Below are 113,504 nucleotides of genomic sequence, written 5' to 3'. Positions count from 1 at the left end.
GCATCTATCGCGGCGTGTGCGCCGAGTTCTGCGGCGCCCAGCATGCCCGCATGGCCTTCGACGTGATGGCGCTCGAACCCGCCGCGTTCGAGGCCTGGCGCAGGGCACAGGCCCAACCCGCCCGGGAGCCGGCGACCCCGTTCCTGGAGCGAGGCCGTCAGCTGTTCCGCAGCGGCGGATGCGGCTCCTGCCACGTGGTGCGGGGCACCGATGCCGACGGCCGGGTCGGTCCCGATCTCACCCATGTGGGCAGCCGGCGGACCATCGGGGCGGGCCAGTTCCCGAACAACATCGGCACGCTGGCCGGCTGGATCGCCAACGTGCAGCACATCAAGCCGGGAGCCAGGATGCCTTCCTACGGTTCGCTCACCGGCGAGGACCTGCGGGCGCTGGCCGGCTACCTGGAGAGCTTGAAATGAACGTCCCCGAGCTCCCGAAATCCTTCGAGCGCCCGGACGCGGAGTTCCCCAACCCGGTGCCTCGTCCCGAGGGCGAGCTCGAGGCGCTCAAGAGGCCATGGAAGGCGCCGCGGGGCTTGAGCTTCATCACGGCGGTGAACAACACCTATGTGGGCCTGTGGTATGTGGGCACGGCCCTCCTGTTCTTCGTCCTGGCCGGAATCCTCGCGCTGATCATGCGCGTCCAGCTCGCGTCGCCGGAAAGCGATTTCGTCAGCCACGATCTCTACAACCAGCTCTTCACCATGCACGGCACGGTGATGATGTTCCTCTTCGCCGTGCCGGCCGTGGAGGCGGCGAGCGTCTATCTGCTGCCCAACATGCAGGCGGCGCGCGACCTGCCGTTCCCGCGCCTGTCGGCCTATGCCTTCTGGGCCTACTTCGTCGGCGGCCTCGTGTTCTTCGGCACGATCTTCTTCGGGCTGGCGCCCAACGGCGGCTGGTTCATGTATCCGCCGCTCACCAGCACCAAATACTCGCCCGCCGAGAACGCCGACTGGTGGCTCCTCGGCATCGGCTTCATCGAGATCTCCGCCATCGCGGGTGCCATCGAGATCATCGTGGGCGTCATGAAGACCCGCGCGGTCGGCATGAGCCTCGACAAGCTGCCGGTCTATTCCTGGGCCATGCTGGTCTTCGCCGTCATGATCGTCATCGGCTTTCCGGCGATCATCCTGGGCACGCTGCTGCTGGAGATGGAGCGCGCCTTCGACTGGCCGTTCTTCATCGCCGAGAGGGGCGGGGACCCGCTGCTGTGGCAGCACCTGTTCTGGTTCTTCGGCCACCCGGAGGTCTACATCATCTTCCTGCCGGCCACCGGCATGGTGTCGATGATCGTGCCGACCATGGCGCAGACGCCGCTGGTGGGCTACCGCCTCGTGGTGCTCGCCCTCATCGCCACGGGCTTCCTCTCCTTCGGCCTGTGGGTGCACCACATGTTCGCCACGGGCCTGCCGAAGATGTCGCTGGGCTTCTTCTCGGCGGCCAGCACGGCCGTGGCGGTGCCGAGCGGCATCCAGGTCTTTGCCTGGATCGCCACTATCGCGTCCGGCCGCATGAAGCTCACGACGCCGTCGCTCTTCATCATCGGCTTCCTGTTCGTCTTCACCCTCGGCGGCCTGACCGGCGTGATGGTCGCCATGGCGCCGTTCGACTGGCAGGCGCATGACAGCTACTTCGTGGTCGCGCACCTGCACTACGTGCTCATCGGCGGCATGGTGTTTCCGCTTTTTGCTGCCATCTACTACTGGGTTCCGGTGGCGAGCAAGCGGGCGCTCTCGGAGCGGCTCGGGCGCTGGGTCTTCGGCCTCATGTTCCTCGGCATGAACGTGACGTTCCTGCCCATGCACATCACCGGCCTGATCGGAATGCCCCGGCGCGTCTACACCTATCCGGTCGGCATGGGATGGGACGAGCTGAACTTGGTGTCCACGATCGGGGCCTTCATGCTGGCGGCGGGCGTTGCGCTCTTCGTGTTCGACATGGCGCGCAACTTCCGTCTTGCGTCGGAGGACAATGCCGGCAACGTCTGGAACGCGGGCACGCTGGAATGGCTGCCGAACGGCAACTATGCCACCCGCAGCATTCCGGCCGTCGTGAGCCGCGAACCCCTGTGGGATCAGCCCAACCTGTCGAAGGACGTCGAGGACGGCCGCTACTACATGCCCGGAACGGTGACCGGCGGGCGCGAAGCACTGGTCACGAGCCCCTTCGACGCCCGGCCCCAGTACATCCTCCAGATCCCGGGACCGGGGTGGCAGCCTCTCCTGGCTGCCGTGTTCACGGCCGCTTTCTTTCTGCTTCTGACGGTGAAGTTCGTCTTCCCCGCGGCGATCTGCGGCGTTCTTGCCCTCGGATGCGTGATCTGGTGGCTGTGGGAAACCGATCCCGGCCCGATCCGCCCGCCTGCCGATATCGGCGGCGGCATCGTGCTTCCGGTCTACGCCACGGGTCCGATGAACCATTCCTGGTGGGCGATGATCGTCCTCATGGTGGTGATGGGCATGGTCTTCACCTGCCTGATCTTCTCCTATCTCTTCCTCTGGCTCGTGAACCCGGGCGCATGGCCGCCGCAGGGCGTTCGGATCCCGGACTGGATCTGGCCCGCTCTCTCGGCATTCCTTTACTGCGCCAGCGTGGCGCTCGTTGCCGTGGCCAGCCGCCAACTGCGCGGCGAGGATCGGCGCAAGCCGCGCTCGGTGCCGATCCTGATCGGCGTCGCGCTCCTGCTCGTGGGCGGCGCGGCGGCCGTGGATCTCTGGGCACAGTGGCAGACGGCCTTGAGCCCGTCGGCCCATGCCTACGGGGCAGCGGTCTATGCCATCATGTCCCTGCAGATCTTCCTTGTCCTGACCACGCTCGTCATGGGCCTCTACACCATCGCCCGCTGGCTCGCCGGCAAGCTCGACACGGTGCGCCGGACGACGTTCGATAACACCATGCTGTTCTGGTACTACACGGCAGGCCAGGGGCTCGTCGCCCTTCTCGTGGTCCATGGCTTCCCGCGCCTGACCGGAGGCGTCTGATGAGCGGAACTCGGACCCTTCAGGTTCTGCTGACGCTCGGCGGCATGCTGGCCTGGGCGGTGCAGTTCACGGTCGTCTATGGAGCGACATCGACCCTGTGCGCCCGCGGCTGGGCGGACGCGACGCTTTTCGGCCTCGGCGTCGTTCCCTTCACCATCCTCACGACCACCCTTGCAGCCCTGGCGGCGGCTGCCATCCTGCTGGTCGTGTGCGTTCGCGCGGAGCGGCAATCGCGGGATCGGCCGGCCTCGGCCACGGACAGATTCCTGAGCCACGCGGGCATGCTGATCAACGGTCTCTCGCTCGTGGCCATCCTCTGGAACGGCGTCCCGGCCTTCATCCTTCCGGCCTGCGCCTAGAGCATCGTGCGAAAAAAGTGGGCCCGGTTTTTCGCTAAACGATGCTCTCACTGATGGAGGAAGCATCGGATTGACCCCAAAAGTGCAAATCCACTTTTGGGTCCGATGCTTCAGGGCCAACTATTGGAAGAATTTCTTCGTTCCGGTGCTGCGCCGATCCGGGAGGCTGCTCCTTTGCGCATGGAACCCGCCCGTTGAGCGGCTCTTATATCTAGGAATTGTTCTCTAACCTTAGCCAAGGGCCCGATGTGATTGGAAATCGTAACGACGAGCGTCGGGTCGGCGCCAAAGCCCGGAACAGGCGGTTCGAGTCCCAGGTCGTGGTGGTCACGGGAGCATCGGCCGGCGTCGGCCGCGCGGTGGCCGTGGCCTTCGGGCGGGAAGGCTGGCGCGTAGCCCTGATCGCCCGCGGCCGCGAGCGGCTCGAAAGCGCCGCCCGTGAGGTGGAGGAGGCGGGCGGCACCGCCCTTGCGATTCCGGCCGACGTTGCCGATGCGGGCGCAATCGACGCCGCGGCCGCGCAGGTGGTCGCCGCCTGGGGACGCATCGACGTCTGGATCAACAACGCCATGGCGTCGGTCTTCGGGCCCGTCACGTCCTTGAGCCCCGACGAGGTGCGCCGGGTCACCGAGGTCACCTATCTCGGACAGGTCCATGGAACGCTGGCGGCCCTGCACCACATGCGCAAGCGGGACGAAGGAACCATCGTGCAGATCGGCTCGGCCCTGAGCTACCGGTCCATTCCGCTGCAATCAGCCTATTGCGCCGCGAAGTTCGCCGTGCGCGGCTTCACGGATTCGCTTCGCAGCGAGCTGCATCATGAGGGCAGCCGCATCAGGATCACGATGCTGCAGCTGCCCGCCGTCGACACTCCGCAATTCGATTGGGTGCGCAGTCATCTGCCGCAGCAATTGCAGCCGGTTCCGCCGATCCACGCGCCGGAGGCCGTGGCCGAGGCCATCGTGCAGGCCGTCCGCACGGCGCCCCGCGAAATGTGGATCGGCAGCCCCACGATCCAGGCGATCCTCGGCACCATGGTGGCTCCGGGTCTCCTCGACCGCATGATGGCGCGCCAGGCCTGGGAAGGCCAGATGACGGGAAGGCCCGCGCAGCCGCGCGACGGCAACCTCTTCGAGCCGCCGCCCGGCGACCCCGGAGCCGACGGACGGTTCGGCTCACGCGCCCGCGAGCGTGTGATGTCGGTCTCCGGCACGACGGCCCGGGGCATCCTGGCGGCCGTCGCACTCGGCTGCGTCGCCGGCGCGGTGACGGCAGCATGGCACCTGGGGGCGAAAGGCAACGAACCGGATCGCCGCCGCCTGTCGGACAGGGAACGCGCCGCCCGCATGGTCAGCTAGATTGGATCGACATGCTTGATTTGTGGTACAAGAACGCCGTCATCTACTGCACCGACGTTGAAACCTTCATGGATTCGAACGGTGACGGCGTCGGCGATTTCGGCGGGCTGACGGACCGGCTCGATCACATCGAAGCGCTCGGCGCAACCTGCATCTGGCTCCTGCCGTTCTATCCGACTCCGAACCGCGACAACGGCTATGACGTGACGGACTTCTATGCCGTCGATCCGCGTCTTGGCACCCTGGGCGACTTCGTGGCCTTCACCCGCGCCGCCCATGATCGGGGATTGCGCGTCATCGTCGATCTCGTGGCCAACCACACCTCCATCGATCATCCATGGTTCCAGGAGGCCCGGCGCGATCCGGACTCGCGCTATCGCGACTGGTATGTCTGGTCGAAGGAGAAGCCGGACAACATCCACGAAGGCGTCATCTTTCCCGGCGTGCAGGATGCGACCTGGACTTACGACGAGGTTGCGCAGGCCTGGTACATGCACCGCTTCTACAAGCACCAGGCCGATCTCAACATTGCAAACCCCCAAGTGCGGGAGGAGCTGGAAAAGATCATGGGCTTCTGGCTGCAGCTCGGGGTCTCCGGGTTCCGGCTCGATGCCGTTCCCTTCCTGATCGAGTACCGGGGCCTGCCGGAGAACGAGCGGCCCAAGGCCGATCCGCATCGCTATCTCACGGAGCTGCGCACGTTCGCCTCCTGGCGCCGGGCGGAGGCGACGCTGCTGGCGGAAGCCAATATCGCCATGGACAAGGTGGACGAATATTTCGGGGCCACGGGCGACCGGCTGCACATGATCTTCAACTTCATGCTGAACCAGCATGCGTTCCTGGCGCTGGCGCGCAACGATGCGGAGCCGATCCGGCGCATCATGGAGAAGACGCCGGCCATTCCCGACAAGTCCCAGTGGGCGAGCTTCCTGCGCAACCACGACGAGCTCGATCTCGGCCGCCTGTCGGATGAAGAGAGAAGCGAGGTCTTCGCAGCCTTCGGCCCCGAGCCCAACATGCAGCTCTATGAGCGCGGCATCCGGCGGCGCCTCGCGCCCATGCTCGACGGAGACGACCGGCGGCTTAAGCTCGCCTTCAGCCTGATGTTCGCCCTGCCGGGAACGCCGGTGCTCTGGTATGGCGACGAGATCGGCATGGGCGAGGATCTTTCCCTGCGGGAGCGCAACTCCGTGCGAACGCCCATGCAATGGGCCGACGAGCCCAATGCAGGCTTCTCGACCGCTCCCGCGGAGTGTCTCGTCCGCCCGGTCGTCGCCGAGGGTCCGTTCGATTTCCGGCGCGTGAACGTCGCGGCGCAGCGCGACCGCGACGGCTCGCTGATGAACGACCTGCAGCGGCTCATTCGCACGCGCCGGGCCTGTCCCGAGATCGGCTGGGGGGAGTGCCGGATCCTGGACACCGGCGAGACGACCGTTCTTGCGCTGCGCTACGACTGGCGCGAGGGAACGGTGCTGGCCTTCCACAACCTTGCCGATCATGCCGTGGAAGTGCAGGTGGATCTCGAAGGCATCGGGCAACTGCGCCCGCTGTTCTGCAACCGCGACGACAGGACCATGCAGGATTCATCCGCTCCGGTGCTGCTGGATCCATACGGGTTCCGCTGGTTCCGGGGCAAGGGCGAGCGCCGGTAACGGCGCGGCCTCTCGTCAATCGCGCAATGCGATGATGAGCCCCTCGTCGGGCCTGAGGCTGATTTTCGTCTCCAGCAGGTCGCCCTCGCGATCCAGGTGGGTCGACAGCAGCACCCGGCCGCTCGTGCCGTCGGGAAGCGGCAGGGAATGCGGCTGGTGCCCCAGGTTCAGCGCGACCAGAAGGCGCTCCGCTCCATGCCGCCGCTCATAGGCCAGGACGCTGCCTTCCGCGGTGAAAGGCTCGTAGGGGCCGACGCTCAGGGGCAGGTGACGCCGCCGCAGCTCGATCAGGCGCCGGTAGAGCATCAGGATGGAGTCCGGATCCTTGGACAGGCCCTCCACGTCGCGCGACCGGAACCCCGGATCGAGCGGCAGCCACGGGCTGCCGTCGGTGAAGCCCCCGTGGGCCGAGCTGTCCCATTGCATGGGAGTCCGCGCGGGGTCGCGGCCGAGGCTCAGGCCCGGCTCGTTCTTCTCCCAGGGATCCTGCACCGCCTCCGGCGGGATCTCGACCTTGCCGATCCCGAGCTCGTCGCCGTAATACATGGTCGGCGTGCCCCTGAGCGTCAGGAGCAGCATGGCGGCCACCCGGGCCTGCGCCGCGCCGACCCGCGCGCCGATCCGCGGCTGATCGTGGTTGCCGAGCACCCAGTTGGGCCATCCGCCTTCGGGAAGGGCGGACTCGTATTCCTTGATGAGGGCTGCAATCTTCTGGGCGTCCCAGGCCGTCTGAATGAGCTGGAAGTTGAAGGGCAGGTGGGCGCCGGACAAATCCTTGCCGTAATAGGTGACGAGGCGCTCCAGCGGCAGGTAGATTTCCCCGATGAGCACCCGCTCCCGGTACTCCTCCAGCACGTCGCGCATCTCGCTCACCACCTCGTGCACCTCGGGCTGGTCGGCGGAGTAGACCTGGAGGAAGCGGTTGATCTCCGGTTGGCCGGGCTGATAGGCGGGGTTGGGCGGGTTGTCGCGGAATTCCGCATCCTTGATCAGGTGCCAGATCACATCGACCCTGAAGCCGTCGACGCCGCGGTCGAGCCAGAACCGCAGGGCGTCGTACATGGCCTTGCGCACGTCCGGATTGCGCCAGTTGAGATCCGGCTGCTCCCTCAGGAAGGCGTGGTAGTAGTACTGGCCCGTGGCCTCGTCCCATTCCCAGGCCGATCCGCCGAAATTGCTGATCCAGTTGTTGGGCGGCCCGCCATTGGGACCGGGGTCGCGCCAGATGTACCAGTCGCGCTTGGAATTGGTGCGCGACGAGCGGCTTTCCTTGAACCAAGGGTGCTGGTCCGAGGTGTGGTTGGGCACGAAGTCGAGGATGAGCTTGAGGCCCTCGGCGTGCGTCTCCTCGACCAGGCGGTCGAAATCCTCCAGCGTGCCGAAGATCGGGTCGACGCCGCAGTAGTCGGCCACGTCGTAGCCGAAATCGGCCATGGGCGAGGGATAGATCGGCGAGATCCAGATCGCATCCACGCCGAGCGATGCCAGATAGTCGAGCCGCCGGCGGATGCCGTTCAGATCGCCGATGCCATCCCCGTTGCTGTCCTGGAAGGAGCGGGGATAGATCTGGTAGACGATGCCGCGTTTCCACCACGTGGTCTCAGGCATGAAGGTCGCTCCGCTGCTGAATCGCGATCACCGGAAGAGGCGTCAGTGGGCGAATTCATCGAATGGCCTTCGGTTCCAGGACGAGGCAATACCGAACGAAAGGACCTATTCCGTCTGACGGAAGCTCTTGGCGGAGGGGGTGGGATTCGAACCCACGGTGGGCTTGCACCCACGGCGGTTTTCAAGACCGCTGCCTTAAACCACTCGGCCACCCCTCCAGATCGCCCGAGGCAGGCTCGGAAGCGAGCCAATGTCTAAGGCTGCGGACCCGAGGTCGTCAACTCGAATAGCATGCTTTTTGGGGTGGCGCAGGGTTCACGCACGGGACAGGCGCCACACCCGCCTGCTTAACTGTATCGCCCGATGAGAACCCAGGGTCGCAGGGCTGGCACGGATGATCACCGGCGACCCTAAGGCCAGGTGACGCCTGAGAGCATAGGACCGACGTAAGAGATTGCGATACCAGGATTTCTCTTCAAATGAGGACGTACTTCACCTCGAAAGCCTCTCAGTCGCGCGGATGGCGAAACTCGCAATCCAGGGCCGTCGAATTCTGCAGCATGTCGAAACTGTTGCCATTAACCATCGGATTGATACTTAGTATCAGAAATGTCAGCTTTGCCATTGACAAGCGCGGCCGTTTAACCTTCCCTTAAGGGCTGAAAAAGCACTTTGGCTTAATGTCCGGGGCCGGCATGGACTGAGCCATGCTATGTGCCGACAACAGGATTAGAGAAGACATGCGTTGCAACCGCGCTGAAGGGCACACGAGGCTGAGGGGAGCGACCCTGTCCCTCAATCAACGAACTCTGCTCCGCGTTGCAGGCGTCACGGCCATCGCCCTGATGGCTGCCAACTGCTCCTCGAACGTCAGGGGCGGGATCGATCCCAAGTATGGCGTTGCTCCGAGCCCGAAGGTGGTCGCCGACGGCCAGCCTGTTCCGAAGGGCGGCGGGCGGGAGATGGTCGGCAAGCCCTACACGGTTGCCGGCCGCACCTACGTTCCCAGTGCCGCCCAGCGGCCGACCGAAGGACTGGCTTCCTGGTATGGGCCGAGCTTCCATGGGCGCATGACGGCCAATGGCGAGGTGTTCGACCGTGCCTCGATCGCAGCTGCCCATACGACGATGCCGCTGCCGAGCTATGCCCGGGTCACGAATCTCCAGAACGGCCATTCGATGATCGTTCGCGTCAACGACCGCGGGCCGTTCCATGGCAACCGGGTAATCGACGTCTCCGAGCGCGCAGCCATGGCTCTCGGCTTCAAGCAGCAGGGGACCGCCCGGGTGAGGGTGGAGTATGTGGGCCGCGCCTCCACCAACGGAAGCGACGACCGTATCCTGATGGCGAGCCTCCGGACGGACGGCCAGCCCGCCAGCCTCACCAACACGGCTCCGACCATGATTGCACAGGCCGATCCGCAGCCGAGTGCCCCGCGCCAGGCGATTGCCCTGCGCAGCTACCAGCCTGCCGGCCAGACTTATCAGGCTTCTGCGCCGGCCTCCCAGCCTGCGGCGATGCCGCGGGCCGTGGCCGACAATGTGCCGCTTCCTCCCGAGCGTCCCTTCGACCTCGGCACGATTCCCGGTGCGGCAAGCCCGGTGGCGAGAATCAGCTCGTTTGATCCGGGCAAGGCGCCGGCCTCTCGCCCGGTCGTCGCCAGCCTCTACGAGACACCTGCGAGCACGGATTCGTCCGGGTTCCAGAGGAGCGGCTCAGCCGTTGCTCCCGCGGCGCAGAGGTTCGTGCTCCGCTAAGGCGCCTTTCAAGCTGTGTGCTTCCGCGTACACTCCAGCGTGACCGAATGTTGATTTGCTGTTGACGCGCCACAGATTCGGGTCTCCTAGGGGAAGAGCCCGGAGATTGCCAGCTATGCGTCAGCGTCAAGCCGCCCGAATTCTTGCGGCCCTTGCTTTTTTGGCCAGTGCTTTATTCCTTGCGCCTGCAGGGACGCAGGAGGCGCGAGCCCAGGAGTTTCAGACTACGGCCCCCACGGCCATTCTGATGGATGCCGGCAGCCACGCGGTTCTCTTCGAGAAGAACGCGGATGAGCCAACGGCACCGGCCAGCATGGCGAAGGTCATGACGGCAGAGGTCGTCTTCAACGAGATCAAGAACGGCCGCCTGAATTTCGACAGCGAGTTCACGATCTCGGAGAACGCCTGGCGGAAGGGTGGAGGCGGCTCGGGCGGCTCTTCCATGTTCGCCAAGGTGAACACCTCCGTCCGTCTTGAGGACCTGCTGCGCGGCCTGATCGTGCAGTCGGGCAACGATGCCGCCATTGCCCTTGCGGAAGGCATTGCCGGCACCGAGGAAAACTTCGCTCGCATGATGAACGAGCGGGCCAAGCAGATCGGCCTCACCCAGTCCACCTTCGCCAATTCGACGGGCTATGGACATCCCGACCAGAAGGTGACGGTCCGTGACCTTGCCAAGCTCGCCCTGCACATGATCGAGACCTACCCGGATCTTTACAAGATTTTCGGCGAGCGCGAATTCACCTGGAACAAGATCCGCCAGCAGAACCGCAACCCACTCCTGTTCGCCGATATCGGCGCGGACGGGTTGAAGACCGGCAACATCGACGAATCCGGCTACGGGCTCATCGGCTCCGCCGTGCAGAACGACCAGCGCCTGATCGTGGTCGTGAACGGCCTGAAGACGGCCAGGGACCGGGCAAACGAGTCCAGGAAGCTCCTGGACTGGGGCTTCCGGGCTTTCGAGTCCCAGCAGCTCTTTGCAGAGGGGCAGGTCGTCGGCGAGGCCCAGGTTTTCGGTGGGAACATGCGGTCGCTGCCACTTGTGGCGAAGAAGCCTGTTCGTGTACTTGTGCCCCGTGGCGACGGTGAGCGGGTGACCGCGCGCATCGTCTATACCGGCCCTCTAAAGGCTCCCATCCAGAAGGGGGCCGAGGTGGCCCGGCTTCAGGTCAACCGGGGTGACATGCAGGCTCTCGATATCCCGCTCTACGCCAATGAGGATGTCCAGCAGGGCACGCTGAGCCAGCGGGCCTTCGACGGCCTGCTGGAGTTCAGCACCGGCTGGGTCCGCCGCGCCTTCACGAGCCTCGTCGAAAGCATTTGATGGCAGGCTGCTTCATCACCTTCGAAGGCGGGGAGGGCGCCGGCAAGTCGACCCAGATCGAGAGGCTCAAGCGGCGGCTGGAGGCATTGGACCAGCCGGTCCTCGTGACCCGGGAACCGGGCGGGTCCACTCGTGCGGAGGAGATCCGTGCGTTCATCCTGGGCGGGCACGCGAAGCATCTCGGGCCCTTTGCGGAGGCCCTTCTCTTCGCCGCTGCCCGTATCGACCATCTGGACAAGACGATCGTGCCGGCCCTCGAGCGCGGCACCCACGTTCTCTGCGACCGGTTCGCGGATTCGACCAGGGCTTACCAGGGCTCCGCCGGGAACATCGACAAGGCGCTCATCGACCAGCTCGAGCGGGTGACGCTGCGGGGTTCCAAGCCCGACCTGACCTTCATCCTCGACCTGCCGGCTGAAACCGGCCTTGCCAGAGCCCGTGAACGCCAGGCCGGCAGGGGAGAAAGTGCGGACCGGTTCGAAGGGGAGGCGGCCTCCTTCCATCACTCCCTGCGTCGGGCATTCCTCTCCATTGCCCGCGACGAGCCGAAACGGTGCGTGGTCATCAACGCCGACCAGGAGCCCGACGAGGTCGAGGCCGCGATATGGGCTTCGTTGCGCGAAAGGCTGCCCCAGCTCGCCCAGAGCCGCGCACCGGACGAAGCCTTGAGGCCGCTCGATGTCGCGTGACGCTCAGGACGTGATCGAACCGGACGGGTTCGAGGGAGCGCCTCATCCGCGGGAGCAGTTCGCTTTCTTCGGCCACCGGGAGGGCGAGGACGCCTTTCTGGAGGGGCTCCGGAGCGGCCGCCTGCATCATGCCTGGCTGATCGGCGGGGCGCAGGGCATCGGCAAGGCGACCCTGGCCTACCGGGTTGCCCGTGCCGTCCTCGATCCTCGAACAGCAGGCGACCGGTCCCTGTCCAGCCTGGACGTGCCGGAGGATTCCCAGGTCGCTCGCCAGGTCGCGGCCCTGTCCCACCCTAATCTGGCCGTGCTGAGGCGGTCCCCGCCCACGGACAAGAAGGCGGCCTCGACGACCATTCCCGTGGATGCGGTGCGCCGGGCGCTCACCATGTTCGGCTCCACGGCCGCCAATGGGGGCTACCGGGTCTGCATCGTTGACAGCGCCGAGGATCTCACCATCTCGAGCGCCAATGCCCTGCTGAAAGTGATCGAGGAGCCGCCGCCGCGCTCGCTGTTCCTCATCGTGAGCCATGCGCCCCAGCGGGTCCTCCCGACCATCCGCTCCCGGTGCCGGCGCCTGCTGCTGCGGCCTCTGGAAGACCAGGAGATCCGGGCGGCCATTGCCTCGCTCGGCTCCCCCTGGTCCGACACGCCTGGAGATGTGCTCGACCAGGCTCTCCGATACGGCGAAGGTTCGGTCCGCCGAACGCTCGAACTGCTGGATGCCGAAAAGGTCGCCTTCATCGATCAGGTCACGAAGCTGCTGAACGGCTTGCCACGGACCGACACGAAGCAGGTTCTCGCCCTGGCCGAGGCCTTGGCGCGGCGGGATGCGGACGACACATACGAACTGGCTCTCGAGACGGTGCAGCGCTGGGTTTCCGAGCGGCTTCACGAACGGGCAGGGCTCGGCGCCTCCCGCCTTGCACCTTTGGTGGAGGTGTGTGAGAAGATCGGCCGTTCGGCGCGCGAGATCGACGTGTTCAACCTCGACCGCCGGCCCTTCATCCTGACGATGTTCGACGATCTTGCCGACGCTGTTCGGCGAGCGGCCTGAAGCCTCCGCCGTCCGCAGGAGCCGAAGGGTTCTAGAAGTTCAGGATCAGGGATTCGACATGGCCGACAAGCAGAAATTCTACATCACCACGGCTATCTCGTACCCGAATGGGGCTCCCCATATCGGCCATGCCTACGAGGTTGTCGCCTCCGACGCGATTGCGCGGTTCAAGCGCATCGACGGCTATGACGTGTTCTTCATGACCGGCACGGACGAGCACGGCCTCAAGATCCAGCAGACCGCCGACAAGAGCGGCACGTCGCCCAAGGCCTTCGTCGACGACATGGCGGCCAAGTTCCAGGCCATGGCCGACCGCCTGAACTGCTCCTACGACCGGTTCATCCGCACCACCGATGCGGATCACCTGCCCTCGACCCAGGAACTCTGGCGCCGGATGCAGGAGAAGGGGGACATCTATCTCTCGAAATATTCCGGCTGGTACTCGGTTCGCGACGAGGCCTATTACGACGAGGCCGAGCTGACCAAACAGCCCGACGGAAGCTGGCGCGCGCCCACGGGTACGCCGGTCGAGTGGATCGAGGAGGAGAGCTACTTCTTCAGGCTCTCGGCCTATCAGGACCGGCTGCTCGCCCATTACAAGGATCATCCGGACTTCATCAGCCCAGAAACCCGCCGCAACGAGATCACCAGCTTCGTCCGTTCGGGCCTGCAGGATCTCTCGATCAGCCGCACCACCTTCAACTGGGGCCTGCCGGTGCCGGGCGATCCGAAGCACGTCATGTATGTGTGGATCGACGCGCTGAACAACTACGTGACGGGCTGCGGCTTCCCGAACGAGAGCGATCCGCGCTGGAACTACTGGCCGGCGGATGTGCACATCATCGGCAAGGACATCGTGCGCTTCCACACGGTCTACTGGCCTGCCTTCCTGATGTCCGCCGAGCTGCCGCTGCCCAAGCGCGTGTTCGGCCACGGCTTCCTGCTCAACAAGGGCGAGAAGATGTCGAAGTCGGTCGGCAACGTCGTCGATCCCTTCGGCCTTGCCGACACCTACGGGGTCGATCAGATCCGCTATTTCTTCATGCGCGAGGTCCCGTTCGGGCAGGACGGCAACTACTCCCACGAGGCCATCGTCAACCGCATCAACGCCGATCTCGCGAACGATCTCGGCAACCTGGCGCAGCGTTCGCTCTCCATGATCGCCAAGAACTGCGATGCCGCTGTGCCGCAGCCGGGCGCGTTCACCCAGGCCGACCAGGACATGCTCTGGCTCGCCGATGCCCTGCCGGCCAAGACACGGGCGGCCATGAAGGACTTCGCGCTCCATACCACGCTGGCCGAGATCTGGGCCGTGGTGGCCGAGGCGAACCGGTATTTCGCTTCCCAGGAGCCCTGGCTGCTGCGCAAGACGGATCCGGCGCGTATGAACACGGTGCTGTACGTGACGGCCGAGGTTCTGCGCGCAGTCGGCATCCTGGCACAGCCCTTCGTGCCCGAGGCGGCCGCGAAGCTCCTCGACCTGCTGGCGGTCGCGCCGGAGGGCAGGGGGCTTGCCGCGGTCGGGCCGGAGCATCGCCTGACGGCCGGGACGGCCCTGCCGCAACCGGCCCCGATTTTCCCGCGTTATCTCGAAGCGGAGGCGTCCTGACGCATCCGCTTGGTCGGCCCGGGAGGGCCCTCAGCGGAAGCGTTCGATGTACACAAGCTTCATGTTCGCCACCGGGATCGAGAACAGCATCCCGACGATCAACAACGGCCGCACCCGCATCGACCAGATGGAGAAGTGCGGCCATTACGAGCACTGGCGCACCGATTTCGACCTCCTCGAGGATCTCGACATCCAGGTTCTGCGCTACGGGCCGCCGCTCCACACGGCCTTTCTCGGGCCGGGCCGCTACGACTGGTCCTTCGCAGACATGACCTTCGGCGAGATCCAGCGCCGCAACCTCATCCCGATCGTGGACCTCTGCCATTTCGGCGTCCCCGACTGGATCGGGAACTTCCAGAATCCGGATTTCCCTGAACTGTTCGCGGTTTACGCCGAAAACTTCGCACGCCGCTTTCCCTGGGTTCAGCTCTACACGCCCATCAACGAGATGTTCATCTGCGCCCAGTTCTCGGCCGCCTATGGCTGGTGGAACGAGCAGTTGAGCAGCGACCGGGCCTTCGTCACGGCCCTCAAGCACATCGTGAAGGCCAATGTGCTGGCGATGGAGCGAATCCTGAAGGTCCGCCCGGATGCGCTGTTCATCCAGAGCGAGTCCTCCGAGTATTTCCATGCCGAGAACCCGGCGGCCATCAAACCGGCCGAGATCATGAATGCCCGGCGGTTCCTGTCCCTCGACCTGAACTATGGTCGGCGGGTGGACTCGGAGATGTACGAGTTTCTGATGGATAACGGGATGACCCGGGACGAATACCGCTTCTTCCTGAACCGCTCGTCCCTGCGCCACCACTGCATCATGGGGAATGACTATTACGTCACCAACGAGCACCGGGTGAGGGCGGACGGGATGACGCGAGCCGCCGGGGACGTCTTCGGCTACGACGAGATCACCCGGCAATATTACGACCGCTACAAGCTGCCGGTAATGCACACCGAGACGAACCTCATGGAGGGTCCCACAGGCCAGGAGGCCGTGGACTGGCTCTGGAAGCAATGGGCCAACGTGCTCCGGGTCCGCAACACCGGGGTGCCGATCGTCGGCTTCACCTGGTACTCGCTGACCGACCAGATGGACTGGGACGTGGCATTGCGGGAGGAGAACAACCGGGTGACGCCCGTGGGTCTCTACGACCTCGACCGCAATATCCGCCCCGTGGGCCGCTGCTACAAGCAGCTGATCCAGGACTGGTGCGATGTCCTGCCGGCCCAGAGCGTCTGCCTGACGGTCCCGGTGGTGCGGCCGCAGGAGCACGACGAGGTTGCCGTGCGCCGACACCAGGAGCGCCTGCGCACGATGCGGCGCAAGGAGTCGAAGGAGGACGACGAGCCCAAGGCGACAGCCCAGGGCGGGCATCGGTAGACGAGGGCGCCGATCCGATCTATGCAACCGTGCCGCTAGCGCATCGTGCGGAAAAGTGGATCTTACTTTTGGGCCCGATGCCGTTGCCGTCGCAGAGGAGGGCGCCTTCACCCATGTTGGTCGACAGCCATTGCCACCTGGATTTTCCGGACTTTCAGAGCCGCCTCCCCGAGGTGCTGTCTGCCGCCGCAGCGGCCGGCGTCGGCCGGATGGTGACTATCTCGACCCATGTGGCCCGCTTCGACACCTATCGTGCCCTGGCCGAGGCGCATGAGAGCATCTTCTGCACAATCGGCACTCATCCCCACAATGCCGCCGTGGAGCCGGATGTCCCGTCGGGGCGGCTCATCGAGCTGTCGCATCATCCGCGCTGCGTCGCCATTGGCGAGGCAGGCCTCGATTATCACTACGACAAGAGCCCGCGCGGCGTGCAGCAGCGGGTCTTTCGCACTCATATCGAAGCCGCTCGCGAAACCGGGCTGCCGCTGGTCATCCATGCGCGCAATGCCGACGAGGACATGATCCGGATCCTGTCCGAGGAGATGGGGCGAGGGCGCTTCGATGCGGTTCTCCACTGCTTCTCCTCCGGCGAGAAGCTCGCCCAGGTCGGCGTCGAGCTGGGGCTTTACGTCTCGTTTTCCGGGATCCTGACCTTCCGGAACTCGGAGGAGATCCGCCGGATCGCGACCGCCGTTCCCCATGACCGGCTGCTGGTCGAAACGGACGCGCCCTACCTGGCCCCCGTGCCGTATCGCGGCAAGACGAACGAGCCCGCCTTCGTGGCCCACACCGCCCATGTGCTCTCCGAGGTCATCGGCGTGACGGACGAGACGATTGCCGGGCTCACCACGGCCAATTTCTACCGACTCTTCGCCAAGGCAGCGGCTGCCGATGCCGAATACAGGCAGGCGCTCGCATCATGACGCTGCGCCTGACGATCCTGGGCTGCGGATCATCCGCCGGCGTGCCGCGCGTGGGCGTCGGCTGGGGTGCCTGCGATCCCACCAACCCGAAGAACCGGCGCCGGCGCTGCTCCGTGCTGGTGGAGCGCTTCGGCCCGGACGGAGCCGTCACGACCGTGCTGGTCGATACGGGTCCCGATGTGCGCGATCAGCTGCTCGGGGCCGATGTCCGGCGCCTGGATGCGGTTCTCTACACCCATGAGCATGCCGACCACATCCATGGGATCGACGACCTGCGCCCGCTCGCCATCGTCCAGCGCCAGCGCATCCCGGTCTATGCGGACCGGATGACGAGCGAACTGTTGATGATGCGGTTCGGCTATTGCTTCGAGACGCCGGCCGGGAGCAGCTATCCGCCCATTCTGAAGATGCATCACCTGCAGCCCGGCGTGATGACCTCCGTTCCCGGGTCGGGCGGAGCCATAGAGGCCATGCCGTTCAGGATGGTCCATGGGGATATCGACACCCTGGGGTTTCGGTTTGGGAACATTGCCTATGCTCCCGACGTGAGCGAGATGCCCGACGAGAGCCTCCGGTATCTGGAAGGCCTGGACATCCTGATCCTCGATGCCTTGCGCTACACGCCGCATCCGACCCATTTCTCCGTGTCCGAGGCCCTGGACTTCATTGCCAAGGTCAAGCCGAAGCGCGCCATCCTGACGAACCTCCACACCGATCTCGATTACGAGGCGCTGCGGAGCGAGTTGCCGCCGCATATCGAGCCGGCGTTCGACGGGATGCAGGTCGAAGCCCACTGACGGTGCGGTCAGGCAAGGTGATGGGGACCGGCCGCCCTTAGAGGGCTGGCTTGCCAGAGGAGCCAATGAGCCGCGCGCCATCAACCGATCCGTATCCGCACACCCCGGACGGCCGTTATTTCGTCGTCCGCGGTCGCTTGTGGCGCCTGAGCAACCCGGCTCTCGATCCGGTTGAGCGCGAGCGTCTCGTCAAGGAGTTGATGGCCGCCCGGCGGGCCGTTCGCAACGCCAAGGACGATCCAGAGGCTCTGAGAAAAACCCGCGCTCGGATCGATGCTGTCAAGCGAGCCCTGGGTGAACGCGGTCCAGGCTGGTGGAACGATGGCGCACCGGATTACAACCGGCGCATGGTAGGAGATACGCCATATGCCGAGTGGTACCGCTCACTCGGCTCTAAGCCATAATCCGACAGACAGCTATGAGAACCCTCTAGCACCCTGGAATTTAAGTTCCATAATATATCTTATGCGAATTAGATCTTGAGAGTTTCAGACCTCTCCCCGCTCATCCCGGCCTGTGCTCGCCGGTGTTTTCACTTAAGAGCACGTGGCGATGGCGACGGTATCGCCGCCATCTCTGAGGTTCTGTGCAGCGCAGGTTCAGGGCCGCGCCAAGACCATACAGCGTCGCTCAGGAAGCAGCCGCTGCAGGTTCCGCCGCTTCGTCCACGGACGTCCAGCTGTGGGTGATCTCGGCCACGGCGCCGAGCATGATCGAGGCCGAGCAGTACTTCTCCTTGGAGAGCTGGATCGCCCGCTCCACCTTGGCCGGCGCCAGATCCTTGCCTGCCACGCGGTACTCGAGATGGATCCTGGTGAAGACCTTGGGATCGGTCTCCGCCCGCTCGGCCGTGACATCGACCTCGCAGTCCGAGACCTGCTCGCGGCCCTTTCTGAGGATTTGCACCACGTCGAACGCCGTGCAGCCGCCCAGGCCCAGCAGCAGCATTTCCATGGGGCGAATCCCGAGATTGCGTCCGCCGTATTCAGGCGCGCCGTCCATCACGACGGCATGGCCGCTGCCGGATTCGCCCACAAACATCATGCCGTCGACCAGTTTGACCCGCGCTTTCATCGTTCTCTTCCTCAGTCGCCTCAAAAGATTCCACTCACGTCATACACCGCTACTCGGGAGAAATGGCGCAAATCCAGCTAGCCCGCGGTTTTGTCCTCAGGCTATGAGACAGTGAACGAGCGGACATTAACCATGAAGCCTTCCACCGACATCGCACGCCTCCTGGAGATCATGGCGGCCCTGCGCACGCCCGGAACCGGGTGCCCTTGGGATCTGGAGCAGGATTTCGCATCGATTACGCCGTATACGATCGAGGAGGCTTACGAGGTGGTGGACGCCATCGAGCGCGGCGATCTGGCGGATCTCCGGGACGAGCTCGGCGATCTGCTGCTTCAGGTCGTTTTCCACGCCCGAATGGCCGAGGAGCAGGGTGCCTTCGCCTTCGGGGACGTGGTCGGGGCGATCACGAAAAAGCTCATCCGGCGCCATCCGCATGTGTTCGGCAGCATCAAGGATCTCTCGCCCGAGGAGGTGAAGCGCCTCTGGGATTCGATCAAGGCCGACGAGAAGACTGAACGCAGAGCGGAGCGCGAAAGGCTGGGCCTGGCCCCGGAGGCTCACGAGGCCGGTTTCCTCGGTGGCATTCCGACGGCCCTACCCGCCTTGACCCGAGCCCAGAAGCTGACGGCCAAGGCCGCGAAGGTCGGCTTCGACTGGCCCGACGCCGCCCAGGTCATCGACAAGATTCACGAGGAGCTGGAGGAGGTTAAGGAAGCTTCCTCAACCGGTGAGCGAGATAAGATCGAAGACGAGATCGGGGATCTTCTCTTTTCCGTCACCAATCTCGCCCGGCATTTCGGAATCGATCCCGAGCAGGCGCTGCGGCGTACGAATGCCAAGTTCGAGCGCCGTTTCGGGGCCGTCGAAGGGGCGCTTGCCGCACAGGAGCGGAGCCTCGACGAAGCGTCCCTGGAAGAGATGGAGCGCCTTTGGGTTGCAGCGAAGACGGCCGAGCGCGAGCCCGGCCCGTCCTCATAGCACGCGGGCGTCGGGAAAGCGGTTCAGGAACCGGGGTTCCTTGCCGGCGACCAGGCGCACCTGAAGGATGGTATGCCCGTTGTCCTTCGACTGGCGGTCCAGGATTTCCGTGTTCTCGTGGAGCCAGGCAAGCCCCTGCCCGTCCTCGGGCGCGACATCGACCTCATAGGTCATACGCCCCAAGGCCAAATGCTGCTCGATGGTGGCGAGCAGTTCGGGAATGCCGTCTCCGGTCAGGGCGGAGATGAGGATCGGCCGCCTCTCCTCGCCGGTCCGCTGCGAGGTCGCGGCAAGCCGCTCCCGGTCTTCCGCCGAGAGCAGATCAGCCTTGTTCCAGACCTCGACGATGCGCCGCGTGTCGTCCGGATCGATCCCGAGCTCGCGCAGAACGATGGCCACGTCGCCCGCCTGAGCCTCGGTCTCGCCGTGCGAGACGTCGCGCACGTGAAGCAGCACGTCGGCCTCGACAACGTCCTCCAGGGTGGCCCGGAAGGCCGCCACCAGCATGGTCGGCAGATCCGAGATGAACCCGACGGTGTCGGACAGGATGGCTTTCTCGCCGTGAGGCAGCTCGATGGCCCGGGATGTGGGATCGAGGGTGGCGAACAGCATGTTCTCGGCCAGAACGTCGGCCTGCGTCATGCGGTTGAAGAGCGTGGACTTGCCGGCGTTGGTGTAGCCGACGAGCGCGATGATCGGATAGGGCACGCGGCGGCGGCTCGTCCGGTGCAGGGACCGGGTCTTCACGACGCCCTCAAGATCCCGCTCGATCCGGTTCATCCGCTCCTGGATCATGCGCCGGTCGGCTTCGATCTGCGTCTCGCCGGGGCCGCCGAGGAAGCCGAAGCCGCCGCGCTGACGTTCGAGGTGGGTCCAGGAACGCACCAGCCGGCCCTTCTGGTAGGACAGGTGCGCCAGCTCGACCTGGAGAGTGCCCTCCTTCGTGCGGGCGCGCCGCCCGAAGATTTCGAGGATCAGGCCCGTCCGGTCGATGACCTTGGCACCCCAGGCCTTTTCGAGATTGCGCTGCTGCACCGGGCTCAGTGCGCAGTCCATCACGACCAGCCCGATCTCCTCGGCGCGGATGAACCCGGCGAGCTCCTCGACCTTGCCGCTTCCGACGAAGGTGGCCGGTCGGGGCGAGGACAGGGGGGCGATGAGCGAGCGAACGATGGTCAGGTCGATGGCAAGGGCGAGGCCGGCGATCTCGTCGAGACGCGCCTCGGGCGGGCGAGGGTTGCTCCCCTCGCCTTCGGAGTCTGTCGAAACGCGCCGCTTGCGCGTCAGGTACGGCCCGATAACGAGCGTCCGTGTCCCTGCCGCAACCTCTTTCTCAGGTTCGGCAAGCTGTGCGAGACGTTCTTCCCCCGGAGTACGCGGTTCGGTCACCTCAGGCCTTCTCACCAGCCTCGTCGATCTGATCGAACAACTGGACGGGCTGGCCTGGCATGATGGTGGAAATAGCGTGTTTGTAAACCAGCTGGGAGTGACCATCCCTGCGCAGCAGGACGCAGAAATTGTCGAACCAGGTGACGACGCCCTGGAGCTTCACTCCGTTCACAAGAAAGATCGTCAGGGGTATTTTCTGCTTCCGGACGTAGTTGAGGAATGTGTCCTGAAGATTCTGCGCGCGATCGCCCGCCATGGAAGTTGCCTCGCCAGCCCATCGCCGCCGGTCTTGGCTATGGGGCCGCCTGGATATGGTTGTCCGCTTTCGTGCGGTCGGTGACCGGCGTTCTTATTACAGGGCGAACAGCCGCGTTCGGCAAGGGGGACGCAACGGTTCTACCTCGTCGGAGTGCATTTTCCCGTGGATTGGTAGGTTTTCGTTCCGGCTTTGCGAAGGCGCCAGGTGATTGAGGAGCATCTGCGGCGGGTGTCAGCCGCCGATGCCGAGGGATTTCAGCTTCCGGTGCAGGGCTGAACGCTCCATGCCGATGAACTCCGCCGTGCGGGAGATGTTGCCGCTGAACCGGGCGATCTGCGCCAGAAGGTATTCCCGCTCAAAGATCTCGCGGGCGTCGCGGAGCGGCAGGCTCATGAGCTTTTCGCCCCCTGCCCCGCCCGGCGTGCTCGGAACGAGCGCACCGATCTCGGAAGGCAGCATGTCGGCGGTGATCTCTGCATCGGGATCTCCCGAGACGAGGATCATCAGGCGCTCGACGTTGTTCCTCAGCTGGCGCACGTTGCCGGGCCAGTCATGCGACTGCAGCACCGCCATGGCATCCTCGGCGATCCGCCTCTTCGGCAGGCCCGTGGTCGACGAGATCTGCTCCATGAAGAACTCGATGAGTTCCGGCACATCCTCCCGACGCTCGGCCAGGGACGGCACTCGGATCGGAATGACGCCGAGGCGGTGGAACAGATCCTCGCGGAACCGGCCGGCGGCGATTTCGGCCGGCAGGTCGCGGCTCGATGACGAGACGATACGGACATCCACATGGACCCGCGTCGTTCCGCCGACGCGCTGGAAGTTCTGATCGACGAGAACGCGCAGGATGCGGTTCTGCGTCTCCCGCGGCATGTCGGCGATCTCATCGATGTAGAGGGTGCCGCCATGGGCCTCCTCGAGCGCGCCGACGCGGCGCCCCCCATCCGCCCCGCCTTCCGTGCCGAACAGCTCGGCCTCCATGGTGTCCGGCGTGATGGTGGCGGCCGAGAGGACCACGAAGGGACCGTTGGCGCGAGTGGAGAGGCTGTGCACGGTCCGGGCCGTGAGCTCCTTACCGGACCCGGGCGCGCCGGTGATGAGAATCCGGGCATTCGTCGGGCCCGCGCGCTCGACGGCCTGCCGAAGCTGGTTGATCACGATCGACTTGCCGGCAATGCGGCTGGCTTGAACCGAACGCGAGCGCAGATCGCGCACCTCGCGCTTCAATCTCGACGCCTCGAGAGCCCGCTCGGCCACGAGCACGAGCCGGTCCGCCTTGAACGGCTTTTCGATGAAGTCATAGGCGCCGGCCTTGATGGCCGAGACGGCGGTTTCGATGTTGCCGTGACCCGAGATCATCACGACTGGCAAGTCTGGATGCTGGCTCTTGATGATCTCCAGCACCTGGAGGCCGTCGAGGCGGCTTCCCTGCAGCCAAATATCGAGGAAAACCAGGTGGGGCCGCCGCGTCTCGATAGCAGCAAGGGCGTCGTCCGACGTCCCGGCGGTCCGTGTGCGGTGCCCTTCATCCTCAAGGATGCCGGCCACGAGTTCGCGAATGTCGACTTCGTCGTCGACGACGAGAATATCAGCGCTCATAGGCTTGCCCTGCGAGTGTCGTTGCGGCTGGAAGCGACCGATGTCTCCTCCGATGCCATCTGCTTCGTCTTCGGGATCCACATGCGGACCTGCCCTCCCCGTCCGGCGGGATTATCGGCCAGCTCCATGCCACCCCCATGGTCTTCCAGGATCTTCGCGACGATCGGCAACCCCAGGCCGGTTCCACCCTCGCGGGTCGTCATGTAGGGCTCCAGTAGGCGCTGCCGCCCTTCGACCGGGAAGCCCTTGCCGTTGTCGGTCACGGCCAAAATCAGATACTCCGGGTGCGTGTCGTCGAGAAGAATGGCGATCCGCCCCTGCCCTCTCTCCTCCTCCGGCACCGCCGAAATGGCTTCCGTCGCATTCTTGACGATGTTGGTCACGGCCTGAGACACGAGCCGGCGGTCGAACGGCGCCATAAGCGATCCTTGCGGCACCTGATCGACAAACTCGATCTCGGGGTGGGCGATCTTCATCATGAAAACCACCTGCCGGATCGTCTCAGCCAGATCCTCGCTGCCGATGGTCGGCTTGGGCATGCGGGCGAAGGATGCGAACTCGTCGACCATGCGCTTGATGTCGTCGACCTGCCGCACGATGGTGTCCGTGCACTGGTCGAACACCTCCCGGTCCGTGGTGATCACCTTGCCGTATTTCCGGCGGATGCGCTCGGCCGAGAGCTGGATCGGCGTCAGAGGGTTCTTGATCTCGTGCGCAATCCGTCGCGCCACGTCCGCCCAGGCGGAGGTCCGCTGCGCCAGGACGAGATCCGTGATGTCGTCGAGGGTGATCACGAGGTCCCGCTTCTCGCTGCGCGTCTGCTCGCTGGTGACCCGGACGTTGATCGTGCGCTCCTTGCCCCGGCGCGCGATATGGATCTGCTGCTGCATCAGCCGCTGGCGTCCATGGCTCATCTCTTCCACGAGCGACGTGACCTCGGGCAGGATCAAGGTGATCGGCTTGCCGAGCAACTCCTCCCGCGAGGCTCCAAGCAAGGCCTCCGTCGAAGGATTGACGATGGTGATCACCCCCCGGGCATTCACGCCGATCACCCCGGCCGAAACGCCGGCAAGCACCGCTTCGGTGAATCGACGGCGGCGATCCATCAGCTCGCTGGCCGTGGTGAGGCCGTCATGCTGGCGCCGCAGCTCGGAGGTCATCTTGTTGAAGGTCTCGCCCAGGTGGCCGAGATCCCCTTCGCCCCGCTTGACGGGAACCTGGACGTAGAAGTTGCCGGTCGCCACCTGGTCCGTCGCATGGATGAGGCGCCGGATCGGCGCCACGAGGCGGTTCGCGAAATTCAGCCCGAACCAGACTGCCGAGAGCAGAACGATCAGAGCAATGAGCGTGAACATGGACGCGAAGGCGATCTGGATGCCCGCCTTCTTCTGGTCGAGCGCTTCGTAGAAAGCCACCCCGGTCTCGGCGACCTGCGGGAACTCGATGGCGCGCGGATCCACTTCACGCGCCACATACAGCACCCTGCCGCCATGGGCGTCGAGCTTCAGGGCGGAGCGGAAGATGTTGCCGCCCGCCCGGTTGAAGAGACACAGAGCCTCCTGGGAGCTTGCCTCCTGCAGGTCTACCTCGGACGGAGGGGGAATGTTGTTGACCTTCTTCACCTCGATCCGCTCGATCACCGTCCCGTCCGGATCGACGATCATGGCCAGCGGGAAACCGAGGAACACCGCGCGGGAGTTCATGAACTCCCGGAACAGGTTGCGGTCGGCATCGAAGAGAACCTTGGCGCGGTTGAGGTCGGCTGCCATCAGCTGGGTTTCGCGCGCGAGTGTCCGGCACTGCATCTCCCGATAGGAGCGGGCAATAGACACCGTGTTGTTCATGAGGTCCTTGAGCGCGCCTGTGAACCAGGGATCCAGCCCGCGTTCCAGCGTCACCGTCGCAACGCCGGCGACGAGAATGGCCGGCAGGACCGCCACCAGGCTGAAGAGCCCGACGATTCGCACATGCAGGCCCGCGGCCGCTGCCCCTGCCCTGCGCTCCCGCACGAGCTTGCGCGTCTGCCAGGCCACGATGCCGAGGAGGACGGCGATAAGAACGCCGTTGAGCGTGAACACCCACACGACGACGTTGTGGGTCGGCAGGATGGGCGTGGCGCCGGCGAGGATCAGGAACGTGGCGAGAGCCGACGCCAGAGCCGACAGAACGGCTCCGTAGCCCAGCCAGCCGAGGCCGGTCTGGGACGGCTCGGCCGCCTGACGCTGTGCAATGGTGTCCTGGCTGTTCAAGACAGAAGCCCCGCGAGTTCGGGCGCCCTGGAAACGGCACCCTGTCGTGGGGTGATGCACCAACACAACACTGTGGTCAAATTATTACAGCTCAGCCCCGTCAGGCTCTGTTCGAGCGCACCACCATGAGGTCCAGGTCCCGCACCTTCTTGCGCAGGGTATTGCGGTTGACCCCGAGGAGTTCCGCCGCCCTGATCTGATTGCCCCGTGTCGCCGCCAAGGCGGCCCCGATCAGCGGCCCCTCGATCTCACGCAGAATCCGGTGATAGAGCCCGGGGGGCGGAAGCGAATCCCGGAACCCGGAAAAGTACTCGCTCAGGTGCCGCTCGACGGCATCGGACAAGCCTTCCGACGTCTGCAGCGCAGTCTGACCGGGCTTTCCGGCGGGCTGCGGCGGCAGGAGCGGCTGGGAATCGAGCTCCGCATCGACGATGGCGCCGGTGATGGTGTCCTGCGGGTAGAGTGCCGCGAGGCGCCGCACCAGGTTTTCCAGCTCGCGGACATTGCCCGGCCAGCGGTAGCGCTTCAGCCTGTCCATGGCCTCCACGTCAAGCTGCTTGCGGCCGAGCCCCTCCTTCTCCACCAACACGAAGAAGTGGCGGACAAGGTCCGGAATGTCCTCGACGCGTTCGCGAAGCGGAGGAAGCCGCAGCGGGACCACGTTCAGGCGGAAATACAGGTCCTCCCGGAAGAGCCCCTGCTGGATGAGGACGCGCAGGTCCTTGTTCGTGGCCGCCACGATGCGGACATTGGTCTTGATCGGCACACGCCCGCCGACGGTGGTGTATTCGCCCTGTTGGAGAACCCGCAGGAGACGGGTCTGCGCCTCCATGGGCATGTCGCCGATCTCGTCGAGGAAGAGCGTGCCCCCTTCGGCCTGCTCGAAGCGACCCGTGCTGCGGGCGGTCGCCCCGGTAAAGGCGCCCTTCTCATGGCCGAACAGTTCGGATTCGATGAGCTCCCGCGGGATCGCGGCCATGTTCACGGCCACGAACGGACCCTGCCGGCGCTTGCCGTAATCGTGGAGCGCCTTGGCGACGAGTTCCTTGCCCGTGCCGGATTCGCCCGTGATCATCACGGTAAGATCGGTGGGCATGAGGCGGGCCAGTGCGCGGTAGATTTCCTGCATCGCCTGGGAGCGTCCGACCAGCGGGATGTCCTCGTTCTCCGGCACCGCATGGGCGCCGCCGGGTGCGCTGCGCGGGCGGGAGAGCGCCCGGCCGACGACCGCCACCAGCTCTTTCAGGTCGAAGGGCTTGGGCAGGTACTCGTAGGCGCCGCGCTCCGAGGCCTTGATCGCGGTCATGAACGTGTTCTGCGCGCTCATGACGATGATCGGCAGCTCCGGTCGGATCTTCTTGATGCGCGGCAGGAGATCGAAGGCGTTCTCGTCAGGCATCATCACGTCGGTGATGACGAGATCGCCTTCCCCTTGAGATACCCAGCGCCAGAGGGTGGCTGCATTGCTCGACGAACGGACCTCGTAGCCCGCCCGCGAAAGGGCCTGGTTGAGGACGGTCCGGATGGCGGCATCGTCATCGGCGAGAAGAATCTGTCCGCTCGGCATAGGTCAGCCTTATAAATCGGCCCCGCGGCCGTCGTTGGCGCGGTGCATGGGCAGGAGAATTCGAAAGGTGGTCCGCCGGGGCGCCGGCTCGCATTCGACGATGCCGCCATGGTCGCCCACGATCTTGGCGACCAGCGCGAGCCCGAGGCCGCTGCCCTGGACCTTCGTGGTCACGAAGGGGTCGAAGAGGTCGCTCATCAGCTCGGGCGGAATGCCGGGGCCGTTATCCGTGACACTCAGCTCGATGGGTAGGCTCACCCGCTCCTGCGAGCCGGGGACCTGGAGCCTGACACCGGTGCGGAACGCCGTCGACAGAACGATTTCCCCGTCCGGCGCGTCGATGCCGACGGCCTCGGCGGCGTTCTTGACGAGGTTCAGGATGACCTGGATGAGCTGGTCCCGGCTGCCGAGCACCGGCGGGAGCGAGGGGTCGTAATTCTCGGCGAAGCGGATGTGGCGGGCGAACCCCGACTGCGCCAGGCGCTTCACATGGTCGAGCACGCCATGAATGTTGACGGGTCCCCGTTCCACGGGCCGCTCCTCGCCGAACACCTCCATGCGCTCCACGAGCTTCACGATGCGGTCGGTCTCGTCGCAGATGAGCCGCGTCAGCAACCGGTCATCCTCGTTCGCCGATTGCTCGAGCAACTGGGCGGCGCCGCGGATGCCGGAGAGCGGATTCTTGATCTCGTGCGCCAGAAGCGCCCCCAGGGCCGTGATGGACCGGGCCGCGCCGCGATGGGTGAGCTGACGGTTCATCTTGTCGGCGATCGTCCGCTCCTGGAGTATGACGATCACGTTGTCGCTGTCGTCTCCGAGGGGGCAGGCCGAGACATCCACGATGCGCTCGGCACCCAGACGCGGGCTGCCGATATCGACCCGGTGCTCGCTGACGCTGGAGCCCCTGTGGCGAACGTCCTCCACCAGCGCCATCACTGGCGAACCGAAGGGTAGCAGGTCGCTGAGCTTCTGGCGCTGCATCATGCGCAGGCTCATCTCGAAGAACGACTCGGCCGCCGCGTTGGCGTGCGCGATCCTGTGTTCCGGCCCCACCGTGAGAACCGGGATCGGCAGGGCGTTCATGATCAGGTCGTTGATGGGAAGAGCCGTCATGCCGCGTCTCGCTCCAGGCAGCTGTAAAGCGAGCGCAACAGCGCGATCACGGTTCCCGGCTCCTCAGAGGTGACGAGCCCCATGCGGACGCCCGGAGCCACCTGGAACCCGGAGGCCATCGCCACATCCGCATAGGCCGCAAGATGCTTGCGCGCGTGGCGGATGCCGGTCCTCTCACCGTAGAGAGAGAGCAGCCCCTCGTAATGCTCGACGGCGAAGGCGGTCATCTCTTCCGGTGACGGATCGGGAATCGTGCGCCCTTGCAATGCCGCGCCGATCTGGCCGACGAGCCAGGGGCGTCCCACGGCCGAGCGCCCGATCATGACAGCCGTGGCTCCGGAATCAGCGAGACAGCGCCGCGCCTCCTCCAGGGAGCCGATGTCGCCGTTGGCGATCACCGGAATGCTCACCGCCGCCGCGACGGGCGCGATGGCGCTCCAGTCGGCCTGTCCCTTGTAGAACTGCTGGCGGGTGCGGCCGTGGACCGTCACTGCCTTGACGCCCAGCGCCTCGGCCCTGCGGGCGAGATCCGGCGCATTGATGTTCTGATGGTCCCAGCCGAGCCGCATCTTCACGGTCACGGGAACGCTGGCCGCCCGCACCGTCGCCTCGATCAGGCGGGCCGCATGATCCAGATCGCGCATGAGCGCGGACCCGGCAAAGCCACCGATGACGCGCTTGGCCGGGCACCCCATGTTGATGTCGATGATGCGGGCCCCTGCCCCTTCGGCCACGCGGGCGGCTTCCGCCACCCAGCGGGGCTCGCAGCCGGCAAGCTGGACGACATGCGGCTCGATTCCCGCGCCCTCGGCCCGCAGCTGCGCCTCCTCGGACCCTTGAACCAGCTCGTCGGAAGCCACCATCTCGGAAATAACGAGGCCGGCGCCCAGGCGCTTGGCGATGCGCCGGAACGCGACATCCGTCACACCCGACAGCGGGGCGAGCACGGCATTGCACTCAACCTGCACGGGCCCGATGCTGAAGCCAGAACAGCCTATTTTTTGATCAAGTCTCATTGTGCCTATTTAATAGCCAATTCGCGTCGAGGCGCAAGCTCTCCCGGGCGGGTATTTGCCTTCCCTCCCTGTCGCGTTAAGGAGAGTGCCTGTTGCGGAGAGCCTTCCCGATATGTCAGTTGCCGCCCTCATCGTTGCCGCAGGACGTGGATCGCGAGCGGGAGAAGGGATTCCGAAGCAGTACCGCGATCTCCAGGGCCGGCCGGTCCTGGCCAGGACGCTCGCCGGCTTTCTCTCGCACCCCGGAATCGACCATGTCCTCGTGGTGACCCATCCCGATGACAGGGACCTCTATGAGGCAAGCATCGCGGCCCTTGCACCCCTCCAATCGGCACTTCTGCCATGCGTAAATGGCGGTGAGACGCGGCAGGATTCGGTGCGGAACGGCTTAGAGGCTCTGGCCGCTTCGGCGCCCGAGATCGTCCTCGTCCACGATGCGGCCCGCCCCTTCGCGAGCCCGGAGCTCATCGACAGGGCGATTGAGGCAGCGAGAGTCCGGGATGCGGCCGTTCCCGGAACCCCGGTGACCGATACCATCAAGGTGATCGGCAGCCGGTTGGAAGTTGTCTCAACGCCTGACCGGGGCAGCCTGAGGGCTGTGCAGACGCCGCAGGCCTTCCGTTTCCGCTTGCTGCTCGATGCCCACCGCAAGGCGGCAGCCGCACGACTTCATGACTTCACCGACGATGGCGCTCTTGCGGAATGGGCCGGGCTGCCGGTTCATGTGTTCGAGGGAGAGAGCGGCAACATCAAGCTCACACACCCGGCCGACTTCCTGGAGGCCGAGCGGCGATTGAGAGGTTCATCGATGGCGCATATCACCAAGCTCGGCACCGGCTTCGACGTCCATGCCTTCGGGGATGGCGACCATGTCTGGCTCGGCGGCATCAAGGTGCCCCATGACCGCGGTGTGATCGCCCACTCGGACGGCGACGTGATCCTGCACGCCCTCACCGACGCCATTCTGGGCGCCCTCGCCGACGGCGATATCGGCACGCATTTCCCGCCGAGCGATCCGCAATGGCGCGGCGCCTCTTCGGACCGGTTCCTGGCCCATGCGGTCGGCCTGGTGCGGGAGCGCGGCGGCATCGTCGACCACCTCGACGCCACGCTTCTGTGCGAGGCGCCGCGATTGGGGCCGCACCGCGAGGCGATGCGCCAGCGCATCGCCGAGATCGCCGGGCTCCGCCTCGATCAGGTCTCGCTCAAGGCGACCACTACTGAGAAGCTCGGGTTCACCGGCCGCAGCGAGGGCATCGCCGCCCAGGCGGCGGCAACCATCCGCCTGCCGGAGGCGAGCCCATGATTCCGGACCTGCGAGACCGAGCTGCCGCCCTTCTCGATGCCTATCGCGAGAAAGGGCTGAAGATCGCCACGGCCGAATCCTGCACCGGCGGCCTGGTGGCCGCTCTGCTGACCGAGATCTCCGGTTCCTCGGCCGTGGTTGAACGCGGGTTCGTCACCTATTCGAACGAGGCCAAGACGGAGCTGATCGGCGTGCCTGCCGACCTGATCGCCACCCATGGAGCGGTGAGCGAGCCGGTGGCCCGGGCCATGGCCGAGGGAGCGCTCACCCATTCGCAGGCCGATGTGGCGGTGGGGATTACCGGCGTTGCGGGGCCGACCGGAGGAACGGCCACGAAGCCCGTCGGGCTGGTCCATTTCGGCCTGGCGCGAAAAGGGGCCCCGACGATCCATCTGGAGCGCCGCTATGGCGATCTGGGGCGGGAGAGCGTGCGCCGCCGGGCGGTGGAGGATGCGCTCTCGCTTCTCGAACGGGCGATCGGCTGATCAGGCGCGGGCCCGGGAGGGCACGCCGTAGATTTCGTCCGCCCGCTCCTCGAAGGCCTCCGTGAACTTGCGGAAGGCCTTGTCGAAGACGCTGCCCATGAGGAGCCCGAGGGCGAAGCTCTTGAACTCGTAGTTGATGTAGAACTCGACATCGCAGCCGCCTGGGGTTTCGCGGAAGGTCCAGCGGTTCTCCAGATACTTGAACGGCCCGTCGACGTACTCGACGGTGATCTTCCGGCGCGGATCGTCCAGGGTCACCCGGGTGGTGAAGCTCTCCCGGATAGCCTTGTAGCCCACCGCCATGGTGGCCACGAGCATCTCGATGCCCTCCCCGCTCTGGACCCGGCGCATGACCCGCAGATCCTCGCACAGGGGCAGGAACTCCGGATAGCGCTCCACATCGGCCACGAGGGCGAACATCTGAGCGGGCGTATGCTTCACGGGCCGGGTGGTGCGGAAGGTCGGCATGGCTCAGGCGGCCTCTCTGAAGGTTGCAAGCTCGGCCTCCAGGGCCGGAATGTCGGATCGGGAACGCAGGATGTAAACGCGCTGGTCCGGACGCAGGCGCTCCAGCATGCGGGCGGTCTTCGGTCGCATCTTGTCGGGGTAGGACCAGATCCAGCGCAGGAAGGAGAGGTCGAAGCGCTCGATGCAGCCGGGCCCCAGGTCCGGCCGTGTGCGCCCATAGTTCCTGGCGACCCGCCACAGGGCACTGGCCAGGCACTGCCAGCGCGGCAGATCGAGCCAGACGATGGCTGTGGCGCGGGGCACGCGGATGTCGAAGGTGCTGGCGTAGTTCCCCTCCATGACCCAGGCCGGGCGAGCGGCGAGCGCCTTCACATGCTCGCGCCATTCGGGCTTGGTGGGCGTGGTCCAGCCGGGGCCAAAGTATTCCCGGTCGAGATGGATCAGCGGCAAACTTAGACGCTTGGCAAGGCTGCTCGCCAGGGTGCTCTTACCCGCGCCCGGAGAACCGATCACCAAGATACGTTCGCTGCTGTTCCAGCCGGTCATGCTGAAACAGCCAGAACACGTTGACGGTGGCGGTTCAGAAAGTCTGCGACCTCACGCGGGGTTCGTAGAACCACGAGTTCCTGATCACTTCGCAGACCCTTCAAGAGCCCCTCATTCTTCGGCCTGCTATGGCTGGAGAAATTCCATGTATAGCGCAGGAATTCGAGGTTCAGGCGCTCTGGACATCCCTCCGCCATGTCAGGGCGGACCCGCCCCCGGTAGGTGAGAACCCGCCTCATGATCCGTGCCATGCAGAGCCAGCGCGGCAGGTCGAGCCAAATGATGGTCGTCGCGCGGTTGAGCCGAACATCCAGCGTGTTGGCGTAATTTCCATCGATGATCCAGCTCGGACGCGCCGCCAGTTCCGCAACCCTGGCGGCCCATTGATCATTCGGCAGAGAGACCCAGCCCGCGGACCAATGCTCCCGATCCAGATGGATCAGGGGTAAGCCAAGCTGATCGCTAAGGCGGCTCGCCAAGGTGCTCTTGCCCGCGCCCGGGCTGCCGATGACCAGAATGCGCTGCATGCCTCGTCCGGTTCGTTAGCCGAGCTTCGCGAGACGGGCCGCCTTCAGCTTGGCAAAATCCTCGCCTGCATGATGCGAGGAACGCGTCAGCGGGGTCGAGGAGACGAGGAGGAAACCCTTGGCGTAGGCGGTGGTTTCATAGGCCTTGAACTCGTCCGGCGTCACGAAGCGGATCACCGGGTGGTGCTTCTTCGTGGGCTGGAGATACTGGCCGATGGTCATGAAATCCACCTCCGCCGAGCGCAGGTCGTCCATGAGCTGGAGCACTTCGTTCCGCTCCTCGCCGAGGCCCACCATGATGCCGGACTTGGTGAAGATGGTCGGGTCCATCTCCTTGACCTGCTGCAGCAGGCGGATGGAGTGGAAATAGCGGGCGCCGGGCCGGACCTTCAGGTACTTCGACGGCACCGTTTCCAGATTGTGGTTGAACACATCGGGCTTGGCCGCGACAACGATCTCCAGCGCGCCCGGTTTCCTGAGGAAGTCGGGGGTGAGGATCTCGATGGTGGTCTTCGGCGAACGGGCCCGGATGGCGTGGATCACGTCGGCGAAGTGCTGCGCGCCGCCGTCGGCCAAGTCGTCGCGATCCACCGAGGTGATGACCACGTGCTCGAGGCCGAGCTTTTCCACCGCCTTGGCCACGCTCTCGGGCTCGTTCGGGTCGAGCGCCTGCGGCAGGCCGGTCTTCACGTTGCAGAAGGCGCAGGCCCGGGTGCAGGTGTCGCCCATGATCATGAAGGTGGCGTGCTTCTTCTCCCAGCACTCGCCGATATTCGGGCAGCCGGCCTCCTCGCAGACGGTCACGAGCTTGTTCTCGCGCACGATCCGGTTCGTCTCGGCCCATTTCGGCGAGCCGGGCGCCTTCACGCGGATCCATTCGGGCTTGCGCTGCTGAACCGGCTGGTCCGGCCGATGCGCCTTTTCCGGGTGGCGAGGGCGCTGATCCTTGTTCAGAAGGTCGAGAACGACGGCCATGAAGCTAAACCTTTGGGGCGAAGGGATCTCGCCCTTGCTGACATGCGCCTGATTTAAGGCTTCCGGGGCTCAATCGCAAATGCTCAGATTGCGGGGCAGGATTTCCTTTCAGGCTTTCCGTCCGCCGCCCTGCGCTCCTTCCGGTCTGCGTGGGCTCCAGGAGAGCATCGCGACCAGCAACTTCCGAGCTTCTGCCTGAACCGAAACCCCTGATGCCCGTTACCAGCCTGTTCATGAAGTTATTGGGACCCAAGCGTATGAACCGGACGTCGAAGCGGAACGGATTCGTGGCGGTTCCGCCTGCTGAACATGTCCTGGATGCTTTGGCTGGTCCGGTGGCTGTGCTCGACCACTCCGGCACCATCATTGCCGTCAACCTGGCCTGGCGTGATTTCGGCCGGGCCAGCAGCGGCGAGGACGTTCAGCATGTGGGAACGAACTACCTCGATATCTGTGATCGCGCAGTCGGGGTCGAGGCGGCTTGCGCCAAGGCCGCGGCAACCGGCATCCGATCCGTGCTGGCGGGTCAATCAGCCTTCTCGCTCGAGTATCCCTGCCATTCCCCCACGCAGAAGCGATGGTTCCAGCTTCGTGCTTCCCGTCTCGATTATGACGCCCATACCTATGCCATCGTGGCTCACCACGACATCACCGACCGCATCCTGGTCGAGCAGGAGCGGCAAGGCCTTTTGGCAAAGGCCCATCGCTACCAGGAGCAGTTGAAGGCACTGTCGGCGGTTTCCACGAGGATCGCCGCGACGGACGCTCCCGAGGCGATCTTTCATGAGATCACGGAGCAGGCGCGCCTCATCATCGGCGCCCATTGGGCCGCGACCCACACGCTGCCCTATGCCTTGTGGCCGAGCGATCCTGTGGTGGTCTCGGTCTCGGACAAGTACCGCGGCCATCCCGCGCCCTTCCTGGCCCAGAGCGGGGCCGGCATATACTCCCATGTGGTCCAGCTCGGACGCCCGCTTCGGTTGACCGAAGCCGAACTCGGGGCCTATCCGGAGCTGCAGGATATGCACTTCGGGGATGCTGCCTCCCCGGCAATGCCGGGTGTGCTTGCCGTTCCGATCACCGGGCCGCAAGGCGGCACTCTGGGCGTGCTCATGCTGCTGGACAAGCAGAACGGTGAATTCACCGCCGACGATGAGTCCATCCTTGTCCAGCTTGCCCAGATCGTGTCGGTCTCCGTCGAAAGCGCCGTGCAGACGAGAGCTGAGCGGGAAAGCCGCGAGCGGCTCTGGGCAACCCATGAGCATGCCGGCGTCGGCATCGCCGAAACCAATGCGTCCGGTCAGTTTCTGACCGTCAACAGGGGGCTCTTGGCCATTACCGGATACTCCCGAGGCGAGCTTCTGAACCTGAGCCTCTTCGATCTGGTGCACCCCGACGATTCCGATACCGAGCGTGCGCTCTACGACCGGCAGGTCGCGGGCGAACTGAAAACCTATTCGCTGGAGAAGCGCTCGATCCGCAAGGATGGCTCGAGCGTCTGGCTGAACGTATCGTCGACAGCGGTTTTCGACGAGCAGGGCGGATTTCGATACAGCGTCCGGGTCATCCAGGATATCGACGAGAGGAAACGGTTCGAGCAGCGTCAGACATTGCTGGTTCGGGAGCTCCACCACCGGGTGCGCAACACCCTTGCGGTCGTTCAGGCTCTGGCTGGCGCGACGGCCCGCACGACAACCAGCACGCGGGAGTTCAACCGTTCCTTCTCGTCGCGGATTGCGGCCCTTGCCAAGACGCAGACCCTTCTGACGGAGGATTACTGGCAGACGGCCCCCTTAAGGGAGATGCTGCAATGCGAGCTTCAGCCCTTCTGGGGGAAGCAGCATGAGCGCTTCAGGCTGGAGGGACCCGATGTGAGTCTCTCGGCGGACTTGGCGGTCCCGCTGAGCATGGCTTTTCACGAGCTGACGGCGAACGCGGCGCAATATGGTGCCCTGTCCGTGCGCAAAGGGTGCGTCACGGTCCAATGGGAGCTTGTTGCCGCGAAGGACCAGAGGGAGCTCCATCTCACGTGGGTGGAGCAGAATGGCCCTCCCGTCGGAAAGCCGGAGCGCAGCGGCTTCGGTTCGTTCCTACTCGAGCGTATTCTGCCGGCCCAGTGTCAAGCAAGAGCCCATCTAAGCTTCGACCCGACAGGGCTTCAATGCGAGATCAACGTGCCTTTGATCTCGCACCGGCTCGTGCCCGAGTACTGAACTGAGGCCGCTAATCCTCTGCGCTTGTTCAGCCCGAAGCGCGCGCAAACTCCTCGACGAACTCGGCGTAGCGCTCCATAGGCGGGAACTTCTCGAAGCTGTGGGCCGCCGGCGTTTTGGCCCAGGGCAGCGCCTCGCTGGTGTAGGTCTCGATGAAGGGCGTGAAGCCCCTCGCATCGTCGAGCATCGTCGCTCGGACATTCACGAAGTCGTCGAGCCCCTCCGGACGTGTGAACAGCCAGCTCATGCAATGCGGGCAGAAGAAGTGCCGGGTGGCGCCGTGAAGGCCGCCGATCACGGGCTCTCCCTCCGTCACCTCGAAGTGGGAACTCGGATAGAGGGAACTCAGCGAAAAGGCGCTGGAGGTCATGCGCTGGCAGCCCGTGCAATGGCACGCCATGGTGAGAATGGGAGCGCCACGGACCTGAAACCGCACCCGTCCACACCGGCATTCGCCTTTATGTGCGTGATCCCGATCTGCCATCGCATCCTCCGCGGCTGGTTCTGCGAACGCTCCCGCAGGGCACATCCCCTGTCAAGCCGGTCTATTGCTTGACACCTCTGTCGAACGACAGGGGCCCTTCCGGCTTCCCTGACGCGGTGACGGGAACGATCAGGCCTTCGGCCGGCGCGCCCTCGCCTGCACTGTCGGGATCGATGACGATGCGCACGGCATCGTCTCCCGCCGCTTCGACGGAACGCGGGACAGGGAAGGCGTCGGCCGTGAGGATCGTATAACGCCACCAGGCACGGGGACCGAGACGGACCGTATAGACACCCGCGGTCGTCGCACCGCAGCCCTGGCGTTCGATCGACCAGACCAGATCGCGGCCGGGAATCGTCCCCTCGGCGGTCGTCTCCGATGAGCACATCGTAGCATCGAAGGCGGCCACGAGACCAAGCGGGAGGCAGAGCGCGGACAGAAGGAGGGCAAAAGAAAAGCCCAGCCGGCGAGAAGGCCGGCTGAGCCTGCGGGAGATCAGGAATACCGCAACGGCCGAAGCGAGGCAGAGAAGGAAGAGACCGCCCCACATGCTCGCCTGCTCAGGTATGGATCACCCGTCCATACGCATCCATGACGCTCTCGTGCATGGTCTCCGAGAGAGTGGGATGGGGGAACACGGCGTGGATCAGCTCCTCCTCCGTGGTCTCCAGGTTCATGGCGATCACATAGCCCTGGATCAGCTCGGTCACCTCCGCGCCGATCATATGCGCGCCCAGCAACTGGCCGGTCTTCTTGTCGAAGATCGTCTTCACGAGACCTTCGGGCTCGCCCAGCGCAATCGCCTTGCCGTTGCCGATGAAGGGAAAGCGACCGACGCGGATGTCGAAGCCCTGCTCCTTCGCCTTGGCCTCGGTGAGGCCAACCGACGCAATCTGCGGGTTGCAATAGGTGCAGCCCGGGATCTTGGCCTTGTCCATGGCATGGGTGTGCAGGCCCTTGATGGTCTCGACGCAGATCACGCCCTCGTGCTCGGCCTTGTGCGCCAGCATGGGCGGGCCGGCCACGTCGCCGATGGCATAGATGCCGGGCACGTTGGTGCGCCCCAGGCCGTCGGTCACGACGATGCCGCGCTCGATCTTCACCCCGACCTTCTCGAGGCCGAGATTCTCGATGTTGCCGACGACGCCGACCGCCGAGATCATCCGCTCCGCCGTAATCGTCTGCGTGGTCTTGCCATCGTCGATGGTGGCCGTGATGGAGTTCGCGCCCTTCTCCACCTTCGTCACCTTGGCGCCGGTGAGAATCTTCATCCCCTGCTTCTCGAAGCGCTTGCGGGCGAGACCTGCAATCTCGGCATCTTCGACGGGCAGGATCTGCGGCATCACCTCGACCACCGTCACCTCCACGCCCATGGTGCGGTAGAAGGAGGCGAACTCGATGCCGATGGCGCCCGAGCCCATGACGATCAGGGACTTCGGCATGGCGGGCGGCACCATGGCCTCGAAATAGGTCCAGATCAGCTTGCCGTCCGGCTCGATGCCGGGCAGCGCACGCGGGCGCGCGCCGGTGGCCACGATAATGTGCTTGGCGGAGTAAGTGCCGGGCTCCAGCACGCCCTTCGGCACCGGATTCTGCGGCTGCATGGCGGGCTTCTTGGGAGCCGACACCACGACCTCGCCGGGCTTGGAGATCGCGGCCTCGCCCCAGATCACGTCGACCTTGTTCTTCTTGAGCAGCATGCCGACGCCGCCGTTGAGCCGCCCCGACACGCCGCGCGAGCGCTGCACGATGGCCGCTGCATCGAAACCGATGCCTTGTGCGGAGAGGCCGTAATCCTTGGCGTGCTCCATGTAGTGATAGATCTCGGCCGAGCGCAGAAGCGCCTTGGTCGGGATGCAGCCCCAGTTGAGGCAGATGCCGCCCAGATGCTCGCGCTCCACGACCGCAGTCTTGAACCCGAGCTGCGCCGCACGGATCGCCGCCACATAGCCCCCCGGCCCGCCGCCGATGACGATGATGTCGTATTGGTTTGCCATGGTGTCAATTCCCTTGCGCGTACTGCGCGATGCCGTGACCGAAGGACCAGTTTTCCTTTTCGACTTCGATCAGGTTGATGAACACATCTTCGGGGCGTAGGCCGGGCTCGGTGCCCAATCTTTCAGTGATCCGCTGGAAGAGCGCCTTCTTTTGATCGACCGTCCGTGTGTTGCTGACGGTGATCTGAACGATGATGAGATCGTCGCTTCGCTCAATGCCGAGATAGTTCGCACCATAGAAGAAGTTATCCTCTTCATACTCGCTGATGGTGACGAAGAGATCGTCCTCTGGAACGTTGAAAGTCTCACGGAGAGCGAGATAGATCCCGTCGGCCAGCGCCTTGCGATAGGCGGATGGCTTTCCCTTTCGTAGCGAGATGCGGATGAGCGGCATGAAGCCTCCCTATCGGCCAGCAGTGAATGGCCGAGACGCGCCCGGCCCTGATGTCAACTAAACCAGCATCCCCATCGGGCTTTCGATGAGCTGCTTGAACGCCGCCAGCAGTTCCGCGCCGAGGGCGCCGTCGACCACGCGGTGGTCGCAGGAGAGCGTCACGGTCATGGCCTGCACGACGGCGGGAGCGCCGTTCTTCACAACGACCCGGCTCTCGCCGGCGCCGACCGCCAGGATCGTGCCCTGGGGCGGGTTGATCACGGCCTGGAAGTTCTTGATGCCGAACATGCCGAGATTCGACACCGCCGTGGAGCCGCCCTGGTATTCCTCAGGCTTCAGGCGACGGGTGCGGGCGCGGCCCGCCATGTCCTTCACCTCGGCCGAGATGGCGGTGAGCGTCTTCTGCTCGGCCTTGCGCACCACTGGGGTGAACAGGCCGCCTTCAATGGCCACCGCCACCCCGACATCCGAATGCTTCATCTTCAGGATGCGATCCTCGGCCCAGACCGCGTTGGCGGCGGGCACGCGCTGGAGCGCGATGGCCAGTGCCTTGATGACGAAGTCGTTCACCGAGAGCTTGTAGGCCGGCTTGCCGTCCTTGTCCTTTCCGGCTGCCGCGTTGATCTGCTCGCGCAGGGCCATGAGCGCATCGAGCTCGCAGTCGAGCGACAGGTAGAAATGCGGCACCGTCTGCTTCGATTCGACGAGGCGCTTGGCGATGGTCTTGCGCATGCCGTCGAGAGGCACTTCCTCGTAAGTGCCGGCCTCGAACATGGCCTTCACCTGATCGGCGCCCATGCTCTGGGCGAGCTGGGGAGCCGCCGGCTTCGCAGCCGGTGCGGGAGCTGCTGCAGCGGCAGGAGCCGGAGCAGGCTTCGTGCCGCCACCCTGGAGGGCTGCGCGCACATCCTTCTCGACCACACGGCCATGGGGGCCGGAGCCCTGGACCGACGCGATGTCGATTCCGGCTTCGCGGGCAATGCGCTTGGCGAGCGGCGAAGCGAACACACGGCTGCCTGACGCCTGCGGCTGCCCTGCCCCATTGGGCTTCGCGGCCGTTGCAGGACCTTCGGGAGCCTGATCGACGCGGGCATAGGACATGTGGGCGTTGGGATCGCCCTGAACGGTGTTGGCCTGAGGCTGGGGCGCGGCTGCGGGAGCCGCCGGAGCCGGAGCGGCTTCCGCCTTCGGGGCAGGCGCTGCGGCACCGCCGGATGCGGGAGCCGAAACGCTCTTCGGATCCTCGCCCTCGGCGGCGATCAGCGCGATGAGCTGGTTGACGGGAACGTCGGCGGTTCCTTCCGGCACCACGATCTTGGCGAGGATGCCTTCATCCACCGCCTCGACTTCCATGGTGGCCTTGTCGGTCTCGATCTCGGCGATCACGTCGCCGGACTTCACCGTATCGCCTTCCTTCTTCAGCCACTTGGCAAGGTTGCCCTTTTCCATCGTGGGTGACAGGGCGGGCATCAGGATATTGATGGGCATGGCGTTCTGGAATCCTGACTTGAGAGAATCTAGTTGATGGCCTGCGTCGAGCCGGGATCGCTCGGATCGTCCAGCTCGGCCTGAATGCCGGCCGCGATCTCGGCCAGAGCCTCCTCCTCGGAGAACTCCGTTTCCATGGCATAGACGCGCGCGGCGTGACGGGCGAGGTCCACCAGGAGCACGCCCCAGGTGAACGGATCGTCGAAGGCGCGGCGCAGCGCGATGCTCACCTCGCCTTCGACCACCGAAGCCCTCAGGATCTCGATGCCGCCCTTTTCGAGGACGTCAGGCGGAACGTTGAGGGCTTCGAATTTCCGTTCAGTCATGATGTCACCTGTAGCAAACGGCCTTCGCCGCCTGCACCACTTCGGCCACGGACGGGAGCGCGAGCTTCTCGAGGTTGGCAGCATACGGCATGGGTACGTCCTTGCCGGTCACGCGGGCCACGGGCGCGTCGAGGTAGTCGAATGCGTTCTCCATGATGCGCATGGCGATCTCGGCGCCGATGCCCGATTGCGGGAAGCCCTCTTCCACCGTGACGCAGCGGCCCGTCTTCATGACCGAGGCCACGATGGTATCGGTATCCATCGGGCGGATCGTGCGCAGGTCGATCACCTCGGCGTCGATCCCTTCCTTCTCCAGCTCCTGGGCGGCCTTGAGCGCATAGGTCATGCCGATGGAGAAGGACACGATGGTCACGTCCTTGCCCTCGCGATGGATGCGCGCCTTGCCGATCGGCACAGTGAAGTCGTCGAGCTTCGGCACCGGGAAGGACTGGCCGTAGAGGATCTCGTTCTCGAGGAAGACGATGGGGTTCGGATCGCGGATGGCGCTCTTGAGGAGGCCCTTCGCGTCGGACGCCGTGTAGGGCGCGATCACCTTGAGGCCCGGGACGTTGGAGTACCAGGCGGCATAGTCGTGGCTGTGCTGGGCGCCCACGCGGGCCGCCGCGCCGTTGGGACCGCGGAACACGATGGGGGCGCCGAGCTGGCCGCCCGACATGTAGAGGGTCTTGGCCGCCGAGTTGATGATCTGGTCGATCGCCTGCATGGCGAAGTTGAAGGTCATGAACTCGACGATGGGGCGCAGCCCCGTGAAGGCCGCGCCGACGCCGACGCCGGCAAAGCCGTGCTCGGTGATCGGCGTGTCGATGACGCGCTTGGCGCCGAATTCCTGCAGCAGGCCCTGCGTGACCTTGTAGGCCCCCTGATACTCGGCCACCTCTTCGCCCATGACGAAGACGCCCTCGTCCTTGCGCATTTCCTCGGCCATGGCATCGCGAAGGGCCTCGCGAACGGTCATGTTGACCAGTTCCGTGCCCTCGGGGATTTCCGCCATGGCGTTGTAGCTCGTGCGGTTCGTGATCACCGACGGAGCTGCCGGAGTCGAGAGATCCGTCTGCTGCGGACGCTCCGCCGGAGCGGGCCGGTCGGCCAATCCTTCGGCCTGCATGTCGGGCGTCGGTGCAGGTTGGGCTGCCGGCGCAGACGCAGCCGGGGCCTTCGCGGAAGAGGCTGCCGCGGATACGTCCTCGCCCTCGCCCGCGAGGATCGCGATGGGGGTGTTCACGGCCACATTGTCGGTGCCGTCGGAGACCAGGATCTTGGCCAGGACGCCCTCGTCGATCGCCTCGACCTCCATGGTCGCCTTGTCGGTCTCGATTTCGGCCAGCACGTCGCCGGGCTTGACCTGATCGCCCTCTTTTTTCAGCCACTTGGCCAGTTTGCCCTGCTCCATGGTGGGCGAGAGGGCAGGCATGAGAATATCGATCGCCATTAATAGACCTGTTTCGATTGTCGCAGCGGCGAGATGTGGGGAGAAGTGGCGCGAGCGCGCCACTTAAAGCAGAATGTCCGTGTAGAGCTCAGACGGATCGGGCTCCGGATCGTGCGTGGCGAACTCGGCCGCCTCGTTGACGATCTCGCGCACCTTGCTGTCGATGGCCTTCAGCTCGTCTTCCGACAGCTTCCAGCTCTCCAGCAGACGGCGGCGCACCTGCTCGATGGGATCGTGCTCCTCGCGCATGCGGGTCACCTCGTCCTTCGTGCGGTACTTCGCCGGGTCGGACATGGAGTGGCCGCGATAGCGGTAGGTCTGCATCTCGAGGATGTACGGCCCCTTGCCGGAGCGGGCATGCTCGATGGCGCGCTGGCCGGCGGCGTAGACCGCCCGGATGTCCATGCCGTCCACCTGCTCGCCCGGAATGCCGAAGGACACGCCCCGCTTCGAGAAGTCGGTCTGGGCCGAGGCCCGGCTCACCGACGTGCCCATGGCGTAGCGGTTGTTCTCGATCACGTAGACCACGGGCAGCTTCCAGAGCTGCGCCATGTTGAAGCTCTCGTAGACCTGGCCCTGGTTGGCGGCGCCGTCGCCGAAATAGGTCAGGCAGACATTGCCGTTCTCACGGTAATGGTTGGCGAACGCGATGCCGGTGCCGAGCGACACCTGGGCGCCGACGATGCCGTGGCCGCCATAGAAATGCTTCTCCTTGGAGAACATGTGCATGGAGCCGCCCTTGCCCTTCGACAGGCCGCCGCGGCGTCCCGTCAGTTCGGCCATGACGCCCTTCGCGTCCATGCCGCAGGCAAGCATGTGGCCATGATCCCGATAGCCGGTGATCACCTGGTCGCCCTCTTTCGTCGCCATCTGCATGCCGACGACGACGGCTTCCTGACCAATATAGAGATGGCAGAAACCGCCGATCAGGCCCATGCCGTACATCTGGCCGGACTTCTCCTCGAAGCGCCGGATCAGAAGCATCTCATTGTAGGCGGACAGGTCCTGGTTCTTGTCGAATTGTGGTGAATTGGGAGCAGCTCCGCGTGTGGAGCCTTTTGTGGAAGTGGTCTTGTTAGCCGCGCCTGAACCAGCACGGCCCGCCTTGCGGGCAGCAACAGCCATCGGGTCCTCCGAAGGGTTTCCTCGACGAAAGTTGTAGCGCAGACGGAAGGGGAAATCGAGTGGGCTAAAAGCCGTTTTGCATTGCACAATGAAACGTGCAAGTCGCTGATTACGCTATAAAATTAACAGTTAACTCGATTTCAGTTAAGCAGAACTTTTGGGCTATGCTTAATCATGGGCCCGTGATGATGACGAGATCGTTCTTATGCACACGTCCTAACATTACGCGCGCTCTTTCTTCGAGCAGATCCCGGTCGATCTGGTCGCTGCGCAGCAGGGCGATACGGCGCTCCCAGTCGGAGCGCTGAGTCTTCAAACCCGTCAGCTCGCTGGAAAGTTCAGCCACCTGGGCTTCATATTTCTGGCGAGCCTCGATGCCCCGCGCACCGCTATGGGCATGATGCACGAAGTAGCCGGCCACAGCTGCCGAAATGCTGTAGAGCACCAGCGGGATGAGGAATCGTCGTGCGCGTCTGCGGATCACCATGGCGCTGAGTCTTACGGCAACATGGTTAAGGAGGCGTTGAGGCCAAAACCTGCAACATTCTTGCCGGAACGATCCAACACACCAGTTGTTGAATCCCGCCTGCCTGGCTTGTGCTGTTGTGTTCCGTTGCGTGTTGTGGCTGTCGCATGAACAATTTCAACATGATGGTCGCCCTTGTGGGCGCAGTTCCCCTCCTGCTGGGACTCGGGTCCAAGTGGCTGGCGGCCAGTCCGCTTCCGCCAACCCTGGTCGCGCTGGGCATCGGCATCGCGCTGGGCCCCGAAGGGTTCGGCCTCATCGACCTGCAGAAGCTCGGCGAACAATCGTCCATCCTGGAAAAAGCCGCCCGGCTGACGCTCGGCATCAGCCTCGTGGGGGTGGCGCTCCGCATTCCCAGGGTCTTCATTCGGCGCAACTGGCGCGAGATGCTCGTCCTGATCGGGCTCGGCATGTTGCTCATGTGGGCCATCAGCACGGTTCTCGTCTACCTAATCCTCGGCCTTCCTTTCTGGCTCGCGGCTCTGATCGGCGCCATCGTCACCCCTACGGACCCGGTAGCCTCGAGCCCGATCGTGACGGGATCGGTCGCGGAGGAGAACATCCCGGATCGCCTTCGCAATGCCATCTCGTTCGAGTCCGGCGCCAACGACGGGCTCGGATATCTGTTCGTCTTCCTTCCGTTCCTGATGCTGACCCGACCCGCAGGCGAGGCCCTCTCACACTGGGTTCTGCCCACATTCCTCTGGGATATCGGCATGGCGACCGCCCTGGGGCCGCTCATCGGCTACACGGCCGCGAAACTCCTGCAGGGTTCCGAGCGGCACGGCGCGATCCAGAGCGACTGGCGTCTCATCTACACGGCGGCGCTCGCGCTCTTCGCCATTGGGGCAGGAAGGCTGATCGGCAGCGATGAAGTTCTGGTCGCCTTCGCGGCCGGGGCTGCCTTCACACAGGTGGTAAGCGCTTCCGAGCGGGACAACGAAGAGCAGGGGCAGGAGGCCATCAACCGCTTCTTCGTCATCCCGATCATCGTTCTGCTGGGCACGGCCCTGCCCTGGAAGGGATGGTTCGAGCTGGGCTGGAGCGGCGTGATCCTGGCCGTGGCCGTGCTGCTCCTTCGCCGCCCTCCGGTGCTTTTGCTCCTGCGCCCTCTCCTGCCCGGCATTCGCGGCGTGCCGGATGCGCTGTTTCTCGGGTGGTTCGGACCCGTCGCGGTGGCGGCCATCTATTATGCGTCGATGATGGAGCACAAGCTGGGGAACCCCGTCATCTGGCACGTGGTCAGCCTGGTGATCTGCAGCTCGATCCTTGCCCATGGGGTGACAGGCGCTCCGCTGACCCGGCTCTTCGGGCGGAAAGCCGGAAAGCGGAGCGCCCGGAAGGGAGCCGACCAAGCCTCGAGCATTGAAGCCGCCGGTGGGCGACGTGCGCCGATAACGGGCTCCGCTCAATAAAAAGCCGCCCGAAGGCGGCTTCTCAGATTGGTTCGGAACTGCGCCCGATCAGGCCAGAGCCTTGAGCGCCGCAAGGCCTGCATAGCGGGCCTGGGAGCCCAGTTCCTCCTCGATGCGGATAAGCTGGTTGTATTTCGCCAGTCTGTCCGAGCGGGCCAGCGAACCGGTCTTGATCTGCCCGCAATTGGTGGCGACGGCCAGATCCGCGATGGTGGAATCCTCCGTCTCGCCCGAGCGGTGGGACATGACGGCGGTGTAGCCGGCGCGGTGGGCCATGTCGACAGCCGCCAGCGTCTCGGTGAGCGAGCCGATCTGGTTCACCTTCACGAGGAGCGAGTTGGCCACGCCCTGCCCGATGCCCTGCGAGAGGCGCTCCACGTTGGTGACGAAGAGGTCGTCGCCCACGAGCTGGCACTTGTTGCCGACGAGGTCGGTCACGGCCTTCCAGCCCTCCCAGTCGTCCTCGGACATGCCGTCCTCGATGGAGGCGATGGGATAGGCGGAGACGAGCTTGGCGAGATACTCGGCCTGCTGCTGCGGCGAGAGCTTCTGGCCCGTGCCCTCGTAATGATAGGCGCCGTTCTTGAAGAACTCGGTGGCCGCGCAGTCGAGGCCGATCACCATGTCCTTGCCCGGCTTGTAGCCGGCCTGCTCGATGGACTTCATGATGAAGTCGAGGGCCGCTTCCGCCGACGGCAGGTTCGGGGCGAAGCCGCCCTCGTCGCCCACATTGGTGTTGTGGCCGGCATCCTTGAGGGCTGTTTTAAGGGTGTGGAACACCTCCGCGCCCATGCGCACGGCCTCGGCCAGGGTCGGCGCGCCGACCGGCATGATCATGAATTCCTGGAAGTCGATAGGGTTGTCCGCATGCGCGCCGCCATTGATGATGTTCATCATCGGCACCGGAAGAACGCGCGCCTGCGTGCCGCCCACATAGCGGTAGAGGGGCAGGGTCGAGGCTTCCGCTGCAGCCTTGGCGACCGCCAGCGACACGCCGAGGATCGCGTTGGCGCCGAGGCGTGCCTTGTTCGGGGTGCCGTCGAGCTCGATCATCGCCTCGTCAATGGCAACCTGCTCTTCCGCATCCATGCCGCCAATGGCGTCCAGGATCTCGTTGTTGACCGCATCGACGGCCTTCAGCACGCCCTTGCCGAGATAGACCTTCTTGTCGCCGTCGCGCAGCTCGACCGCTTCATGGGCGCCCGTGGAGGCGCCGGAGGGCACGGCGGCGCGGCCCATCGAGCCGTCCTCGAGGGTGACATCCACCTCGACGGTGGGGTTGCCCCGGCTGTCGAGGATCTGGCGGGCGAAGACGTCGATGATCGCTGTCATAAAGCAGGCTCCTGCTGGCTGAGTGCGGCCGGGACAGCCCGGGGACGGGTGCGGCCTCAAGTCATGGATTGGCTTATTGACCGAAATACCCAGGTGAGCAAGGACGACAAGAGCCCCATTTCCTCGATCCAAGGCGAAATCGCATGACGGAAACCCCTCTCCAGCTCGGTCAATCGAGCGCCCTGCCCGATTCACCGGAATCGGCGCAACTCGACCGGGTGCCGAACCCGCATCCCGACACCGACTACCTGGCCCGCTTCACCGTGCCGGAATTCACCTCGCTCTGCCCAGTGACCGGCCAGCCGGACTTCGCGATTCTGGTGATCGATTATGCGCCGGGCCCCTGGCTGGTCGAATCGAAGTCGCTGAAGCTCTACATGCACAGCTTCCGCAACCACGGCGCGTTCCATGAGGATTGCACAGTCGCCATCGGCAAGCGCCTCGCGAGCCTGCTGGAGCCTCGGTATCTCCGCATCGGCGGCTACTGGTACCCGCGCGGCGGCATCCCCATCGACGTGTTCTGGCAGGCCGGCGAGCTGCCGAAGAACCTCTGGCTCCCCGACCAGGGCGTTGCGCCCTACCGGGCGCGCTGAGCGGCCGGCCGCGTGAGGGCGAAGGAAGCCGCGAGCCCCACGCCGGCAATGACCAGGGCGGCGACAGATGTCGCCCCAGTCAACCCGATATTGCGCAGGCCGAAGCCCATGAGCACGACGCCCAGCGCCTGGCCGCAGAAGAACGAGAAGGCATGGAGCGCCACGGCCGAGGCACGGGCCTCCGGGGCGACTTCCGTCACCTGGGCCTGGAAGGTGTTGTGGAGCATGTAGAAGCCGAGCCCCATGAACAGCAGGGCCACCGCATCGAGCTTCCAGTCGCCGCCCAGCCCGAGAACCATCAGCGAAGCGCCGGCAAAGAAGCCTCCGCCCATCAGGATCTTTCCGATGCCAAGCCGCCTCAGCATCCAGGCGACGAGCGCGGAATAGACGAGCCCGCCGATGGCAAAGCCGCCAAGGGCAAAGCCGGCCTCGGCCGCCCCGCCGCCGCCCCGCTCCTCGAGCAGGGGCGCGATATAGGGAAAGATGCCGAAGATGGCGATGGCCTCGATGAAGACGAGGCCGAACAGCGTCAGCGCGCGCGGATTGGAGAGGATGTCGCGGTAGCGCAGGAGCGCGCTCCGCAGGTCGAACCTGCCTCCCGGCAGCGCTCCCCTGAACCCGATGACGGTGGCGGCAAGGGCGAGCGCGACCATGAGGGTGGAGAGGGTGAAGACGCCGCGCCAGCCGATCAACTCCGCCAGCAATCCCGCAAAGGAGGAGCCGGCGAGCTGTCCGACGATGACGGCCACCAGGTAGCGGCTCAGCATCACCTGACGCTGTGCCACCGCCACCCGGTCGCCGATCAGCGCGATGGCGAGCGGGATCGATCCTCCGGCAGCGGCCCCGGCAATGATGCGCAAGGTGAAAAGCGTCTCGGCATTGGGCGCGAAGATTGAACTGGCCAGGGCAGCCAGGAGGACCGCCAGCGCGACCTTTATGACCCGTTCCTTGCCGAGGGCGTCGCCGACCGGTCCCAGGACGGGCTGAATGAAGGCATAGGGCAGCGCAAAGGCGGCCGAGAGAAGCGCAACGGTCTGAGGCGTGGAGTTCAGGTCCCGCGCGATCACGCCGACCATCGGCTCGACGGCGCGCCCGGAAAAGGTGCTGGCAAAGCCGCTGGTGGCGAGAATCAGGATTAGGTTGCGGGAGGACATAGGCGCCTGATGGGCAGAGCCGCAGAGAAAGCTCATGCTTCCTATCACGACCGCACCGTCATGGGAGCGGCAGGAACGCAGACCTGCCCCCGCGATGGAACATGGGCTGGTTCAAGCTCTAGGCTTGCCGCCCCTTCGCCAGGGCGTCGAAGGCCTTGAGCTGGGCGAGCAGCGCCTCGAATTCCTTCAGCGGCACCATGTTGGGCCCGTCGGACGGCGCCTTGTCCGGATCCTGGTGCGTTTCGATGAAGACGCCGGCGACACCCACTGCGACGGCCGCACGGGCGAGAACCGGAACGTATTCCCGCTGACCGCCCGAGGTTGAGCCCTTGCCGCCGGGCTGCTGAACCGAATGGGTGGCATCGAAGATCACCGGCGCGCCCGTCTCGGCCATGACCGGCAGGCTGCGCATGTCGGACACGAGGGTGTTGTAGCCGAAGGAGGCACCGCGCTCGGTGAGCATGACGTTCGGGTTGCCGGCCGCCCTTACCTTCTCCGCCACGTTCGCCATGTCCCAGGGAGCCAGGAACTGGCCCTTCTTCACGTTGACCACGCGACCGGTCTTGGCCGCTGCCACGAGAAGATCGGTCTGGCGGCAGAGGAAGGCGGGGATCTGGAGGATGTCCACGACCTCGGCGACGGCGGCGCACTGATCGTTCTCGTGAACGTCGGTGAGAACCGGCACCCCATACCGTTCCTTGACCTCGGCGAAGATCGCGAGTGCCTTGTCCAGGCCAATCCCACGAGCACTGGAGATCGACGTCCGGTTCGCCTTGTCGAAGGAGGACTTGTAGACGAAGCCCATGCCGAGCCTGCCGGTTATCTCGCTGAGGGCTGCGGCCATTTCCAGCGCGTGATCGCGGCTTTCCATGGCGCAGGGGCCCGCGATGATGCTGAGCGGCAGGTGGTTCCCGAAGCGGACGGAGCCGGCCTCGACGACGGCAGGGTGCTGTTTGGTATCGGTCATGCGTCGTCACTAGCCGTTTTGGCGCCAAAGGCAAAGTGCGATGTGGCTTGGCTGCCGGTGAGGCAGCGACACAGGTAGCCGCCAGATGCTGACCGCTTAACTAAAACAACAAGACGCCCTCGCTGACCGGCAGATGCGCCTTTACTTTAGGTAATCGGCTAAACAATATAGAGGCGACAATAACCGCTAAGAAAAATTGCCTGCAGACGATCAAGAACAACGTCAAAATTTTACAGGACGGCGCTTGGGAGGCGCTCTGATGTCAGATCAGGACAAAATGCAGGAACTCGTCGCGATTCGGACGGCCCTTGGCTTCACCCAGAGCAGGATGGCGCATGAGATCGACATGAACCTGCGGGACTACCAGGCCTTCGAGTGGGGCGAGACCGAAATTCCCGACCTCTACCTCAGGGCGATCGAGCGTATCGCGATGCTCCACGCGGTCCGCCACAGGAACCCGATGATGGTGCCGCCCTCCATGCGATCGGAAGCCCTGCAATTCGCCAGACTTGTCGAAATGGAGGCCTGACCGGCAGTCTACTGCAGGTCAGGGTGGCCTTCAGAACGTCATTGCCGCGGCATTGATGATGCCAGCCGACAGGGATGAGGCTCCGAGGAACAGCGCCGCCGCCATCTCGCCCGCGGCGATGCGCTGCGAGAGGTTGGGCATCACGATCCGCACGAGCCAGTAGACGACGATCTGCACGGAAAGGGCGACCAGACCCCAGACGAGGCAGTCGACGATGGTCTGGGCATGCACGATGGCGCTTGCGATCGGCAGGGCGAAGCCCACGAGGCTGAAGCCCAGGGCTGTCGCCGCCGAGATCACGTTCTCCCGGATCAGGGCGAACTCGTTGTGCATGGTCGCGAGCGTGTAGATGGCCAGATACAGCCCCACCAGCGCGACGGCGAGCACGAAGAAGATCAGGAAATCGGGCAAGCCCGCGAGAGAAGAAGCCACCGGAAAGCCCCCACCGGTTGATGTTTTTCAACCGTTTAAGGGGCCATGGTTAAAATTGCGTTGGCTCGAACGCGATCGCGACGCCGAAGGCGGCACTGGCCGGGACGATGAGCCTGCTGCCGATGTGCTGATAAGGGATCTCCGCCGCATCGAGCCACCTCGCCTGCCGCTGGATGTCCTCGACACGGATGGCGAAGGCCACCAGGGACGGCTGGTCGAGCTCGGCCTCGATGGAGCCGTAGATCTCGGCCGCATCGTCCGGGGTCAGCACATCGATGTGGCTCTCGGCCAGGCGGAAGGACAGGTCGTCCCCATCCGGGCTTCTCGGCTCAACGCCCGTGAAGGTCGCGAGAAAGGCCCGCAGCCGCTCCGGTTCGGGCGCCGTCAGCGTGACGGATGAGATCCGGCTGGCCTGGTTGTCGTGGCGCTGGAATTCCGGATTCCAGAAGTTCTCGGGATAGTGCTGCTGACAGACGAAGAAGCCGGCCCTGGGCGAATGTTCGGCCGAGGTGAAGGCCAGCGTGAAGGCAACCTTGGTCTCGCTGCCGTCGGGCCGCCGCCCGGTGCGCTCGAAATGGAACGGCTCGAAGGCTCCGATGCCGTTTTCTGCGAAGAGAGCGGCGTCGGCCTTGGCATCCTGGCTGTCGAGGACCAGCATGGCCAGGCCTTCCCGGTTCCGCAGATAATCCTGCACGAAGCCGCCGAAGCTGAAGGCGCTCTCCCGGTGGGGCGCGATGGCGGCACCCTCACCGACGGTGATCAACTCGATGAAGGAGCCGTCAAACTGAATGATCCGGTTCTCGGTGCCCCAGGGGTGCCGGTTGCGGGAACCGACCTGGAATCCAAGGCGCTGGTAGAAGTGTCCGGCTTGGTCGAGGTCCTGGACGGCAACAACGAGATGGTCAATCCGGCGGGTCATCATGCTCTTTCCTGCTGGTCGCGCCCGTGAGAAGCGCGGGCGCGACGGTTCAGGTTAACATCAAACCAGCCGGCTTTGCTCCACGGCCGCGTGGATGAAGCTCTTGAAGAGCGGGTGCGGCTCGAAGGGACGCGACTTCAGCTCGGGGTGGTACTGCACGCCGATGAACCACGGATGGTCCTCATATTCCACGATCTCGGGCAGGATACCGTCCGGGGAAACGCCCGAGAAGCGCAGGCCCTTCGCCTCCAGCTGGTCGCGGTAGGACATGTTCACTTCGTAGCGGTGCCGGTGGCGCTCGGAGATTTCCGTACCGCCATAGATCTCCGATACCTTGCTGCCGGGCTTGAGCGAGGCCTGATAGGCGCCGAGCCGCATGGTGCCGCCGAGATCGCCGCTGGCGTTGCGCTTTTCGAGCTCGTTGCCGCGCAGCCACTCGGTCATGAGGCCGACCACCGGCTGGGCGGTGGGGCCGAACTCGGTGGAGCTGGCGTCCTGAATGCCGGCAAGGGAGCGCGCCGCCTCGATCACGGCCATCTGCATGCCGAAGCAGATGCCGAAATACGGCACCTTGCGCTCGCGGGCGAAGCGGGCCGCCCGGATCTTGCCCTCGGCGCCGCGCTGGCCGAAGCCGCCGGGCACCATGATGCCGTGGATGCCCTCCAGGAACGGAGCCGGATCCTCGCTCTCGAAGACCTCGCTCTCGATCCATTCGAGATTCACCTTCACCTGGTTGGCGATGCCGCCGTGGTGAAGGGCCTCTATGAGCGACTTATAGGCATCCTTGAGGCCGGTGTACTTGCCGACCACGGCAATGTTCACCTCGCCCTCGGGGTTGTGAACGCGATCAGAGATCGTGGTCCAGCGGGAGAGATTGGGAGATTTGGCCGTATCCAGTCCGAAAGCCGCCAGAACCTCGCTGTCGAGGCCTGCCTCGTGGTAGGCCAGCGGCACGTCGTAGATGGAGCGGGCATCCCGCGCCTCGATCACCGCCGTCTCGCGCACGTTGCAGAACAGGGCGAGCTTGCGGCGCTCGTCCTTCGGGATCTCGCGATCCGTGCGGCAGAGCAGGATGTCGGGCTGAATGCCGATGGAGCGCAGCTCCGCCACGGAGTGCTGGGTGGGCTTGGTCTTCAGCTCGCCGGCGGAGGGGATGAACGGCAGAAGGGTCAGGTGAACGTAGATCGCCTGCCCTCTCGGGAGATCGTTGCCGAGCTGGCGGATGGCCTCGAAGAACGGCAGGCCCTCGATGTCGCCGACCGTGCCGCCGATCTCGACCAGAACGAAGTCGAAGCCTTCGTTGCCGGTGAGCACGAAGTCCTTGATCGCGTTGGTGACGTGCGGAATCACCTGGATGGTCGCTCCGAGATAATCGCCGCGGCGCTCCTTGGTGATGATGTCGAGATAGATGCGCCCGGTGGTGATGTTGTCGGCCTTGGTGGCCGGCACGCCGGTAAAGCGCTCGTAATGGCCGAGATCCAGGTCGGTTTCAGCGCCGTCGTCGGTCACGAAGACCTCGCCATGCTGGTAGGGACTCATCGTCCCCGGATCGACGTTGAGATAAGGGTCGAGCTTGCGAAGCCGAACCTTGTAACCGCGTGCTTGGAGAAGCGCTCCGAGGGCTGCAGAAGCCAGACCCTTGCCGAGCGAAGACACCACGCCGCCGGTGATGAATACGTACCGCGTCATGGACCCCTATCCATAAACATCAGGCGCCGATTCGCAATCGCGAACCGGACCACCTGAAAGCCATCCACAAAAAGAGAGGGCCGGAAGCACCGGCCCTGGTTTCGTTTACTGCTGAGGCGCTGCTGGCGCCGGCGCCGGAGCGCCCGGGGCGGGAGCCGCCGGCTGATCGCCCTGGAGACGCTGAAGCTGCTCGAGCACGTTGCCGCCGCCCTGCCCGGCCGGGGCCTGCTGGCCCGGCCCCGCCGGCGCGGCGCCGTCGAGAATCGAGCGCGGAGCACGGGTCGTGGTCGCCATCACGGTGAGCGTGATGCTCGTCAGGAAGAAGAGGCCTGCCAGAATGGCCGTCGCGCGGGTGAGCGCATTGGCCTGGCCGCGCCCGGTCATGAAGCCCGAGACACCGCCGCCGCCTCCGCCGCCGCCACCGAGGCCCATGCCGCCGCCCTCGGAGCGCTGCAGGAGAACCACGCCGATCAGGGCGAGCACGACGATCAGGTGGATAATGATAAGAACTGTTTGCATCGTTCCAAAAACCTCAAGCGGCTGCGCACAAGGCGTCAGCCGCTCGCAATCCGTCCGTTGCGGCGGCCTGTAGCATAGGTGGGCCCAGGATCAAAGACCCGCAAGCCGCCTTTTCGAACTTACCCCAGATAAGCCCCTGCAATGCCCAGGAAGTCGGCCGCCACGAGGCTCGCCCCGCCGACCAGGGCACCGTTGACGTTCTCCACCGCCATGAGCTCTGCGGCGTTGGACGGCTTCACGGAGCCGCCGTAGAGGATTCGGACCTTGGAGGCTTCGGCCTTGCCGACGAGCCTGCGCAGCTCGTCGCGGATCAGGGCGTGCACCTCCGCGACATCGGCGGTGGTCGGCGTCAGGCCGGTGCCGATGGCCCAGACGGGCTCGTAGGCGACGACGAGGTTGTGGCTGTTCGAATCGACCGGGATCGAGCCGCGCAACTGCTTCTTGACGACGGCGAGCGTCTTGCCGCCCTCGCGCTCCTCCCGGGTCTCGCCAACGCAGACGATGGCGGTCAGCCCCGCGCGGTGAGCCGCAACGGCCTTCGCGCAAACGTCTACGTCCTTCTCCTTGTGGTACTGGCGGCGCTCGGAATGGCCGACGATCACGTAAGATGCGCCGGCATCGGCCAGCATCTCGGCCGAAAGATCGCCGGTGAAGGCGCCCGATTCCTTAGCGTGGCAATCCTGGCCGCCGATGGCGACCCGCGAGCCGACGGAGGCTTGCGCAAACTGGCCGATCAGGGTTGCAGGCGGGCACACGGCCAGCTCGACCTTGGCCTTGAGTCCTGGGGTGTAGCCGGCATGGACCTCTTGCAGGACCTTGGCCGATGTCTTCAACCCGTTCATCTTCCAGTTGCCCGCAACCAGCGGGCGCGGCCTATCGACGCTCATCTATGGCACTCCTGTCACGCTTGATAATCTGGCACTAGCAGAGGCTTGCGCCTTCTTTCAACCAGACTTGCCCTTTTCGTAGAGCCCCTGATCGTTTATCGGCAGTTTAACGAGTTTTTTGAAGACGGGTTCACGATGCTTCGGAATATGCGCAAGGCTGGGCAGACCATCGTCGGCAAGGTGATCGCCACCATCTTTTTCGGCGCTCTCATCCTCAGCTTTGCCATCTGGGGCATCGGTGACATCTTCCGTGCAACCCCCGCTTCCACAGTGGCCGAGGTCGGCGAGACGACGATCACGGTCGATCAGACCCGCAGCGCCTATACCAACGAGCTGCAGCGGCTCGGACGCCAGTTCCGCACGGTCATCAGCCCCGAGCAGGCCCGCGCCTTCGGCCTCGACCAGCAGGTCATCAACAACCTTGTGACCGAAGCCGTGCTGGCCGAAAAGGCCAGGGAGATGGGTCTTTCGGTCTCGGATCAGCTCGTCGCCGCCTCGATCCTCAACAATCCCGCGTTCAAGGGTGCGGACGGGCAGTTCAACCGCGCCCTCTTCGACCAGGCGCTTCGCGGCATCAACCTTTCCGAGGCCGGATTCGTGCAGGAGCAGCGGGCTGCGATGGCGCGCCTTCACCTTGCCGAGGCCATCGCCGGTGACATCAACGTGCCCCTGGCCGCCAAGGAAGCTCTGCACCGCTATGGCAGCGAGCGCCGCGCGAGCGCCTACCTTCTCCTGACCGCGGCCATGGCGGGCGACATCCCGGCGCCGACGGCCGAGCAGCTCGAGACCTTCTTCAACGAGCGCAGAAGCGCCTTCCGGGCGCCCGAGTACCGGGCCGTGACAGCGATGGCCCTCGATGCCGCCTCCCTGGCGAAGCCGGACACCGTGTCGGAGGCCGATGCCCGCCAGCGCTACGAGCAGCAGAAGGCCAAGTACGGCAGCCCGGAACGCCGGACGATCCAGCAGATCACCTTCCCGTCCCAGCCGGAGGCCGAGGCCGCCGCCGCCAGGATCAGGGAAGGCGCGACCTTCGAGTCCATCGCGACCGAGCGCAGCGTATCCCCGCAGGACCTGGAGCTCGGCACCTTCACCAAGGCCGAGATGCTCGATCCGGCCGTGGCCGAAGCCGCCTTCGGTCTGGAGCAGGGAGCCGTCAGCGCTCCCGTGGCGGGCCGCTTCGGCCCCGTGCTCGTGCGCGTGACGCAGATCCAGCCGGAGGCCGTGCGGCCGTTCGAGGAGGTCGCCCCCGAGCTTCGCCAGGAGATCGCCGTGGAGCGGGCCCAGAGCCAGATCGAGCGGATCCACGATGAGATCGAGGACCTGCGCGCCGGCGCCAAGCCCCTGGCGGACATCGCCCGGGAGAAAGGCCTGTCCCTGGTTCAGGCTCCGGCGGTGGACGCCAACGGCCTCGACAAGACCGGCAATGCGGTCAACCTCCCCGAGAAGGATGCTCTGGTGAGGGCAGCCTTCGCCTCCGATATCGGCGTCGACAACGAGGCGCTGCGCACCGGCACCGGCTATGTCTGGTACGACGTGACCGGCATCGAGCCCTCCCGCGAGAAGAACCTCGACGAGGTTCGCGATCAGGTCGCCGCCCAGTGGCGCGAGGATCAGGTCGCCCAGCGTCTCTCCGAGCGTGCCCGTGGGCTGACGGAGCGCCTGGAGAAGGGCGAAGCCATCGAAGCCGTGGCCCAGGAGGTCGGCGCGCCGGTGAAAACCGCCACCGATCTCGCCCGGAACGCCGCCAAGGACGATCTCACGGCCGAGGCCGTGAACCGCATCTTCGCCGTTCCGGTCGGCAAGGCGGGCCATGCGGCCAACGGCCCGGATGCCCGCGCCGTGTTCAAGGTCACCTCGGCGACGGTGCCGCCCCTGGTCACCACGACACAGGCGGCGCAGACAATCGAGAACCAGCTCCGCAACGGCCTCGGCGACGACCTGATCAGCCAGTATATCGCCCAGGTCCGGCAGGATCTCGGCGTCACCATCAACCAGCAGGCGCTGCGTCAGGCCACGGGCGGCGAATTCTAGGCCATGACGCTCACGCCCGACTTCGACACCTTCGCCACGGCCTATGAGGCCGGCGAGGCGGGTGTCCTGCGCGCCACCTTGGTGGGCGATCTGCTGACCCCGGTCGCAGCCTTTTTGAAGCTGCGACACGGGCGTAAGGGCTCTGCCTTCCTGCTGGAATCGGTCGAAGGCGGCGCGACCCGCGGCCGCTTCTCCATGATCGGACTCGATCCGGATCTCGTCTGGCGCTGCCAGGACGGGGTTGCTTCCATCGACCGGCAGGCCTTGAGCCGGATGCAGGAATTCAGGGTGGACGAGCGTCCGCCGATCGAGAGCCTTCGCGCCCTGATCAGGGAAAGCGCCCTGCCCCTCTCCGACGACCTACCGCCCATGGCGGCGGGTCTCTTCGGCTATCTGGGCTACGACATGGTGCGGCTCATGGAGCGCCTGCCAGAGCCCAATACCGACGTACTGAAGGTGCCGGACGCCATCCTGATCCGTCCTACCGTGATGGTGGTGTTCGACGGGGTGAAGGACGAGATATCGCTCATTACGCCCGTGCGTCCCCAGGCGGGCACCTCCGCCAAGGTGGCTCATGAAACCGCGCTGGCACGCCTCGACGAGGTGACGGCGGCGCTTGAGCGTCCGCTGCCCATGGACGACCGGACCGACCCGACGCACATCCACTTCGAGCCGCCGGTGTCCAACACCACACCGGACGAGTACGAGGCCATGGTGGCCCGGGCGAAGGACTACATCCGCGCCGGCGACATCTTTCAGGTGGTGCTGTCCCAGCGCTTCGAATCCGCCTTCCCCCTGCCCGCCTTCGCGCTCTACCGCTCCCTGCGCCGGGTCAATCCGGCGCCGTTCCTCTGCTACCTCGACTTTGAGGACTTCCAGATCGTCTGCTCGAGCCCTGAGATCCTGGTGCGGATGCGCGACGGCAAGGTCACGATCCGGCCCATCGCCGGCACGCGCCCGCGCGGCGCAACAGTCGCCGAGGACCGGGCCCATGCGGAAAGCCTGCTGGCCGACCAGAAGGAACGGGCCGAGCACCTGATGCTGCTCGATCTCGGGCGCAACGACGTGGGACGCGTGGCCGAGATGGGCTCCGTGCAGGTGACGGATTCCTTCTTCCTCGAATATTACAGCCAGGTGATGCACATCGTGTCGAACGTGGAAGGCCGCCTCGACCCGAGCTTCGACGCCCTCGATGCGCTCATCGCGGGCTTTCCGGCCGGCACGGTCTCCGGCGCGCCGAAGGTGCGCGCGATGCAGATCATCGACGAGTTGGAGAAGGACAAGCGCGGGCCTTACGCCGGCTGCGTCGGCTATTTCGGCGCCAATGGCGAGATGGACACCTGCATCGTGCTGCGCACGGCCGTGGTGAAGGCTGGCCGCATGGCCGTGCAGGCAGGTGCCGGCATCGTGTACGATTCCGACCCGGCCTCCGAGCAGCAGGAATGTATCAACAAGTCGAAGGCCCTGTTCCGGGCCGCCGAGGAGGCCGTGCGCTTCGCCAGCCAGGCGAGGGTCGGGCAATGACCTTCGCCGCAATGCGTCCCTTGACCGGGGGCGTCGCATACGCGAACGTCGGCGCGCCATGACCCGCGTTCTCGTCATCGACAACTACGACAGCTTCACCTGGAATCTGGTGCATCTGCTCGGCCCTCTCGCCACCTCGGTCGACGTGGTGCGCAACGACGCGATCACCGCCGACGACGTGCTCGCCTCCGGGCCGGACGCGATCGTGATTTCGCCGGGCCCGGGCACGCCGAACGACGCGGGGATCTGCCTCGATCTCGTGAAGCGCGCCTCACCCGAGATCCCGACCTTCGGCGTGTGCCTGGGTCTTCAGACCATCGGCCAAGTCTTCGGCGGCACCGTCTCGCGCGCGCCCTTGCCGATGCACGGCAAGGTGTCCGATGTGGAGCACAACGGACAGGCGGTGTTCCGGGGCATCAACGGCTCCTTCAAGGCCACCCGCTATCATTCCCTCATCGTGGATCGGGAGACCTGCCCCGACGACCTCCTCGTCACGGCGGAAACGGCCGACGGCCTCGTCATGGGCCTGTCGCACCGCTCCCTGCCGATCCACGGCGTGCAGTTCCACCCCGAGAGCATCCTGTCGGAGCACGGGGTGACGATCATGCGCAACTTCTTCGAACTCGCGGCGGACTGGAACGCCAGGCACCGCGCGACCGGCGGCGCAGCCGCACCAGCAGGGCACTGAAACCGATGGAATCCTTCAAGTCATACCTCGCCAAGGTCGCCACGGGCGCATCGCTGACGCGCGACGAGGCGCGGGATGCCTTCGACGACCTGCTCTCCGGCGAGGTGACGCCGGCCCAGGGCGGCGCCTTCCTGATGGCGCTCAGGGTTCGCGGCGAGGCCCTCGACGAGATCGTCGGCGCCGTCACCGCCATGCGCGGGCGCATGCTGCGGGTCACCGCCCCCGAGAATGCCGTCGACATCGTCGGCACCGGCGGCGACCACAAGGGCAGCTACAACATCTCCACCTTGGCCTCGATCATCGTGGCCTCCTGCGGCGTTCCCGTTGCCAAGCACGGCAACCGCGCGGCCTCGTCCAAATCCGGCACAGCAGACGTGCTCTCGGCGCTTGGCGTGAAGCTCGGCCTCGCCTCCGAAGGCCTGGAGCGCTGCCTGTCCGAGACCAAGCTCTGCTTCATGTTCGCCCAGACCCACCACGCCGCCATGCGCCACGTGGCGCCGACGCGTGTGGAGATCGGCACGCGAACGATCTTCAATCTGCTCGGCCCACTCGCCAATCCGGCCGGCGCCAAGCGGCAGCTTCTCGGCGTTTTCTCCGAGGCCTGGCTCGAGCCGCTGACTCAGGTTCTGAAGGAACTCGGCTCCCACAAGGTCTGGACCGTGCACGGCTCCGACGGCCTCGACGAGATGACCACCACCGGCCCGACCTTTGTGGCGGCGCTGGAGAACGGCGCCATCCGCCGGTTCACGGTCACGCCCGAGGAGGTCGGCCTGCCGACCGCATCCCTGGACGATCTGCGGGGCGGCGATCCGGAGCACAATGCCGCGCAGTTGCGCGCCGTTCTCGATGGTGCCCGCACGGCTTATCGCGATGTCGCCTTGCTCAATGCCGCCGCCTCCCTTGTGGTGGCGGATGAGGCGGCCAACCTGCGCGACGGCCTCGAGCGCGCCTCGCGGGCTCTCGACAGCGGCGCCTCCAAGGCCACCTTGGATCGCCTCGTTCAAGTCTCGAACGGCTGAGTGGACGAGCCATGAGCGACGTTCTCAGCCGGATCGAAGCCTACAAGCGCCAGGAGATTGCCGCCGCCAAGGCCGCCGTGCCTCAGGCCGAGATCGAGCGCCTGGCCCGCGAGGCCTCGCAACCGCGCGGCTTTGCCAAGGCCATCGAGCGCCATCTTGCCGAAGGGCGTCCTGCGCTGATTGCGGAGGTGAAGAAGGCAAGCCCCTCCAAGGGTCTGATCCGCGCCGACTTCGATCCGCCGAGCCTCGCCCGCGCCTATGCCGAGGGCGGCGCCACCTGCCTGTCCGTGCTCACCGACAAGCCCTCGTTCCAGGGCAGGCCCGAGTACCTGGCCCAGGCCCGAGAGGCCTCCGGGCTCCCAGCCCTTCGCAAGGATTTTTTGTTCGAACCCTATCAGGTCTACGAGGCCCGCGCCTGGGGCGCCGACTGCATCCTCGTGATCATGGCGAGCGTCACCGACGATGAGGCCCGCGCCCTGATCGACACCGCCCACAGCCTCGGCATGGATGTGCTGGTCGAGGTGCATGACCGGGCGGAGCTGGAGCGCGCCCTGCCCCTTGGCACGAAGCTGGTTGGCATCAACAACCGGAACCTGCGCAGCTTCGAGGTTTCGCTCGGGGTCAGCGAGGAGCTGGCGCCCCTGATCCCGTCCGACCGCATCGTCGTCGGCGAGAGCGGCATCTTCACGCTTGAGGACATCGAGCGCCTGACGAAGGTCGACATTCACACCTTTCTAGTGGGCGAGAGCCTGATGCGGCAGGCCGACGTGGCGGCGGCCACCCGCAGGCTCCTGTTCGGCGAGGTCGCATGACGGGGCTCACGCATCTCGATGCTGCGGGCGAGGCCAACATGGTCGACGTCTCGGACAAGGACGTGACGAGCCGCACTGCGGTTGCGGAAGGGTGCGTGGTCATGCTGCCGGAGACGGTCGCCCTGATCCGCCAGGGCGACGCCAAGAAGGGCGACGTGCTTGGGACCGCACGGCTCGCTGGCATCATGGCGTCCAAGCGCACCCACGAGCTCATTCCCCTGTGCCACCCTCTTCTGATTTCGAAAGTGAAGGTGGACTGCACCCTCGACGAGAGTCTTCCCGGCGTGCGCGTGAGTGCCGAGGTCAAGGTGTCGGGCCAGACAGGCGTCGAGATGGAGGCATTGACGGCGGTGTCCGTCGCCTGCCTGACGATCTACGACATGGTGAAGGCCGCCGATAAAGGCATGCGGATCGAGAGCATCCGCCTGCGTCGGAAGAGCGGCGGACGCTCTGGAGATTTCGAGGCGCCATGAGCCTGATCTCGGTCGAGGATGCCCTGTCTCGGGTCCTGGCGAGCGTGGAAAAGCCGCTCGAGGCCGAGCAGGTCCCCCTCGTCTCCTGCGCCGGCAGGACCCTTGCCGAAGATCTCAGCGCCCTGCGCGACCAGCCTCCCTTTCCGGCCTCCGCCATGGATGGCTATGCGGTGCGCAGCATCGATTGCGCCCAGGTTCCAGCAACGCTCCAAGTGGTGGGAACGAGCGCCGCCGGGGCTCGCTTCACGGGAACGGTCGGCCCCATGGAGGCCGCCAGGATCTTCACGGGCGCTCCCGTTCCCGACGGTGCCGACGCGGTGGTGCTGCAGGAGGATGCGGAGCGTGCCGGCGATCGGGTGACGGTGAAGGAGGCAGCCCGCCCCAACCGTCACATCCGCCAAGCGGGCATGGACTTCTGTGCCGGCGACATCCTTCTTCAAAAAGGCCTGCGCCTCGATTCCCGGCACATCGCTCTTGCTGCAGCCATGGGCCATGGGCTGCTCCCGGTTCACCGGAAGCCGAAGGTCGCCATTCTGGCCACGGGCGACGAACTGGTGCGGGCGGGCGAGCCCGTCGGCCCTGACCAGATCACCGCCTCGAGCCTTCCGGCCACTCTTCTGATGGTGGAGAAAGCCGGTGCCGAGGCCGTGGATCTCGGCATTGTCCGCGACGATCTCGGATCGCTCGAGGAACGTATCCGGGCGGCGTGGGACATGGGCGCCGACATCCTCGTGACCTTGGGCGGAGCCTCGGTAGGCGAGCACGACCTCGTGCAGAAGGCTCTGAGCCGCCAGGGCATGGATCTCGGCTTCTGGCGCGTGGCCTTGCGTCCGGGCAAGCCCCTGATGCACGGACGCCTCGGGTCGACCCTGCTCCTGGGCCTGCCGGGAAACCCTGTCTCGTCGCTTGTCTGCGCCGTCCTGTTCCTGGTTCCGGCGATCCGTGCCTTCCTTGGAGACCAGCGGGCCGCCGAGGACCCGGCCGAGGACGCCATCCTCGGCGCGGACCTGCCGGCCAACAAGGAGCGGCAGGATTACATGCGCGCTTCGCTTGCGCTGCAGGACGTGCCGCTGAGCCTCGCCCAAGGCCCTGCGCGGCTGATGCTGCCGGTCGCGACCCCGCATCTCATGCAGGACTCATCCATGCTGAGCATCCTCGAGCGCTCCGACGCCCTGCTCGTCCGGCCGCCCCATGCACCGGCGGCAACGGCCGGGCAGCCTTGCCGGATTATCCGGCTGGAGCGGTTTTGCTAGGTAAAGTTCAATCGTCGGCAGGACCACACATCACACGACGAGCCGACTTCACATAAAAGCTACGCTTAGAGCCAATCGGAACCTTCGTCGCAAATTGCTTCAAGAACTGCAGGAGTTCCGATTTAGGCAGCAACCATCACAAATTTTCTCATGAAGGTAGCCCTCCCGATTGCTCAGCTCGGGCAATTGTGCAATGTTATAAAGGTTTAATACTTCAATGACTAGGCTAGGGGCACCTATGGCTTATATAGAACTTCCAAACACTGATGACATATACACTGTTCGCAACCAGCCCGATCTTCCGGATGACATATTTAACGGAATGGGCGGCAACGACACGTTCATCATCGATCAGTATGTTTATGACATCAGTATCTCAGGCTCCAATGGCGCTGGAGAGAATGAGAATGATTTCATCGACGTCATTCAGCTTTGGACGTCAGCCCAATTTAACTATATCCGCGCCATAGATGCCTTGACGTTTGCATCTCCGAACGCAGCGACGACGCTCACATACAACGCCAACAGCTACTTCGGCGTTTCGCAAGTTGTCGGATCGACTGCCGGCGTCGACACCATTGTGTTCACCAGCGCATCGGAACAGGTTGATCTCGATATTTCTAAAACTGTGTTCTCGAGATGGGACCGGGCGAACCAGACTATCACCGTGAGCCTCAACACCGACGCCACGAAAGTCTTGGACGACCGCTTCGTTGGCAGTGCAGCGGGCGAGCGCGTAACAGCCGGCAACGGCCGCGACCTGCTCTACGGCAATGCCGGCGACGACTACCTCGATGGTGGCGAAGGTATCGACGTGCTCGACGGCGGCGACGGCAACGATACACTCATAGGGGGCGATGACCGTGGCCGTGATGGGCCTAACATCTTGAAGGGTGGCAACGGCAACGACGTCTACAAGTTCAATGAGAAGGTCGATATTGTTATCGATACCGGCGGCCTCGACAGCCGGATGGTCTCGAAGAACTCGACCCTATCCGCAAAAGACAAGTTCGAGGGCTTGGCTGCAGACGATACGCTGACGAAAGCGATCAACCTCACAGGCAATGCGAAGGCCAATCTCCTGCTCGGTCACGGCGGCAAGAATTCCATGAAGGGCATGAACGGCAACGACATCCTGGAAGGCCGCGCAGGGAACGACCAACTGGATGGCGGTGCCGGCAACGACAAGCTCTATGGTGGGCTCGGCAAGGATAAGCTCATCGGTGGTGCAGGTCGGGACACCTTCTACTTCGATACGGATCTTGGGGGATCCAATGTCGACAGGATCACCGGCTTCTCGACCAAGGACGACAGGATCGCGCTGGACACGGAGATTTTCACCGCCCTATCCGGAGGCAAGCTGGCAGCGTCCGCATTCTATATCGGCAGCAAAGCCAAAGATGCCGCCGACCGGATCATCTACAACAAGTCGACCGGCGCCCTCTCCTACGATGCCGACGGTTCCGGCACCGCGTTCGGCGCTATAAAATTCGCCACGCTCGACAAGAACCTGAAAATGGCGGCTTCGGACTTCATTCTGGTCTAAGCAACCAGAGAGGCCTGTTCATCCCGACCCGCCTCGGCCAAGCCGAGGCGGGTTTTTTGTTGCCTGCCAGCCCCCTGAAAGAGAAACCACAGGCGCCCGACACGGTGTGCGCTCATGTGCGATAATACAGGTTTCCCAGTTTCTGACTCCTGCTCCTGAATGAAGAGCCCGGAAATGGCGATGAACTGTATGCCCGTCGCTTCCCTTGCTGCCCGCATCATACCTTAGGACGCACTTCCCTCCTTTTCGACACCGGTCCTGACGCAGTATAGGCCGAACGAAAAAGCCGGCTGCCCTTTCAGGCAGCCGGCTCATATCTTGCCGCTATAACGTGGCAGATATTAGATAAAGAAGAATTCGGAGGCCTTGAGGACTTTCAGGGCCTTGTTCTTCGTGAAGCTCGCGATCTCGATGGCTGCCTTCGAACCAGAACCATCGGCATCATAGTACAGGACGCGCTTCTTGGAGTCATACACGAAGTAATCGTCCGCCTGCTTCGCCTTGTCACCCACGGTGAAGAACTTGCTCGCCATCTTCTTCGGATTGCTCTCCGTGCCCTTCTTGATAGCCTTGAAGAGATTCTTGTTGGACTTGAACAAGGCGTTATCGAGCCAGATGGAGTCGTCCTTGACGCTGTAATCCATGATCTTATCGAAGTTCACCTTGCGATCCGTCTTGGATGTGCCCAGCTTTCCATCGAACACAAAGGCATCCTTGCCGGTACCACCATACAGTATGTCATTGCCATAGCCGCCCCAAAGCTTGTCGTCGCCGGCGCCGCCATAGAACTTGTCTTTATAGTTCTTGGTTTTGCTGCCCTTAATGATGTCGTTGAGCGGACTTGCATTCGCCGATGTCATGACCTCGCGAGTGAGATCATCAACATTAATGATCTTCTCGAAGGCTCTCACACCTCCTCGACCATCTGAGACTTGGATGACAACCTTATGCGTCGCATCCTGCTCGTGGTCCAGCATCACGCCGTTAACAACCTTGAGGCTGTCGCCTTCGATCCTGAAGCGACCACCGGCACTATCAAGGAGGCTGTAGGTGAAGCCGTTAGCTTGGTCAGGATCCACCGCCGCCAGGGTCGCAATCGTGGTGTTGTAACCTGCGCGGAGTTCGATGACTCTGTCGTTCGACAGATTGACGCCTACTGGAAGGGAATTCGGGGACTGCTCGTTGACATCACTGACGTTGATCGTGAACTCCTGATCGAGATAGCCGTCCGGATGACCGTCTGACACCCGCACCGTCACCTTATGAGCATGGCCGGTGCCGGAATTCTCATAATCCAGGCTCTGCCCGTCCTTCAGCTTCAACACGAAGCCGCTGTTCGTGGCAACAACCTCGAATTTACCGGTCGGATCGTTGACGATCGAATAGCTCAGCGTGTCCTGAGGATCCTGATCACGCCCTCTCAGCACTCCAAAGACCTGACCCGCAACGTTCTCAGCAACCGACGCCGTAGTAGCGCCGCTGCCCTCGAAAGCTAGTGCGTAAGGGGCATGGTTCCCAGGATCCTTATCGGTGATCGTGGTGTTGACCTTGATCTGCCGGTTCGTGACAGTATTGGTCCCATCCTGAACTGTCATCACGAATTCGGTGGTCTTGATGCTTGTCGATGTCGCATTAGGCTCGTTCGTCGGATCGAATACGACATTCCTCAATATCAAGGCCAAAGCATCTTTCGATGCTTCTATTCTGTAAGTCCTGTTACCAAGGTCGTCCGTGAAAGTAGCGTTGGAGCCAGCCGGGAAGGAGAGTTCGCCATCAGCCCGAGCATAGGTGATCAGGACAGTCAGCCTATCGGTGTCTGCGTCGGCAAGAGTAACGCCAGCGAATGGCGCTACGGTTGAACCTGTATCGAAGGCGTCGAATTCCGTCGGACCTGAGATCGTAATTACCGGCACAGTATCGACGTTGTTGACACGAATTGAGATGTTACCCGGAGTGGCACCTCCCGAGCCATCCGAAGCCATGATTGTATAGTTAAAGATAGTATCGGCGTTGACCTGTAGGGCCGTGTGATCGCTCACCAGGATCTGGTTCCCGACGATCTTGAAGCGGCCGTCGAAGCTGATCAGGCCACCCGAGCCACTCTGAGCATTCTGGAAGGTGTACGTCACCCCCTGCCCGTCCGGATCGGTCGAGGACAGAGTGGCCACCGGCGCATTGACTGCCTCCGTCTCAGCCACCGAGGTGTTGGCCGGGATCGTCGGCGTCGTCGGCGCCCGGTTCACGTTAGTCACGCTGATGGTGATATTGCCGTTCGTGGTGCCACCGGCTCCGTCGGAGGCCACGATAGTATAGCTGAAGTTTGAGTCTTGCGTAACCTGGAGGGCAACGTTGCTGTTGACCTGGATCTGGTTGCCGACGATCTTGAAGCGGCCGTCGGCGCTGACTAGACCGCCACCCTCGAAGGTGTACGTCACCGTCTGCCCGTCCGGATCGATCGAGGATAGCGTGGCAACCAACCCGTCCGTCGCCGTTGTCTCAGCCACCGAGGTGTTGGCCGGGATCGTCGGCGTTGACGGGAGTTTGTTCACATTGGTGACGCGAATGGTGATGTTGCCGTTCGTGGTGCCGCCGGCCCCGTCGGAGGCCACCACGGTGTAGTTGTAGTCGCTATTGGCTGCAACCTGGATCTCAGCGTTGTTGTTTACCAAGATCTGGTTGTTGACGATCTTGAAGCGGCCGTCGGCGCTGATCAGGCCACTCGAGCCACTCTGAGCATTTTGGAAGGTGTACGTCACCGTCTGCCCGTCCGGATCGGTCGAGGCCAGCGTGGCTACAAGCCCATTCGTGGCCGTTGTCTCAGGAATTGTCGTGTTGGTGGGGATCGTCGGCGCCGAGGGAGCCCGGTTCACGTTGTTGACCGTGATCGTGACATTGCCCGTGGACGTGGCATTGGCGGCGCCGGAGCCGTCATTGGCAACAATGGCATAGCTGACCGTGTCGTTGGACGTCACCTCGGCCGGGTTGTTCACCAGGATCTGGTTGCCCACGATCTTGAAGCGGCCGTCCGCGCTGACCGTGCCGCCGCCTTGGAAGGTGTAGGTGATAAGCTGGTTGTCGCCGTCACGCTCAGCCAGGGTTGCCACAGGTGTATCGGCAGCCGAGCGCTCATCGATTGCGAACGCACCAGACGGCGCCGGCGGGGCCTGATTGGCCGGCGGCGTTACATAAACCTTGATTGTTTGAGTTGATGAAAGTGCAGTTCCCGGAAGCTGCTCGCCCGTTTCCGAATCGTAGCCGCCGCCATCGGTGGCTCTGACGACAACTTCATAGTACCGGCCTCCCGAATCTGACTTCGGCGCATTTGCGTAATTCAAAGATACGCCGTCTCTGAGCCTGAGAATATCTCCCTGAATCGTAAAGAGATCTCCATTCAGGCCCGAGTCGATTGAATAGGTAACCTGGGTCTCACCTGATGCGTGCCAAAAGATATCGTCTTCATCCAAGGCACTCAAGGCACCTACGTTGACGCCAGCTCTGCCGCTTTCAACGCTGCCACCGGCTACATTGATGTTCTTAGGACCCTCATTGATGTCCTTGAGAACGACATCGATAGAGACATGATAGGTGTTTGTACCGACGCTCGTATAACGGAAGAGATTATCAAATCCTCCGTTGTTCTCATAATTGAAATAGTTCTCACCGCCATTTTTGATGCGAACAATCCAGTCCCCGACATTGTAACCAGGGCCAGCACTGGTTGCCTTGACGATTTCGAAGCGCCCGCCGTCATCACCATTGAGCGCTGTAAAATTAGCACTGTCACGATCAGCGGTGTTAGAGAACCCGGTCAGGTAACCGATAATTGTGCCTGCCTCGATGTTCTCATTGAACTCGAGCATGTAATCGTTTTCCGCAACTTGCGTCGAAACCCCGGCAATAGGCTCGATTCTTAGGTTAAAGGTAGCCACGTTACACTCCTAAAGCTCTGCTTTTGATTCCTGCGTTGTCGTCACGCGATGATATCGAAATCTGTCAAACCAAGATCCGGTCTGATGTTTGTGAAGCTTAAGATCTCAACCTTCTGAGAATTGGTTCCTGAACCGTCAGCATCGTAGTAGAGCCTTGCTGACGTTGCTGTCTTTTCTTAGATGAAACGATGTGCCGCAGTGGTCGCTTCTGAGCCTACAACGAAGCGCGTTGCGATCATGTCTCCACGAAGAGCACCCAGGCCAAAGATTGATGCCTTCAGCTGAATCTGGTCATCTCCTTGAATAAAGTCGGTAATGATGTCCCGACTGGCGAAGCTCGGGGCCTTGTCAAAGAGGAAGTAATCCTTACCGCCATCTCCAGTCAGAGTGTCACGTCCGATACCACCACTTAGGGTATCATCTCCCCCTCCACCTTTAAGCGTGTCGTTGCCTGCATTGGCAATGATACGCTCTGCACTATCGGTGCCAGTGACATTCTCGCCAATGACATCACGAATTGTTATGGGGAATTCTCTATCGACTTTCCAATCGTTGGCGCCGGTTTCGCCCTGCTTCATGACACGAACCGTGATGCTGTAATCACGCTTCTGTTCGAAGTCCAAGCCAATACGAGTGTCGCTCAAGATTTGATTTCCAACGATCTTGAAGCGCCCATCTGAGGTTGCCGTGCCGATCTCATTCCCAGAGACATCCTTGAGAACAAACATATAGACGTAATCACCACCTATATCAGTCGACAGCTCACCGATGAACGTGTCTTCAACCGGATATTCCCGGATCGAGTTATCCGAAAGTGAGATGACTACATCTTGTGATACTCCATCATCCACGATCACCGTCTCGATGCCGTTCGCCAGAAGCGCAGCCATGTAAGCGTCGCGCTGCTCCACAGTGTCGAAATCGACCGTGTAGATGTAGGCAGTGTCGTTTCCTCCAGCGATGGAGTCGAGATTCTCGATAACCACATCACCTTTGTTGCGGATGATGTAGACATCGTCGCCTGATCCACCTTCGAGCCGGTTCGGAGCATCCGCTCCGCCAATGAGGGTATCGTTGCCGATACCACCGATGAGGGTGTCTGCACCATCGCCTCCCTCGAGGAGGTCGTTGCCAGCGCCGCTGCCTGCCACTTCGTCATCGGAAATGTAGTCGTTACCGCCACCACCTTTCAGCGTGTCGTCCTTGGCGCCGCCATAGATGGTGTTGGCGGAGCTGTTGCCGATGATCTCGACACCATGATCGACGTTCTCGCCAACAGCGAGGATTTCGACGTAGGTCGTGTCGCTCAACGCATAGCTAGGAACGAAGACATTAGCCCTGTCGAGACCGCCGGTTTCGAGATCAGGATCCGGCTCGTTGATCGGCTCGCTTTCGGGGGTGATGTCGTAGACGTCATCGTTGTCTCCACCGCCGATTCCGCCCCACAGCTCCCCATCGACGTAGACATTCTCAATTCCTGCCCCATAGAGGAAGTTGGCATAGGCATCGATCTTGAAGTCGTCCGCGAAGTCCTTCGATAGAAGGTAGGCGATGTCGGTGTCTTCGCTGCTGCCCGTATCGATGACGCGCAAGGCATCACCGTCCAGGAAGTAGACGTCGCTGCCCTCGCCGCCATCCATGTAGTCGTTGCCGCCGCCGCTCACGAGCGTGTCGTTTCCAGCACCACCCTGGATGATGTCGTCGCCGATACCACCATCGAGATAATCATCGCCGTCGTCGCCGTAGAGATTATCCTCTCCGTCATACCCATAGAGGACGTCGTTGTGCGCGCCGCCATCGAGGGTATCGGTTGCATTGCCGCCGTGGAGCGTATCGTTGCCTTCCGCGCCCTCCAGGGTGTTCGAGAAATCGTTGCCGATGAGCTCGTTATCGAGCTCATTGCCTGTCAAAGAAACAGCCCCGGCATCTATCTCGGCCGCACCATTCTCGATTCCGCCGGCAAGCGTGTAGGCCCCCGAAACCGTAGCGATCACTAGGTCGTTGTTGCCGCCTGAGTCATCCTTAACAGTATCGTCGAGATCTATGACATAGACGTCATCGCCTTCGCCGCCCTCGAGGGTATCTGCGCCTTCGCCGCCCAGCAGCGTGTCGTTGCCGGCACCGCCCGTGACGCTGTCGTTGCCGCCGCCGCCGCTCAGGCTGTCGTTGCCCTGGCCGCCAATGATCGTGTTGGCCAACACGTTGCCGGTAATGGTGACGCCGTAATCGACACCCTCTCCAACCTCGAGCGTCTCGACGCCGACCGTATCCGGCAACGTGTATTCGGGGATCATGTATTCGGGGATGAAGATGTAGGCCTTGTCCTGCCCGCCGGACGGATCTGTGGACTCGACGATCACATCGCCCGGATCGCGGACGTAGTACACGTCGTCGCCCGACCCGCCGATCATCGTGTCGTCGCCTGGGCCGCCATCAAGCGTGTCGTTGCCCTCGCCGCCGGTGAGCGTGTCGTTGCCCTCGCCACCGTCAAGCGTGTCGTTGCCTCCGCCGCCAGTGAGGGTATCGTTGCCCCCGCCGCCGGTCAGGGTGTCATCGCCGCCGCCGCCGGTGAGGGTGTCATCGCCGCCGCCGCCGGGCGTGTCCTGCACATCGCGGATGTCGATGCGGATCAGCTGCGGCTCACTCGTCTCGCCCCGGCCATCCGTCGCCGTGACATGGAACTCGATGAAATCCCCCAGGGCTTCGTAATCGAGTACCCCGTCCCCGGCGACCTGGATCGACCAGGTATCGCCGTCCTTCACCAGCACCAGCAGGCCTTGCAGTTCCACCGGCAGAACCAGCGCGTAGTTGAGGATCGGATCGCCGTCCTGATCCTGGGCGCTCAGCGTGCCGAGCACCCGTACATTCTCGTCGAGCGTTACAGCCGTTTCGCCGTTCAAGCGGATCGTGTCCGGCGCCTCGTTGACGTCGTCGACGTACACGCGGATCGTGGTCGCCTGCGAGGCCTGGCCGTTCTCTCCCGACTCGACCGCCCGGACCGTCACGACAAAGTACTTGCGCTCCTGCGGCGTGCCCGCGTTCTCCACCTGGAGATCGGGGTTGGTCTCGTAGTCGATGGCTCCACCCGTGAAGCTGATCGCCCCCGTTGCCGGGTCGATCGAGAACAGGCCGCCCGGATTGTCGACCAGCGCGTAAGACAGCGTCGTGCCGCCCACTCCGTCGTCCGTCGCCTGGACCGTGGCCACAACCACAGCCGCGTCCTGGTTCTCGGCCAGGGTCGTCACCGTGCCCTGCACCTGGGGCGCCGTCGGAGGCGAGTTGACGTCCGACGGATTGATCCGGACGGTGACCTCCTCGACATGCGAGTAGCCGGCGCCGCCCTGGTCCGTGACGCGCACCCGCACCACCACGTCCGTCGGCGCGCTCACATCCTGGAGGCCCAGCGGACCCACCGTGATCTCGCCGGTCAGCGCATCGATCGCGAAGTGCCAGTCTCCCGTGATCGCCTGGCCGTTCTCGTCCACCAGAACATAGCGGAAGTCCCGGAATGCCTCGCGCTCATCGGGGTCGATCACCGCAGCGACCGTGCCCACGGTCGTGCCGCCGGCGGCCGCCTCGCTCAGGATGTTGACCGAGTAGGTCACATCCGACACCGCCTCGTTCGCGTCTTCCACCGTGATGGTGAGCGCCTGCGTGCTCTCCGCGCCCTGGCTGTCGCGCGCCGTCACCAGGATCTCAAACGACTTGCCCGCCAGCGTCTCGTAGTCCAGCTCACGGCCCGCAGCCACCTGAACCGTCCACACGCCATTCTCGTTCACCAGCGTGAACAGGTCCGCCACTTCCGCAGGCAGCGTCAGCCCGTACGTGACCGCATGCCCCTGGTCGTCGGTCGCGCTCAGCGTACCGAGCACGGACGAGTTCTCGTCCACCGCCACCGCCGTCGACCCGTTCAGCCGGATCGTGTGCGGGGCCGTGTTCGGAACTGTCTCGTCCACGTCGTTCACCGTGATGGTGATGTCCCGCTCGTGGGTCAGGCCGTCGCCGTCGGTCACCACGACGGTGACGGTATGGCTTCCCGCCGCCTCGTGGTCGAGCACGGCTCCTTCATGGACGCGGATCTCCCAGACACCGTTGTTGTTGACGATCACGAACCGCCCGGACGGATCCACCAGGCCGCCGTTCTGGCCGCCGGCGAAGCTGAAGCTGAAGGTCTCGCCTTCAGTGTCGACCGCACCGAGCGTGGCAACCAGCGTTCCGGGAGCGGAATTCTCGTCGATCGACCCGCCCGTGAACGTAATCTCCGTCGGGGCCGCGAACAGCTTGCCGTCGATATAGACGTTCTCGATGCCCAGGAGCTTCAGATCATGGGCGACATTGAGGGCGTCAGTCCGGCTCTCGTAGAAGGAGGCCGACAGATGAGCCGTATCGTTGCCGCCGTCGGCATCCTCCTCCACAATGTCTCCGACATTGCGGATGTAGTACACATCGTCGCCAAGGCCGCCCTTGAGAACGTCAGGACCTGGGCCGGCACCACCGTCGAGGATGTCGTTGCCCTCGCCCCCGTCGAGGGTGTCGTTACCGGCCCCGCCTAGAAGCGTGTCGTGGCCTTCGCCGCCTAGAAGCGTGTCGTCGCCCTCGCCGCCCAGCAGAGTGTCGTTGCCGCCTGCTCCCGTTAGCGAATCGTTGCCATCACCACCATCCAGCGAATTGGCACCTGAATTACCAGTGAGAATGTTGCCGCGCCCATTACCGATCAGGCTGATATCCGCCGTCCCGGTTGCTGTCATGTTCTCGATTCCGTCGCGGCCCTGCAGCGAATAGCTGACGGAGGTTTCGATCAGATCGAGGCCCGTATCGGTGTCGCTTTCTTGGACATCGTCCCCTGCATTGTCGACGACATAGACATCATTGTCGTCACCACCGGCCATCTTGTCGGCACCCGTCCCGCCATTGAGGGTATCGTTGCCGGCGTCACCGACGAGCGTGTCGTCTCCGCCGATGCCGAGCAGGTTGTCATCGCCCACGCCGCCTTCGAGGCTATCGTTATCGAGACCGCCCTGAAGATAGTCATTGCCCACACCGCCCATGAGCGTGTCGCTGCCTGCGCCACCGCTCAGCGAGTCGTCGCCATCTCCACCGACGAGAGAATCGTCATTCTCACCTCCGTTGAGGGAGTCATTCCCGTCTCCTCCATCGAGCGTGTCGTTGCCGATTCCGCCAACAAGAGTGTTGGCCAATTCATTGCCGGTGATCTTGTTCGCTTTGCTGTTGCCGGTGAGGGTCACGCCCCCGAAGCCTGCAGCCACCTCCATGTTCTCGATGAATGCGCGCGTCTGGGTGTCGATGCTGTAGCTGACGCTGGAAATCACGGTATCGGCCGTTCCGCCGCCCAGCGTGGACTCGGCAACGATATCGCCGGCGCTGTCGACGTAGAAAGTGTCGTTGCCGGAGCCTCCGACCATCGAGTCGTTGCCGGTCCCACCGTTGAAGACGTCATTGCCGCCGCCGCCGATCAGCGTGTCGCTGCCATCTCCGCCGACCAGCGAATCGTTGCCGATGCCGCCTTCGAGCGAGTCGTTGCCCAGGCCGCCATCAAGCGTGTCGTCACCCCCCAGGCCTCTTAGAGTATCGTTGCCGGTGCCGCCACTGAGGGAGTTTACGCCGTCATGTCCGGTAAGCACGTTGTTCAATTCGTTGCCGGTCAGATCGATGCGTTGTGTCGCATTGGTCGAGGTCGTCTGGACTGTTCCATGCTCAAGGCCCGTGCTGCCCAATGCATAACTGATCGTGGTGTAGACGATGTCATCGCTGCCGCCGGAATCGGAGATCCGGTCGCCTGCATTGTCGACATAGTAGGTGTCGTTGCCGAGGCCGCCGGCCAGGGAATCGGCACCAACACCACCCTCGAGAGTGTCGTCACTCCGACCGCCGGTGAGGGTATCGTTACCTGAGCCGCCATCAAGACTGCTGGCCCCCATGAGGAAGCCGGAGAGTTGGTCGTCAAACCTTGACCCGATCAGGCCGTCGATGTTGATATAGACATCGCCTTGCGCATCGCCGGTGGCAGACGCCTGCGCGCCCGCCTCCAGGTAGGCTTTTACCGCGGCGTCGGCATCCTCATAGGACGCCATGTCGAACCCGGCGTCACCGAGATGCGTGCCTCCGCGCAGCGTGTCCGCTCCGGCTCCGCCGACAAGCGTATCGTCTCCGACGTCACCACGAAGAAAATCGTCACCGCCGCGGCCCATCAGCAGATCGTTGCCGCCTTCGCCGAGAAACTCGTCATAGTCGTTGCTGCCCCGGAGGGTATCCGACGAAGTCGTCCCTTCATAAGCCGTGATCTGAATGTATTGATCACCGACGGCCTCACCGGTTCTCTCGCCGGTCGTAAAGTCAATCAGGATCCCGGTCCCGGCGGTCGAATACCTGTAGGTCGCCGCGTTCCAACCCGAGCCGCCGATCAGAGTATCGGCACCCTCGCCGCCATAAAGGCGGTCGTCGCCGTCACCTCCGTCGAGGACATTACTCCCGCTGTTGCCGACGAGGATGTCGCGGAACTTCGAGCCGCGCAGATTCTCGATCGACGAATAGGTGTCGCCTGCGGCCTCTCCCGTGTTTGCGACATTCGGCGAAAGGCTTATGGTAAGCCCAAGGCCGGTTCCGGCATCGACCGCCGCAGCATTGCTGTAGTCCGCCCAGTCATTACCGCTGCCGCCGTTCAACTCATCCGCACCGAGGCCGCCCTCGAGAGTATCGTTTCCATCTCCCCCGTTGAGCTGGTTGCTGCCTGCGTTGCCGATGATGACATTGTTGGACGTGTTGCCGGTGAGCTTCAAAGGCGTGGTGGAGTTCGCGCGATCCGCAGCGATGAGTTCCTCCAGATTGCCATTCAGCGTGTAGTCGACAGTCGTATAGACCTTATCGTAGCCCTGATTGGCAGCCTCGACGATGTGGTCAGCGCCACTGTCGACGTAGTAGGTGTCGTCTCCAGAGCCGCCGTTCATGGTGTCATTTCCAAGGCCACCATTCAGGACGTCGTGCCCGTCCCCGCCATTCAGGGTATCGTTACCTCCCTCGCCGTTGAGAGTGTTGTTGCCCCTGTTGCCGATGATGCTGTTGCCGAGTCCGTTGCCGGTCAGGACGAGAGGGGTCGTTCCGCTCTCGTCATAGGCAATGAGATGTTCGACATTGGCTGTAAGCGTGTGGTTGATCTTGGAGCGGACCGTGTCGGTTCCCTCATCGGGGTTCTCCTCAACCCATTGGGCCCCGCCGTCGATGATGTAGGTATCGTTCCCAAGCCCGCCTTGAAGCCGATCTCCGATGCCGCGGGCATCGAGAATGTTTTCGCCGGCGTTCCCGATGAGCGTCATGCTGCTGAAAGCACGGCTCGTGAGATTGATCGGAGCGGTGCCATCAGCCGCTTTCAGGATATTGATCCCGGTACTTGGCGAGGTCACAACATAGCTGACGCTGGTAATGACCGTGTCCGAATCTCCGGAGTCGTCAACAACGATGTCGAAGGGGTTGTCGACATAATAGGTGTCATTGCCGGCTCCGCCCTCCAATCTATCGAATCCGCTCCCGCCATCGAGGGTATCGTCGCCGTCTCCGCCTCTCAGCGTATCGGAGTTACCGCTACCCGTGATCTTGTCGTTATACTTGGAGCCGATGACTCCCTCGATGCTCTCGTAATAATCGCCTGCGGCATCCGCGCCTTGGTTGTCATTGCGATTGGCAAGGGAAACGACCACAGCCGCGGTTGCACTCGCATAGCTGACGAAATCCGTACCGGCACCTCCGTAAAGACGATCTCCGCCGTCACCGCCGTCGAGCACGTCATTGCCTTCACCGCCCCGGAGCGTGTCTGCACCATGTCCTCCGAGAAGGGTGTCATCGCCCTTGTAGCCGGACAGGCGATCCGATTTGCCGCTGCCTCCCAGGCTGTCTCGCCCCGCGGTTCCGACATAACTGACAGGGTCGGGAAAAATATCATTCAACCTCGACCATTCGTAGATGCCATCGAGATTGGACACACGGGTATCGAAGGTTTTTTCGTAGAGGCTCCCCCCCGAGCCCCGCCAGGTGACGGTGAAACGCCCATACTCATCGGAAGCAATCTTCAGCTCATGGAGATCCACGGCTACGGACGCGACAGTGAACTCGGCAACATACTGAGTTCCATCGGGATTGAACAGCTTCGCACGAAGGGCGTTCACTCCGTTTGCGGTCTCTATCCATGCAACGACGAGCTTGCCGTCGCTCATATAGGTTGTGGCCACCTCCTTCTCGGCGCCCGTATTCGCCGGACTGACCTGGAACTCCCTCACGAAGTTGGCGCCGTCATAGATTCGCGTGTACAGGACGTCGTTTACGGACCGCGTGATCGCGAATAGGCCGCCATATGTCTTAGCTGCGGCGACGCTGACATCGGAGATGACCGAACCGATGGGCGCCTGCCAGGTGATTTCGGCGCCGGTGGAACCGATCCTATGCCTTGTACCTTGGGAGAGAATGAATTCTACACCTGTCTCGGGGTCGAGGCGTGTTTCCGTGTAGCTGTACGCCATCACGCTCAGGCCATCGCCGAGCTCCGTGACTACGAGGCCGCTTTCTACCGTCTTGGATTGCGAGGTGTTGATGGGGGTGGCGACCCGGAACTCAGCTCCACTTTTGCTTCCGTCGGCACTGTAACGCTGCCCATAGATATCGCCGCCCGCTTCCCAGTAGACAGTATATTCGCCATTGGTGTGAACAGCGATTTCCGGGTTTGCCGTTGAACTTCTGGCGGTCGTGTCAACCCGCTGCTCGGCAAAGACCGTATCGCCCGAGCCATCAAGCACAGTTCTGTAGATCGGGCCACTGGATCCGGCCCCGCTATACGTGATGACGAACTGTCCGTTCGGCAGCACAGAAACCGAGGGATTGATGAGCCCCCCATTTGGGACCTGCGTGCTGCTGATGATGTAAGGCTCACGCAAGACCTGACCATCGAAATCAACGATCTTAGCCTTAATGACCGTTCGGCCAAGCGTGGGGTCGAATTCGGACCAGACGGTAATGAACGTCCCGTTCGCCTCCGAAAACGCGGTGTCCGGTCCCGTCTGCTGGAGCGAGCCTGCAACGAGGGTCGTATCGCTCCAAGTGGTGATTCCGCCAGACATATTCAGCTCCGATAACGCAGACGTTAATGTTATATTGCATCAGTTATAACGTAACCGGAACGGAAAGCAACTTCTTGTTCACTCTGATCATCAGGCATGGTTTACGGCGGCGCCTGGGAAACTTCCGCGCCCTTAATTAGGCGTTCCGGCGTTTCAAGAATGTCCTGCGAGCCTAAACCCCGATGCATAAGCCGTATAGTTTCAATTGCATCCCGCTCGCTTCAAGTCTATAGATAAGAATATTTTGTTTACGCTAGGATATTAATCGAAAAATCACCCCGATAATCCTTATCTTACTCTAAGGTCACTGTCGAAAACGCAATCTGAGAGATCCTTCTTGTTTAAACCTGCAGAAGATAGCTGCCCCACGTATCTTTTACATGGGTCAGCGACGATCTGTTTGTTGACCGTTGTTCAGCTGAGCAGCGGACTTGCGGAACACAGCGAGAACGGCTACCTTGTTCTTGATTTGTTTCAGAATCGCCTTTTTCAAGGCAGTAAGGGCCAGCCATGCTGACGCGCAAACAGCACGAATTGCTCCGCTTCATTCATGAGCGGCTGCGTGAAACCGGAGTTCCGCCGTCCTTCGACGAGATGAAGGACGCGCTCGATCTCAAGTCCAAGTCCGGCATCCATCGCCTGATCACGGCGCTGGAGGAGCGCGGCTTCATCCGCCGCCTGCCCAACCGGGCCCGGGCGCTGGAGGTGATCCGCCTGCCCGAGAGCACCAGCGGTGCGGGCAGCCAGCGGCGCTTCACCCCGAGCGTGGTCGAGGGCGGCCTCGCCGGCAAGGCGAAGGCCGCGCCGCCGCCTGCCTCCGATTCGCGGGATCGCGAGATGTCGATCCCGGTCATGGGGCGGATTGCCGCCGGTGTGCCGATCTCGGCCATCCAGACCCGCAGCCACTCCATCACCCTGTCGGGCGACTTCCTGGCCCAGGGCGATCACTTCGCCCTTGAGGTCCGTGGGGACTCGATGGTGGAGGCCGGCATTCTCGACGGCGACCTCGTGGTCATCCGCCGGCAGGATACGGCCAATACGGGCGACATCATCGTGGCCCTGATCGACGAGGAGGAGGCGACCCTCAAGCGCTTCCGCCGCCGTGGCTCGTCCATCGCGCTGGAGGCCGCCAACCAGGCCTACGAGACCCGCGTGCTTGGCCCCGACCGGGTCAAGATCCAGGGCAAGCTCGTCAGTCTCGTTCGTCGGTACTGACTTCCTCTTCAGGAAAATCCTGTTCAGGGACAGGCCTTGCCGGTCCTGGCCTCCCCTGAACAGGCGATCCCTGGGACTGCCCGACCCGTATTGATTGGGCGCCAGGCCAAGCCATCATCTCACGTCCCCTCCTCACGGATGCGACCTCGACCGCGTCGGGGCCGAGGCGAAGCGTTGTCGCCCCGCGTTCCTTCAGCGCCTCACTGTCGACGATAATCGGCTGCCGACATGCCGGCGGGGCCTGCAGCTGCGTGATGATCACCGCAGCCCGGCGGCAATCCTCGTCGAAGGCCGCATAATCCCGGATGAACGCAATCCGCCGTCCATCCGCTGCGATCACGACGCAGCCTGACCTGTCGCAGCGAGCATCACGCCTGAGGCTGACATCATCGACATTCCTCGCATCGCCGTCGGCGCGCAGCCATTGCTCGACAACGAAATCCGACGGCCGCCCCACGAGCGCCAGCTCCCCGCTGTCGGTGCGAATGGCAGCCCCTGCCCCTGTCCGATCGATGAAGACGTCGTACCGCTCCGGGACGGCGGCGAAACCCAACCCTGCTCCTGCGGGCACAAGGGCGAGCCACCGGAGGGACGAGGCCGGAATGGCAATCGCGAGCAGACCCAGGCTCAGAAGCAACAGGGCTCCAACGCTCAGCGCCGGCACCACGATGGTCGATCCGCTGAAGCCTTCGACCCAGGCCGATACCTCGAGCACCTGCTCGACCGCTGCGCCCATCACCTGCCAGACAGGGCGGTCGAGAGCAAAGGGATAGGCGAGCACGCCCAGCACGGCGGCAGGCATGACCACTAGGGAGACGAGCGGCAGAGCGAGCGCATTACCGATCAGGCCGTAAGGGTTCAGGGACTGGAAATGATACGCGGCGAAAGGCGCCGTGGCGATGCTCGCCACAAGTGTCGTCGTCACGAGCCCGAGCATCGCCCGACCGCTCCAGCGCAGGCCCCGTTCCACGAGACTGGCGGGCGAGGCTTCGGTTGGCTTCCGCTGCATCAGGGGCACGAGGGCCATCATGGCGGCAACCGCGCCGAAGGACATCTGGAAGCTTGGGCCGAGCAGCGCCTCGGGCTCGCGGGCAAGAACGATGAGAGCCGCGATCGACAGGTTGCGGATGCTGAGCGCAGGACGGTCGGCAAGCACCGCGCCGAACATCACGAGGGTCATGATCAGCGAGCGCTCGGTGGCGACATCGGAGCCTGAAAAGACGCAGTAGATCGTGGCTCCGATCATCGCCGCGACGGCGGCGATCTTCTTCACGGGCCAGAGCAAAGCGAGACCCGGCGTCAGGGCCAGAAGCGCGCGGACCAGCCAGAAAAAGGTGCCGGCCGCCAGCACCATGTGCAGGCCCGAGATCGACACGTCATGTGGATCGGTTAATCCAACCCACAGGCCAGAGGGCTTACCCCGGGCGGCGTACGCCTCCCGTTGAGATTGCCGGAGGCCGATGAGGCCTTTCTCCGGACCAGCCAGCCGCCCGCCCATCCCTATAATCAGGTCACCCGATCAACGAGGCGCGTGCGGGACCGGATCCGCCGCGCACCCCGGCGGCGGGGGTTGCAGGATTGGCGTCTGGATCCTTCAAACGCGGCGCCCCATTCGGCCGTTGAAGCCGAACAGCGCGCCGCCCCTGACCACCGCCCAGGCTCTGGGGCGAACGGGGGCGAAGCTTCCGCTGCGCCGGCCAACCGCCCATGGCGGGTCCGGCAGGCCGGTGCGGGACCCGCCGCCGGGCGGGCAACCGATGTGTTGTCCAGGGCTCGCCATGGGACACCCCCGCAGCCGTTCGCGCAAGGCCGGCGTCACCCTTCCTCCAGAGGCGTCAGCTACGTCGTTCTCCCATACCGAGTCCGCATCGGGGCCCCAGCCGCGGGAGGCGCGGCGTTAACCAAGGGCGTGGAGATCCCTTGATCCCCGCCCCGGCCATGCCGTAGGATGGCTCTGCTCTTGTCCATCGTGGGCTCCTCGGCGCCCTGGCGGCATGCCCCCAGGAGACCGGCATTCATTCCGCTCCAAGCGAGCGGGCAACCCCTCGCCGGCGTCCATCGCGATCTTGATCGCCTTGTCCGCTCCACGCGCGAGCGGGCAACCCTGCGTGTGAAAGAACCATACTTGCGAGACACTCGTCCGCTCCACGCGCGAGCGGGCAACTCCGTACGCGCTGCAGGCCGCCCTGCACGCCCAACATCCGCTCCAGATGCGAGCGGGCAGACCCTTGACCATCCGCCGGGCGGCCGGTGCATCCGCGGGCAAGGCGCCTAGCCGGCTTGGATCACCTTCAAGGTCACGGGCGCACCCCGAACAAACCAGGAGCCCGGAAGCAGAAGCGCGACCCGCTCGTCGCTGTCGACCATGCACCGGAACGCGTCCGAACCCGTGTAGTCGACGATGGCCACCGCAACCTTCTCGGGCCTGGCTGCTCCCCGGGTAACCATGTCCTGCCAGACGTCCGTACGGGCGATCTCGAATTCCAGGCCAGCCAAGTGCCGTCGCAGTTCGGCGGACGTGTCATAGGCGGCATCAAGAACGATCACTCGCGTTGCCGCGCCGAGAGCCTTGTCGAGGGCGGCTGAATTCCTGCCGAGCCCGCAGATCACCAGGATGTGCCCGGATGCTGGAGGTCTCGCAGCCTGATCGTCGGGTTCCTTCCTCATCGCATCTCCGATCCAGTCACAGGAAATCGGCGATGACCCGGCACCCGTCCGCCGGACGATCAGGCGGCCATCTTCGGAGAGGTCATCGAGCTTGCAGGGCTCATCGGTCCCCACCCGGGCCTCCCAAATTGCCGAAATTTCGTCTGGCGAGAGATCCTCAACCTGGACGGCCCGGCGCGGGAACCGCTCCTCCTCCGGGATTGGGTCGTCGAAATCCATGAGATCGTCGTGGAACCCAGCGAGGAGAGGGCCCGCCTGATTGTCGGTGTCCTTGGCCAATGCGCGCGAGAACGGCCTCCGTTCCTCCTCAAAGCTCTTTAACGCGAGCACGTCCCGCATCAGGACACGCCGGACGGTGCCGTCCTCCCGGAATGGAAGCCGGCCCGTATCCATGCGGTGGCGGACGAGCGCGCGTGAGACCCCGAGGATCTTGGCAGCTTCCTCCAATGATATCTCGACCCTGTCAGGCTCACTCATGGCCCCAGACTCGCAGCTGTTTGAGCCGGTGGTCAAGCAGGTGCCAGGCCGGGAATCGACCGTGATCCAGGATTGCAAGCAGCGGGGCTGACATTGTTTGATGATGTTGACGCAGCACGATCCAATAAGATCCGTGCAACGTCATCCAATAAGAATGATGGAGCGCGGGCGAAATCCGCCTTAGGATAACGCACCATGCCGACCAACCCACGCCGCGATGAGAACCCTCAGGGGCTTGCGACCTTCGATCCGATGACGCATCCGGGGTATCGGGCTGTGGCCCGCAGGATCACGGACAAGTACCTGCGAGAGAACGGGATGGAGCCGTGGACATGGCCGGAGGACGTGAAAGCCCCGGGAACGCGCAATCCTCCGGGTCCCGGCGGCGTTCCACAGCCGCCGGAAGCCCGCGAAGGCTAGCTCAATTGGGCGATTGCGGCTTGCCTCCGCCCTCCCCGTCAACCTACATCCGCATCGAATGACCTTCCTCCGGCTCGCCGCGGGCACCTGCCAGTGCCGTTCCATGCTCGTGCGCGGAGTCGACTCGGCCAACCTTCGCCTGGCTCAACCCCCTGCCTCGACGATGAGCGCAATCTCATTCGCCATGAGGAATTTCAGCTTCGTCTCCTCCGGATCGGCGCAGCCATGGTCGGCAAGACCGTTGCCGCTCCCCCGGGCGGGCCCGAGTTTTCGTCCTCATGCATGCTGCCCATGTCAGCGTCTCCCTGGTCCCGCCGGGGCGGGAGCCCCTTGTCTTGTGATCTCGGTGAACCGGTGATGCACGGGGCCGCACCGCTCATCCGCCCAGCGGTCCGATCTCGTCCGGCCGCCTTACCGTCGTGCCGAGATCCTTGATCAAGCCGACCGCCAGGGAATAGAGCCAGCCATGGATGGACAGGTCCTGCCGGCGCGCCCACGCGGCCCGCGCGATGATGTCCGATGCGACGTTCCTGACCTGCCGGATGACGTTCATCTCGCACAGCCGGTTAAGGCGGGCGCGCTCGTCCGGCATCGCTTCGAGCTCATGCCGATGGTAGACCTCGCGGATGGGATGCAGCCAGTGATTCACGAGACCACGGCGTGATCCGTGACGAATTCGCTGACCAAGGGGGCGACCTGCTCCATGTCCGGCCACCGGCGCCAAGTCATGGACCGAATCGCGTCCAACCGGCAGCTCTGTCCGTGCCAAGATGCCGCTCCAGCACATCGTTGGCACCTGCTTGGAACTCTCCGGCTTCTCAGGCCTCCGGGAGCAGGGCGACAAGGTCGCGCCCGATCTCATGCAGCCGGTCGGGCGTTAGGTCGCAGGCGAAGATCAGATCATAGGGAATCCCGGCCCCTCGCATGGCTGCGGCGACCTTCTGCTCCACCCGGACCCGGGTCTTGGTGTCCATCTCCCCGCGAATCAGGAAATCAACGCCCGAGTGGAGGGCGAAGCGGCCGGTCGCGAGTGAGCCGACGACGGCGACTTCGAACGGCTCATCCCTCGTGGCCTCGACAAGGCGCCGCACACGGGCGCGGGCCGTGCGGGCCCGGGGTTGCACCAGGCCCGGCCCAATTCCGCCCTGACGGATGAGCTCACTCCCGCGCGAGGGACTCCAGGATCAGCCGCCGGTGGATGTGCCATTGCTCAAGGGTCTGCTCCAGGGACTGGAGGAATTCCTCGGCGAGCGCCGTGTCACGGCCTTCCTCAGTCAGGCGCGCAATGAGGGTCTTCTGGGCGGCCACACGCCTCTCGCCCTCGACAATGTGCCGTTCCGCCTTGTCAAGGTGCTCGCTTTCCATGGATGGGTCGGACATCGCTTTGGTGTCTCCCTCAAGAGCGGTGGATGAGAGCCAGAAGGGCCTGCACCAAGGCCTCCAGCAGATAGAGCTTCTCCCAGGGCGCGAAACCTTGGCCGCCCTCAGGCATTAACATGGGTTAACAACAACAGCGGGCAGCCTCATGGCAGTGCATCAGTTTCGTCTCGGTGATCGCGTCAAGCTTTCCACCTTCTCCAGCGCGAACACCGCCGAAGCCTTTCTCGACCTCGTGGTTCCGGTCGGCGTGCGGAGGTTCGCCTCCGACATGTGGGAGGTGACGCGCCTGCTGCCGCCCGACGGCACCGGGGCGCAATACCACGTGCGGTCGGAGCGCGATGGGATGCAAAGGCGCGTGCACGAGGAGCAGTTGGCTCCCGCCCACTGACGGCCCCCCAGCCTTGGCCTCGTACATGTCACCTAAGGAATTTCCCTGAGTTGGGACAATGTCGGTGTCAGTCCATGCTCCCCGCTGAGACGAACATTTCGGCACGTGAAGGTCTGACATGGTCACCCGCAACGCATTGATTCTGCCCCATGGCGAGCCAACGGTCTGGTGGCATCGGTCTCTGCATTAATGTTGCAAGGCAGACCATTGACAGCGAGCCGGTCGCTGCCAGTTTATCAAGCTTAAGCGTTCGGCTCCGGCACCGTGGCTTGAAACCGTACGCAAACACCGAGACAAGGCCCCGAATGCCTCAAGCCCGCATAGAGAGATCGGCATGGTTCAGCAGCTGACCACCGGCGAACGCCAGAACGCCCTGGTTATCCTTCTCGCAGTCTTCGTCGTCGGCGTGGCCATGGCGGCAGCCGGGGGCTCCGACCCGCTCGGCGTGCACGGCGTGATCGTCCTGCTCTTCGGTGGTGGCCTCGGCGCCCTGGTCATGCGGTCGTACTACGAGCCCGAGCCGACCCTGGATCGCCCCTCGCACTACTACGACGACCCGATCAAGGCCGGCATCGCCCTGACGCTGGCCTGGGCCATCTTCGGCATGTTCATGGGCGTGTGGACCGCCGCGCAGCTCGCGTGGCCCGACCTCGCCTTCGACGCCGGCTGGTCGACCTTCGGGCGCCTGCGGCCGACCCATACGACAGGCGTGATCTTCGGCTTCGGCGGCAATGCCCTGATCGCCACCTCCTTCCACGTCGTGCAGCGCACCTCCCGCGCCCGCCTGGCGGGCCAGGTCAGCCCGTGGTTCGTGCTGCTCGGCTTCAACCTGTTCTGCATCCTCGCCGTCACCGGCTACTTCATGGGCGTGACCCAGTCGAAGGAGTACGCGGAAGCGGAATGGTATGCCGACCTGTGGCTGGTGGTCGTCTGGGTCACCTACTTCGTGCTCTTCCTGCGCACCATCGCCCGGCGCAAGGAGCCGCACATCTACGTCGCCAACTGGTACTACATGGCGTTCATCGTCGTGGTGGCGATCCTCCACATCGTCAACAACCTGGCCCTGCCGGTCTCGCTCGGCCAGGCGAAGAGCTACACCATCTGGGCCGGGGTGCAGGATTCGATGGTCCAGTGGTGGTACGGCCACAACGCCGTGGCCTTCTTCCTCACCGCCGGCTTCCTGGCGATGCTGTACTACTACCTGCCGGTGCGGGCACAGCGCCCGATCTTCTCCTACCGGCTGTCGATCCTCAGCTTCTGGGGCATCACCTTCTTCTACATGTGGGCCGGCTCCCACCACCTCCACTACACCGCCCTGCCCCACTGGGTGCAGAACCTCGGCATGACGTTCTCGGTGATGCTGCTGGTGCCCTCCTGGGCTTCCGCCGGCAACGCCCTGCTCACGCTCAACGGCGCCTGGCAGAAGGTCCGGGACGACGCGACCCTGCGCTTCATCTTCGTGGCGGTGGTCTTCTACGGGCTGTCGACCTTCGAGGGCTCGTTCCTGGCGATCCGTCCGGTCAACGCGCTCTCCCATTACACCGACTGGACCGTTGGTCACGTCCACGCAGGGGCGCTGGGCTGGGTCGCGTTCATCACCTTCGGGTCGATCTACACCCTGGTGCCCTCGCTGTGGAAGCGCGAGCGCATGTTCTCGCCGGTGCTGGTGGAGGTCCACTTCTGGCTCGCCGTCGCGGGCACCCTCATCTACGTCTTCGCCATGTGGAACTCCGGCATCCTCCAGGGTCTGATGTGGCGCACCTACACGCAGGAGGGCACGCTCGCCTACTCGTTCCTCGACTCGCTCGTCGCCATGTACCCGTACTACATCGCGCGCGCCTTCGGCGGCCTGCTGTTCCTGCTCGGCGCCATCGTCGCCGCCTACAACATCTGGATGACCGTGCGCGCCGTGCCCGCCTCCATCGACAGGCGGACGGACGTGCCGGACACCGGGCTTGCCCCCGGCGCCGCGGCGACCCCGGCGGAGTGACATCATGGCCGAACTGTTTCACCGCAAGTTAGAGCGCACCGCCATCGGCTTCGTCATCGCGATCATCGCCGCCGCCAGCGTCGGCGGCCTCGTCGAGATCGCGCCGCTGTTCACGATCAAGCAGACCGTCGAGGAGGCCCCGGACATGCGTGTCTACACGCCTCTGGAGCTGGCCGGACGCAACATCTACATCCGCGAAGGCTGCTACGCCTGCCACAGCCAGATGATCCGCACCCTGCGCGACGAGGTCGAGCGCTACGGCCCGTACTCGCTCGCGGTCGAGTCCAAGTACGACCGCCCGATGCTGTGGGGCTCGAAGCGCACCGGTCCGGACCTTGCCCGCGTCGGCGGCAAGTACTCCGACTTCTGGCACGTCGCCCACCTCACCAACCCGCGCGACGTGGTGCCGGAGTCGAACATGCCGGCCTACCGCTTCCTCGCCCGCACCGCCCTGGACACGGACGACCTCGGGCGGCACCTGCAGGCGCAACGGGCGCTCGGCGTGCCGTACACCGACGCCATGATTGCCAACGCCGCTGGTGACGCCTTCGGGCAGGCGGCCCCCGACAGCCCGTTCGCCGCGGGCGTAACGGAACGCTACGGCGAGAAGACGCAGGTCAGCGCCTTCGACGGGGTGGCGACCCAGCTCACCGAGATGGACGCGCTGGTCGCCTACCTGCAGGTGCTCGGGCGGCTCACCGACGCTCCTTATTCCAACACGGCCGCGCCGGAACAGGCGCCCGATCCCACCAATTGACGAAGGCGAAGGAGGACGGCTGATGGACATCGACCACAACACCCTCGTCGGCTTCGCCAAGAGCTGGGGCCTGTTTTATTTCATCGGCTTCAGCGTCTGCGTGGTGATCTACGCGTTCTGGCCGGCGAACCGGAAGAAGTTCGACGACGCCAAGCGGAGCATCCTGAGTAAGGACGACAGGCCATGGCAGTAGAGGAGCGCGATCCCGTCAGCGGCCGCCCGACGACGGGGCACGAATGGAACGGCATCAAGGAGCTCGACACGCCGGTGCCGCGCGGCGTCCTGATGTTCATCATCGTCACGCATGTGTGGGCGCTGCTCTGGTGGATCCTGATGCCGACCTGGCCGATGGTCACCACCTACACCAAGGGCATCCTGGGCATTGACCAGCGCCAGACCGTCGAGCAGGAACTTGTCGCCGCCCAAGCCCAACGCGCGGCCTGGCTGAAGGCCATCGAGACGGAGAGTTACGAGCAGATCCAGGCCAACGAGGACCTGATGAGGGTCGTCCGCTCGACCGGGCGCCAACTCTTCGGCGACAACTGCGCCGCCTGCCATGGGGCCGACGGCAAGGGCCGCGCCAACTATCCCGACCTGACCGATGACGACTGGCTTTGGGGCGGCGAGGTGGAGCAGATCGCGGAAACGATGCGTCTCGGCATCAACTCGCGCCACGAGAACACCCGGGTCGCGCAGATGCCGGCCTTCGGGCGCGACGCGATGCTCGACCGCACCCAGGTGACGAACGTCGCGACCTACGTGCAATCCCTGTCCAATCCGGCCGTGTCGACGCCTCAGAACGGCCCCCAGATCCAGGCCGGGCGGGAGGTCTTCCTCACCACCTGCGCCGCGTGCCACGGCGAGGACGGCAAGGGCAACCGCGAGGTCGGCGCCCCCAACCTGACCGATCAGTTCTGGGTCTACGGGGGCGACCTCCAGACCCTGATCAACACGATCCACGGCGGACGGCAGGGGCACATGCCGACCTGGGATGAGCGCCTGACCCCGGCGGAGATCAAGATCCTCGCCCTGTACGTCAACTCGCTGGCGGCTGCAAAGCCATGACCGCAAGAGAGGCTCCGAAGCGGAACAGGTGGCCCATCGTGGCGTGGAGCCTTGCGGCGGCTGTCCTGATCGTCGTGGCCGCCGCCAACGCCCACCTCGTCTACGTGGCGGTGGCCTCCCAGCCCGACTGCGTCGCCCACCTGAAGGAGGCGGGCACCCAGGCGGGCGCGTTCCGGGCGGCAAAGCCAGCCTGCTGAGAGAAAGATCGAGCGATGCACGATTTTGGGGAAGGCAGATGAGCGAAGCGGATGAGTCCTACGGCCTGTTGAGCGAGACCTCCAGCATCGACGAAACGCGGAATCCCGCGCGGCAGCGCCACCTGCCGGCGCAGGCCGCGCTCGACTGGCTGCGGGCGGGCTGGCGCGACCTTCTGGTCCGGCCGGGCCTCAGCCTGGCCTATGGCGTCGCGGTCTTCGTGATCACCGCCCTCCTCGCCTGGGCGCTGATCGCCTCGGGACGGGATTACATCCTGTTCCCCGCCATCGCCGGCTACATGATCGTTGCGCCCGTGCTGGCCATCGGCCTCTATGAGAAGAGCCGCGCCCTGGAAGCCGGGGAGCAGCCGACGCTGCGGACCATGCTGCTCGTGCGGCCGCAGGCTGGGGCGCAGATCTTCTACACCGGACTGCTGCTGTGCCTGCTGATGCTGCTCTGGAACCGAGCCGCAGTCCTGGTGTACGCCCTGTTCTTCGGCGTCCGGGCCTTCCCCGGACTTGATGGGGTCGTCGCCATGCTCCTCACGACACCGACCGGCTGGGCGATGCTGATCCTCGGCACGCTCATCGGCGGGCTGTTCGCGGCCTTCGGGTTCGCGATCAGCGTGTTCTCGATCCCCATGCTGCTCGACCAGCGCACGGACGCCCTGACGGCGATGGGCACGAGCATGGCCATGGTGTGGAACAACCTCACCCCGATGATCGCCTGGGGCGCGGTCGTGCTCGCCCTGTTCGCGGCCAGCGCCGTGACCGGCTTCCTCGGCTTCGTTGTCATCTTTCCGCTGCTGGGCCATGCCACCTGGCACGCCTACCGGGCCATGCGCTGATGCGGCCCCGGCATGAGAGACCGGGCGACGGACGGCCATGACCTGTTGCGCGCCCATCGACGTGCAGGCGGCGCTCGGGGACGCCGGGCAACCCGGTTCGTCGCTGGCTGAGATCCGGCTCGCCAGCCGCGACCTCGGCGACGGCACGCGCCAGACCGACCTTTCCGTGCCGGGGGTCCATTGCGCCGCCTGTATCGCGGCGGTGGAGCGGACGCTGAGGAAGCTGCCCGGCATCGAGGCCGCCCGGGTCAACCTGTCCATGAAGCGGGTCGCCGTCACCTGGCGCACCCCCGACGGCACACCGCCCGACCTAATCGGCGCCCTGCGCGGCATCGGCTACGAGGCGCACCTGTTCGCCATCGAGCGGGACGCGAGGGATCCGGAGCTTGCCCGCCTCGTCAAGGCGCTCGCGCTCGCGGGCTTCTGCGCGATGAACATCATGATGTTGTCGGTGTCGGTCTGGGCAGGGGCCGACGCCAGCTCCCGGAAGGCCTTCCATCTGATCTCGGCCCTTCTCGCGCTCCCGGCCCTCCTCTACTCCGGCCGGATCTTCTACACCTCGGCCTGGTCGGCCCTGCGCCATGGCCGCACCAACATGGACGTGCCGATCTCCATCGGCGTGTCGCTCGCCTTCGCCCTCAGCCTCTACGACACGCTCCACAACGCGCCGCATGCGTACTTCGACGCCGCGACGTCGTTGCTGTTCTTCCTGCTCATCGGCCGCACGCTTGACCACGTGATGCGCGAGCGGGCGCGTTCCGCCGTTGCGGGCCTGGCGCGGCTCGCCCCTGCCGGTGCAACGACCATCCGGGACGGGCAGCCGCTCTACGTCCCGGTATGCGAGATCGAGCCCGGGGCGGTGGTGCTCGTCGCCGCGGGCGAGCGGATTCCTGTCGATGGCGCGGTCGAGCAGGGCACGTCCGAGCTCGACCGTTCCCTCGTCTCCGGCGAATCAGCGCCCCGGAAAGTTGCGCCGGGCGAAGCCGTCCAAGCGGGCGTGATGAACCTCACCGGGCCGCTGACGGTCCGGGCCACAGCGCGGGCGGAGGACTCGTTCCTGGCGGAGATGGTCCGGATGATGGAAGCGGCCGAGGGTGGCCGCGCCCGCTACCGGCGGCTAGCGGACCGCGCTGCGGCGCTGTACTCGCCCGTCGTCCACACGCTGGCTCTGCTGTCCTTCATGGGCTGGCTGGTCGCCACCGGGGACTGGCATGTATCCGTCACCATCGCCATCGCCGTGCTGATCATCACCTGTCCGTGTGCCCTGGGCCTGGCGGTGCCCATCGTGCAGGTCGTCGCCGCACGCCGCCTGTTCGAGAGCGGGATCATGGTCAAGGACGGCTCCGCCCTGGAACGTCTGGCCGAGATCGACGGCGTGGCCTTCGACAAGACTGGCACCCTGACGCTGGGCCGGCCCACTCTGGTCAATGCCGACGAGGTGGCGCCGGCGGCGCTGCGGATCGCCCAGGGGATGGCGATGGGGTCACGTCATCCGGCGGCACGGGCGATTGTCGGGGCAGCGGCGCAACGGGTGGACGACGTTCCTGCATTCGACCTGATTGAGGAGGTTCCTGGCCTGGGACTTGAAGGCCAGCTCGGCGACGACACGTACCGGCTCGGCAGGTCGCACTGGGCGGTGGGACGATCAGGACCGGACGACGCCCCCACAGCCGCCTCGATCTCGGTCTTGGGCCGAGATGGCGAACCGCTCGCGACCTTCGTGCTGGAGGACCGCGTCCGCCGTGACGCCCGGGAGACCGTGGACGGTTTGAAGCGTCAGGGGCTGGCGGTGGAGATCCTCTCCGGCGACCGGGCGCCGGTGGTCGAGGCTCTGGCATTGAGGCTCGGGATCCGTGACTTCGCGGCGGGTCTCTTGCCGGCAGAAAAGGTGGCGCGGGTCGCGGCGCATGAGGCCGCAGGCCGGAAGGTCATGATGGTCGGGGACGGCCTGAACGACGCGCCCGCCCTGTCGGCAGCCTACGTGTCCATGGCTCCCGCCACCGCGGCCGACATCGGCCGCAATGCCGCGGATTTCGTGTTCCTGAACGAAAGCCTGTCCGCCGTCACCGACGCCATTGAGATCTCACGTCGGTCCCGCCGGTTGGTTCTCCAGAACTTCGCCCTGGCAGTCGGCTACAATGCGCTGGCGGTGCCCGTGGCCGTGCTGGGCTATGTGACGCCCCTCGTTGCGGCTGTCGCGATGTCGTTGTCCTCGATCATCGTCGTCGCCAACGCCATGAGGCTGTCACCGGCCCGCGAGGCCGCATGAGGCCAAGGACCCGGAGGAGGATCGGATGGGTTCCATGTGGTGGTTGATCCTCATCGCCCTGGGCATGGGACTGGCCGGCCTGGGTGCCTTCCTGTGGTCCCTCCGCAATGGGCAATACGACGATCTCGATGGAGCGGCGCAACGGGTCCTTCTCGAAGAGGATCCGAGCGACGACGGTCAGGCCCGTCCGGAAAGGTGATGCTCGCCACATCTCGGGGCCCGTTCGGCATCGGGGCGCGGCGCGCAGCCTCTGTCAGACGAGGTCGCGGATCACTGCCACCAGCGTCATGCCGAGTGCCGCGAGACTTGGCACCAGCACGGCGGCACCCGAAGCCAGGGCCAGGATCGCCACCCAATCGAACGGCTTGTCAACGAAGCGAGGCACGGTCCGGCCCTCCTTTCCCGATTTCCATCCAACGAATCCCAAACTGCCTCCGTTCCAGCGGCCGCCTCAAACCGTTCGATGTCTCCAGCCCAATGAGCACGGAAGCCGGGAGTGCGATCATAGTCTCTGGCGGGCATCGACGGATTTGAAAGGGCACCTGGAGCAGGAGGAGCAGCCTACCGGACCCGCAGCAATCTTGAAAGCCTACCTACGGGAAATACCTGAGCCACCACAGGCTCCGTGCTTGCGGCAGATCAACCCCTTGCCTTGTGCTGGCGGCGTAGGGTTGTGCGGTTCTCAAACCATCAGGCGCCGCCATGCCCGCGATCACAGGACCGGTCCTCGTTGTCGACGATGACGTCGCGGTCCGGCAGTCAATGAAGTTTGCCTTGGAGCAGGAGGGCTTGGAGGTGCGCCTCTACGAGGATGGCGCTCGGCTCCTCGCCGATGGTGAGCTGCCTCCGACCGGCTGCCTTGTCGTCGACCTCACGATGCCCGGGATGGACGGCATCGACCTTGTGAGCAGGCTTCGGGAGCATCACATTGACCTCCCTGCGATCCTGATCACCACATCGGGTCCCCCTGGCTGCGGGAGCGTGCCCTGAGGACAGGCTTTCTTCTGGTGCTGGAAAAGCCCCTGGAGGACGATGCCCTGCTTGACGGCATCACCGGCGCACTGGCGGCCTCCAGGTAGGCCCGACTGGAAGGGGAACCTGGGCGCTCCCTGGCACACGACGGCGGCTTGCGCTCACCAGCGGGGGATCCCCGCGGACGGTTTCTCTCGCTGCTTGGCCTAAACGTGGGGATCGAATGGCTTGGCATGCCCCGTGAAGATCGCGCCAAACGACACGCTGAAGACAAGCTCACCTGCGGCGTTCTCGTCCTCGATGGTGCAATCGTGAGGGTTTCGATCCCAGGTAACGAACACGCCATCGAGATCCCGGGCCGCGCGCAAGGCCTCGTTGTGAGCCGTCACAGCATCGGGAAAGTCGACACCCAAGTCATCGTAGCTCAGGGTCTCGCTGCGGCATCGGACATGAAAGAAAAAGCGGGGCATGGCCTTCCAGGGGCTGGTCGGTCGATGGCTGGACTCCCCTCCGTCCCAAGTTGGGAGGGACGCCGCGAGGGTCAAGCCGCCGCCAGGATCTCGTCAGCCGGTCCGAAGAACTCGTAGTGAATGCGGTTCGACCGCACACCTGCCAGGGCCAGGCCTCCCACGAACGCCCGCAGGAACGGACGTGGGCCGCACAGGTAGTAGCCCGCCTCGTCCAGCGGCGTGTTGGCCCGCAGCCAATCGATGGTGATCAAGCCGACGTGGTCGAAGTCCTCGCCCTGGCGGTCCTCGGACCGTGGCTCGACGTAGAAGGTGGTCGCCTTGATGTTCGAAAAGGTTTGAGCCAGGGACCGCACACGGTCCCTCATGGCGTGCATCGAGCCGTTGAGGGTGCCGTGCACGTAGTGGACGGACTTGTTCGGGTAGCGGGCCGCAATGGTCTCCAGCATGCTCATCATCGGCGTCAGACCAACCCCGCCGCTCAGCAGCACCACGGGCCGGGGCGACTCTTCGTTGAGGAAAAACTCGCCCGCGGGCGGCGCCACCTTGAGGACGGTCCCGACCTCCGTCTTGTCGTGCAGCCAGGCGGACGCGATGCCCTGTGGCTCCCGCTTGACGGAGATGCGGTAGGTCCCGCCGTTCGGCGCGCTGGAGATGCTGTAGTTGCGCTTGAGCGGATGCTGGCCCGGCACCTCGATCCAGAAGGTCAGGTACTGGCCCGGCCGGTGGAGCAGGACCGGTTCGCCGTCCTCTGGCCGGAGCACGAAGGAGGTGATGACCTCGCTCTCGCGCTGCTTGGCCTCGACCCGGAAATTGCGCCAGCCGTTCCAGCCGCCGGGAGCGGTGGCCAGGCTGGTGTAGATCGCCTTCTCGCGTCCGATCAGCACGTGCGCCAGGAACCAGTAGGCCTCGCCCCAGGCCGCCAGGATCTCGTCCGTGGCGGCATCGCCGAGCACGTCCTTGATCGCGCCGAGCAGCGCCTCGGCCACATGCGGGTAGTGTTCGGGCAGGATGTTCAGCCCCACATGCTTCTGGGCGATCCGCTCAACGGCGGGTGCGAGAGCGCCGAGATTGTCGATGTTCTGGGCGTAGGCGAGGATGGCCGAGGCCAGCGCCTTGGGCTGGGAGCCGGTCTCGCCGTGGTGCGACTGGTTGAACAGGTCGCGGATCTCCTCGTTCCGGAACATCCGCTCATACATGCGCTTCGTGACCGCCAGCCCGTGCTCCTGGAGGGCCGGAACGGTTGCCTTCACGAGATGAATGGTGGTGTCGCTCAATGTGTCCGCCACGGGATGATCTCCTGGGATGCAGCATCACGGGAAAGGGTGCCGACGGACCGGTCCGGCATGCGTGGAGGCCCGCCGTTTGCCGCCAGGCCTTACGCCGTCGGGGCCGTCGTCGGGATCCCGGCGCCACGGGCGGCCTTGTCGACAGCCACCAGGACGTCCAGCGCCCGCCAGGGCTTGGGCAGGAACTGCGCCGTCCTCGGCAGCCCATCCTTCGGCAGCCGCACCCGTCCGGAGGTGACGAGCACCCGGATGTGGGGCCAGCGCGCCGCGCAGGCGAGCGTGAGGTCGACGCCGTCCGCCCTCCCCGGCAGCGTCACATCGGTGAAGACCATCACCACCTCGTCGGCATGGTCCTGCAGGAAGGCCAGGGCCGCATCGGCGGTGTCCACCTCGACGACATCCAGGTCGGCTTCCTCGATCACGGTCGCGGCCAGGTGGCGCAGCTCCGGCTCGTCCTCGACCACCAGCACCTTTCGCCGGATCGCCTGTCCCATCATCGTCTCCCTGAAAGTGGCTTGAGGAACGCAACAAGGCAGGAACTCCCGGGCCAACAGCGCTCCGGTGACAGTCCTGCGGCGTTAATCCGCGGCACCGAGAACAGGCAGCCCACGCAACATGGGTCCCAACCCTATGCGTGCGCCCATGTTCCGGGCGCCGGTCGAATTTCCGCCGGAGGCAGCCTGGATCCGGGGCGCCGGCCGCCCCTGGGGCTGGCCTCAGCGCATGGCGAAGAGCTCCTGATGGAACCGCTTGGCCACCTTCAGCCCCTGGCGTGCGAAATCCCGCCGCAGCGCCTCCCCGAACCCGGCCGGGCCGCAGAACCAGAGGCTGGCCTCGCGCCAGCCGGGAACGGCGGCGCGGATGCGCTCGCCGGTCAATCGTCCGTCACGCTTGTCGTGGAGGACGTGCAGATGGACGCCGGCGGCCCCGGCGTCGGCCCGCAGCTTCGCGATGGCCTCGTCGCTGTAGTCGGCTGTCGGATGGAACAGGTGGATCTCCCGTGGCCGGGACGGGTCCGGCTTCACCTGCCGCTCCCGGGCAATCTGCTTCATGCGGGCGATGAAGGGCGTGATGCCAATCCCGCCCCCGACCCAGATCTGGCGCGGGCAGTCGTCCGCGAAGGTGAGGCAGCCATACGGCCCCTCCACCGTCACCGGCTCGCCGACGTAGCGCTTGGCGCGCAGGGTGCGGGTGAAGTCGCCCAGCTCCTTGGTGATGAAGGTGAGCCGGTGCTCGGCCGGGTCCCAGGCCGAGGCGATGGTGTAGGGGTGAGGTCCGTCCGAAGGATCCCCGCTCAGGAAGGCGAACTGGCCGGCTTTGTGCCCCGGCCAGCCCTCAGGGATGTCGATCTCGCCCTCAAGGACCCGAAGCTCCGGGTAGTAGTGGAGGTTGCTAATCCGGCCCTCGACCTTGCGGCCGGCGCCGATCCGGCGGAACAGGACCAGCACGGCCGCGACCGTCCCCCAGGCCAGCATACCGGCCATAAGAACGCCCAGCGGCGTTGCCCAATAGCCGAACTGGGTCAGCACGACGGCATGGAAGACCAGCGCCAGGTAGGCCACGGCGATCAGGCGGTGGGTCTTGTAGAACAGCCGGTAGGGAATCCAGCGGACGAGAGCCACGACGATGAGCAGCACGGTGGCATAGAACGCCCACTCGCCGACACCCTCCGCGGTGCCGCGGTACGTCATCAGGAGCTGCTGGAGCGCGCCGTCAACGGCCGGCCTGGCGCCACGGGCCGGCCGTTCCAGCCAGCCGAACCCGACCGCCCATTTGGGCCCCTGCGACCAGAGCCAATGGGTCACGGCGAGAACCAGGCCGCCGATGCCGAGCCACTTGTGCAGGCGGTACATCTTGTCGAGGCCGCCGAGCCACCGCTCCGGCCAGCGCGGGCGGAGTGCGAGGATCATCGCCAGGCTCATGCAGCCCATGGCGAGGACACCGCTGAGCTGGACCATCGAACCTCGCAGGGCAAAGAAGCCGGCAGGTTGCAGCGCGAGAGGATCGGCCAGCAGCCACAAGGCAGCGAGCAGGGCCAACGCGCCCCAGAATGCGATCTTGATATGCCCCATCCGACACTCCTTCGTCTGCCCCGTGGCAGAGCGGCTTTTTCAACATTCAAACGTTCAAGCGGCGGGCACTCTCAGAGCCCCGCCGCCCCCTGTCTTTGATCGGCGTCAACCTGCGGCAACGGTCCCTGTGCGTGGACGGCAAGGTCCGCCGGCGGCCAACCCGCCCTCAATCGACCAGCGGCTGCCAGTCCGGGTGGTCGAAGTGGTCGCCATAGGCGTTCAGCGCCTGAACGATGGCCGCCGCGCCTTGGTCCTGGCTGCCTTCCTCCTTCATGGTGTTGACGCCGTCGAGGAGCTGGGTCAGGGCCATATGGAGCTGGAGGTCGGCCTCCTCCGGCAGCCGGCAGTTCGCCACCACGAAGTCGACCTGCTCCTGCACCCAGTCGCCAAGCGTGGACAGGTCGGCCGCGCTGTACCGGCCGGAATGGATCAGCGGCAGGGAGGCGTCGATCACCTCTCGAATCTGGCTCATGCCGGTCCGCAAAGCCTCGTCGGTCTGCCACTTTTGGCCGTTGTTGAGGGTCAGCTCCACGGTGGACGCACCGTGGCTCTCGTGCCCCTGCGGGGCGGCCGCGAGGACTACCCCGGAAAAGCCCGCCGTCAGGCCGAGTGCGACCAGCGCAGCGGCAATGGATTTGTTCATGACCATGATCGGATCTCCTGTTTCGTCGTTCGATGGGCTGGTTTGTGTTTCCGTTCAGCGAAGCCGTGCCCGAACGAGTTCGCCTGTGGCCTGGGCGTACACGGCCTTGATCGGGAAGCCGCTGTCGTTCACGGCCCGGACCTCGTAGCAGCCGTGCTCGGCCTTGATCCGGCTCACGCGGTAGCCCAGATCCTCCAGCCCCTTGCTCACCGCGCTTGCGGCGAAGGTCCGGCCGTCGGCGCTAGGTGCACAGCGGCTGTCGGAATCATCGGCCAATGCCGGACCGGCGAGCCCCGCCGCGAGAAGGGCTGTCGTCATGATGATCGTGCGCATGTCGGTCTCCTGGTGTCCTGATCCGAACGGGCATGTCCGGATCGATGGGGATGACATTAGCGGCCTGCCGCTTTCGGCCGGCTGTTGATCCATGTCAGCGAATTGTCAGGTGCGCGGGGGCATTCTCGCCCCATGAGCAAGACCCGCCGCGCCATCGTCGTCCTCGGCCTCGCCGCAGCCCTGCTGCCGCCTGCCGCCATGGCGGACCGTGAGCGCGACTCCGACCGGGCTCGCCGGGCCGTCGAGCGGGGCGAGGCACTGGCGCTGGCCGAGATCCTGACGCGGGTGCGGGCCGACCTCGGCGGCGAGGTCGTCGGCATGGAATTCGAGCGCAAGCGCGAGCGCTGGGTCTACGAGTTCAAGGTGATCGATCCGGACGGACGCCTGTGGGAGGTCTATGTCGACGCCGCCACGGCCGCGATCCTCAAACGGGAGGGCCATTGATGCGCATTCTGCTGGTCGAGGACGATGCCCGCATCGCGCGCAAGGTTGCGGCCGTCCTGACGGACGCGGGTTACGCCGTCGATCAGGTGGCAGATGGCGAAGAGGCCTGGTTCCGCGGCGACACGGAAGACTACGACCTCGCCGTCCTCGATCTCGGCCTGCCGAAGATGGATGGGCTCGCCGTGCTAAGGAAATGGCGCGCGGCAGGGCGCGATCTGCCGGTGCTGATCCTCACCGCCCGTGGCGCCTGGGCGGAGCGGGTTGAGGGCATCGATGCCGGCGCCGACGACTACCTTGCCAAGCCCTTCGCCATGGAGGAACTGCTGGCCCGCGTGCGCGCCCTCCTGCGCCGGGCCGCCGGCCGCTCCGCGCCCGTCTTCATGTCCGGTCCGGTCGTGCTCGACACCCGAAAGATGCGGGTCACGGTCGACGACGTGCCCCTCAACCTCTCGCCGCTCGAATACCGCTGCCTGAGCTACCTCATGCACCATGCCGGGCGGGTGATCCCGCCCACGGAGCTGATGGAGCACCTCTACGCGCACGATCATGACCGCGATCCGAACGCGCTGGAGGTGCTCGTCGGGCGCCTGCGCCGCAAGCTCGGCGTCGACCTGATCGAGACCCGCCGTGGCTTCGGCTACCTCGTGCCGGAGCTTGCGCCGACATGAGGCAGGGATCGCTCAAGCTGCGCCTTCTCGCGACTGGCACGGCCTCGATCATCTTCGCTCTGGTCCTGGCAGGCCTCGGCCTGCTGCTACTGTTCGAGCGGCACGTGGAGCGGCGCATGGCGGCGGAGCTCGGCACGCACCTCAACCAGCTCGTGAGCAGCCTTGCCCGGACCGGCGACGGCACGCTCGAAGTCGGCAGCCCTCCAGCCGAGCCGCGGTTTCTTCAGCCCCTGAGCGGGCTGTACTGGCAGATCACCGAGGAGCCGCAGGGGGCGGTGCTGCGCTCCCGCTCGCTCTGGGATGCCACGTTGACCCTGCCGCCCGACGTGCTGGCCGCCGGGGAGGTCCATCGGCACACAATCCCAGGTCCGGGCGGTGCCTCGCTGTTGGCGGTCGAACGCCGGATTGTCTTGCCGGCAAGCCTCGGCGGCGGAACGATCCGCGCCGTGGTGGCCCTCGACCGCGCGGAGGTCCACGCCGCCGGCCTCGACTTCGCCTCCGACCTTGTTCCGTCCCTCGCGTTTCTCGCAGGCATCCTGATCGCCGCCGCCTGGATCCAGGTCGGTGTCGGCCTGCGCCCGCTCGACGCCGTGCGCCGTCGGCTGGCGCAGGTCCGTTCCGGCGAGACGGCCCGGCTGGGAGAGGCCTTCCCGGACGAGGTCCGCCCGCTCGCCGCCGAGGTCGATCACCTGCTCGACGAACAGGAAAAGGCCATCGCCCGGGCAAGGGCGCGGGCGGCCGACTTGGCGCATGGCCTGAAGACGCCGCTGACCGTGCTGAGCGCCGACGCCGAGGAGTTGCGGGCGCGCGGCGACGCGGATCTTGCCGATGAGATTGAAACCATCACGGCCGGGATGCGCCGGCATGTCGAGCGTGAGCTGGTGCGGGCCCGGACCGGCCTTCGGGTGCGGTCGGGGCCGCTCCAGCCAGTCCGTCCCATGGCCGAGCAGGTGACCGGTGTGCTCCGGCGAACGCCCCAGGGTCAGAAAGTGTCATGGCAAGTCGACGTCGCCGACAGTCTCGGCGTCCGGATGGACACTCAGGACCTGACCGAGATCCTTGGCAACCTGGCCGAGAACGCGGCCACCTGGGCCGCCGGTGCGGTGCGGATCGAGGCTCGGCGGGACGGCGCTGCGGTGTGCCTCCGGGTTGAGGACGACGGGCCGGGCGTGCCGGAAGACCGGATAGATGCCGTGCTCGCCCGTGGTGGTCGCCTGGACGAGACCCGGCCTGGCACGGGGCTGGGCCTCGCCATCGTCGGGGACTTGGTCGAAGCCTACGGCGGCTCCCTCGCCCTGCGCCGGTCGTCGCTCGGCGGCCTTCTCGCGGAGGTCCGGCTGCCGAGCTAAGGAGCACAGGGTCATCGGGCCCGCTTGCGACCGGTGATCATCGCCTTTACCAGGTTCTCTCCGTGCTCCAGGCTGGAGAAGACGACGCCCGCCACGTGCAGGATGATGAGTCCGATGGTGGCGTAAACGAGCCCCTCGTGGAGGTCCTCGACCCATTGGGAGCCCCAGAACGCATCTGTGGTCATCGCGAACCCGGTGGCCGCGATCCCAGCGATCATGACGAGCAGCGCCACGACCATCGCGCCGCCCGCCGGGTTGTGGCCGAGATGGCGCGGCGCCCTGAGCCGGAGGACCTGAGCCGAGTAGATCGCGATCTCACTTGGCGAACGAACGAAGTCGCCGAACCGGGCATGGCGGGTTCCGATGAAGCCCCAGACGATCCGCAACGCCACGAGAGCCGCGATGGCATAGCCGATGCGGATGTGCAGCCACTCGATCTCGTCTCCGGTCACGAAAGCAAGGGCAAACAGGCCCACGAGGCTCCAGTGGAAGATGCGGACGAACGGATCCCAGACGCGGACGGTCTTGGTCTGGGATGAGGCGGCGGCAGCCGCCGGCATGGCGCCGGCGGCCCCGACCGCGGATCTGCTCGCGGTCATGGCGTCACTCCTTGGCGACGATCTCGCCGGAGGTAGGATCGACGAATAGCTCCGTGCGGGCGTTGTTCTGGTCCAGGGCGTAGATCTCGCCGCAGGCTTTCGCGATCTTGGCCTTCTGGACCTTGTAGCCCTGGGCCTCAGCCTTGGCCTTGAGGGCGTCGACCGAGAGCCATTGGCTCTGGGGCGCCGTGGTGCAGGGCCGCCCAAGGCTGCTCGCCTGGGCCGAGAAGGCGCTGGCGATGACGGCGACAGTGGCAAGGGCGATGGTATAGCGCATGGGTTTCTCCTGTTGCGTCCAGCGCCGGTTCAGGCGTCGGGATGCTGGGAGAGTGGTAAAAGCCTGCTGTCAGGCCGCTGTGGAGGGTTGTCAGCGGGATGACAGGTTGGACGGCGTAGGGAGCGGCTCTGCCGAAAAGTTGGGCTGAGCCGGCCGGCTCGAAACCGCTGCCCAGCCCATGCGGAAGGGAGCCACCGATGCCGCGCTACTCGAAGACTCTCATCATTCTCCACTGGGCCATGGCTCTGCTGATCCTCGCCGCGTGGTTCACGGCTGAGGGCGGCCGTCAGGTCCGTCTCAACCCGCCCTTGCTCCATTTTTCCCTCGGTCTAAGCGTGCTTCTGCTTGTTGTGCCTAGGCTGATCGCCCGTTGGTGGGGTAGCCACCCTCGCATTGAGGATCCGCAGAGCCCCTGGCTTAATGTGGCGGCTAAGATTGGGCACGCGGTGCTCTACGGCTTCATGATCGGCTTGCCGCTCACCGGCTGGTACGCCGCCTCGCGGCTAGGCGTGCCGGTGTCGTTCTTCGGCCTTCCCGTGCCCGCCATTGCGGCATCCGTGCAGGGCGCCCCCGGTCCCATCGCTGAACTCCATGAGGTGGGTGGCACGGTCATTCTGGTTCTTGCCGGTCTCCATGCCGTGATCGCCCTGTGGCACCAGTTCGTGCTCCGCGACGGAACGATGGCACGGATGAACCCGGTCTAGGTGCGGTCTTGCACCGCCACCGGGAACACTGCCCGGCCACGGACTTTGCCGTTTGGATTTGCTCCTAAATAGTTTAGAGGAATTCTAAACAAACTCGACGATTCATTGGGATCCATCCCGCCGGCGCTTCAAGGAGCCGTCCATGCCGCCGCTTTCCATCCCGCAGGCCACCAACCGCGCCGTGCCGCTGGAGGACTATGCCCGTCCCCATGAGGAGAACGTGCATGCCCACGCCCCCTTCGAGCCCTGGGCCGTCGCCCGGATGGTCGTCGCGCTTCTGGGGGCCGCGGTGCTGTGGTTTCGGCTTCACGAGCCCTTTGCTCCGGCCAGCGTGATCGGCATCGCCACCCTCGCCTTCGCCGGCTGGCCGATGTTCAAGGAGGCCTTCGAGAACCTCCTCGCCCGGCGCATGACCATGGAACTCTCCATGACCATCGCCATCCTGGCGGCAGCGGCGATTGCCGAATTCTTCACGGCTGTCGTGGTCATGCTGTTCGTCCTCGTCGCCGAGGAACTGGAGCATCTGACCGTGTCCCGCGGCCGCTTGGCCATCAAGGACCTGATCGATTTCGTGCCCCGTGAGGCGCGGGTGCGGCGGAACGGCGACATCCTGACCATCCCCGTCGACCGCATCGTCGCCGGCGACACGGTGCTGGTCAGTCCCGGCGAGAAGGTGCCGGTCGACGGCGCGGTAGTGAGTGGCCATTCCTATGTGGACCAGTCGCGCATCACGGGCGAGTCCATGCCGGCGGAAAAGTGCGAGGGCGCCAGCGTCTATGCCGGCTCGATCAACCAAATGGGCGCCTTGGAAATCCGGGTCGAGCGCATCGGCCGTGACACCAGCTATGGCCGCATCGTCGAGGCGGTGGAACAGGCCGAACAGACCCGCGCCCCGGTGCAGCGGCTGGCGGACCGGCTGGCCGGGTACCTTGTCTATTTCGCCGTGGCAGCCGCCATCATCACCTATGCCCTGACGCGTGATGTGCGCGACACCATCTCGGTCGTGATCGTGGCCGGCGCCTGCGGCATCGCCGCCGGAACGCCGCTCGCCATTCTCGGCGGCATCGGCCGCGCGGCGCGCTTGGGCTCCATCATCAAGGGCGGCGTTCACCTTGAAACCCTCGGGCGCATCGACACGGTGGTGCTCGACAAGACCGGAACGCTCACGGTGGGCGAGCCCGCCGTGCAGGCCATCAGTCCGGCCCCCGGCATCGATCCGCAGGATCTTCTCCGCTTTGCCGCGGCTGCGGAACTGCATTCGGAGCATCCGCTCGCCCGCGCCGTCGTGTCGGAGGCTTCGAAGCAAGCCGTCGCGGTTCCCGAACCTGACAGCTTCCGTTACACCATGGGGCGCGGCATCACGGCGAGCGTCGAGGGACGCACCGTTCTGGTCGGCAACCGGAAGCTCCTCGCCGACGCCGGGATCGAGACGCCGATCCGTGTGGATGGCCAAATCGGCTCCGACATCGTCGTTGCCGCCGACGGACGCTATCTCGGCGAGATCATCGTGGCCGACACGATCCGCCCCGAGGCCCGCAAGGCCATCGAGGCCCTGCACGGCCTGAAGGTCCGCACGATGCTGCTCACCGGCGACACGGCGGCGGTGGGCCGGAGCGTGGCCCAGGAACTCGGGATCGACGAGGTCGTCTCCGACATGCTGCCCGAGGACAAGCTCAAGACGGTCCGCGAGCTCGTCGCCGGCGGCCATGCGGTCGCCATGGTGGGCGACGGCGTCAACGACGCCCCTGCCCTCACCGCCGCCAACCTCGGCATCGCCATGGGTTCCGGCACCGACATCGCCAAGGAGAGCGCCGACGTCGTGCTCATCGGCAACGATCTCGGCAAGCTGGTCGAGACCCTGCGGATCGCGCGGCGCACGCGCGTCATCATCTGGCAGAACTTCGCCGGCACCATCGGGGTGGACGCGCTCGGCATCGCGCTTGCCGCCTTCGGCTTCCTCAATCCGCTCCTGGCGGCCTTCATCCATGTGGGCTCGGAACTCGCCTTCATCCTCAACTCGGCCCGGCTCCTGCCGGTCGGACGCACATCAGGCACGCCCGGCCGCAGATGACCTTGAGGAGGTCCGCCTGCATCCGCTCCACCGTGGGCCTTGTGGCCGCCGTGGCGGTCGCGTGCTTTGGACAACCCATGCCCCTGGCCGGCGACAGGGATGACGCCGAGCGGAGCCGTCCCCACAGCGACCGAGGACGCCCGCGACGGCAAACGTTGGCCGGCCGGGCGTCCCTTGCTTTCGCCCACCCGAACGATGGCTCCAGAACATCCGCCTTGCGCCGCATCGCCCCCTTGAGTGAAGGAGGCCGCAGACAGGGCAACATGTCGGCCGGGGTGCCCAAAGTTTTGCGCCGGACGACGCCCTCGCGCCCGAACCGGCAAGCGGAGACCATCGATGGGTGATGCGCCGTTTCTGCTGCTCGCCGGCGTGCTCGCGGGCGGCATGAACGCCCTGGCGGGCGGGGGCTCTTTCGTGTCTCTGCCGGCCCTGATCGGTGCCGGAGTACCTTCGGTCAGCGCCAACGCCACCAGCACGGTCGCCCTGTTCCCGGGTGGTCTCGCCAGCACCTGGGTTTATCGGGACGGCCTGACGGGCGTGTGCGGCGTGCCTCTCGCGCCGGTCGCCCTCGTCTCGCTGGCCGGGGGCCTCGCCGGAAGCCTGCTGCTGCTGTGGACGCCGGCCGCCCTGTTCGATCAGGTCCTGCCGTGGCTGCTGCTCGTCGCCACGATCATGCTGGCGTTCGGCCGACGGATCGGGCCGGCGCTGCGCGCGCGCGTCCGGGCCGGCCTTCCGACGATTTTGGGTCTTCAATTCCTGCTCGGCATCTACGGAGGCTATTTCGGCGGCGCGGTCGGGCTGATGATGATGGCAGTCTGGAGCATTCTCGATGGAGCCGAGGTCAAGGCGCTGAATGCGCCGCGCACGTTGATGGTGAGCGCCGCCAACGGCATTGCCGTCCTGTCCTTCATCGTGGCCGGCGCCGTGGCGTGGACGGCCTGCCTTCTGGTGGGGCTCGGCGCCGTCGCAGGCGGATGGTGTGGGGCGCATGTCGGGCGGACCCTGCCTCCCGCGGTGGTCCGGGCCGGGACGCTGCTGCTGGCCGCCGGCACCACGGTGGCGTTCTTCGTGCGGGCCTATGGTTGAGGCCGCTCCCCGTCGTGAGGACGGGTGGCCGAACGTCCCCGTTGGGGAGGATCGTCAGCCAATGTCCGACATGGCCCATATCGATGGCGCCTGCGTTTGTGGAGCCGGCCAGGGTCGAAACCTGAAAATCTTTGGGAGTCGGTTTCGCCATGATATGAGCCCCCACCTTTAGAGCGCATGAGGCAAGGGGCAGAGATGGCGGATGGCGGGGTCTCGGACCGGCACAGCATCACGGCGGAGGCGGAGCTGCGCCTGCTGGCGGCATACTGCACCGATGTCATCGCTCGCGTCGGGGCGGACATGACCTTCAGCTACATCTCGCCGTCGGCGAAAAGAATGTTTCGCCGGCCCGTCTCAGAGATTGTCGGGCATCCCGTAAGAGAGTTTGTCTGTCCTGAGGATCTGCCGATCATCGCCGCCGCGACGGCGCGTCTGGTGGCGGGGGAGGTTGACAGCTCAACCGTCACAGTCCGGGCCGTTCGCGGGGATGGAACACTGGTCTGGGTCGAAGTCACGTCACGACCCATCGGCGACTATGCCCTCGGCCAGCCTGGCGACCGGGCCGTGGTGATACGGGACGTGACCGAACGCAAGGCGCTGGAAGATCAGCTGACCGCCATGGCGACGAAGGATGGCCTGACCGGTCTCGCCAACCGCCGCTCGTTCGATGAAACGCTGGCCCGGGAATGGCGCCGCACCGTTCGGGAGACGGCGCAGATGTCGCTCCTCCTGCTCGACCTCGACCACTTCAAGGGCTTCAACGATGCCTATGGGCATCTGGTGGGCGACGACTGCCTCCGCGCGGTCGCGGCCGCCCTCCAGGGCCTGACGCTCGGCCCGGACGATTTCATCGCACGCTACGGCGGGGAGGAGATCGCGATCATTTTGGCGCGGGCCGATGCGCAGCGTGCGGTGACGGTGGCGGGGCGCGCCCGCGCGGCGATTGAGGCCCTGGCTCTTCCGCATGAGGCCACATCGGTACTCGGGAAGGTGGTCACCGCCAGCATCGGCGCCGCTACGGCCGTTGTCCGAACCGGGGGCTCGGCCGGGATGCCGCACGCCCTGCTCGCCGCGGCTGACCGCGCGCTCTATCAAGCCAAGGCAGGCGGACGAAACCGGGTGGAGACGGCTCTGCTGCTCGCGTCTCCGGACTGAGACGGATCAACCATCGACCAGTGCAGACTCCTGACCCCCACCGAGGCCTTCGGACCCGAAAAAGGAGCCGAATTGGCGTCGGGGCACTCGTGAAACCGAGATGGTGCCTAAATCATAGCTTGTTCAGCGCCCGGCGGCGGTTGAGCCAATCATGGGCCAGCGAGGGGACCGCCAGCAGCAGCAAGAGCAAACCTAAGGGAAGGCACGTGGCAAAGCCCCAGCGTTCGAACCCGAACGCTCCGAACACGCCCCCGGCGAAGAAGGAGCCCAGCAGCAGGCCCAGCAGGCGCAGCTTCGGCCGGTCGGCGCGGACCCGGAGGATGTCCGAGCGGATCGGATCCCTGCTCCAGTAGATGAGCTTGCCCAGCTCGATGCCGACATCGGTGACCATGCCCGTCACATGGGTCGTGCGGATGCGGGCGCCGGAGATCTTGGTCACGGTGGCGTTCTGCAGCCCCATGATGAAGCAGAGCATGAGAACGGCGAGCGGGTTGAACCCGGAGGCGCCGTGCGCCAAGCCACCGAGTAGCCCGAACCCGAGCAGCAGGGCCGCCTCCAGCAGCAGCGGCCGGGCATAGAGGTCGCGCCGGCTGCGGCGGCGACCCCAGTTGATCAGGATGGCCGAGCAGGCCGCCCCGGCGACGAAGGACACCAGCCCGCTCAGCCCGGCCACCACGAGGGCGGAGGCTCCCAGGACGAGATTGTCAGCCAAGGCCGAAAAGATCCCGGACATGTGCGAGGTGTACTGCCCGACGACCAGGAAGCCGCCGGCGTTGGCGGCCCCCGCCACAAACGCGAGCACCATCCCGAGCTGGGTGTCGGCCCTCCGCGACCGCCCCGGGGCAATGACCCGCCGGGCGGAGCGGGCATAACGGTCAACCAGACCCCGTCTCGGCCGAAATCGGTGCCTCCGGTTCATTGCCGACCGTTACCACCGAACCATAGGCAAGACCATGATCCCGAGACGTGGCTCGGGATGCAACGAGGGGGCTGCACGGTTCCAGGGGGGCCGCCGTTCCGAAAGTCCAATGGAGCCTACACCATGTCAGAGGATCCAGACTTGATCCGCTCGGCCACCAAGGCTTGCAGGCGCCAGAGGTTGCGGTCGCGGATGCCGTGCTCGTGCAGGTGCGCGACGGTGTTGTGGAGATACTCGGCGCACGAGCCCCAATGCCCGCAGGCCGTGGCCAGCACCTCCGCCACCTGCTCCGGCGGCAGCCGGCCGGTGTAGAAGCGCGAGGCCCGGTTCATCACGAAGGCGACCGCGCAACGGCCCTTGGGCCGTCTCCACGGCAATCCATCGCGGAAGGTTGTTGGGCGGCTTCACGGTCATCTCGCGCCGAACGAGCTTTCGGAGCTGCCCTTCGAGGTCATCCGGCGTGAGCCGGAAGACGACACCCCGGCACATGCCGCCGCGGTCGAGCGACATCATCAGCCCGGGCTGTTCCTTGGTGCCGCGGAAGCGCTCGATCCGGAAGCAGAACGAGCGGTGCCAGCCCCGGGCCGCGCCGCGCCGCGCTTCGGCATGCTCCAGTTCCGGCTTCCAGATCAGGGAGCCATAGGCGAACAGCCAGGTGTCCGGCCCGCCGGGATGCGAGGCAAGCAGGCTTTGCACAACGGCTTCATAATCCTCGGCCGTGTGATAGGCGAGGTTGGGGTCCGGACCGGGATCCTCCAGGATGCGATGGACCCGCGCCACGTGCTCCGGCGTGAGCGCCATTCGGGCTGCCATTCGGTCACTCCCTGACGGTCGATGGCCTCCATCAATAATACCTGAGCAGGCGCATTGTCGCCAGGAGGCACCCGCCGACATCCCGCCGGGCCGTCCCCACACAATTCGCGGCCGCGTTTAACTTGGGTCATGGTCGGCGTACCCGGAATCGGGCAGCCTGGGCGGGCTTCAGAGTTCTTCCTCCCTCTGGATCCCCTCTCCCTCCCGGGGCTTCCCGGCGAGGGAGTTTCTTTGCCGGCCATGGTGGCATGGCCACAGCGCGGCCAGCGCCCACGCTCATTGGCCTGCCCAGCTTCCCTCCCATCGAGGGTTCGGCGACCTGTCCTCAGCCTAACGGGCGTTGCTCCTCCAGCTGGTGGAGCAGCGTCCTCAGGCGCTCGGGGACGGGCGCGTCCACAAGGTCCTGGTAGAGGCTGGCCAGCATCTGACCGAGGATGAGATTCACCTGATCCTGGGTCAGGTTGAGGCTGTTCGGAATCTGTTTCATCGGATCGCAATAGCTTTGGCATCAGTCACCAGGCATAGCGCGGAAGCGGCGCCATGCCTTGCAGCGTCTTGATTAACTTAGGTTATCGGCAACCCGCGAGGCCCTGGCCTGGTTTCAGCTGGGCCGCAAAACACACGGCGGCAGAGCTGGGGCAGCGCCCAGGAATAGACGATGCTGCAATAAGCGCTGCGCCAACCACCACAGGTGGGAGCTTTCTCACCCGCGCAACCAGGCCGGCCCTCACCAAGGCAAGGTCCGGTTCTGACGCTGGCACGATGATCATTGGCTTAGGAACAGCATGGCCGCGAACCCGGTGGTCATGAGGATGGCAACCGCCATTCCGCCCGGGTCCAGCGTCCCTTCCAGTGCAGGACCGCAGCGAAGCCGATGATCGGCGACGGCCGCAATCAGCACGGCACTTGGCTCATTCTCACCCTCCCGACCCTCACCGCCATGGAGGTCGGCGGAGCCAAAGGGGATGTCTCCCTGCTCGGCTGGGCCGGCGCTGGCGTCGTGGTCGCGGTCTCAGGATTTAAGGCCGCCGCCATCCTGCGGCATTTTCTGGGGCTGCGACGGGCCTCACCTGGATGGCGAGCGCGCCTTTACGTCTATCTCGTCGTCATCGGCGGCCTGCTGTTCGCCGCCTACGGCGTTGACTGGCGATCATTCAGGGATGACACGCCGCCGCAGGATCCACGCATCGCTACGGAAGGGATCAGGCCGTCACGCGCGGACACGTGAACACGTTCCAGTAAACCAATGCGAAGCCGACAAAGGCACCGGCCCACGACAGGCCGGCCAGGTGCAGTAGCGCGTCGCTCCACGCCGGATGTACGGCGGCGCAGACCCGCGCGAGCGCACCGACGATGAGCAGGAGGTAGAGCCCCTGCATGGCCGCGGACGCGACCAGCGCCCGGCCGGTGTGCCCGAGGCTCGCCCGGGACATCACGGCCAGTGTCATGATGCCCATGGCGCCGCCCGACCAGGCGTGGACCCCGGCGGCCGTGGGCACAAGACCCAAGGCAGCCAGCCCGGTCAGCACGAAGCCGAGCGGCACGAAGGCATAGGCAATATGGAGAATGAAGACGAGCCGGTCACGCCAGGTGCGCTCCCCGGCCCAGCGCGCCAAGCGCGCCACCTGGAGCAGGCCGGCCGCGATCAGCATCGCCCCGGTCACGCTCCAGCCGGGCGCGGCGATCCACGCCAGGAGGGCCGCACCGGCGGCAACCATGGTGACCATGTCGAAGCGGCCGAATGGCGCCGGCAGGCGGCCGGGGTTCTCGCGCACGAGCCAGTTGCGGGTGAAGCTCGGGATGATGCGGCCGCCGATCAGCATGATCAGCATCATCGTGGCAGCAATCCCGAAACGGATGCCGTAGTCCGCGGCGCCGAGGACATGCGCCTCGATGTGGAAGAGGGTGTTGCCGGCAAGGAGGACCCCGAGAGCGATCAGGACCTTGAGATTGCGCCAGTTCTTTCCTTTGATGATCTCCCGGCCCATGGCCCCTGCGACCAACAGCAGGAACGCGTTGTCGATCACGGCCGCTGCTTCCCAGCCAATCCAGGCCGAGGTGGTGACGGCGACCCGGCCCACAGCCCAGACCAGCACAAGGACGAGCAGCGGCCGGCCCTGCAGCGGCATGCGTCCGGTCCAGTTCGGGACCGCGGTCAGCAGGAAGCCGGTGATCACCGCCGGAAGGTAGCCGTAGAGCATCTCGTGGATGTGCCAGTCGCGTGGCGCGAAGGCCGTCGACAGCGCGAGTTCGCCGTAGAACATCGGCAGCCACGCCAGGATCGAGAGACCGGCATAGAGCGAACCGAAGAGGAAGAACGGCCGGAAGCCGTAGGAGAGGAGCGCGGGTCCCCGATAGTCCCGCAGGCGGGGAATGGGAGCCATTACAGGCCTCCTTCGCTGGGTTCACGCCGGCAAGCGAACCCCGGCGGCTGCAGGTCGGACACGGCAACCGGCCGCCCGGCCCGACGGAAAATGCAAGATGGCTGGCGCCGCCGCGGCAGGTTCACCGCGGCGACACGAGGAGTCCGGACAAAACTTTTACTTCGCAGCGGTCGTGGTCGTGGCCAGCTTGTCGAAGAGATTTGCAAAAGCCTGCTTGGCCTTGCCCGGATGCTTGGCCTCCTTGGCCTGATCCACGTTGGTCGCGTCGCCGACCACGATCATGCCGACCATGCCCATGCCGTAATGGGGCTTGCACTTGTAGCCGTAGACGCCGGGCTTGTCGAAGGTGATGGCGAGCTCCTCGTTGATCTTGCCGACGAACTTCTGCCCGCCTTCCGGCAGCATGCCGTCGATCACCTCGACGTTGTGCCCCTTGTCGGAAGCGACGAACTTGACCGTGTCCCCGGGATTGATCTTCACGAGCGCCGGCTCGAACACCATGACGCCTTCAGTGCCCTTGTTGAGCATCTTGACCTCGACCTCGGCCGCGCCGGCGGCACCTGCAAAGCCAAGGGCCGCCACCAGGGCGCCGAGCACAATAATCTTCCGCATGATTGTCTCCTGTTGCGATGCGAAACATTTGAGCTCCTGTCTGAAGCTCTTGGGCCGGTGATACGCCTCGCGGGTTCGTCTGTGTTTGATCTCGCGCAAGGAGTTGGCATATTTGCGCGGAGGCCATCGCAGGAACGAGCCGCTGTTTGCGCTGGGGCAAATACCGTGGGAGCGCCGCGTCGCGCGGGGCGTCTGGCCCTTGCGAACAGAGCGTGGCATACGGCTGTTATCCTGGCACGGATGCGGACCGGCGAGCAGCACCCGTGTCATTTGAGGGAAAGGCAGGCGCATGGCTGGTGTTGATCGTTCACTCGTGGCGAATGTCCCTGTCTTCGCCGGCCTTGCGCCGGAGCAGATCGATCAATTGCTCCAGGAGGCGCAGTCGGTCCGCTATGCCAAGGGAACGAACGTGTTCCAGCAGGACGAGGGGGCCCATTCCTTCTTCGTGCTGCTGCACGGCCGCCTGCGCGTGTTCAAGCTCACCCCCGATGGGCAGCAGGTGGTGGTCCGCTTCGTCACCCCCGGCGAGGTCTTCGGCATCGCCATGGCCATCGGCCGCGCGACGTATCCGGCGACGGCCCATGCCGTGGTGGACAGCATCGCCCTGGTCTGGCCCTCCGCCGCGTGGCCACGTCTCGCGGCAACGTATCCTGGGCTTGCGGTCAACACGCTCCAGACCGTGGGCAGCCGGCTGCAGGACGCCCACACCCGGGTGGTGGAGATGTCGACCGAGGAGGTCGAGCGCCGTGTCGCCCACGCGCTGCTCCGGCTGGCGCGGCAGTCCGGGCGGGGGATCGAGGCCGGGATCGAGATCGATTTTCCGATCACGCGCCAGGACGTGGCCGAGATGACCGGCACCACCCTGCACACGGTGAGCCGTGTCCTGAGCGCCTGGGAGAGCCAGGGCCTGGTCGAGGGCGGGCGTCAGCGGATCATCCTTCGCGACCCGCACAAACTGTTCCTGCTTGCCGAAGGCTCGCCCGGCTAGGACAGGGAGGCGGTGGGCCGACCACGCGGGCGGCCGGTCCGGCCGTGCGCCGGATCCAGCCCTCGGGACATTCGCGGCCCTGTTTGCGCCGGGGCAAAGAGCGTCCGGGCCTCAGGGCTTATGTCGGGCTCATTTTCAAGGAGCATGGCATGACCCGGACCGCGACTCATCCCCTCCACCCTGACATCCTCGATTGCCTTCAGGACGTGATGGATCCGGAGGTCGGCCTCAGCGTGGTCGACCTCGGCCTCGTCTATCGGGCCTCACGGACTGAGGATGGCATTACCGTGGCGCTCACCCTGACGACCCGGGCCTGCCCGCTCGGGGAGATGATATTGGAGGATGCCCGCGAGCGCCTGGCGCGCCGGTTTCCGGAGGCGCCAGGCATCGCGGTCGACTTGGTGTGGAGTCCGCTCTGGACGCCCGACCGCATCACGCCGCGGGGGCAGGAGCTGTTGGGCCGCGCCCGGCGCAAGGCCGCATGACGGCTCCGCCCCGGCCTGACCCGGGCCGAGCCTATCCCGCGGCCGCCGTTGCACCGGCACAATGGCAGACCGGTTCCTTGAATGCCGGCGTCAGGAGAGTTGCTTGAATGTCTGACATGTCTTCATCGGCCACCCTGCCACTGGCGGGCACCAAGCCCCGCCTGGAGCTGCGGCTTGCGTTCCTGGCCCTCGGAGCCCTCGCTTTGATCGCGGGCCTGTACGGGGCGCTGGGACGGCTCGGCTGGACCTTGCCGGCCGGTGCCTCCCTCGCCGCCCTGCACGGTCCCCTCATGATCTCCGGCCTGTTCGGCACGGTGATCAGCCTGGAGCGCGCCGTGGCGCTGGGCCGCGACTGGAGCTATGGCGCCCCTGCCCTCTCGGCACTTGGCACGCTGCTCCTGCTCGCCGGAGCGCCGGAGGCCTTGGGCGCCGGTGCGTACGCAGCCGCCGCGGCGGTGCTGGCCGGCGCATCGCTGCTGATCACCCGGCAGCAGCCGGCCGTGTTCACCGGCGCCCTTCTGTTCGGTGCCTGTGCCTGGCTGGCGGGGAACGTCCTCTGGCTCATGGACGGCCCGGTGCCCGACCTGGTGGGCTGGTGGCTCGCCTTCCTGATCCTGACCATCGCGGGCGAACGCCTGGAGCTCAGCCGCCTGATGCCGCAGCGGCGCGGCAGCGAGGTCCTGTTCCTGTTCGCCGTCGGCTTGCTCGTCGTCGGCGCCCAAAACGGCCTCATGACCGAAAACGGCGCGATCCTGTTCGGCCTGGCGCTGCTCGTCACCACCGTGTGGCTGATGCGGCATGACATTGCCCTGCTGAATGTCCGCAGGACAGGGCAAACCCGCTTCATGGCGGCGTGCATGCTGGCTGGTTACGCCTGGTTGGGCGTGGCTGGGCTCGTGTTGATCGCGTTCCCTCCGGGAGAAAGTAGCTTCGGATATGACCTTGCCCTGCACGCGGTCCTGATCGGGTTCGTGCTCTCGATGGTGTTCGGGCACGCGCTCATCATCCTGCCCGCCGTTGCCCGCCTCAGGCTTCGCTACGCCCCCATTCTCTACCTGCCGCTCGCGCTGCTGCACGTGTCTGTTGCCGTGCGGGCGGGCGCCGGGCTTGCGGGATGGGACGTCGGACGGATGGCAAGCGGCGCCCTTACGCTGCTCGCTCTCACCGGGTTTGCCGCCAGCCTGGCCATGACATCGCGGAATGGCCGCAAGGCTCCCGGTCCGGCAGAACCAAACGTGACGGATCGCGTCCGCGTTGATCCGCCTGAGCGCAGGCCTAGGTAGCCCGACATGGCATGGATGGAGCGCAGCGCGAAGTGGAGGCGACAGGCGACGGCGCTTGTCTCCGCCCTTGCGCTGGTTCTCCACATTGCCGCCATGGCCCTTGGGACGATGGGCCCGTCGGCCTTTGGCGGTGAAACCGCGCAGGTCCATGCCCACCATGCGGCGTTCGCCGAGCATGATGCGGGCGGCCCCGCCGACAGTCCCGCGCACAAGCCGCCGTGCTGCATCCTGAGCGTCTGCCCCGGGCTGCCTGGTCCGCCCACGGATCACATCCTTGCGTTCCTGCCGGGGCGGGAGGCTGGCGCTGCTGTCTATGGCACCGGCCGGCCTATGGCGGTGCCAAGGATTCCCCTGCTCCTTCCTGTCGGAGCCCGGGCGCCGCCTGCGCGGGCTTGAAGCCTTCGATCAAGCGACATCCCTCAATCCGACAGGAAACATCATGACCACGACCTTTCTTCGCGGGGCGCTTGCCGCCACCGCCCTCCTCGCGCTCGCCGGCACGGCGCTGGCCCACACCACCCTCGAAGCGCAACAGGCCCCCGTCGCCTCCACCTACAAGGCGGTGCTGCGCGTCGGCCATGGCTGCGAAGGGGCGCCAACCCTGAAGCTGCGGGTGCGCATTCCAGAGGGCGTCATCAACGTCAAGCCCATGCCCAAGCCGGGATGGGAGATGGAGACCGTCAAAGCTTCCTACGAAAAGACTTACGACTACCACGGCATGGCGACGTCCGAAGGCGTGCGCGAGATCATCTGGACGGGCAAGCTGCTCGACGAGCACTACGACGAGTTCGTCTTCCGCGCCTATCTGACGAACAGCCTCAAGCCGGACACCATGCTCTACATCCCGGTCGTGCAGGAATGCGAAGGCGGCAAGGCGGACCGCTGGATCGAGATCCCGGCCGAGGGCAAGAGCGCGGACGACTACCAGTATCCAGCACCGGGGCTGAAGCTTCTTCCGGCCAAGGCCACCCACTGACAAGGGAGCGGGGAGCCGTCTCTCAGGCGGCTCCCGCCTGCTTGCTATGCGCTTGGTTCTCATCTTTCTATGGCTGACGCTCGCGATCCTGGGCGGGAGCGAGCGTGTCCTTGCGCATGCGGCGCTCGTCGAGGCCCATCCGGCCGATGGCGTGGTGCTGGAGGAAGCCCCCCGGGCGGCACGGTTGCAGTTCAACGAGCCCGTGTCCCCGCTGGTCGTCACCCTTGTCGACGCCCGCGGCCGGACGCACCGGGACCTGGCGGTGACCAGCCGCAACGAGGTGCTGGAGATCGGCCTGCCGGCGGACCTTCCCCGCGGCAGCCACATTCTCAGCTACCGCGTGGCCTCGGGCGACGGCCATCCGATCAGCGGCTCCCTGGTCTTTTCCATCGGCGCACCGACCGGCACGGCGGCCCAGCCGCTCACGGAGGGGAACGAGGCCATCCGCGGTGCGCTTTGGCTCGCCCGGGTGACCCTTTACATCGGGCTTTTCGCGGGAACCGGAGGCGTGTTCTTCCTAGCCTGGGTCGCTCCGGGCCTGCCACCCGGCAAGGCGGCACGTCCCCTGGCAGGCATGCTTGTCCTGGGCGCCGTTGCGGCGGTGCTCTCACTTGGGCTCCAGGGCCTCGACGCCCTGGGGCAGCCGCTTGCCGCCTCGGGTACGGCGGCCCCATGGGTTGCCGGATGGCAAACCTCGTTCGGTCTGACGGTCGCGACTGCGGTGGCAGCCCTCCTCCTGGCGTGGATCGGCCTGCATGCCCGGGGAGAAAGGTGGCGGCGGGCCGGCAGCCTTGCCGCCCTGGCGGGCGTCGGGCTGGCCCTCGCGCTGAGCGGCCACGCCAGCGCGGCGGCCCCGCAATGGCTAACGCGTCCCGCCGTGTTCCTCCACGCCGTTGCGGTTGCGTACTGGATCGGAGCCCTGATCCCCTTAGCCCTCATGGTTCGCCGGGCACCCACGCAGACCCTCCCGGCGGCGCGCCGCTTCTCGGCCGGCGCTCTGGTCGCCGTGGCCGTCCTGACGCTGGCCGGCCTCGCGCTCGCTGTGGTCCAAGTGGAGGCTCCCATGAACCTCATTGGAACCGCCTATGGGCAAGTCCTGATCGCCAAGCTGGCGCTCGTCGCGGGGCTGCTTGGCCTGGCGGCTGCGAACCGGCTTTGGCTCACCCCGGCCCTGGCGAACCCGGAGGGAGCCGGCGGAACGTGGCTTGTCCGCTCGGTCGCGGCGGAGATTGTCTTGTCGCTGGCCATCCTGGCGCTGGTGGGCCTGTGGCGCTTCACGCCGCCGCCGCGGGCCCTGGCCCCGGCCGCCGAGGCCGCCTCATCGGCCAGCGTCCACCTGCACACGCCGAACCTGATGGCCC

106 protein-coding genes, 1 tRNA gene and 1 pseudogene (2 of these 108 only partly in view) are annotated in these 113,504 nt (G+C 65.0%); 55 read left to right on the top strand and 53 right to left on the bottom strand.

Annotation, left to right across the window (positions count from 1 at the left end; genetic code table 11):
* From coxB to JAO75_RS09825, 5 genes are all read left to right on the top strand, one after another.
* A protein-coding gene (coxB, locus tag JAO75_RS09845) for a cytochrome c oxidase subunit II (RefSeq protein ID WP_343234585.1) crosses the window boundary here: on the top strand, positions 1-419 show its end. Its footprint begins 505 nt before the window's first position; the window shows 419 of its 924 coding nt (coding positions 506-924); its start codon lies beyond the left edge, outside the window; it ends in the stop codon at positions 417-419.
* Positions 416-2,983, top strand: coding sequence for a cbb3-type cytochrome c oxidase subunit I (locus tag JAO75_RS09840; RefSeq protein ID WP_199048717.1), 2,568 nt, complete (start codon positions 416-418; stop codon positions 2,981-2,983). The genes coxB and JAO75_RS09840 overlap by 4 nt, the downstream gene beginning before the upstream one ends.
* Complete coding sequence (locus JAO75_RS09835) at positions 2,983-3,342, top strand: hypothetical protein (protein WP_199048715.1); 360 nt, start codon at positions 2,983-2,985, stop codon at positions 3,340-3,342. Before JAO75_RS09840 ends, JAO75_RS09835 begins: the two co-directional genes overlap by 1 nt.
* 248 nt (positions 3,343-3,590) lie before the next feature.
* Complete coding sequence (locus JAO75_RS09830; protein ID WP_343234583.1) at positions 3,591-4,700, top strand: SDR family oxidoreductase; 1,110 nt, start codon at positions 3,591-3,593, stop codon at positions 4,698-4,700.
* A gap of 11 nt (positions 4,701-4,711) precedes the next feature.
* A complete protein-coding gene (locus JAO75_RS09825) occupies positions 4,712-6,352 on the top strand; it encodes an alpha-amylase family protein (RefSeq protein WP_199048713.1) in 1,641 nt (546 codons plus the stop codon).
* A gap of 15 nt (positions 6,353-6,367) precedes the next feature.
* Here JAO75_RS09825 and JAO75_RS09820 read toward each other — a convergent pair whose 3' ends face one another.
* Positions 6,368-7,960 (bottom strand): alpha-amylase family glycosyl hydrolase, encoded by a 1,593-nt coding sequence (locus JAO75_RS09820; protein ID WP_199048711.1) that lies wholly within the window; start codon positions 7,958-7,960, stop codon positions 6,368-6,370.
* A gap of 128 nt (positions 7,961-8,088) precedes the next feature.
* Positions 8,089-8,178 (bottom strand) — tRNA-Ser (locus JAO75_RS09815).
* A gap of 522 nt (positions 8,179-8,700) precedes the next feature.
* On the opposite strand from JAO75_RS09815, the gene JAO75_RS09810 reads away from it, so the two are divergent.
* The 9 genes from JAO75_RS09810 to JAO75_RS09770 all read left to right on the top strand — a co-directional run bounded on the left by JAO75_RS09810 (position 8,701) and on the right by JAO75_RS09770 (position 17,898).
* The gene (locus JAO75_RS09810; protein WP_199048709.1) at positions 8,701-9,717 is read left to right on the top strand and encodes a septal ring lytic transglycosylase RlpA family protein; all 1,017 of its coding nucleotides are present in this window, start codon (positions 8,701-8,703) and stop codon (positions 9,715-9,717) included.
* Positions 9,718-9,832: 115 nt separating this feature from the next.
* Positions 9,833-11,044 carry a D-alanyl-D-alanine carboxypeptidase family protein gene (locus tag JAO75_RS09805; protein WP_199048707.1) on the top strand — a complete coding sequence of 404 codons (1,212 nt, stop codon included), beginning with the start codon at positions 9,833-9,835 and terminating at the stop codon, positions 11,042-11,044.
* Positions 11,044-11,733 (top strand): dTMP kinase, encoded by a 690-nt coding sequence (tmk, locus tag JAO75_RS09800; RefSeq protein ID WP_199048705.1) that lies wholly within the window; start codon positions 11,044-11,046, stop codon positions 11,731-11,733. Before JAO75_RS09805 ends, tmk begins: the two co-directional genes overlap by 1 nt.
* Positions 11,723-12,787, top strand: a complete 1,065-nt coding sequence (locus JAO75_RS09795; RefSeq protein ID WP_199048703.1) for a DNA polymerase III subunit delta' — start codon at positions 11,723-11,725, stop codon at positions 12,785-12,787. Before tmk ends, JAO75_RS09795 begins: the two co-directional genes overlap by 11 nt.
* Before the next feature lie 58 nt (positions 12,788-12,845).
* A complete protein-coding gene (gene metG, locus JAO75_RS09790) occupies positions 12,846-14,396 on the top strand; it encodes a methionine--tRNA ligase (protein WP_199048701.1) in 1,551 nt (516 codons plus the stop codon).
* Between the two features lie 46 nt (positions 14,397-14,442).
* On the top strand, positions 14,443-15,774 hold the full coding sequence (locus JAO75_RS09785; protein WP_199048699.1) for a family 1 glycosylhydrolase: 1,332 nt from the start codon (positions 14,443-14,445) through the stop codon (positions 15,772-15,774).
* Between the two features lie 113 nt (positions 15,775-15,887).
* Complete coding sequence (locus tag JAO75_RS09780) at positions 15,888-16,697, top strand: TatD family hydrolase (protein ID WP_199048697.1); 810 nt, start codon at positions 15,888-15,890, stop codon at positions 16,695-16,697.
* Positions 16,694-17,494, top strand: coding sequence for an MBL fold metallo-hydrolase (locus JAO75_RS09775; RefSeq protein WP_199048695.1), 801 nt, complete (start codon positions 16,694-16,696; stop codon positions 17,492-17,494). The genes JAO75_RS09780 and JAO75_RS09775 overlap by 4 nt, the downstream gene beginning before the upstream one ends.
* Before the next feature lie 65 nt (positions 17,495-17,559).
* Entirely contained in the window at positions 17,560-17,898 is a 339-nt protein-coding gene (locus JAO75_RS09770) for a hypothetical protein (RefSeq protein WP_199048693.1), read from the top strand.
* 226 nt (positions 17,899-18,124) lie between these two features.
* Here the strand turns inward: JAO75_RS09770 and JAO75_RS09765 are convergent, their stop codons facing one another.
* On the bottom strand, positions 18,125-18,568 hold the full coding sequence (locus JAO75_RS09765) for an OsmC family protein (RefSeq protein ID WP_199048692.1): 444 nt from the start codon (positions 18,566-18,568) through the stop codon (positions 18,125-18,127).
* 132 nt (positions 18,569-18,700) lie between these two features.
* On the opposite strand from JAO75_RS09765, the gene mazG reads away from it, so the two are divergent.
* Positions 18,701-19,546, top strand: coding sequence for a nucleoside triphosphate pyrophosphohydrolase (gene mazG / locus JAO75_RS09760; RefSeq protein ID WP_199048691.1), 846 nt, complete (start codon positions 18,701-18,703; stop codon positions 19,544-19,546).
* Here the strand turns inward: mazG and hflX are convergent.
* From hflX to dusB, 7 genes are all read right to left on the bottom strand, one after another.
* The gene (hflX, locus tag JAO75_RS09755) at positions 19,541-20,935 is read right to left on the bottom strand and encodes a GTPase HflX (protein WP_199048690.1); all 1,395 of its coding nucleotides are present in this window, start codon (positions 20,933-20,935) and stop codon (positions 19,541-19,543) included. The genes mazG and hflX overlap by 6 nt on opposite strands.
* Position 20,936: 1 nt before the next feature.
* Positions 20,937-21,191, bottom strand: coding sequence for an RNA chaperone Hfq (gene hfq / locus JAO75_RS09750; RefSeq protein WP_009491222.1), 255 nt, complete (start codon positions 21,189-21,191; stop codon positions 20,937-20,939).
* Between the two features lie 234 nt (positions 21,192-21,425).
* On the bottom strand, positions 21,426-22,796 hold the full coding sequence (gene ntrX, locus JAO75_RS09745; protein ID WP_199048689.1) for a nitrogen assimilation response regulator NtrX: 1,371 nt from the start codon (positions 22,794-22,796) through the stop codon (positions 21,426-21,428).
* Positions 22,793-25,045 (bottom strand): sensor histidine kinase NtrY-like, encoded by a 2,253-nt coding sequence (locus tag JAO75_RS09740; protein ID WP_199048688.1) that lies wholly within the window; start codon positions 25,043-25,045, stop codon positions 22,793-22,795. The genes ntrX and JAO75_RS09740 overlap by 4 nt, the downstream gene beginning before the upstream one ends.
* A gap of 100 nt (positions 25,046-25,145) precedes the next feature.
* Positions 25,146-26,612, bottom strand: coding sequence for a nitrogen regulation protein NR(I) (gene ntrC / locus JAO75_RS09735; RefSeq protein WP_199048687.1), 1,467 nt, complete (start codon positions 26,610-26,612; stop codon positions 25,146-25,148).
* A gap of 9 nt (positions 26,613-26,621) precedes the next feature.
* The gene (locus JAO75_RS09730; protein ID WP_199048685.1) at positions 26,622-27,725 is read right to left on the bottom strand and encodes a two-component system sensor histidine kinase NtrB; all 1,104 of its coding nucleotides are present in this window, start codon (positions 27,723-27,725) and stop codon (positions 26,622-26,624) included.
* Complete coding sequence (dusB, locus tag JAO75_RS09725; RefSeq protein WP_199048683.1) at positions 27,722-28,741, bottom strand: tRNA dihydrouridine synthase DusB; 1,020 nt, start codon at positions 28,739-28,741, stop codon at positions 27,722-27,724. Before dusB ends, JAO75_RS09730 begins: the two co-directional genes overlap by 4 nt.
* 112 nt (positions 28,742-28,853) lie before the next feature.
* Between dusB and JAO75_RS09720 the strand changes: the two genes are divergently transcribed.
* Both JAO75_RS09720 and JAO75_RS09715 read left to right on the top strand, forming a co-directional pair.
* A complete protein-coding gene (locus tag JAO75_RS09720) occupies positions 28,854-30,047 on the top strand; it encodes a bifunctional 2-C-methyl-D-erythritol 4-phosphate cytidylyltransferase/2-C-methyl-D-erythritol 2,4-cyclodiphosphate synthase (protein ID WP_199048682.1) in 1,194 nt (397 codons plus the stop codon).
* Positions 30,044-30,532 (top strand): CinA family protein, encoded by a 489-nt coding sequence (locus JAO75_RS09715; RefSeq protein ID WP_199048681.1) that lies wholly within the window; start codon positions 30,044-30,046, stop codon positions 30,530-30,532. The genes JAO75_RS09720 and JAO75_RS09715 overlap by 4 nt, the downstream gene beginning before the upstream one ends.
* Here the strand turns inward: JAO75_RS09715 and JAO75_RS09710 are convergent, their stop codons facing one another.
* The 4 genes from JAO75_RS09710 to lipA are packed head-to-tail and all read right to left on the bottom strand — an operon-like array spanning position 30,533 to position 33,048.
* Positions 30,533-31,000: a type II toxin-antitoxin system RatA family toxin gene (locus JAO75_RS09710; protein ID WP_199048680.1), complete on the bottom strand. Its 468-nt coding sequence runs from the start codon at positions 30,998-31,000 to the stop codon at positions 30,533-30,535.
* Positions 31,001-31,003: 3 nt separating this feature from the next.
* The gene (locus JAO75_RS09705) at positions 31,004-31,513 is read right to left on the bottom strand and encodes a P-loop NTPase family protein (protein WP_343234588.1); all 510 of its coding nucleotides are present in this window, start codon (positions 31,511-31,513) and stop codon (positions 31,004-31,006) included.
* 29 nt (positions 31,514-31,542) lie between these two features.
* Positions 31,543-32,073 carry a P-loop NTPase family protein gene (locus JAO75_RS09700; protein ID WP_199048678.1) on the bottom strand — a complete coding sequence of 177 codons (531 nt, stop codon included), beginning with the start codon at positions 32,071-32,073 and terminating at the stop codon, positions 31,543-31,545.
* 15 nt (positions 32,074-32,088) lie between these two features.
* Positions 32,089-33,048 (bottom strand): lipoyl synthase, encoded by a 960-nt coding sequence (gene lipA / locus JAO75_RS09695; protein WP_199048677.1) that lies wholly within the window; start codon positions 33,046-33,048, stop codon positions 32,089-32,091.
* Between the two features lie 257 nt (positions 33,049-33,305).
* Between lipA and JAO75_RS09690 the strand changes: the two genes are divergently transcribed.
* Positions 33,306-35,261, top strand: a complete 1,956-nt coding sequence (locus JAO75_RS09690; RefSeq protein WP_210340213.1) for a PAS domain S-box protein — start codon at positions 33,306-33,308, stop codon at positions 35,259-35,261.
* A 28-nt stretch (positions 35,262-35,289) separates the two neighbouring features.
* Here JAO75_RS09690 and JAO75_RS09685 read toward each other — a convergent pair whose 3' ends face one another.
* The 9 genes from JAO75_RS09685 to JAO75_RS09645 all read right to left on the bottom strand — a co-directional run bounded on the left by JAO75_RS09685 (position 35,290) and on the right by JAO75_RS09645 (position 43,012).
* The gene (locus JAO75_RS09685) at positions 35,290-35,745 is read right to left on the bottom strand and encodes a GFA family protein (RefSeq protein WP_199048674.1); all 456 of its coding nucleotides are present in this window, start codon (positions 35,743-35,745) and stop codon (positions 35,290-35,292) included.
* A gap of 61 nt (positions 35,746-35,806) precedes the next feature.
* Positions 35,807-36,133, bottom strand: a complete 327-nt coding sequence (locus JAO75_RS09680; protein WP_199048672.1) for a hypothetical protein — start codon at positions 36,131-36,133, stop codon at positions 35,807-35,809.
* Between the two features lie 172 nt (positions 36,134-36,305).
* Positions 36,306-37,742, bottom strand: a complete 1,437-nt coding sequence (gene lpdA, locus JAO75_RS09675) for a dihydrolipoyl dehydrogenase (protein ID WP_199048670.1) — start codon at positions 37,740-37,742, stop codon at positions 36,306-36,308.
* 4 nt (positions 37,743-37,746) lie between these two features.
* Positions 37,747-38,136, bottom strand: a complete 390-nt coding sequence (locus tag JAO75_RS09670; protein ID WP_199048668.1) for a tautomerase family protein — start codon at positions 38,134-38,136, stop codon at positions 37,747-37,749.
* Positions 38,137-38,193: 57 nt separating this feature from the next.
* The gene (locus JAO75_RS09665; RefSeq protein ID WP_199048666.1) at positions 38,194-39,624 is read right to left on the bottom strand and encodes a pyruvate dehydrogenase complex dihydrolipoamide acetyltransferase; all 1,431 of its coding nucleotides are present in this window, start codon (positions 39,622-39,624) and stop codon (positions 38,194-38,196) included.
* Positions 39,625-39,653: 29 nt separating this feature from the next.
* On the bottom strand, positions 39,654-39,950 hold the full coding sequence (locus JAO75_RS09660) for a DUF5076 domain-containing protein (RefSeq protein WP_199048664.1): 297 nt from the start codon (positions 39,948-39,950) through the stop codon (positions 39,654-39,656).
* Positions 39,951-39,954: 4 nt separating this feature from the next.
* Positions 39,955-41,400, bottom strand: coding sequence for a pyruvate dehydrogenase complex E1 component subunit beta (locus JAO75_RS09655; RefSeq protein WP_199048662.1), 1,446 nt, complete (start codon positions 41,398-41,400; stop codon positions 39,955-39,957).
* Between the two features lie 63 nt (positions 41,401-41,463).
* Positions 41,464-42,525, bottom strand: a complete 1,062-nt coding sequence (pdhA, locus tag JAO75_RS09650; protein ID WP_199048660.1) for a pyruvate dehydrogenase (acetyl-transferring) E1 component subunit alpha — start codon at positions 42,523-42,525, stop codon at positions 41,464-41,466.
* Positions 42,526-42,697: 172 nt separating this feature from the next.
* The gene (locus tag JAO75_RS09645) at positions 42,698-43,012 is read right to left on the bottom strand and encodes an FtsB family cell division protein (protein ID WP_036345630.1); all 315 of its coding nucleotides are present in this window, start codon (positions 43,010-43,012) and stop codon (positions 42,698-42,700) included.
* Positions 43,013-43,158: 146 nt separating this feature from the next.
* Here JAO75_RS09645 and JAO75_RS09640 point away from each other — a divergent pair, with 146 nt between their 5' ends.
* Positions 43,159-44,466, top strand: a complete 1,308-nt coding sequence (locus tag JAO75_RS09640; protein WP_199048658.1) for a cation:proton antiporter — start codon at positions 43,159-43,161, stop codon at positions 44,464-44,466.
* 48 nt (positions 44,467-44,514) lie between these two features.
* On the opposite strand, the gene eno is transcribed toward JAO75_RS09640, so the two are convergent.
* The gene (gene eno, locus JAO75_RS09635; protein ID WP_199048655.1) at positions 44,515-45,798 is read right to left on the bottom strand and encodes a phosphopyruvate hydratase; all 1,284 of its coding nucleotides are present in this window, start codon (positions 45,796-45,798) and stop codon (positions 44,515-44,517) included.
* A gap of 143 nt (positions 45,799-45,941) precedes the next feature.
* Between eno and queF the strand changes: the two genes are divergently transcribed.
* Positions 45,942-46,391, top strand: a complete 450-nt coding sequence (gene queF, locus JAO75_RS09630) for a preQ(1) synthase (RefSeq protein ID WP_199048653.1) — start codon at positions 45,942-45,944, stop codon at positions 46,389-46,391.
* Here the strand turns inward: queF and JAO75_RS09625 are convergent.
* Both JAO75_RS09625 and kdsA read right to left on the bottom strand, forming a co-directional pair.
* Positions 46,376-47,581 carry an MFS transporter gene (locus tag JAO75_RS09625; RefSeq protein WP_246742437.1) on the bottom strand — a complete coding sequence of 402 codons (1,206 nt, stop codon included), beginning with the start codon at positions 47,579-47,581 and terminating at the stop codon, positions 46,376-46,378. The two genes, queF and JAO75_RS09625, sit on opposite strands and share 16 nt — an antisense overlap.
* An 82-nt stretch (positions 47,582-47,663) precedes the next feature.
* Complete coding sequence (gene kdsA / locus JAO75_RS09620; RefSeq protein WP_199048651.1) at positions 47,664-48,512, bottom strand: 3-deoxy-8-phosphooctulonate synthase; 849 nt, start codon at positions 48,510-48,512, stop codon at positions 47,664-47,666.
* Between the two features lie 259 nt (positions 48,513-48,771).
* Here kdsA and JAO75_RS09615 point away from each other — a divergent pair, with 259 nt between their 5' ends.
* Positions 48,772-49,041: a transcriptional regulator gene (locus JAO75_RS09615; protein ID WP_199048649.1), complete on the top strand. Its 270-nt coding sequence runs from the start codon at positions 48,772-48,774 to the stop codon at positions 49,039-49,041.
* A 30-nt stretch (positions 49,042-49,071) separates the two neighbouring features.
* On the opposite strand, the gene JAO75_RS09610 is transcribed toward JAO75_RS09615, so the two are convergent.
* The 5 genes from JAO75_RS09610 to tpiA all read right to left on the bottom strand — a co-directional run bounded on the left by JAO75_RS09610 (position 49,072) and on the right by tpiA (position 53,487).
* Positions 49,072-49,473, bottom strand: a complete 402-nt coding sequence (locus JAO75_RS09610; protein ID WP_199048647.1) for a DUF350 domain-containing protein — start codon at positions 49,471-49,473, stop codon at positions 49,072-49,074.
* Positions 49,474-49,522: 49 nt separating this feature from the next.
* On the bottom strand, positions 49,523-50,395 hold the full coding sequence (locus JAO75_RS09605) for a VOC family protein (RefSeq protein ID WP_246742436.1): 873 nt from the start codon (positions 50,393-50,395) through the stop codon (positions 49,523-49,525).
* Between the two features lie 57 nt (positions 50,396-50,452).
* Positions 50,453-52,081: a CTP synthase gene (gene pyrG / locus JAO75_RS09600; RefSeq protein WP_199048644.1), complete on the bottom strand. Its 1,629-nt coding sequence runs from the start codon at positions 52,079-52,081 to the stop codon at positions 50,453-50,455.
* Positions 52,082-52,186: 105 nt separating this feature from the next.
* The gene (secG, locus tag JAO75_RS09595) at positions 52,187-52,600 is read right to left on the bottom strand and encodes a preprotein translocase subunit SecG (protein WP_199048643.1); all 414 of its coding nucleotides are present in this window, start codon (positions 52,598-52,600) and stop codon (positions 52,187-52,189) included.
* Positions 52,601-52,719: 119 nt separating this feature from the next.
* Positions 52,720-53,487: a triose-phosphate isomerase gene (tpiA, locus tag JAO75_RS09590; RefSeq protein WP_199048642.1), complete on the bottom strand. Its 768-nt coding sequence runs from the start codon at positions 53,485-53,487 to the stop codon at positions 52,720-52,722.
* A 135-nt stretch (positions 53,488-53,622) separates the two neighbouring features.
* Between tpiA and JAO75_RS09585 the strand changes: the two genes are divergently transcribed.
* The 8 genes from JAO75_RS09585 (at position 53,623) to JAO75_RS09550 (ending at position 62,833) form a co-directional block, all read left to right on the top strand.
* Positions 53,623-55,518: a peptidylprolyl isomerase gene (locus JAO75_RS09585; RefSeq protein WP_199048641.1), complete on the top strand. Its 1,896-nt coding sequence runs from the start codon at positions 53,623-53,625 to the stop codon at positions 55,516-55,518.
* Between the two features lie 3 nt (positions 55,519-55,521).
* Entirely contained in the window at positions 55,522-57,042 is a 1,521-nt protein-coding gene (gene trpE / locus JAO75_RS09580) for an anthranilate synthase component I (RefSeq protein ID WP_199048640.1), read from the top strand.
* A gap of 58 nt (positions 57,043-57,100) precedes the next feature.
* The gene (locus JAO75_RS09575; RefSeq protein WP_199048638.1) at positions 57,101-57,730 is read left to right on the top strand and encodes an anthranilate synthase component II; all 630 of its coding nucleotides are present in this window, start codon (positions 57,101-57,103) and stop codon (positions 57,728-57,730) included.
* A gap of 5 nt (positions 57,731-57,735) precedes the next feature.
* Positions 57,736-58,749 carry an anthranilate phosphoribosyltransferase gene (gene trpD, locus JAO75_RS09570; protein ID WP_199048636.1) on the top strand — a complete coding sequence of 338 codons (1,014 nt, stop codon included), beginning with the start codon at positions 57,736-57,738 and terminating at the stop codon, positions 58,747-58,749.
* Positions 58,750-58,760: 11 nt separating this feature from the next.
* Positions 58,761-59,561 (top strand): indole-3-glycerol phosphate synthase TrpC, encoded by an 801-nt coding sequence (gene trpC, locus JAO75_RS09565; RefSeq protein ID WP_199048634.1) that lies wholly within the window; start codon positions 58,761-58,763, stop codon positions 59,559-59,561.
* Complete coding sequence (gene moaC / locus JAO75_RS09560; RefSeq protein WP_199048632.1) at positions 59,558-60,034, top strand: cyclic pyranopterin monophosphate synthase MoaC; 477 nt, start codon at positions 59,558-59,560, stop codon at positions 60,032-60,034. Before trpC ends, moaC begins: the two co-directional genes overlap by 4 nt.
* The gene (locus JAO75_RS09555) at positions 60,031-61,287 is read left to right on the top strand and encodes a molybdopterin molybdotransferase MoeA (protein ID WP_199048630.1); all 1,257 of its coding nucleotides are present in this window, start codon (positions 60,031-60,033) and stop codon (positions 61,285-61,287) included. Before moaC ends, JAO75_RS09555 begins: the two co-directional genes overlap by 4 nt.
* Before the next feature lie 322 nt (positions 61,288-61,609).
* Positions 61,610-62,833: a calcium-binding protein gene (locus JAO75_RS09550; protein ID WP_199048629.1), complete on the top strand. Its 1,224-nt coding sequence runs from the start codon at positions 61,610-61,612 to the stop codon at positions 62,831-62,833.
* A gap of 341 nt (positions 62,834-63,174) precedes the next feature.
* Here JAO75_RS09550 and JAO75_RS25360 read toward each other — a convergent pair whose 3' ends face one another.
* Together JAO75_RS25360 and JAO75_RS25175 are read right to left on the bottom strand one after the other, a co-directional pair.
* Positions 63,175-66,762 carry a hypothetical protein gene (locus JAO75_RS25360; protein WP_343234582.1) on the bottom strand — a complete coding sequence of 1,196 codons (3,588 nt, stop codon included), beginning with the start codon at positions 66,760-66,762 and terminating at the stop codon, positions 63,175-63,177.
* A gap of 176 nt (positions 66,763-66,938) precedes the next feature.
* Positions 66,939-75,884, bottom strand: a complete 8,946-nt coding sequence (locus tag JAO75_RS25175) for a cadherin domain-containing protein (RefSeq protein ID WP_281433500.1) — start codon at positions 75,882-75,884, stop codon at positions 66,939-66,941.
* 510 nt (positions 75,885-76,394) lie between these two features.
* On the opposite strand from JAO75_RS25175, the gene lexA reads away from it, so the two are divergent.
* Complete coding sequence (gene lexA, locus JAO75_RS09485; RefSeq protein ID WP_199048627.1) at positions 76,395-77,099, top strand: transcriptional repressor LexA; 705 nt, start codon at positions 76,395-76,397, stop codon at positions 77,097-77,099.
* On the opposite strand, the gene JAO75_RS09480 is transcribed toward lexA, so the two are convergent.
* Both JAO75_RS09480 and JAO75_RS09475 read right to left on the bottom strand, forming a co-directional pair.
* Positions 77,077-78,474 (bottom strand): ComEC/Rec2 family competence protein, encoded by a 1,398-nt coding sequence (locus JAO75_RS09480; protein WP_343234581.1) that lies wholly within the window; start codon positions 78,472-78,474, stop codon positions 77,077-77,079. The two genes, lexA and JAO75_RS09480, sit on opposite strands and share 23 nt — an antisense overlap.
* 896 nt (positions 78,475-79,370) lie before the next feature.
* On the bottom strand, positions 79,371-80,243 hold the full coding sequence (locus JAO75_RS09475) for a MerR family transcriptional regulator (RefSeq protein ID WP_199048623.1): 873 nt from the start codon (positions 80,241-80,243) through the stop codon (positions 79,371-79,373).
* A gap of 195 nt (positions 80,244-80,438) precedes the next feature.
* Between JAO75_RS09475 and JAO75_RS09470 the strand changes: the two genes are divergently transcribed.
* The gene (locus tag JAO75_RS09470; protein ID WP_199048621.1) at positions 80,439-80,663 is read left to right on the top strand and encodes a hypothetical protein; all 225 of its coding nucleotides are present in this window, start codon (positions 80,439-80,441) and stop codon (positions 80,661-80,663) included.
* A 376-nt stretch (positions 80,664-81,039) separates the two neighbouring features.
* On the opposite strand, the gene JAO75_RS09465 is transcribed toward JAO75_RS09470, so the two are convergent.
* Genes JAO75_RS09465 through JAO75_RS09455 form a run of 3 tightly spaced genes read right to left on the bottom strand, consistent with a single transcriptional unit; the run spans position 81,040 to position 82,043 of the window.
* On the bottom strand, positions 81,040-81,450 hold the full coding sequence (locus JAO75_RS09465; protein ID WP_246742435.1) for a carbonic anhydrase: 411 nt from the start codon (positions 81,448-81,450) through the stop codon (positions 81,040-81,042).
* Positions 81,451-81,481: 31 nt separating this feature from the next.
* Entirely contained in the window at positions 81,482-81,787 is a 306-nt protein-coding gene (locus JAO75_RS09460; RefSeq protein WP_199048617.1) for a nucleotidyltransferase domain-containing protein, read from the bottom strand.
* A 34-nt stretch (positions 81,788-81,821) separates the two neighbouring features.
* A complete protein-coding gene (locus tag JAO75_RS09455; protein ID WP_199048615.1) occupies positions 81,822-82,043 on the bottom strand; it encodes a hypothetical protein in 222 nt (73 codons plus the stop codon).
* Between the two features lie 145 nt (positions 82,044-82,188).
* Here JAO75_RS09455 and JAO75_RS09450 point away from each other — a divergent pair, with 145 nt between their 5' ends.
* From JAO75_RS09450 to ccoS, 9 genes are all read left to right on the top strand, one after another.
* Positions 82,189-82,431, top strand: coding sequence for a hypothetical protein (locus JAO75_RS09450; RefSeq protein ID WP_199048612.1), 243 nt, complete (start codon positions 82,189-82,191; stop codon positions 82,429-82,431).
* A 334-nt stretch (positions 82,432-82,765) separates the two neighbouring features.
* The gene (gene ccoN / locus JAO75_RS09445) at positions 82,766-84,421 is read left to right on the top strand and encodes a cytochrome-c oxidase, cbb3-type subunit I (RefSeq protein ID WP_199048610.1); all 1,656 of its coding nucleotides are present in this window, start codon (positions 82,766-82,768) and stop codon (positions 84,419-84,421) included.
* Between the two features lie 4 nt (positions 84,422-84,425).
* Positions 84,426-85,178 carry a cytochrome-c oxidase, cbb3-type subunit II gene (ccoO, locus tag JAO75_RS09440; protein ID WP_199048608.1) on the top strand — a complete coding sequence of 251 codons (753 nt, stop codon included), beginning with the start codon at positions 84,426-84,428 and terminating at the stop codon, positions 85,176-85,178.
* A 22-nt stretch (positions 85,179-85,200) separates the two neighbouring features.
* Entirely contained in the window at positions 85,201-85,371 is a 171-nt protein-coding gene (locus tag JAO75_RS09435) for a cbb3-type cytochrome c oxidase subunit 3 (protein ID WP_199048606.1), read from the top strand.
* On the top strand, positions 85,362-86,243 hold the full coding sequence (ccoP, locus tag JAO75_RS09430; protein ID WP_199048604.1) for a cytochrome-c oxidase, cbb3-type subunit III: 882 nt from the start codon (positions 85,362-85,364) through the stop codon (positions 86,241-86,243). The genes JAO75_RS09435 and ccoP overlap by 10 nt, the downstream gene beginning before the upstream one ends.
* A gap of 38 nt (positions 86,244-86,281) precedes the next feature.
* Positions 86,282-86,440 (top strand): hypothetical protein, encoded by a 159-nt coding sequence (locus JAO75_RS09425; protein WP_343234580.1) that lies wholly within the window; start codon positions 86,282-86,284, stop codon positions 86,438-86,440.
* Between the two features lie 38 nt (positions 86,441-86,478).
* Positions 86,479-87,285, top strand: coding sequence for a DUF2189 domain-containing protein (locus tag JAO75_RS09420; RefSeq protein WP_199048600.1), 807 nt, complete (start codon positions 86,479-86,481; stop codon positions 87,283-87,285).
* Positions 87,286-87,322: 37 nt separating this feature from the next.
* Complete coding sequence (locus JAO75_RS09415) at positions 87,323-89,554, top strand: cation-translocating P-type ATPase (RefSeq protein WP_199048597.1); 2,232 nt, start codon at positions 87,323-87,325, stop codon at positions 89,552-89,554.
* A 25-nt stretch (positions 89,555-89,579) separates the two neighbouring features.
* Positions 89,580-89,753 carry a cbb3-type cytochrome oxidase assembly protein CcoS gene (gene ccoS, locus JAO75_RS09410; protein ID WP_199048595.1) on the top strand — a complete coding sequence of 58 codons (174 nt, stop codon included), beginning with the start codon at positions 89,580-89,582 and terminating at the stop codon, positions 89,751-89,753.
* 54 nt (positions 89,754-89,807) lie between these two features.
* Here ccoS and JAO75_RS25170 read toward each other — a convergent pair whose 3' ends face one another.
* Positions 89,808-89,939, bottom strand: coding sequence for a hypothetical protein (locus JAO75_RS25170; protein WP_262031272.1), 132 nt, complete (start codon positions 89,937-89,939; stop codon positions 89,808-89,810).
* Positions 89,940-90,256: 317 nt separating this feature from the next.
* On the opposite strand from JAO75_RS25170, the gene JAO75_RS09405 reads away from it, so the two are divergent.
* Positions 90,257-90,544 (top strand): response regulator, encoded by a 288-nt coding sequence (locus JAO75_RS09405; RefSeq protein ID WP_246742434.1) that lies wholly within the window; start codon positions 90,257-90,259, stop codon positions 90,542-90,544.
* A gap of 188 nt (positions 90,545-90,732) precedes the next feature.
* Here JAO75_RS09405 and JAO75_RS09400 read toward each other — a convergent pair whose 3' ends face one another.
* The 6 genes from JAO75_RS09400 to JAO75_RS09375 form a co-directional block, all read right to left on the bottom strand.
* Positions 90,733-90,996 carry a DUF6894 family protein gene (locus tag JAO75_RS09400; protein WP_199048593.1) on the bottom strand — a complete coding sequence of 88 codons (264 nt, stop codon included), beginning with the start codon at positions 90,994-90,996 and terminating at the stop codon, positions 90,733-90,735.
* A 71-nt stretch (positions 90,997-91,067) separates the two neighbouring features.
* On the bottom strand, positions 91,068-92,282 hold the full coding sequence (gene hmpA, locus JAO75_RS09395; protein ID WP_199048591.1) for an NO-inducible flavohemoprotein: 1,215 nt from the start codon (positions 92,280-92,282) through the stop codon (positions 91,068-91,070).
* Positions 92,283-92,371: 89 nt separating this feature from the next.
* A complete protein-coding gene (locus tag JAO75_RS09390) occupies positions 92,372-92,776 on the bottom strand; it encodes a response regulator (RefSeq protein WP_199048589.1) in 405 nt (134 codons plus the stop codon).
* Positions 92,777-92,998: 222 nt separating this feature from the next.
* Complete coding sequence (locus JAO75_RS09385; RefSeq protein WP_199048587.1) at positions 92,999-94,354, bottom strand: ferredoxin reductase family protein; 1,356 nt, start codon at positions 94,352-94,354, stop codon at positions 92,999-93,001.
* Between the two features lie 166 nt (positions 94,355-94,520).
* The gene (locus tag JAO75_RS09380) at positions 94,521-95,003 is read right to left on the bottom strand and encodes a hypothetical protein (RefSeq protein ID WP_199048579.1); all 483 of its coding nucleotides are present in this window, start codon (positions 95,001-95,003) and stop codon (positions 94,521-94,523) included.
* 48 nt (positions 95,004-95,051) lie between these two features.
* Complete coding sequence (locus JAO75_RS09375; RefSeq protein WP_199048577.1) at positions 95,052-95,330, bottom strand: PepSY domain-containing protein; 279 nt, start codon at positions 95,328-95,330, stop codon at positions 95,052-95,054.
* A 132-nt stretch (positions 95,331-95,462) separates the two neighbouring features.
* On the opposite strand from JAO75_RS09375, the gene JAO75_RS09370 reads away from it, so the two are divergent.
* The 3 genes from JAO75_RS09370 to JAO75_RS09360 are packed head-to-tail and all read left to right on the top strand — an operon-like array spanning position 95,463 to position 97,791.
* Positions 95,463-95,774 carry a PepSY domain-containing protein gene (locus JAO75_RS09370; protein ID WP_199048576.1) on the top strand — a complete coding sequence of 104 codons (312 nt, stop codon included), beginning with the start codon at positions 95,463-95,465 and terminating at the stop codon, positions 95,772-95,774.
* Positions 95,774-96,442 (top strand): response regulator transcription factor, encoded by a 669-nt coding sequence (locus tag JAO75_RS09365; RefSeq protein ID WP_199048575.1) that lies wholly within the window; start codon positions 95,774-95,776, stop codon positions 96,440-96,442. Before JAO75_RS09370 ends, JAO75_RS09365 begins: the two co-directional genes overlap by 1 nt.
* Positions 96,439-97,791: a sensor histidine kinase gene (locus JAO75_RS09360; protein WP_199048574.1), complete on the top strand. Its 1,353-nt coding sequence runs from the start codon at positions 96,439-96,441 to the stop codon at positions 97,789-97,791. Before JAO75_RS09365 ends, JAO75_RS09360 begins: the two co-directional genes overlap by 4 nt.
* Positions 97,792-97,802: 11 nt before the next feature.
* Here the strand turns inward: JAO75_RS09360 and JAO75_RS09355 are convergent, their stop codons facing one another.
* Both JAO75_RS09355 and JAO75_RS09350 read right to left on the bottom strand, forming a co-directional pair.
* Positions 97,803-98,390 carry a cytochrome b/b6 domain-containing protein gene (locus JAO75_RS09355; RefSeq protein WP_199048573.1) on the bottom strand — a complete coding sequence of 196 codons (588 nt, stop codon included), beginning with the start codon at positions 98,388-98,390 and terminating at the stop codon, positions 97,803-97,805.
* A 4-nt stretch (positions 98,391-98,394) separates the two neighbouring features.
* Positions 98,395-98,667 carry a PepSY domain-containing protein gene (locus JAO75_RS09350; RefSeq protein ID WP_199048572.1) on the bottom strand — a complete coding sequence of 91 codons (273 nt, stop codon included), beginning with the start codon at positions 98,665-98,667 and terminating at the stop codon, positions 98,395-98,397.
* Between the two features lie 197 nt (positions 98,668-98,864).
* Here JAO75_RS09350 and JAO75_RS09345 point away from each other — a divergent pair, with 197 nt between their 5' ends.
* From JAO75_RS09345 to JAO75_RS09330, 4 genes are all read left to right on the top strand, one after another.
* Positions 98,865-99,371 (top strand): cytochrome b, encoded by a 507-nt coding sequence (locus JAO75_RS09345; protein ID WP_199048571.1) that lies wholly within the window; start codon positions 98,865-98,867, stop codon positions 99,369-99,371.
* A 142-nt stretch (positions 99,372-99,513) separates the two neighbouring features.
* On the top strand, positions 99,514-101,442 hold the full coding sequence (locus JAO75_RS09340) for a heavy metal translocating P-type ATPase (protein WP_199048570.1): 1,929 nt from the start codon (positions 99,514-99,516) through the stop codon (positions 101,440-101,442).
* 336 nt (positions 101,443-101,778) lie between these two features.
* A complete protein-coding gene (locus JAO75_RS09335) occupies positions 101,779-102,528 on the top strand; it encodes a sulfite exporter TauE/SafE family protein (RefSeq protein ID WP_199048569.1) in 750 nt (249 codons plus the stop codon).
* Positions 102,529-102,705: 177 nt separating this feature from the next.
* Positions 102,706-103,683, top strand: a complete 978-nt coding sequence (locus JAO75_RS09330) for a sensor domain-containing diguanylate cyclase (protein WP_210340212.1) — start codon at positions 102,706-102,708, stop codon at positions 103,681-103,683.
* 112 nt (positions 103,684-103,795) lie between these two features.
* On the opposite strand, the gene JAO75_RS09325 is transcribed toward JAO75_RS09330, so the two are convergent.
* The 4 genes and pseudogenes from JAO75_RS09325 to JAO75_RS09315 form a co-directional block, all read right to left on the bottom strand.
* A complete protein-coding gene (locus JAO75_RS09325; protein ID WP_425523170.1) occupies positions 103,796-104,488 on the bottom strand; it encodes a YoaK family protein in 693 nt (230 codons plus the stop codon).
* A gap of 230 nt (positions 104,489-104,718) precedes the next feature.
* Positions 104,719-104,934 (bottom strand): gamma-glutamylcyclotransferase, encoded by a 216-nt coding sequence (locus JAO75_RS25355; RefSeq protein WP_343234579.1) that lies wholly within the window; start codon positions 104,932-104,934, stop codon positions 104,719-104,721.
* Positions 104,935-105,073: 139 nt separating this feature from the next.
* Positions 105,074-105,403 (bottom strand): annotated as a pseudogene (locus tag JAO75_RS25350) (gamma-glutamylcyclotransferase); the annotation flags it as partial.
* A 337-nt stretch (positions 105,404-105,740) separates the two neighbouring features.
* Positions 105,741-105,902 carry a NepR family anti-sigma factor gene (locus JAO75_RS09315; RefSeq protein WP_199048563.1) on the bottom strand — a complete coding sequence of 54 codons (162 nt, stop codon included), beginning with the start codon at positions 105,900-105,902 and terminating at the stop codon, positions 105,741-105,743.
* A gap of 387 nt (positions 105,903-106,289) precedes the next feature.
* On the opposite strand from JAO75_RS09315, the gene JAO75_RS09310 reads away from it, so the two are divergent.
* Complete coding sequence (locus JAO75_RS09310; RefSeq protein ID WP_199048561.1) at positions 106,290-106,643, top strand: cytochrome C oxidase subunit IV family protein; 354 nt, start codon at positions 106,290-106,292, stop codon at positions 106,641-106,643.
* On the opposite strand, the gene JAO75_RS09305 is transcribed toward JAO75_RS09310, so the two are convergent.
* On the bottom strand, positions 106,618-107,799 hold the full coding sequence (locus tag JAO75_RS09305) for an NnrS family protein (protein ID WP_199048559.1): 1,182 nt from the start codon (positions 107,797-107,799) through the stop codon (positions 106,618-106,620). The genes JAO75_RS09310 and JAO75_RS09305 overlap by 26 nt on opposite strands.
* A gap of 156 nt (positions 107,800-107,955) precedes the next feature.
* Positions 107,956-108,411 (bottom strand): pseudoazurin, encoded by a 456-nt coding sequence (locus tag JAO75_RS09300; RefSeq protein ID WP_199048557.1) that lies wholly within the window; start codon positions 108,409-108,411, stop codon positions 107,956-107,958.
* 289 nt (positions 108,412-108,700) lie between these two features.
* Between JAO75_RS09300 and JAO75_RS09295 the strand changes: the two genes are divergently transcribed.
* The 6 genes from JAO75_RS09295 to JAO75_RS09270 form a co-directional block, all read left to right on the top strand.
* A complete protein-coding gene (locus JAO75_RS09295) occupies positions 108,701-109,399 on the top strand; it encodes a Crp/Fnr family transcriptional regulator (protein WP_199048556.1) in 699 nt (232 codons plus the stop codon).
* A gap of 149 nt (positions 109,400-109,548) precedes the next feature.
* Positions 109,549-109,884 carry a metal-sulfur cluster assembly factor gene (locus JAO75_RS09290; protein WP_199048555.1) on the top strand — a complete coding sequence of 112 codons (336 nt, stop codon included), beginning with the start codon at positions 109,549-109,551 and terminating at the stop codon, positions 109,882-109,884.
* 107 nt (positions 109,885-109,991) lie between these two features.
* On the top strand, positions 109,992-111,167 hold the full coding sequence (locus tag JAO75_RS09285) for a hypothetical protein (protein WP_199048554.1): 1,176 nt from the start codon (positions 109,992-109,994) through the stop codon (positions 111,165-111,167).
* 6 nt (positions 111,168-111,173) lie between these two features.
* Positions 111,174-111,563: a hypothetical protein gene (locus tag JAO75_RS09280; RefSeq protein ID WP_199048553.1), complete on the top strand. Its 390-nt coding sequence runs from the start codon at positions 111,174-111,176 to the stop codon at positions 111,561-111,563.
* Between the two features lie 43 nt (positions 111,564-111,606).
* A complete protein-coding gene (locus JAO75_RS09275; protein ID WP_199048552.1) occupies positions 111,607-112,143 on the top strand; it encodes a YcnI family copper-binding membrane protein in 537 nt (178 codons plus the stop codon).
* Positions 112,144-112,189: 46 nt separating this feature from the next.
* Positions 112,190-113,504: the 5' portion of a copper resistance CopC/CopD family protein gene (locus tag JAO75_RS09270; RefSeq protein ID WP_199048551.1), read on the top strand. 281 nt of this gene lie beyond the right edge of the window; 1,315 of the gene's 1,596 nt are visible here — the first part of the coding sequence; its start codon is at positions 112,190-112,192; its stop codon lies off the right edge, out of view.

Source organism: Microvirga splendida (genome assembly GCF_016427565.1).
GTDB lineage: Bacteria > Pseudomonadota > Alphaproteobacteria > Rhizobiales > Beijerinckiaceae > Microvirga > Microvirga splendida.
This window is presented reverse-complemented; position numbering and strand designations above follow the sequence as displayed.

Bases quoted from the DNA above. Each gene is read 5' to 3' on its own strand.
- JAO75_RS09840 (WP_199048717.1), top strand. From the start codon at position 416: ATGAACGTCCCCGAGCTCCCGAAATCCTTCGAGCGCCCGGACGCGGAG.
- JAO75_RS09835 (WP_199048715.1), top strand. From the start codon at position 2,983: ATGAGCGGAACTCGGACCCTTCAGGTTCTGCTGACGCTCGGCGGCATG.
- JAO75_RS09825 (WP_199048713.1), top strand. From the start codon at position 4,712: ATGCTTGATTTGTGGTACAAGAACGCCGTCATCTACTGCACCGACGTT.
- JAO75_RS09820 (WP_199048711.1), bottom strand. From the start codon at position 7,960: ATGCCTGAGACCACGTGGTGGAAACGCGGCATCGTCTACCAGATCTAT.
- JAO75_RS09810 (WP_199048709.1), top strand. From the start codon at position 8,701: ATGCGTTGCAACCGCGCTGAAGGGCACACGAGGCTGAGGGGAGCGACC.
- JAO75_RS09805 (WP_199048707.1), top strand. From the start codon at position 9,833: ATGCGTCAGCGTCAAGCCGCCCGAATTCTTGCGGCCCTTGCTTTTTTG.
- tmk (WP_199048705.1), top strand. From the start codon at position 11,044: ATGGCAGGCTGCTTCATCACCTTCGAAGGCGGGGAGGGCGCCGGCAAG.
- JAO75_RS09795 (WP_199048703.1), top strand. From the start codon at position 11,723: ATGTCGCGTGACGCTCAGGACGTGATCGAACCGGACGGGTTCGAGGGA.
- metG (WP_199048701.1), top strand. From the start codon at position 12,846: ATGGCCGACAAGCAGAAATTCTACATCACCACGGCTATCTCGTACCCG.
- JAO75_RS09785 (WP_199048699.1), top strand. From the start codon at position 14,443: ATGTACACAAGCTTCATGTTCGCCACCGGGATCGAGAACAGCATCCCG.
- JAO75_RS09780 (WP_199048697.1), top strand. From the start codon at position 15,888: ATGTTGGTCGACAGCCATTGCCACCTGGATTTTCCGGACTTTCAGAGC.
- JAO75_RS09775 (WP_199048695.1), top strand. From the start codon at position 16,694: ATGACGCTGCGCCTGACGATCCTGGGCTGCGGATCATCCGCCGGCGTG.
- JAO75_RS09770 (WP_199048693.1), top strand. From the start codon at position 17,560: ATGAGCCGCGCGCCATCAACCGATCCGTATCCGCACACCCCGGACGGC.
- JAO75_RS09765 (WP_199048692.1), bottom strand. From the start codon at position 18,568: ATGAAAGCGCGGGTCAAACTGGTCGACGGCATGATGTTTGTGGGCGAA.
- mazG (WP_199048691.1), top strand. From the start codon at position 18,701: ATGAAGCCTTCCACCGACATCGCACGCCTCCTGGAGATCATGGCGGCC.
- hfq (WP_009491222.1), bottom strand. From the start codon at position 21,191: ATGGCGGGCGATCGCGCGCAGAATCTTCAGGACACATTCCTCAACTAC.
- ntrX (WP_199048689.1), bottom strand. From the start codon at position 22,796: ATGAGCGCTGATATTCTCGTCGTCGACGACGAAGTCGACATTCGCGAA.
- ntrC (WP_199048687.1), bottom strand. From the start codon at position 26,612: ATGCCGAGCGGACAGATTCTTCTCGCCGATGACGATGCCGCCATCCGG.
- JAO75_RS09730 (WP_199048685.1), bottom strand. From the start codon at position 27,725: ATGACGGCTCTTCCCATCAACGACCTGATCATGAACGCCCTGCCGATC.
- dusB (WP_199048683.1), bottom strand. From the start codon at position 28,741: ATGAGACTTGATCAAAAAATAGGCTGTTCTGGCTTCAGCATCGGGCCC.
- JAO75_RS09720 (WP_199048682.1), top strand. From the start codon at position 28,854: ATGTCAGTTGCCGCCCTCATCGTTGCCGCAGGACGTGGATCGCGAGCG.
- JAO75_RS09715 (WP_199048681.1), top strand. From the start codon at position 30,044: ATGATTCCGGACCTGCGAGACCGAGCTGCCGCCCTTCTCGATGCCTAT.
- JAO75_RS09710 (WP_199048680.1), bottom strand. From the start codon at position 31,000: ATGCCGACCTTCCGCACCACCCGGCCCGTGAAGCATACGCCCGCTCAG.
- JAO75_RS09700 (WP_199048678.1), bottom strand. From the start codon at position 32,073: ATGCAGCGCATTCTGGTCATCGGCAGCCCGGGCGCGGGCAAGAGCACC.
- lipA (WP_199048677.1), bottom strand. From the start codon at position 33,048: ATGGCCGTCGTTCTCGACCTTCTGAACAAGGATCAGCGCCCTCGCCAC.
- JAO75_RS09690 (WP_210340213.1), top strand. From the start codon at position 33,306: ATGAACCGGACGTCGAAGCGGAACGGATTCGTGGCGGTTCCGCCTGCT.
- JAO75_RS09685 (WP_199048674.1), bottom strand. From the start codon at position 35,745: ATGGCAGATCGGGATCACGCACATAAAGGCGAATGCCGGTGTGGACGG.
- JAO75_RS09680 (WP_199048672.1), bottom strand. From the start codon at position 36,133: ATGTGCTCATCGGAGACGACCGCCGAGGGGACGATTCCCGGCCGCGAT.
- lpdA (WP_199048670.1), bottom strand. From the start codon at position 37,742: ATGGCAAACCAATACGACATCATCGTCATCGGCGGCGGGCCGGGGGGC.
- JAO75_RS09670 (WP_199048668.1), bottom strand. From the start codon at position 38,136: ATGCCGCTCATCCGCATCTCGCTACGAAAGGGAAAGCCATCCGCCTAT.
- JAO75_RS09665 (WP_199048666.1), bottom strand. From the start codon at position 39,624: ATGCCCATCAATATCCTGATGCCCGCCCTGTCACCCACGATGGAAAAG.
- JAO75_RS09660 (WP_199048664.1), bottom strand. From the start codon at position 39,950: ATGACTGAACGGAAATTCGAAGCCCTCAACGTTCCGCCTGACGTCCTC.
- JAO75_RS09655 (WP_199048662.1), bottom strand. From the start codon at position 41,400: ATGGCGATCGATATTCTCATGCCTGCCCTCTCGCCCACCATGGAGCAG.
- pdhA (WP_199048660.1), bottom strand. From the start codon at position 42,525: ATGGCTGTTGCTGCCCGCAAGGCGGGCCGTGCTGGTTCAGGCGCGGCT.
- JAO75_RS09645 (WP_036345630.1), bottom strand. From the start codon at position 43,012: ATGGTGATCCGCAGACGCGCACGACGATTCCTCATCCCGCTGGTGCTC.
- JAO75_RS09640 (WP_199048658.1), top strand. From the start codon at position 43,159: ATGAACAATTTCAACATGATGGTCGCCCTTGTGGGCGCAGTTCCCCTC.
- eno (WP_199048655.1), bottom strand. From the start codon at position 45,798: ATGACAGCGATCATCGACGTCTTCGCCCGCCAGATCCTCGACAGCCGG.
- queF (WP_199048653.1), top strand. From the start codon at position 45,942: ATGACGGAAACCCCTCTCCAGCTCGGTCAATCGAGCGCCCTGCCCGAT.
- JAO75_RS09625 (WP_246742437.1), bottom strand. From the start codon at position 47,581: ATGAGCTTTCTCTGCGGCTCTGCCCATCAGGCGCCTATGTCCTCCCGC.
- kdsA (WP_199048651.1), bottom strand. From the start codon at position 48,512: ATGACCGATACCAAACAGCACCCTGCCGTCGTCGAGGCCGGCTCCGTC.
- JAO75_RS09615 (WP_199048649.1), top strand. From the start codon at position 48,772: ATGTCAGATCAGGACAAAATGCAGGAACTCGTCGCGATTCGGACGGCC.
- JAO75_RS09605 (WP_246742436.1), bottom strand. From the start codon at position 50,395: ATGATGACCCGCCGGATTGACCATCTCGTTGTTGCCGTCCAGGACCTC.
- pyrG (WP_199048644.1), bottom strand. From the start codon at position 52,081: ATGACGCGGTACGTATTCATCACCGGCGGCGTGGTGTCTTCGCTCGGC.
- secG (WP_199048643.1), bottom strand. From the start codon at position 52,600: ATGCAAACAGTTCTTATCATTATCCACCTGATCGTCGTGCTCGCCCTG.
- tpiA (WP_199048642.1), bottom strand. From the start codon at position 53,487: ATGAGCGTCGATAGGCCGCGCCCGCTGGTTGCGGGCAACTGGAAGATG.
- JAO75_RS09585 (WP_199048641.1), top strand. From the start codon at position 53,623: ATGCTTCGGAATATGCGCAAGGCTGGGCAGACCATCGTCGGCAAGGTG.
- trpE (WP_199048640.1), top strand. From the start codon at position 55,522: ATGACGCTCACGCCCGACTTCGACACCTTCGCCACGGCCTATGAGGCC.
- JAO75_RS09575 (WP_199048638.1), top strand. From the start codon at position 57,101: ATGACCCGCGTTCTCGTCATCGACAACTACGACAGCTTCACCTGGAAT.
- trpD (WP_199048636.1), top strand. From the start codon at position 57,736: ATGGAATCCTTCAAGTCATACCTCGCCAAGGTCGCCACGGGCGCATCG.
- trpC (WP_199048634.1), top strand. From the start codon at position 58,761: ATGAGCGACGTTCTCAGCCGGATCGAAGCCTACAAGCGCCAGGAGATT.
- moaC (WP_199048632.1), top strand. From the start codon at position 59,558: ATGACGGGGCTCACGCATCTCGATGCTGCGGGCGAGGCCAACATGGTC.
- JAO75_RS09555 (WP_199048630.1), top strand. From the start codon at position 60,031: ATGAGCCTGATCTCGGTCGAGGATGCCCTGTCTCGGGTCCTGGCGAGC.
- JAO75_RS09550 (WP_199048629.1), top strand. From the start codon at position 61,610: ATGGGCGGCAACGACACGTTCATCATCGATCAGTATGTTTATGACATC.
- JAO75_RS25175 (WP_281433500.1), bottom strand. From the start codon at position 75,884: ATGTCTGGCGGAATCACCACTTGGAGCGATACGACCCTCGTTGCAGGC.
- lexA (WP_199048627.1), top strand. From the start codon at position 76,395: ATGCTGACGCGCAAACAGCACGAATTGCTCCGCTTCATTCATGAGCGG.
- JAO75_RS09475 (WP_199048623.1), bottom strand. From the start codon at position 80,243: ATGAGTGAGCCTGACAGGGTCGAGATATCATTGGAGGAAGCTGCCAAG.
- JAO75_RS09470 (WP_199048621.1), top strand. From the start codon at position 80,439: ATGCCGACCAACCCACGCCGCGATGAGAACCCTCAGGGGCTTGCGACC.
- JAO75_RS09465 (WP_246742435.1), bottom strand. From the start codon at position 81,450: ATGTGCTGGAGCGGCATCTTGGCACGGACAGAGCTGCCGGTTGGACGC.
- JAO75_RS09455 (WP_199048615.1), bottom strand. From the start codon at position 82,043: ATGTCCGACCCATCCATGGAAAGCGAGCACCTTGACAAGGCGGAACGG.
- JAO75_RS09450 (WP_199048612.1), top strand. From the start codon at position 82,189: ATGGCAGTGCATCAGTTTCGTCTCGGTGATCGCGTCAAGCTTTCCACC.
- ccoN (WP_199048610.1), top strand. From the start codon at position 82,766: ATGGTTCAGCAGCTGACCACCGGCGAACGCCAGAACGCCCTGGTTATC.
- ccoO (WP_199048608.1), top strand. From the start codon at position 84,426: ATGGCCGAACTGTTTCACCGCAAGTTAGAGCGCACCGCCATCGGCTTC.
- JAO75_RS09435 (WP_199048606.1), top strand. From the start codon at position 85,201: ATGGACATCGACCACAACACCCTCGTCGGCTTCGCCAAGAGCTGGGGC.
- ccoP (WP_199048604.1), top strand. From the start codon at position 85,362: ATGGCAGTAGAGGAGCGCGATCCCGTCAGCGGCCGCCCGACGACGGGG.
- JAO75_RS09420 (WP_199048600.1), top strand. From the start codon at position 86,479: ATGAGCGAAGCGGATGAGTCCTACGGCCTGTTGAGCGAGACCTCCAGC.
- JAO75_RS09415 (WP_199048597.1), top strand. From the start codon at position 87,323: ATGACCTGTTGCGCGCCCATCGACGTGCAGGCGGCGCTCGGGGACGCC.
- ccoS (WP_199048595.1), top strand. From the start codon at position 89,580: ATGGGTTCCATGTGGTGGTTGATCCTCATCGCCCTGGGCATGGGACTG.
- JAO75_RS09405 (WP_246742434.1), top strand. From the start codon at position 90,257: ATGCCCGCGATCACAGGACCGGTCCTCGTTGTCGACGATGACGTCGCG.
- JAO75_RS09400 (WP_199048593.1), bottom strand. From the start codon at position 90,996: ATGCCCCGCTTTTTCTTTCATGTCCGATGCCGCAGCGAGACCCTGAGC.
- JAO75_RS09390 (WP_199048589.1), bottom strand. From the start codon at position 92,776: ATGGGACAGGCGATCCGGCGAAAGGTGCTGGTGGTCGAGGACGAGCCG.
- JAO75_RS09385 (WP_199048587.1), bottom strand. From the start codon at position 94,354: ATGGGGCATATCAAGATCGCATTCTGGGGCGCGTTGGCCCTGCTCGCT.
- JAO75_RS09380 (WP_199048579.1), bottom strand. From the start codon at position 95,003: ATGGTCATGAACAAATCCATTGCCGCTGCGCTGGTCGCACTCGGCCTG.
- JAO75_RS09375 (WP_199048577.1), bottom strand. From the start codon at position 95,330: ATGCGCACGATCATCATGACGACAGCCCTTCTCGCGGCGGGGCTCGCC.
- JAO75_RS09370 (WP_199048576.1), top strand. From the start codon at position 95,463: ATGAGCAAGACCCGCCGCGCCATCGTCGTCCTCGGCCTCGCCGCAGCC.
- JAO75_RS09365 (WP_199048575.1), top strand. From the start codon at position 95,774: ATGCGCATTCTGCTGGTCGAGGACGATGCCCGCATCGCGCGCAAGGTT.
- JAO75_RS09360 (WP_199048574.1), top strand. From the start codon at position 96,439: ATGAGGCAGGGATCGCTCAAGCTGCGCCTTCTCGCGACTGGCACGGCC.
- JAO75_RS09355 (WP_199048573.1), bottom strand. From the start codon at position 98,390: ATGACCGCGAGCAGATCCGCGGTCGGGGCCGCCGGCGCCATGCCGGCG.
- JAO75_RS09350 (WP_199048572.1), bottom strand. From the start codon at position 98,667: ATGCGCTATACCATCGCCCTTGCCACTGTCGCCGTCATCGCCAGCGCC.
- JAO75_RS09345 (WP_199048571.1), top strand. From the start codon at position 98,865: ATGCCGCGCTACTCGAAGACTCTCATCATTCTCCACTGGGCCATGGCT.
- JAO75_RS09340 (WP_199048570.1), top strand. From the start codon at position 99,514: ATGCCGCCGCTTTCCATCCCGCAGGCCACCAACCGCGCCGTGCCGCTG.
- JAO75_RS09335 (WP_199048569.1), top strand. From the start codon at position 101,779: ATGGGTGATGCGCCGTTTCTGCTGCTCGCCGGCGTGCTCGCGGGCGGC.
- JAO75_RS09330 (WP_210340212.1), top strand. From the start codon at position 102,706: ATGAGGCAAGGGGCAGAGATGGCGGATGGCGGGGTCTCGGACCGGCAC.
- JAO75_RS09325 (WP_425523170.1), bottom strand. From the start codon at position 104,488: ATGGTGCTCGCGTTTGTGGCGGGGGCCGCCAACGCCGGCGGCTTCCTG.
- JAO75_RS25355 (WP_343234579.1), bottom strand. From the start codon at position 104,934: ATGAACCGGGCCTCGCGCTTCTACACCGGCCGGCTGCCGCCGGAGCAG.
- JAO75_RS09315 (WP_199048563.1), bottom strand. From the start codon at position 105,902: ATGAAACAGATTCCGAACAGCCTCAACCTGACCCAGGATCAGGTGAAT.
- JAO75_RS09310 (WP_199048561.1), top strand. From the start codon at position 106,290: ATGATCGGCGACGGCCGCAATCAGCACGGCACTTGGCTCATTCTCACC.
- JAO75_RS09305 (WP_199048559.1), bottom strand. From the start codon at position 107,799: ATGGCTCCCATTCCCCGCCTGCGGGACTATCGGGGACCCGCGCTCCTC.
- JAO75_RS09300 (WP_199048557.1), bottom strand. From the start codon at position 108,411: ATGCGGAAGATTATTGTGCTCGGCGCCCTGGTGGCGGCCCTTGGCTTT.
- JAO75_RS09295 (WP_199048556.1), top strand. From the start codon at position 108,701: ATGGCTGGTGTTGATCGTTCACTCGTGGCGAATGTCCCTGTCTTCGCC.
- JAO75_RS09290 (WP_199048555.1), top strand. From the start codon at position 109,549: ATGACCCGGACCGCGACTCATCCCCTCCACCCTGACATCCTCGATTGC.
- JAO75_RS09285 (WP_199048554.1), top strand. From the start codon at position 109,992: ATGTCTGACATGTCTTCATCGGCCACCCTGCCACTGGCGGGCACCAAG.
- JAO75_RS09280 (WP_199048553.1), top strand. From the start codon at position 111,174: ATGGCATGGATGGAGCGCAGCGCGAAGTGGAGGCGACAGGCGACGGCG.
- JAO75_RS09275 (WP_199048552.1), top strand. From the start codon at position 111,607: ATGACCACGACCTTTCTTCGCGGGGCGCTTGCCGCCACCGCCCTCCTC.